The following is a 112,855-nucleotide window of genomic DNA, read 5'->3' on the forward strand; positions in this document are numbered from 1 at the left end:
CCCGCGCGCTGCTGCATGCGCCGGACTATCTGTTCCTGGACGAGGCCACGGCCTCGCTGGACGAGCCATCCGAGGCCCGCCTGTATCGGTTGCTGGCGGAGAAGCTACCACAGGCCACCCTCGTCTCGATCGGCCACCGCTCGACGCTGGAAGCCTTCCATACCCGCAAGGTGACGATGGTGAAGCACGGCGCGATCCACGTCCTCGGTGACGGTGCCGTGTCGGTCGAGAAGGAGCCGAGCGCGGCACGCTGAGACGGTCCGACCAACCCTGAGGCTATGGCCCTTCGTTGCGGCCATTCTTCGACACGCCCGCCTTTGGCGGGCCCTCAGGATGAGGTCTGTCCTCGCGGTGAAATCCGTGCCCCCTCATGGTGAGGAGCCCGCCGGAGGCGGGCGTCTCGAACCATGCAGGTGCCCCGGCCTGCGCCCAAAAGCAAAAGGGCGGCAGGTTTGCCCTGCCGCCCTCATCAAGTCGCTTCGGGAAGAAGCTTACTTCAGGTTGCTCATCGCCGTCAGGTCGAACGACAGCTTGGCAATGCCGGCCGCGCCGCACCAGTTGGAGCCAGCGCCGCCCGGATTGATCGCGGTGACGTTGGTGGTGCCGGTGGCGTTGAAGGCGCTGGTGAAGGCGTTGCAATCACCCTTGTTCAGGTCGGTGTCGGAGTAACGCAGGTCCAGCGTGAACACCTTGTAGGTGAAGCCGATGCCGATGTTCCAGGTGTTGTAGTCCTTGTAGGGGATGCCGTTGGCGAAAACGGTGCCGACGCCGGTGCCGTAGAAGGCGTCCGAAGTACCGAACCACTGCCGGCCGAACTCACCCGACACATACATGCCCATGCCGGAGGGACCGAAGGCCGTGCTGGGCGCCGTGTATTTGGCGGTCAACGAAGCGTAGTTGCCCCAGGCACCCGAGTTCAGGAAGTTCGGCGAGTAGTACTCGGTCGCGCCGACCGTGAAGCTGTCGTTGATGGTGTAGTTCACCTTGCCGTAGACTTCGACGAAGCTGACGTCCTTCTTCATGACGTTGCCGTCGGCGAGGAAGATCGTGGTCGTGCTGACGCCGCAGACGTTGCCGCCAGGAATGCCACCGGTGAGCACGTTGTCGGCGCAGCTGCCGCCCGGATACAGGTAGCCCCAGACGCCGATGTCGAACGCGAAGGCGCCGAAGGTCGGGCGGATACCGCCGTAGATGTCGACTTCAGCAGCGGCACGATTGGCGAAGGAGATGCTCTCGGCGGACACGCCGACGTAGAGCTGGAGGTCCTTGTTGATGTTGTAGCGCGGCTCGAAATAGGCCGCGACCGACGGCTTGTGGTTCGACTGCGTGACGCCGCGGAAGATGTAGTCGCTCATGATGGCGCCGCCGAAGGCGATATCCCAGGGGTCAAACGCGACCACCGGCGGGGCCTTCAGTGCCTTCACTCGCATGTCTGCCGCGAAAGCCGAGCCCGTCACCATTGCCAGCGCCGTTGCCAACAAAGCCACTTTTTTCATTTCGATCCCCATCACCAGTTCTAAGACCCCAGCCGGATCCCGGAAGCCCCCGGAACGCACGACCTGATTGCAAATTTCGTAACTGCGGCAATCTGGATGGAGTGGCGTAAACCGAGAAGCAAAAAACGCGGGCATCTGCCGACTTTTTGGGCGTTCTGACGATTCCACGAAAGGTTGTCAGCCTGTGTGTCTTCTCGACCACATTATTTGCATTGCAAAGTGCACTGGCAGGCCCGGGTTAGTACGGGCCCGGCGGTACCGTGCTGGCCGCGCCACGAATCAGGCTGCTCCAGGACAAACACGCCGTCACGCCGATGCAAAAAGGCCGCAGCATCACCGCTGCGGCCTTCCTGTCGTCGATCATGGTCGTCGGATTGGATCCAGCCCTTGGCCTAATCTTGGGCCTAACCTTGGGCCTAACCTTGGGCCTAACCTTGGGCCTAACCTTGTCCTTCGGCCGGCGTCGTTTCCGCAGAAGACGAAGGCATCGCCCAGCTTGTCTCGGCGGCGGGCTCGGGAGCCGGAGCTGCCGGCGTTGACGGCTTCGGCGCGGGAGCTGCCTTCGCCTTCTTCGGCGCCGCTTTTTTCGCAGCCTTCTTGGCGGCCTTCTTAGGGGCAGCCTTCTTAGGGGCAGCCTTCTTAGCGGCTTTCTTGGCAGCCTTCTTCGGCGCGGCCTTCTTGGCAGATTTCTTTGTGGCTTTCTTGGCAGACTTCTTCGCGGACTTCTTGGCTGCCTTCTTTGAGGTCTTCTTCGCCGCTACCGCCTTCTTGGCCTTCTTGGCCTTCTTGCTTTTTTTCTTCTTCGCTTTCGCCATCGTGGTCCTCCTGTTGCCGCGGAACAATGGTCGATCCGGGCGTCTTCAGCCGTCACCTCCGGACGAAAGCTCAGCCCTCGAAAGCTCAGTCTTCGAAAGCTCAGTCTTGCGCGTTCAATGCCGGCCGCGACCCGCCCGTAGCCCAATCGAGAAGCTCAATCGTGTGTACGACCGGAACTGACGTGCCACTGGCAATCTGCACCATGCAGCCGATATTGCCTGCGGCAATCATGTCCGGCTTGACGCTCGCGATGTTGGCGACCTTGCGATCACGCAACCGGCCCGCAAGCTCGGGCTGGAGAATGTTGTAGGTCCCCGCCGAACCGCAACACAAATGGCTCTCCGGCACATCTTTCACCACGAATCCATTATTGGAAAGCAATTCTTTCGGAAGGCCCGTGATTTTCTGTCCGTGCTGCAACGAACACGCAGAGTGATAGGCGACGACGATGTTGTCCTGTCGCGCGGTGGCCACGAGTCCAAGGCCGGCGACGTATTCAGTGATGTCCTTGGCGAGCGCGGAGACCTTCGCCGCATCGGCGGCAAACGCAGCGTCCTCGCGCAGAAGATAGCCGTAGTCCTTGATCACGGTGCCGCAGCCTGACGCCGTCACCAGGATGGCGTCGAGCCCCTCGCCGGCCGCTTCCGCGCGCCACGCCGCGACATTGGCGCGAGCCCGCCCCAATGCGTCCTGGTCGTTGCCGAGGTGATGGGTCAGCGCGCCGCAGCACTGCTCGTCCCTGACGAGGACGACCTCGATGCCGTGGCGCGTGAGGAGACTGATGGCGGCCTGGTTGATGCGCGGGGCCAGCACCTGCTGGGCGCAGCCCTGGAGTAGCGCGACCCGGCCGCGCTTCTTGCCGAGTGCCGCGAACACACTGCCGGCGGCGGGCCCCGGTGGCGGCAGCCGGTCGGGCGCCAGCGCCAGCATCGCCTTGAGGCGCAGGATCAGGCCGGGTGTCGCCGACGGCCGGGGCGTCGGCAGGAACGCGGCCAGCGGGCGGGCCAGCCGCGCCAGCCACATGCTGGCGCGGAAACGCTGCGGGTCCGGCAGGACGAAGGCCAGCACCCGGCGCAGCAGCCGCTCGGCCAGCGGCCGCTCGTAACGCTGCTCGATCCTGACCCGGGCCTGATCGACCAGATGCATATAATTCACCCCCGAGGGGCAGGTCGTCATGCAGGCCAGGCACGACAAGCAGCGGTCGACATGTTTGACCACTTCGGCCGTCGGCGTCTGGTCCTTCTCCAGCATCTCCTTGATCAGATAGATGCGGCCGCGCGGGCTATCGAGCTCGTCGCCAAGCAGCACATAGGTCGGACAGGTTGCGGTGCAGAAGCCGCAATGGACGCAGGCGCGCAGGATCTTGTCGGCTTCCGCGATGTCGGGATCGGCGAGCTGCTCGAGTGAGAATTCGGTCTTCATTCAGCAAGCGCCCCGCGTCAGCCGGCCCCGGTTGAGGATGGTCTTCGGATCGAAACTGGCGCGGACCCGCTCGCTCAACGCGGCAAGGCCAGGAGCTTGCGGGTGGAATACATCGATCGTGCGCCTGATGTCCTCGGCCGCCCGGATCAGCGTGGCGTGCCCGCCGGCCGCATTCGCACGTTCGCGCACGGCCGTGGCATGCGCGTCCGGCTTCGGTGGCAACGCCGCCCAGATCAGTCCACCACCCCAATCGTAGATCACGTCGCCGCCGGTCTCGCGCGCCAGCAGCGTCCCGAGCGCCGCGCCCGACGCCGGCGGACAGACGATCCGCCAAACCGGCCAAGCCCCCAACGCGCCGCCGGCCGCGAACGGCAGGACGTCGCGGATCGTGGTCCACAGCGCCGCTGACATCGTGTCCTCGACGAGCGTTGCGGTTCCGAACGGCGCCAGCAATTCGCGCAGCGAGCCGGCACGGTGGGCGGCCGAGGCGGTAATGCCCTCGAGCCGCAGCACTGTCAGCGCCTCGCTTTGGCCTGCGATATCGCCGAGCCCTTCGATCTTGGTCCGGAACGCCGATGTCGGCAGATGCGCGGCCCCCGAGACATCGAAGGGCGAGCCGAGCGCCGCCGTCATCGCCTTGTTGGCCGCGGCATCGTCGAGGCCGCGCAGCAACAGCGTCCGCTCGGCCTCCGGCTTCGGCATCACCTTCAGCGTGACCTCGGTCATGACCGACAGCGTGCCCCAGGAACCGGCGAGAAGCTTGCAGAGGTCGTAGCCGGTGACGTTCTTCACCACCTTGCCGCCGGTCTTGAAGCTATCGCCGAAACCGGAGACGGCATGCGCCCCGAGCAGATGGTCGCGCGCCCCGCCCGCCTTGATCCGGCGCGGACCGGCCAGGCCAGACGCAATCATGCCGCCGATGGTGCCGAGCGCGGGCGTGCCGAGCAGCGGCGCGGTGTTCATCGGCTCGAAGGCGAATTGCTGGTTCTTGGCATCGATCAGCGACAGCACGTCGGCCAGCGGCGCCCCGGCCTGGAGCGTGACAATGAGTTCGTTGGGCTCGTAGGCGGTGATGGCATTCAGCGCGGAGACGTCCAGCACGGCGTTGGTCGCCATCGCATGGCCGATGCCGCGCTTGGAGCCATGGCCGATGATCTCGAGCGGCTGCTCATTGGCAATCGCCGCGCGCACCACCTCTTCGACGTCTTTGGCGTCTCTGACCTTGAGCGTATCCACGCCTGTAGCGGGTAACGAAGTTTGCAGCGAAAATCAAATTTGGCGCGTTGCAGCGAGGCGACTCTAGAACCGCGGAATGTCCGGGAATGCCAGCTTCCCGGCGTGGACATGCATGCGGCCGAGCTCGGCGCAGCGGTGCAGGGTCGGAAACACCTTTCCGGGATTGAGCAGGCCTTGTGCATCGAAGGCGCATTTCAGGCGCTGCTGCTGGTTGAGGTCGATCTCACTGAACATCTCAGGCATCAGATCGCGCTTCTCGATACCGACGCCGTGCTCGCCGGTGAGCACGCCGCCGAACTCGACGCAGGCGCGCAGGATGTCGGCGCCGAAGGCTTCGGCGCGCTCGATCTCGCCGGGCTTGTTGGCGTCATAGAGGATCAGCGGATGCAGGTTGCCGTCGCCGGCATGGAACACGTTGGCGCAACCGAGCTGGTATTTTTCCGATAGCTCGCGGATGCGCGCCAGCGCTTTCGGCAGCGCACCGCGTGGGATGGTGCCGTCCATGCAGAGATAGTCCGGCGAGATGCGGCCGACGGCGGGGAACGCGGCTTTCCGGCCGGCCCAGAACAGATTGCGCTCGGCCTCGGAGGTCGAGATCTGGCAGGTGGTCGAGCCGCAAGCGTTCGCAATCGTCTCGACCCGCGTGATCAGCTCGTCGACCTCGATCTTGGGACCGTCGAGCTCGATGATGAGGAGGGCCTCGACATCGAGCGGATAGCCGGCGTGGACGAAGGCTTCCGCGGCGTGGATCGCGGGCTTGTCCATCATCTCCATGCCGCCGGGAATGATGCCGGCGCCGATGATGCGCGCCACGCATTCGCCGGCCGCCTCGACTTGCGCGAATCCGACCATCAGCGCGCGCGCCGTCTCCGGCTTTTGCAGGATGCGCACCGTGATCTCGGTGATGACGCCGAGCAGGCCTTCCGAGCCGGTGATGACGCCCATCAGGTCGTAGCCTGTGTTCTCCGCCGATTTGCCGCCGATGCGCAGGATCTCGCCGCTCATCAGCACGATCTCGCAACCGAGCACGTTGTTGGTGGTCATGCCGTATTTCAGGCAGTGCACGCCGCCGGAATTCTCCGCGACATTGCCGCCGATCGAGCAGGCGATCTGCGAGGACGGATCCGGCGCGTAGTAGAACCCGGCATGAGCGACGGCCTGGCTGATCGCGAGGTTGGTGACGCCGGGCTCGGTGACGACGGCGCGGTTGTCGAAATCGATCTCGCGGATGCGCTTGAACTTGCCGAGGCCCAGGAGCACGCCGTCTTCCAGTGGCAGCGCGCCGCCGGACAGCGAGGTGCCGGAGCCACGCGGGACCACCTTGATGCCCTGCCCTGCACAATATTTCAGGACCAGCGAAACCTGCTCGGTCGTGTCGGGCAGCACCACGACCATCGGCGGCTGCCGATAGGCCGTTAATCCGTCGGATTCATAGGCTCGCATCTCGGCGGCGCTATCGATCACGCCTTCGCCCGGTACGATTGCGCGCAATGCAGCCACGATTTCGGCGCGGCGCGCGAGCACGGCCTGGTCACTCGCGGGCATCATGATGGCCATAGCATTTCCTTCATGGCATATCGTTCCGGCCGAGGCCGCACGATCGATTTGTCGCGGTAAATCAACCACGTCCGCGGTGGTTTGGGTAGGCCATCCGAAAGTCAGATCGACGATCTTGCGCGAGTTCGCTCTGGGACAAGTAGGAAATCGTGAAACCTGCCATGGTTTGGCGGCTTGTCCAATCCGAGCAGGCCTGCCAAAACCGGCAGGTCCGACCATTGCCGATCAGGCATGCAACTGACCAGCCCCAGGGAAGAAACGAAGAGCACCCGATGACAAAACTGATTTTTGGCGCATTGACCATCCTCACCGCGATTGCCACCGCACCCAGCGCGATGGCGCAGGACGTCGCGGCCGGCAAATCTTCGTTCAACAAATGCCTGGCCTGTCACGCGATCGGCGAAGGCGCCAAGAACAAGGTCGGCCCCGAGCTCAACGGCCTCGACGGCCGCAAGTCCGGCACCGCGCCGGACTACAATTACTCCGACGCCAACAAGAATTCCGGCATCACCTGGAACGAGGCCGTGTTCAAGGAATACATCAAGGACCCCAAGGCCAAGATCCCCGGCACCAAGATGGCTTTCGCCGGCATCAAGAACGAAAACGAGATCAACAATCTCTGGGCCTATGTGTCGCAGTTCGACAAGGACGGGAAGATCAAGCAGTAAGCGCGCGACAGGCGGTCGCTGGAGCTTCGGTTCTGAACCGAAGCTCCAGCTTCTTGTTTTGACGCGTTTTCTTCACGCAAACCGGCATCCACTTCGCTCGAAAACGCTCTAATCGGCGGCCGCCTGCGCCGGGACGATTTTCCCGATCAGCGTCTCGATCTCGGTCTTCACGAGATCGGGCACCGCGTTCTGCACCATGTGGCCGAGATCGGGCAGCACGATCAGCTTGGCGTTCTGCACGGTGGCGGCGAACGGCCGCGCGTGAATGTCGGTCTTCACCGTCTTGTCGGGTTCGCCGGCGATGATCGTGACCGGCGCCGATATCTCGCCGTAGCGCGCGACCTGCGCGGCGACCGCTTCCTTCAGCGTCACCAGATCATAGGCATTGGCGATGAACTCGCGCGGGCGCAGCAGCAGCGGCGTCGCGGAGTCCTGCACGAAACCATCCGGCATCATTTGCGGCAGGAAGACATTGCGCGCGCCGGGCTCGCTCAGGAAATAGCCCAGCGGCAGGGTTATGGTGTAGGCGAGCAGCGGGCCGATCACGGGCGTTGCGATGATCTCGTTGTAGCGGCCGACGCCGCCGCGCCAGGGATGTGTGACGGGCGCGAGCATCACAAGGCCCGCGACGCGGCCGGGATGATCGAGCGCCAGCCGCGCGCCGAGCGCGCCGCTCCAGGAATGCACCACGAACACCGCGCGATCGATCCCGAGCTTGCCGAGCGCCTCATCGATCATCCGCGCCTGGACCTCCGGGGTCGAATCCTGCCGCCGCGCCCGCGTGCTCCAGCCGTGGCCGGGACGGTCGATCAGGATGACGCGATGGTTCCTGGCGAGGAGATCGCCGAGCGGCCGCCGCATCGCTTCGAGGTTGGAGCTCGCGCCGTGCAGCATCACGACCGGCAAGCCCGAATCGCGCGGTCCGAGATCGACGAGGTGAAGCACGGCCCCATCGACCTCGATCATCCGGCCTTGCGGTGGAAAGGCGCGTTGCACGGCGAGGACGCCGGCCTGCGTGACCAGCGCCAGCACAAGCAGCGCGGTCACGACTGACATCACGATCATGGATGGAATCCGGGCGATCCAGGGCACAGGGCAGTTACGTGGCTTGCGGGCGGCAGTTTCGCCCGGGGAGCCCCCGCGCTCCACTTGAAATGCCGGGGCTGTGGATATGTGCATAATTCAAGCGGGAAAAACGCAATCAAATCAATGCTGCTCCCCGGAGCACGCGGCTTCGAAAAGCTTCATGCCGTCGTCATCGCGGCTTCCTTATAATCGCCACGGTCGGTTCCGCCATTTAGGCGCGGGTGGGCGCCGATCGTGCTCGCAACCCTCGGGGATGCGGGAAAGACCGGCAGGATTTATCCTGATTTGAACCGGAGAATTTCGATGAGCCTGAGGTCCAAAGATACTGCGATCGACGAGATCGTGGCAAGCTGCCACGGCGACCTGCGCGGTGCCGTGCGCGCGCTGCTGCTGATCAACGAGCACCTCGAGACGGAGCTTGCAAAGGCTTACGCCGCAGCGGTCGATCGCGGCCTCGCCGAGCGCGAAGGCAGCGTTTTGCACTAGGTTGCTGTCGACCTAGTTCGTGCCGTCCTCGTCCTTTTCCTCGTCAGGCGTGGGTGCGGGACAGGCGCGGATGGTCGAACGGGCAAGCTTGGCGTCGGCCTTCGACTTGTAAGGACCGTCCCCGAACCAGACATCGCCGATGATCACGGGATTGCTGGTCACGATGTTGCATTTTCCGGTGGCGCGGTTGCCGACCACCCAGAACAGTCCGTCGGCGAGGCTCGCCGTGCCCGGCGCCAGCAGCAATATACCTGCAAAGATCAAACGCTTCATGGCTGTGCTCCCGCGATGAAGGTAGGCCTGCGGCGGGGCAACCCATATCCCTCGTAACGCGGCGCGTGTCATCGTGGTTAATCGGCTAGCGCCGCATTCGCTCGAGCAATGATCGACTTGTCCGCTAAATATCGCGGCCTTCGACCTTCTCGGTCAGCGCCTTGACCTGGTCGGGGATCTTCTCGAGGTGCGGATTGACGGCGAGCGCCTTGCGGTAGGCCTCGAGCGCGCGCTTTTCGTCGCCGACCTCCTGCATGATCATGCCGAGGCCTGCGAGCGCGCCGAAATGGCGGGGCTCGCGGATCAACACCTCGCGGATGTCGGCGAGCGAGCGGCCATAATCGTTCTGCATGTAGTAGAGCGTCGCGCGACGATTCCAGGCCTCGATGTAGTCGGGCCTGAGCTTGACGACCGAATCCAGCAGCTTGATCGCAACCTCGATCTTCTTTGCGTCGACCGCGGTCTTGGCCCGCGCCATCAGCAGCGCCGCGGTGTCGCTCGGGGTCTGGATCCAGATCGCCCAGATCCGCGCCTCGACGTGCTTGGCGCTGGCCTCGTCGGGCGCGGCTTTCAGCGCGCCGAACAGGAAATCGAGATTCTTGGTGCGATCGACCTTGGGCAGCTTGGCCGGCGCTTCCGGAAGTTTCTTCTGCTTGCCGGGCGGAGTCGGTGGATCAATCTGCTGTGCCAGCGCCGGAGCGAGTCCGGCGGCTCCCAGTACGAGAGCCAGACACAGGGTGCGCGCGATGAAGAATCTCACTGCCATGGTCGAAGTCTAAACGCGCAAAGCCGCCCTTGCAAAGCAGGGGCGGCGTCAAACTCGTGTGAGACCGTGGTCTTGCGGGGCGCGCGCGGGCGTCCGGCAGGGCGAAATCAGCCCTGGCGAGCCTTGAAGCGGCGCTGCACCTTGTTGATCACATAGACCCGGCCCTTGCGGCGGACCAGGCGGTTGGCGCGATGGCGACCGCGCAGCGATTTCAGCGAGTTACGGACCTTCATGGCAGAATCCTGAACGTTCGAAAGGCCGTGTTCGGCACTACCGTTTCGGCACGCGCGAATGAGGCAAAATGAGATTGTCCCGCTGGCGGACCGACCGCCCGGGACGGGGCGGTTCTTAAGGCATGGGAGGACCGGATGTCAATGTTAACTGCCCCGATCCCACCCACCAAATTCTGGAAAACAACCCCATGCAAAGTAGAAGCGGCCGGATCGGCCCAATCTGGCGCGGACGACGCCTGTCCTACAACGCCTTGTCCCACAATGCCTTGTCCCACAATGTCTTGCCAAGTTCGTTATATCATATAATCAATTCGGCAACCCGTCGGGAGGAAACCCATGCCGAAGCTGAAGCTGCCGAACATCGACGACGTCGTCGCCATCGACATTCACACCCACGCCGAAGAGCCCTGCGGCACCCATCCCGACGACGGCTATGACGATTTTCAGGCGCAGATGGCGGACTATTTCAAGTCGCCGCACAAGCATCCGCCGACCGTGCCGGAGACCGCCGCCTACTATCGATCCAAGAACATCGCCGCGGTGATCTTCCCGGTCGACGCCGAGCGCGAGACCGGCTTCCGCCGCTACAAGAATGAGGAGATGCTGGAGATCGCCTCCGACCATCTCGACGTTCTCATCCCCTTCGTCTCGATCGACCCGCACAAGGGCAAGCTCGGTGTGCGCGAGGCGCGCAAGCTGATCGAGGAATACGGGGTGCGCGGCTTCAAATTCCATCCGACCATGCAGGGCTTCTACGCCAACGACCGCATGGCCTATCCGCTCTATGAAGAGATCAACAATGGCGGCGCGATCGCGCTGTTCCACACCGGCCAGACCGGCGTCGGCTCGGGCATGCCCGGCGGCATGGGGATGCGGCTGAAATATTCCAACCCGATGTACATGGACGACGTCGCGGCCGATTTCCCCGACCTCAAGATCATCCTCGCGCATCCCTCCTTCCCCTGGCAGGAAGAAGCGCTGTCGGTCGCGACCCACAAGCCGAACGTCTACATCGACCTGTCCGGCTGGTCGCCGAAATATTTCCCGCCGATCCTGGTGCGCTACATCAACTCGATCCTGCAGGACAAGATGCTGTTCGGCTCGGACTGGCCGGTGATCACGCCGGACCGCTGGCTGTCGGATTTCGCCAAGATCGAGATCCGCGACGAGATCCGGCCGAAGGTGCTGAAGGCCAACGCAAGGAAGCTGCTGGGGATCTAGAAAGCGCGTCGAGGGCTTCGATCCGGTAACCGAAGCCCTCACGCTCAAGTCTCAGACCTGTGCCAGGCCTCCATCCACGAAAACCTCGCCGCCGGTCATGAAGCTGCTGTCTGAGGACGCCAGGAACGCCGCAACCGCCCCCGTCTCGCTCGGGTCGCCGACGCGTCCGATCGGCGTCATGCTTCCGAGCGCATCGAAGGCTTCCTCGCCGACGATCTCCAGCGCCAGCTCCGTCTTGGTCGGCCCCGGTGACAGCACATTGACGCGGATGCCGGTGCCGCGCAGGTCCAGCGCCCAGCTGCGCGCCAGATTCCGGATCGCAGCCTTGGTCGCGCTGTAGATGCTGAACTGCGGCGTCCCCATCACCCCCGTGCTCGATCCGGTCAGGATGATCGACGACCCCTTCGTCATCAGCGGCAGGGCTTTCTGCACCGTGAACACCAGCCCCTTCACATTGACGTCGAAGATCTGATCGTAATGCTCGGGCGTGATCTCGCCGAGCGGCGCAAACAATCCGGTCCCAGCATTGGCGAACAGGATGTCGAGCCCGCCGCGTTCGGCCTTCACCGCCGCGTATAACCTGTCGAGGTCGGACATATCAGTCACCGAGCCCCTGACGGCGCGCGCCGAGGAACCCAGCTGCGCCACGGCGGCGTCGAGCGGCTCCTGCCGCCGCCCGAAGAGATAGACGAACGCGCCTTCGTCGATGAACCGTTTGGCCGCTCCAAATCCGATGCCGGTTCCGCCGCCCGTAACCACCGCCGTCTTGCCTTGTAGTCTGCTCATGATGTGCTCCTTCACTAGGGTTGCACTGAGCTGGCGGCCTACCCACCTATCGACAAGTATGCACCTTTTGGTAAGTGCCCAAAAATGTCAGACACGATCTCTCCACCTGCGCAGGCTTCGCCACCTGTCCAAAGCTGCACCCCGACTTTGCCCGGCTTCACTTGCGGCCTCGACGCGACCCTGCGGGTCATCGCCGGCAAGTGGAAGCCGCTGATTCTGTACTTCCTCGCCCAGGGCGGGCCGACCCGCTACGGCGAGCTGCGGCGAGCCGTGCGCGACGTCAGCGACAAGGTGCTGATCCAGCAGCTCAAGGAGTTGGAGGCCGATGGTCTCGTGAAGCGGACCGACTACAAGGAGGTGCCGCCGCGGGTGGACTATAGCCTCACCCTTTTGGGTCACAGCCTCGCCCAAGCTCTCGTACCGCTCTGCGCGTGGGGCACCGAGCACATGGCGGAGGTCAGCCAGGTCTTCGCCGAGCGGGAGGCCTGGAATTCCAAGAGCCGGTGAATGTGATGGTCGAGATGCGTGCGATCAATTCACGCTTGCCAGATAGCCCGCCAAAATTGTCCGGCTTTGGCTGAGCGTCTCGATACGTTCGTCGATCAGGCCGACCTGCTGCTTGAGTATATTTCGCAGCTCGTTGCACGGCGTGAAAGCCGGATCGTTGTTCCGCACGCAGGGGAGCAACCGCTTGATGGTTTCGAGCGTCATCCCGGCGCCGCCGAGCATCTTGATGCGCCGCACCGTTTCCTCTTCGGCCTGGCCGTAATCGCGATAGCCGGAGTTCGTCCGCAGCGGCGCGAGCAGTCCTTCGCCTTCGTAGTAGCGCAGCATTCGGACGCTGACCCCCGTCCGCCGGGAGAGTTCGCCGATCTTCATCTGAAGCCTCTTGACCCTGACAGCACTGTCAGACCCTACAGACTTTGCTCGTCCAAGTGAATGCACTTGTGAAGGGAGCAACGATGAGAGCCTACCATTTGAATAGCCATGCTGCTGCTGGCCGCCTTGCGCGCGTCGAAATCAGCAAACCCGAACCCGCCAATGGCGAGGTCCGCATTCGGGTCGAAGCGGCAAGTCTGAATTACCGCGACCTCCTGATCCTCGACCGTGCAGGCCAAGGCGAGCTCAAGGGCCGCGTGCCACTCTCCGACGGTGCGGGTGTCGTTGACGCCATCGGCACCGACGTCGCGCAATGGCGACTCGGAGACCACGTCGCTGGGTCTTTCTTCCGCGATTGGATCTCGGGGCCGTTCAAGTCCAGCTATATTCCGTCATCCCTCGGTGGCAACACGATGGACGGAATGCTGGCTGAGTATGTCGTGCTGCCGGCGACCGCGCTGATCTCAGTGCCGGCGCATCTGTCCGCGGTGGAGGCAGCGACCCTGCCCTGTGCCGGCGTCACGGCTTTCCATGGCCTCATCGCACGCGGCGGGATGCGCAAAGGCGACACGCTGTTGGTCCAGGGAACAGGCGGCGTTGCGCTGTTCGGGCTTCAATTCGCGGTGGCGCTGGGGGCGCGTGCGATCGTGATATCCTCCTCGGATGAAAAACTCGCACGCGCCAAGGCGCTGGGCGGCTCGATCCTCATCAACTATCGCGAGACGCCTGACTGGGATGTCGCCCTGATGAAGGCGACGAATGGCGCCGGGGCCAGTCATATCCTCGAACTCGGCGGTCCCGGCACCTATGATCGATCGCTGCGATCGGTCGCTTCGGGTGGCAAGATCGTCCAGATCGGTGTCTTGACGGGGTTCGGTCCCAAGCCCGACCTCGCGCGTCTTCAGTGGGAGAATGCCGACATCATCGGTGTCACCGTCGGATCGGTCGAACACTTTGTCGCGATGAATCGCTTCCTGACCGAACACGCGATTCACCCGATCGTCGATCGGATCTATGGTTTCGATGAGGCACCCGAAGCGTATGCGCACCTGCGCACCGGCTCACATTTCGGCAAGGTCGTGATCAGGCTTTAGAAATCAGGGCCCAAGTCGCGATTCCGTCTTGGACCGATTTCGGGGCGCCTTGTATAGTCCGTGGACCGCAACGATCCCGGAGGACAGGTCAATTGAGCCTCAAAGCCGTTGTCTTCGATGCCTACGGAACGCTCTACGACATCCAGTCGGTCGCCGAGACCACCGAGGATGCGTTTCCGGGCTACGGTGAGATCATCACGCAGATCTGGCGGATCAAGCAGCTCGAATACACCTGGTTGCGCTCGCTGATGCGGCGCTACCAGGACTTCGCAGCCATCACGCGCGACTCGCTTGCCTATACGCTGCGCGTGCTCGGGCTCGCCTATGACAGCGAGGCGTTCGAGCGGGTAATCGAGAAATACCTGCATCTCGATCTCTATCCGGATGCGGCGACCACGCTCGCGGCGCTGAAGCCCCGCAAGCTTGCAATCCTCTCCAATGGCAGTCCGGACATGCTGGGTGCGCTCGTGCGCAATTCCGGCCTCGACGCCCTGCTTGATGCCACGATCAGCGTCGATGCGAGGAAGATCTTCAAGCCGAGCCCGGAAGCTTACATGCTGATCGGCGAAGTGCTCGGCACCGCGCCTGACGAGGTGCTGTTCGTCTCGTCCAATCCCTGGGACGTCGCGGGCGCAAAATCGTTCAGGCTGAACGTCGCCTGGATCGAACGGGTGACATCCGAGGCGATGGCGCTGGCTTGCGTCGAGAACGAACTCGTGGCACCGCTGACGATGTTCAAGGCGATCCGCACCCAGATGGACGAGCTCGACTTCGCGCCGGACCACCGTGTCCGTTCGCTCTCCGAGCTGCCCGGGATCATCTCTAGGGATGACCCGGGGATCGCCGCCCGCCCGTGAGACCTGAATGAGCCTTCAATCCGTTCGCGATTTCTTCGCTGAAAAAGCCCCCGACATATCAGTCATCGAATCCCCGATCAGCTCCGCGACCGTGACGCTGGCCGCCGAAGCCTACGGCGTCGAGCCCGGGATGATCGCCAAGACGCTCTCGCTACGCATCGGCGAGCGCGTGATCCTGATCGTCGCGGCGGGCACCTCGCGCATGGACAACAAGAAGGTGAAGGCGGCGTTCGGCGGCAAGCCGAAGATGCTGGGGCTGGAAGAGGTCGCCGAGATCACCGGCCACGAGGTCGGCGGCGTTTGTCCGTTCGGGCTGAAGTCGCCGCTGCCGATTTACTGCGATGTGTCGCTGAAGGCGTTCGACATGGTGGTGCCGGCCGCGGGCTCGACCCATAGCGCGGTGCGCATTGCGCCCGACCGGATGGCCGAGCTGACTGCGGCGGAATGGGTCGATGTCTGCGAAGTCAGGTCCGAAGCGCCCTAATCATCCTCGTCGTAAGGCCGGGGCTGGGTCGCCGGAGGCGGTGGCGCATTGTTATATCGTGGCGCCGGCGCGGCGCGATTGCTCGGAACCTGCTGCTGCGGCGGCATCTGGTTGTTGGACTGGAACACCGCGCGACAACCGCTGGAGAGCTGGGGCGTGTTCTGCCGCAAGCAGGCCGTAATGCGGCTCACATCAGGGATCTGGTCGCTGCACAGCCGCCACACATCCGGCGTGCAGGCCATCTGCTGCTCCATGGTTCCGCGATACTCTTCAGCGGATGCAGTGCCCTGCGCGACGATGCCGCCGATCGCAAGCGCCACACCCAGCGCAATCCGCTCTGTTCGCATGTCCGATTCCTTCGCGAGTCTCTCGAATTCTCTTCAATCAATGAGACGCGGAGAGGTTCTGGACTAACAAAAAATTGTGAAAACGGGCCAGGAACCTATTCTACCTTGCCGATCTTCTTCACTGCCGTAATCAGCCGCGCGCTGTCGACCGCCACGAACTCGGCAAACGCCGGCGCGTCCTGATAGGCAACGAGGCTGCCCGACGTTTCGAAGGCCTTGAGCACGTCCGGGCTCGTCATCACCTGCGCCATCGCCTCGCGCAGGCGGGTCGCGATCGGCGCCGGCAGCGCGCTCTGCGCAAACAGCCCGGCCCAGATGTACATCTCGACGTCCTTGTAGCCGAGCTCCTGGAAGGTCGGCACATCGGGGAAGCTTGCGATGCGCTTGGCGCCGCAATTGCCGAGCACGCGCAGCTTGCCATCCTCCACTTGCGGCTTCAGCGTCCCCGGTGCGGCAGCGATCGCCTGCACGGTGCCGCTGAGCAGCGCGGTAAGCGCCGGACCGGCGCCGCGAAACGGCACATGCAGCAGCTTGATGTCGGCGCTGCTTGCGAACATCTCCATCGCCACATGCAGCGTGCCGTAAGGCCCCGACGAGCCATAGGTGATCTGGCCGGGACGCTTCCTGGCATCCTCGACGAAATCCTGCGCCGTCTTCCACGGCGCCGAGGCCGGCACGGCGAGCAGCGTGGGATCGGCCAGCACCCGCGCGATCGGCATGAACTGCGAGAGCTCGTAGGCGACCGGACGGTCGAACAGCCGGTCGGCTTCGGGCAGCACCGCGAGCGAGGACAGCGTCATCAGCAGCGTGTAGCCGTCGGGCTCGGCGCGCGCCGCCGCGGCATTGCCGACGGATCCACCGCCACCGCCGGCGCGGTTGTCGACGATGACCGCCTTGCCCAGGATTCGCTCCAGCGCCTGTGCGACGGGGCGCGCCGCGAGATCCGCCTGGCCGCCGGCCGGAAACGGCACGATCATGGTGACGTTGCGCGCGGGATAGGCTTGCGCGAAAGCCACGCTCGACAACGAAGGCAACAACGGCAATGCGGCAGCGGCGCGCAGGACATCGCGTCGATCCATGGCAGATTTCCCCCTGTTTTCTTATTTCGGTGCCAGCCTAGCGTGACCGCCCGCAAGAACAAGCCGTGCGGCGGGATTAACGAAGCATTATCCATGTTCCGCCCGGTCAGGAACGCCCCCCGGACTCTACCGTTGCCTCGCAGGGAGTGGAGCGATGAATAGACTTCAGACCATTGACGTGGCGCTGGACGAGATGCTGGTGAATCTCGCCGCCATCGTCTTGCGGCTATCAAAACCCGACGTCACGCGGACGCCGGAAGCGCGACGCGCCTTGGCGCAATCCGTGCATCAATACGCAGTCTGCGCGAAGCGCTCGCGCGATCCGCGTGTCCATGATTTGAAGTCGCAGCTGGAAGAAACGTTGAAGCCGACCTTGCGCGTGGTCGCGCGTAATGATGCGACGGTGTCTTAGTCCAACTCCGTCATTGCGAGCGAAGCGAAGCAATCCAGAATGCCTCCGCGGAGACATTCTGGATTTGCTTCGTCGCTTCGCTCCTCGCAATGACGGAGGTCGCTGAAGGCACTCGCTCTACGATAACTTTGCTACGACGACTTTGCCTTTCCGCGCACCTGCCGCTTGCACGTACCCGGCAGCTTCGCTGCGAGAAAATCGCCGAGCGCCTCGACGCGTGCGGGGCGCGGGCCGCCAGGTGGCGTCACCAAATGCACGGAGCCTTCAACCTGCTTCCAGTCCTTCAGGACCACTTCGACCTCGCCAGAGGAAATGGCCTCGCCGACGATGAATTCCGGAAGGTCGGCGATGCCGAGGCCGGCGATCAGCGCCGGCATTACCGCTTCGCCGTTGTTGACGCGGAGCTGACCGCCCGGACGCACGCTGGCCTGCTCGCCGGCCGAATTGGTGTAGTGCCAGACGTTGGGCGTCGAGAGATAGGCGTAGCTGAAGCATTTGTGCTCGGCCAGATGCATCGGATGCGTCGGCCGTCCGTATTGCCTAAGATAGGACGGCGCGGCCACCGTAAAGCGCGGCATCGTGAAGAGCCGCCGCGCAATCAGCGAGGAATCCGGCAGCCGCGCGATCCGCACCGCCATGTCAAAGCCCTCGCCGATCAAATCGATGGTCGCATCGCTCAAGTGCAGATCGACCGAGACCTCCGGATAAGCCTCGAAGAACTCCGGCAGCAATGGCGCCACCGCCTTGATCCCGAATGTCATGGGGACGGCGAGCCGCACCAGGCCCCGCGGCGCGACCGACTGCGCCAGTGCTTCGTTCTCCGCCGCCTCGCCGTCGGACAGCAGGCGCGTCGCACGCTCGGCGAGCTTATGCCCGGCATCGGTCAGTGCGAGCCGGCGTGAGGTGCGGTTGAACAGCCGGGCGCCGAGCCGCTCTTCGAGGCGCGTGACCGCCTTGGACACCGTTGCCTTGGACATCGCGAGTTCGCCCGCGGCCCCCGCAAACGACCGTAATTCCACGACTTTTGCGAAAATCGCGAGTGCCTCGAAATCGGGGAGTTTGGCCATAGAAGGGGATCCAACCGGGCTGTTTAAGGAAACAATGCGTTTCAACAGTTTCTATTTCTATACCACAGGCGGAGGCTTATCCAAGGGTCATCAGAAATTCAGGAATGGAGAAGTCCAATGACCAAGAAGCTCTCAGGCAAGGTTGCCCTCGTCACCGGCGGCTCGCGCGGTATCGGCGCGGCCTCTGCCCGCGCACTCGCCGATCTAGGTGCGGACGTCGCCATCAGCTATGTCGCCTCGCCCGAAAAGGCGGAAGCGGTCGTCACCGAGTTGAAGGCCCGGGGCGTCAAGGCGCGCGCCTTCCGGGCGGACCAGGCCTCGGCCAAGGACGTGACGCAGCTCGTCAAAGACGTCGCGAAGGAGTTCGGCCATCTCGACATCCTCGTCAATAATGCGGGCGTCGCGAGCGGCGGCGCGATCGACGATGCCAATGCCGACACGGAAGCGCTCGCCCGCCAGGATGCCATCAACGTGCATGGCGTGATCGCGGCGATCCGCGCCGCTTCGCAATTGATGGGGGAAGGCGGCCGCATCGTCACCGTCGGCTCGATGCTTGCCGACCGCGCCTCGTTCCCGGGTCTTGCAGACTACGTCGCCACCAAGGCCGCCGTTGTCGGTTACACCAAGGGCGCAGCCCGCGACCTCGGCCCGCGCGGCATCACCGTGAACGTGGTGCAGCCCGGCTCGATCGACACCGACATGAATCCGAAGGACGGTGGTGAGTTCGCCGAGACCCAGCGCAAGCAGCACGCGCTGCAACGCTTCGGCCGCCCCGAGGAAGTCGCGGCCGGAATCGTCTTCCTCGCAAGTCCGGAAGCCTCCTTCGTCACCGGCACGGTGCTCAACGTCGACGGCGGTTTCGGCGCCTGATCAAGGCGCCGCCCGCTCAACAAGGAATTACGCAGATGATCGAACTCAGACCCTTCGCAAAGCTCGGCGGCGCCGATCACGGCTGGCTCAATGCCAAGCATCATTTCTCCTTCGCAAACCATTATGACCCCGACAACATGGGTCACGGCGCCCTGCGGGTGTGGAACGATGACGAGATCGCGCCCAACACCGGCTTTCCCGCCCATCCCCACGCCAACATGGAAATCATCACCTATGTGCGCGAGGGCGCGATCACTCATCAAGACAGCCTCGGCAACGAAGGCCGCACCGAAGCGGGCGACGTGCAGGTGATGAGCGCCGGCAGCGGCATCCGCCACTCCGAATACAATCTCGAGCCGACCAGGACACGCATCTTCCAGATCTGGATCGAGCCGACCGCGCGCGGTGGCCAGCCGACCTGGGGCTCGAAGCCGTTTCCGAAAGGAGACCGCTCGGGCAAGCTCGTCACCATCGCGAGCGGCTTCGAGAATGACACGGACGCTCTGCCGATCCGCGCCGATGCGCGGGTGCTCGCCACCACGCTGAAGGCGGGCGAGAGCGCGGAGTACGCGCCGGACAAGTCACGGCACCTTTATCTCGTGCCCGCGGCGGGGTCAGTCGAGATCAACGGCGTGCGCGTCAACGCCCGCGACGGTGCGGCGATCCGCGACGAGGACAGGCTGAAGATCACGGCACTGGAAGATTCCGAGATCGTGCTCGTCGACGCGGTTTAGCAACGCCTTCGTCATGCAGGCTTTGTCCCGGCATGACGCTCCCGACACCGACGCATCAAATCTGCATCCAACGGAGACCATCATGACCAAAGTTCTCGTCCTTTATTATTCCGCCTATGGCCACATCGAAGCGATGGCCAATGCCGTTGCGGAAGGCGCGCGCGAAGCCGGTGCCACCGTCGACATCAAGCGCGTGCCCGAGCTGGTGCCGGCCGAGGTCGCCAAGGCGTCCTATTACAAGCTCGACCAGACCGCCCCCGTCGCGACGATCGAGGACCTCGCAAACTACGACGCAATCATCGTCGGCACCGGCACCCGCTTCGGCCGCATGGCCTCGCAGATGGCGAACTTCCTCGACCAGGCCGGCGGTCTCTGGGCCAAGGGCGCGCTGCACGGCAAGGTCGGCGGCGCCTTCACGGCGACCGCGACCCAGCATGGCGGCCAGGAGACGACGCTGTTCTCGATCATCACCAACCTCTTGCATTTCGGCATGGTCGTGGTCGGCCTGAACTACGGCTTCGCCGGCCAGATGAAGCTCGACGAGGTCACCGGCGGCGCACCTTACGGCGCCACCACGATCACCGGCGGCGACGGCAGCCGCCAGCCCAGCGCCAACGAGCTCGGCGGTGCGCGCTATCAGGGCCGCCAGATCGCGGAGACAGCCAGGAAGCTGCACGGCTGAGCTACATGGCTAAGCTGCACGTCTGATGGAGGGAGCGCCCGTCAGCGCGTCCCCTTGCCAATCGCCTTCGCCGCAAGGGCAGCGAGCCTGGGATGACGGCGCAGGGCCTGGGCGGCGTGGTCACGCCACGCGAAGGGCACGCCGCGCCAGGAAAGCGCGGCGCTGACATCAGTCAGCGGCACCGGCTCGGCGCCGAAGCGGCGCTTGTAATCCTGGTTGCCGATGCTGAGGTCGAAACGCCGCACGCCATCTGCATGCAGCGCCGCCATGGTGCGCTCGGTCACGAGCAGCCCCGGCGAGCAGTTCGACCAGGAATCGCCGGCATGGCTGATGCGCAGCAGGAAATAGGCCGCACCGAACCTGACGCCGAACGTGGTGGCGACGACGGCCTCGTCGCAGACCAGGGCCGAGATGACGGCATAACCGTCCGCGACGCCCTGACGCGCGACCTCGCGATAGAACTGCGCATGGGTTTCGTCATTGAGGACGAAGCGCGATCCAAGCTTTCGCATGCGCGCCTGCTGCTGGGCATCCATCACGTCCAGCAGCTCGCGCGCACGCGCGACATCGGTAGCGATCTCGAATCGCGCGCCGGCGTGACGGTTGAAGACGCGCCAGCAGCGCGGCATCTGCATGCGCTTGATCGAGGCCTGGTAATCTTCATAGTCGTCGCCGGTCAGCACGACGTTGCCGTTGAGCGAGCAGGACCCGACCCGGCCGAGCGACACCAGCGGGTTCGGGTTGCCGCCGATCTGGGCCGGCATCTTCTTCAGGCGCAGCAAATCGAAGCGGTCCGGCAATGCGCGCAATGCGTCGATCAGCGCCTTGCCGATCACCTCCGTCGCCGCCGCGTCCAACGCGGCATCGAGCGCCAGGATTGGCGCGTTGTTGTCGGAGACGCCGAGATCGGCGAATTCGACGATGCGGATGCCGCGCCTGAGGTGGCTGATCATCGGCACCATTGCGATGTCCCTGCCGGTCGTGGCATCGGAGATCAATGCAATCAGCGGCGAGAGACCGTGGAACGCCTCGTACCAGGCGCCGAGCCAGTAGCCATGCTGGAATGCAGTGCGATGGCCTGCGTTCAGGCGCGATGCGGCCCGCGGCCAATCACGCACAAAATCGACCGCGATTCCCGACGTGCTGGACACAAGACCATCTGGTTGCTCGACGCTGAGGATCGTCATCCGCGGGACATGCGATTACTGGGTGTTTCCAGATAGATTATGTTTTGTCGCGGCCACAAGTGACCTCACGGCTTATCGTTAAGCCGATGCAACTGCGGCGGCACCGGCTGCGACAAGTCGTCCGGTTCCGTTTCCGCGACGCATTGGAACCTGGCCAGGAAGTGCAGGCCGGCCACGGCAACTGCGAACATGAACCAGATCGGATTCTGCCGTTCGAGCAGGAAGGTTTCGGTGGCCCCGTAGTACAGGCCGAACAGCCACACGGTCAGGAACAGCTTTGCCAACGCACCGCTGCGGTTGTGAGTTCGGGTCGTCTGGAAATTGCCTAGCGGCGCGAGCACGAAGACGAGGATCACCAGCAACAGCCCCGGCAAGCCGATGGTGACCGCGAGGTCGAGATAGCTGTTGTGGCTGTGCGCCGCGCTCGTCGCCCATTCGGCGCCCTGGGCGGTCTGCCGCGCGGTCACGTCGTCCCAGAACGCCGCGTAGCCGTGACCGATGATCGGCTTCTCGGCGACGGCTGCGAGCGCGAACTCCCAGATGGCGGAACGGCCGGTGAAGGTGGGATCGAGCGGAAGCAGCCGCGTCATCGCCCCGAGCGCCGGGCTCAGGACGCTGCCGACCGTCAACAGGTTCATCATGATCAGCGGCACGAAGCAAATGATCCGCTTCAGCCACAGGCTCGGTGTGACGCAGACCAGCGAGGCGAGCGCGTAGATCGCAAGACACAGCACCGACGACGTCTTGCCGCCGGTGAAGATCAGGAAGAGTCCGGCCAGCGCCGCGATGGCCGGCCCCATCACGAACGAACCAATGGCAGACAAGTAAATGCCGACATAGATCAGGATGGTCATCACGGGTGAAGCGATGTTCTTGTGGCCGAAGCTGCCGCGCCAGTCGCCGGCCAACTGCGGCTCGGTGACGTCCAGTGCGGTGTGCATCGAGTATTGCGGCGCGAGGAAGACGCCGAGATAGCAGAGCGTAAGCAGTGCGAGCGCGGCGCCGCCAAGACACAGATCGAAGCTACGCTGCGTCGGCGGCAACAGCGGCAACAACACCGCGAGCGACATCACGCTGGCCGCGAGCACGAAGCGCTGCATCGAGACTCCGCGATTCTCGGAGAAGACGATGTTGATCACCAGCCAGCCGACCAGGCAGAGATGCAGTGGCGTCACCAAGGTCTTCAGCGCGGGCGCATCCGTTGCGGCGACGAACAATACCGCGACCACGGCCAATAAACCCCAAGAGACATAGGTGAGCGCCATTCGCCCGCCGACCACGGTGGTGACATCCTCATTGCGCAGGTCAGGAAACGGATCGAGCGTCACCAGCACGAGGAGCAGGGCTGCGACTGCGACAAGGCAGCGCGCCGCCCGCGCGGCGTTGACCCCCGCAAGCCCAACGCGCAGGACGTCGCCGAACGATCGGGCCTCGACGTCGGTCATGTCAGTGGCGCTGCGATCCATGGCTCGAGGTTGGTGGTGAAGCCGGGGGAAGCTCGAAGTCCTAGCCGATCCCTGTTAAGCATCCGTCAACCAGTCCGCCGGAGCTCTGCGGCGCCTGCTGCCGCACGATGCTCCGCGCGATCTCGTAATATTGCAGGGCACGCTGTTCCAGCGTGAGGTTGTCGAGCACGAAGCCGCGCGGATCGAACGTATCGGCGGCGCACCCGGCCCAGAAATCATCCCAGCCCGCCTCAAACCCGGCGATGTCGACGAACTTGGCGCCGCAACGATCGTCCCAGTACGGCACCGACGACACCGGCGCGAACTGAACGCGATGCGGATAATAATCGGGGTCCCGCCAGGGGCCGCCGGGATCCCAGGCCAGCACCGGCACGCCGCAAGACAATGCCTGCTGGTAGGCAATGCCCTGGCTCTCATTCTGGCAGAGGAAGATCATCGCACGCGATTGCGCGAGCGCGGCCCGATAGTCTTCTTCCTTGTAGCTGCCGTAACGCAGCTCGGTGAACGAGCGGCCTTCCCTCGTGAGCCGGGCGCGGACGGGTTCGATCAGCTCCGCCGCGTAGCGCTCGCGATCCCAATGCACCTTGTCGTAGATCAGGACATCGACGCTCTTTTGCGGCGTCGGCGACGGCGCCCAGAGATCCGTGTCGATGCCGATCGGCCAGGCCTCCGTGTCGGGCCAATGCGGTCGATACATGTCGGCGTACCACGGGCCGGGCACCACGACCTTCTTGACCGGCAGGCGCTTGAACAGGTCGGGATCGTCGAGTGGATGATTGTGGGCGGCGACGCCGAGCAGGATCGGATTTTTCCAGGCGAACTTGTCGAGCAGGAAGGTGCGGCCGATGATGCAGGCGAGTTCGCCCGGATGCCGCGCGATGTAGCCATAGTCGTTGACGCGATAGCGGATACCGAGCCGGTCGAGCCCCGCACAGAGATTGAGGAACACGCGGAGCTGCCCGCTCATGCGCGGCTCGCCGAGCAGCATGCGACGCGCCATGCGCCGCAAATGCCGATCGCCGGGAAACCAGCGATCGTCCTTGTCCTCGTAGAACAGGTTGAGGACCATGTCGTCGGGATCGTAGTCGAATGTCTTTGCGGGCACTGGGGTCCATCCGCGGCGGCCTGATGCGCATTCTCGCATGGGACCGGCTGCCGCACTCTTCCAAATTTGCCACAGGCTTAATGCCGGCGGCTTAACGCTAATTGACGAAACCAGCGCGGCGTTAGCCTTCACGGCGACGTTTTTTTCCCAATGCGAGTATCATTCGCGACGGCCAAGGTTGCGATCGATCGCATTGCCAACGCGCCAAAGCGCCCTGGTTAACAGACGGTTAAAGGCGAGTCGTATCTTGATCACCGCGGAAGAAATTCTCGAGTTGCCCGCCACATCGCGCGTCGTTCCGGCGGCGCGCCTCCCGCTGCAAGTCGGCTCAACCACATCGGTTTCCGTCGTCATTCCGGCCAAGAACGTTGCGGCCTATGTCGGCGAAACCCTCGCCAGCGCACTGGCTCAGGCTGAGGTCAGCGAAGTGATCGTCGTGGACGACGGCTCGACCGACGACACTACCGCCATCGTCCGCGCCATTCGTGACCCGCGACTGCGCCTGATCACCAACGGCGCCGCTGGCGTATCGGCAGCGCGCAATCTCGGCGCGCACCATGCGAGCAGCCAATGGCTGCTCTTCCTCGATGCCGACGATCGCCTGCGGCCCGGCGCCGTCGCGGCGTTGCTGGCGGCTGCGCGGGGTGCGCCACGAGCGGTTCTCGTCTACGGCGACTACAACACGATCGACAGCGAGGGACGGCAGATCGGCCGACGGGATCTGCTGAAAGGACGCCGCAAACCGTCCGGCGACGTGCTGGCGCGGCTCGCGGCCGGCAACTTCATCGTCAATGGCGGCATTGCGCTGGCACGTGCAGAGGCTTTCCGCGCCATCGGCGGCTTCGACGTCTCGCTCAGATATTGCGAGGACTGGCACTGCTGGTGCCGTCTTGCCGCGATCGGCGAATTCGAATTTGCGCCGAACCTGCTGCTCGACTACCGCCTGCACACGGCCAACACCATGAACGCGGCGGTGCGGACGCCACAGGATTTCTTTCCGGCGATCGCGCGGGTGTTCGACGACGGGCTGATCATGGCGCGATTGCCAGCGGGCATGGCAACCGGGCTGCGCCAGGCCGCCGAGGTTCATCTCGTCACGTATTCGGCGATGCAGGCGGTCCGCTTCGGCAGATATCGCCAGGCCTTCGCCTATCTCGGGATGGTCGGGCGCCGCTCGCTCAAGTCGCTGCCACGCTCCGCTGTCAGGGTCGCCCTCGCCTGCTTTGGTATTTAGCCCGCCGGCTCGGCGTCAGGACACGATCTTGGAGGCCTCGTAGGGCTTCGGCTCGATGCCGAACGCGGCGAGCAGCGAGCCGAGCGCGACCATCACGGGATGCATCGCGACGACGGCCTTCGACGATTTCAGCAAAGCGGCCGCGCGCACCAGCGACAGCGGCAACCTCCCGAGCATCTGCGCAAACACCCACACGTGCGCCGCCGCGCCCTGCGCGGCCTTGGCCTGCACGCGATAATTGATCGCGCCGATGCGCAGGCCTCGCTTCACGATCCAGCCGAAACTGGTGCGGCTTTGCGGCACCGTCTCGGTGATGACTGCCTCCGCCGTCCAGTGGAACGTCATGCCGGCATCGCGGCACCGCACGAAGAAATCGCAGTCACCGCCCCCGAGGAAGTTGAAGCGGGGGTCGAAGGCGGGACGGGCGAACCTCTCGAACGCCGCACGCGTGATCAGGCAATTGCCACAGCCGTAGATCAGGGGCACAGCGCCGCTGTAATCATAGGCGGGACAGAAAACGGGGTGGCGCGAAAGCCAGGGCATGCTGCGGTCCTCGAAGACCGGCAGCACCGGCCCGCCGACCACATCGGCGCCGGTCGCCTCCGCGGTGCGGACCATCAGCTCGAGCCAATCGGGCGAGGCGATCTCGTCGTCGTCGATCATCAGGAACCGGGTGGCGGCGGGAAACAGCGCCAGCGCCGTCTCGAACGCGGCATTGATCGCCTGGACGTTGCCTTGCCGTTTCTCGACCAGGCAGACACCCTGAAGCCTGCCATCGGCGAGATATTCCGCTGCCACCGGCGCGCTTTCGCGCCGGACCGCATCGTTCTCGACCATGACGACGGCGAAGGAGCGCGGGGTGCGCTGGCTCGCGAGCGAGTCCAGCGTCAACCGCAGATGCTGCGGGCGGCGGAAGCAGGGGATGCAGACGACGATACCAACCGACAGGTCGATAATCCGGGAGCTGGCCGCGATCTCCCGGTTGGGATCGCGCACGGCATCCGAGATACGCGTGGCGGACAGGTCTATCGGGATCAATGTCATGACGTTCTAGATGTCCGAGATAGATTGAAAAAGCCCTGCTTCGATCCCGGGGATCAGCGCCGTCCCACGACGGCACATCGCCGCGGGACAGGCACGTCCCGAAATGAACGGCCGGTTTGAGCCTCGCGACGGCGCCACGCCGCCGATTTTCCGCCATCCATGCACTTAACTGCTTCCGGGTGTTTCTGCTGCGAAATCTTGCGCGCGTAATACTGCAATTCGCGGTCCGCCGTGCCGATGGCGGCTGGCGCGGACGATACCGTAGTTAACGCACATGCTCATTAACCTGACCGTAAGCACTGCGACGGGTGAAGCGTCGCGGCATCGGATTTCCTCTACGGGTACACGAGATTTTTCCTGTAAATTTAAGTCGAACAAGCGCGGTCGGAAAAAAATGAACAAGCCAGCCACGATCGATTTCGCGACAGCCACGGCGGTCCAAATTCCCGCGGCCATTGCACACACTCAGGCGCTGCACGATCTCGTCCCCGGTGAAGCCCGCGATAGCCTGCTCGCCGTTCACGACGTGCTGCGCCGAGAACTGCCGCAGGGCCAGCTCGCGACCTACGAAGCCGGAGGCGGCTCGTGCAGCGTACTGCCACCGGAATTGCTGAGCCGCAGCAAGGTCACCGTCGTCGACATCGACGAGGACCAGGTTCGCAACAACAGCTACGCGGACGAAGCGATCCTCGGCGACGTCCAGACCTACCGCTTCGAGCGCGGGACCTTCGATCTGGTGATCTGCTATAACGTGATCGAACATCTTCCCAATGTCGACGCCGCACTCCTGAATTTCCGCGATGCGCTCAAGCGCGGCGGGATGATCCTGATCGGCGCGCCCAATCCGCGCTCGTTGTCCGGGGTCGTCACCAAATACTCGCCGCACTGGTTCCACGTCTGGTTCTACCGGCACATTCGCGGCATCAAGGATGCCGGCTTGCCGGGCGAGCCGCCGTTCCCGACCTTCTTCCATCCCCTGGTGTCGCTGCCGAGGCTCCAAGCGTTCGCCGCCGCCAATGGCCTCGAGATGATCTACCGCCGTGAGGTCGAGAGCCCGCGCTATCCCGAGATGCGCCGGCGCAAGCCGCTGTTCGCAGCCTTGGTCGACGCCGGTGCCGCCGTGCTCAACGCCGTGCTCCCGCGCGGGACCGACGTCCGCCGCGGCGATTATCACGTCATCCTGCGGAAAAGCTGACGGCCATGGCGCGGGCGCGGCCAGCGAAGCCTCGCGGCCACGCCGCACGCGGTAACGAACCGTTAATCTCTGACGGACCGCGCCATCGCACGCGTCACGACGACGCGTCGAAGAGTGGCATGCGCTTAAACGCTTTGTTTGCCATTTCGGTGAATAGTCCCTCAATGAGTATGGTTAATTTTCCCTGTTGCGTTGAGTGGGCACCTATATTTGCGGTGCGTGGCGTAGAGCGAAGAGTACCCCCTCAGCACGCGGCACTTGGAATGAAAGCTGGGGATCATGCTTGACTACAACCAGCCGATAGACCGGGCCAGACCGGAGGCTCCGCAGCAGCGGCCTCGGGCCGGCTTCAACGTGCTGGAGCTGGTCAATCTGCTCTGGCGGCGGAAGATCGCGATTGCCGTTGCCGCGCTGCTCGGTGCGACGCTTGCCGTCACCGTGGGCAAGAGCCTGGCGCCCCGCTACACCGCCACCGCCCAGCTCTATGTCGACCCGCGCGAGCTTCAGCTCGTCGATCGCGAGCTAACGCCTCGCGCGCAGGACGTCTCCGGCATGTCGATGGTGGTCGAGAGCCAGGCGCGCCTGATCACCTCCAACAGCGTGCTGCTCCAGGTGATCCAGCAGGCTGATCTGGACAAGGACCCCGAATTCGGCGGGGCCGATGGCAAAGGCGTGATGTCGTCGCTGCTCGGCCTGATCGGCCTTCAGCCCCACGCGCCCTCCGCCACGGAGAAAAAGGAAGTGCAGCTCGCCGCCCTCGAGGCGCTGAACCGGCACATCACGATCCGCAAGACCGAGAAGAGCTTCATCGTCGACATCGAGGTCTGGTCGACCGATCCGGCGAAAGCGGCGATGCTCGCCAACACGCTGACCAGCGCCTACCTCGCGGAATCCCGCAACTCGCAGGCGTCGGCCGCGCGGCGCGCCACCAACGATCTCTCCGGCCGCCTGAAGGAGCTGCGCGAGCGGCTGCGCAACGCCGAGACCGTGCTTGCGACCTACAAGGCCCAGAACAATTTCGTCGGCACCCAGGATGCGCTGATCAGCGACCAGCAGCTTTCCGCCAGCAACCAGCGGCTTTCCGCCGCCCGCGCCGCGACGATGGACGCGCAGGCGCGCCTCGACCAGATCGAGGCGAGCCGACGCACCACGGCAGATGCAGGCGCAAACTCCGAGGCGCTGCAATCGCCGACCATTGCGAACCTGCGCGCGCAGTATGCCGATGCGCGCAAGAAATATGCGGAGCAAGCCGGCGAGCTCGGCCCGCGTCATCCGGCGCTGCGCCAGACCGAGAAGCAGGTCGAAGATCTCAAGCGCACCATCAACGAAGAGATCGACCGCTTCGCCCAGTCCGCCAAGAACGATCTGACGCGCGCCCGCGACTTTGAAGCCTCGCTCAGTCGGGCGCTGGAGGCGCAGAAGCGGCAGAGCGTCCAGCTCAGCCAGGCCGCCGTGCGCCTGCGCGAGCTCGAGCGCGAGGCCGATGCAAGCCGTGACGTCTATCAATCCTTCCTCAAGCGCTCGCGCGAGACCGAGGAGCAGGAGACGCTGAACACCTCGGCGGCCCGGATCATCGGCGAAGCGACGGTGCCGCAACGGCGCTCGTTCCCGCCGGCGATGAGCCTGTTCGCCATGATCGGTTTCATCTTCGGCGCAATCGCTGCATCGAGCTGGTTCGTCGCGGCCGAACTGCTGTTCGCCGGTGCGTTCGTGCCGGCACCGGCGCCGGCCCGTCCCAATCGTACTCCGTTGCCGCGAGCTCCAGAGCCTTCGCGGGCGCCGGGGACTGCCCGGCCCCAGCCGGTCTCGCGAGCCCCGGAAGTCGCGGAGGCACTGCCGGAACTCGCCGCCCCGCCGCTGCAACCTTCGATGGTCGAGAAGCCCCTGATCGAAAAGCCGCTGATCGCGCGCCTGCAGGAGGCCGACGTCATCCACACGCTCGGTGCCATTCTCGCCACCGGCGGCGGCATCGACCTCACTCGGCTGGGCTGGCCGACGCTGCGCCCCGGCTTTCCACTGACGACGCTGCTCAACGCCTGGCGCGACATGCGCGCTACGGCGGCCCGGCGCGCCGGCGGAAAGACAATGCCGATCATCGCGCTCGTCGGTGCCAGCGAGACCACCGGGCGCAGCGTGACGGCGCTGAATTTCGCGCTCGCGGCCGCGCGCGACGGCGCCCGGGTGCTGATGATCGACGCCGACCATCAGGCGCACTCGCTCTCGAACAAGGTCAACCGTCCCCGCAAGAGCGAGCCGAGCAAGGTCGGATGGCTTTCGATCGGCAGCAAGGCCGCACGCGAGATCAAGACACTCAACGGCATCTCGGTATTGCCGGCCGTCGAAGGCGACGCTGGCAAGGCCACTGACGCCATCCGCAAGGCCATCGAGCAGGCGCGCTCCGCCGGCGGCTATGACCTCGTGATCCTCGACGGCCCCACGGCGCCACTCACGGCCGGCAGCCGTAAGCTGCTCGATGATGCCGACGCGCTGGTGGCGGTGTTGCCGACCAGCCTCGACATCAACGACGGCCTGGAAGAGATATTGAGCACGCTCGGCCGCGCCGAGCGCAAGCTCGTCGGCGTCGTGCTCGACGAACTCACCCCCATGGCCCAAGCTCGCCAACGAGGCAGACAATATGCTTGAGCGCCGCATCAATCTCGATGGCCGGGCCGCAACCGCTGACGTGCCGCGGATCACCATCGGCGGCCTTCGCATGGCCGCGCTCGACCTGGAAGCGACCGCAGATTTCATGATCGAGGCGACCGATCCGCGCCATCGCATCGGCCGTCCGCTGCACCTGACCTCGGCCAATGGCGAGGTGCTGGCGCGGTGCTCGACCGAACCGGAGACCGAGCGCCTGTTCCGCGGCGCCGACCTCATCAACGCCGATGGTCAGCCGCTGGTGGCGGCGTCCAGGCTGCAATCCTGGTTTCCGCTGCCCGAGCGCGTCGCCACGACGGATCTGTTTCACGTCGTCGCGCGCAAGGCCGAAGCGGTCGGCCGCACCTTTTACATGTTCGGCGCGAGCGAGGACGAGAACGCCGCGGCGGTCGAGAACGTCCGGAAGATGTATCCAAACCTCAAGATCGTCGGCCATAGCCACGGGTATCTCCGTGGCGATGCGCTGCGCGCGAAGGTCGACGAGATCAACGCGCTAGCGCCGGATTATCTCTGGGTTGCGCTGGGCGTGCCAAACGAGCAGGCCTTCGTCGAGGAATTCACGCCGCATCTCACCAATGTCGGCGTCATCAAGACATCCGGCGGCCTGTTCAACTTCTTGTCGGGAAGCCGCGCCCGCGCGCCGCGATGGATGCAGAAGATCGGCCTGGAATGGGCCTGGCGCACCTTGCTCGAGCCCCGCCGGCTGTTCTGGCGCTATCTGACCACCAACCCTCGCGCGATCTATCTGCTGTTCAGCCGCAACGGGCCCTTCAATCGCTGAGTTGACAACGACATGACCGCAGCCGGTTATCAGCCCCGCCTGCGCTATTTCAACGCCAGCGGCGCCGGTATTGCGCCTTGCGGGTCGGGCTCATAAGCGGCTAAAGAGACTGTCACAGTCGGCGTCGGCAACTTTCCCGGGCGCCGCATGTTTTTGTATGGCCGTCGACACAAGCGGCACAATCGGCTCAGCCAATAGTGCGAGCCAGCTTTTCAAAGCGAAGGCCACGATCGAGTCCGCGCATCGGCCTGCTTTCAGGCGCGACCCAAGGGAGCACGGAACGAATGCATCAGGCCGCAAGCCTGCAATTCGAGCGCATGATGGACGAATTCGTCCTCTGGCATGCCGTGCCGGAGGCCGAACGATCGCCGGCGCCGGCCTGGTGGTGGGGTCCGGCGATGGCGGTGCTCGATACGCACGAGCCGATGCGACAGGTGTGGTGTCGTGAGCTCGGCCTTGGCGACGGCTCGAGCGTTGCCGAAGGCGCGCATGTCCTTATCACGCTCTTCGCCGAACAAACCTCACTTCCGTGGCCGGATGATTTTCCACGCAAGGCGGAGATCAGGGACGAGGACGTCCGCGAGCTGCACCCACAGCCGTCAGACGACAGCGCTTTTCAACCGTAGCGCCGCGGCCGCGGTGGCGGCATGGTCCCGCTCCGGCTGGAGCGGCGGCGCGCCGGGCAGCTCCATCGGCCGCAGCAGCTCGGCCATCTGCCGCGCCGGAACGGGCTTGGAGATCAGGAAGCCCTGCATCTCGTCGCAGCCATGGGCGCGCAGGAACGCCTCCTGCTCGGCGTTCTCGACGCCTTCCGCCACCACGGTCATGCCGAGCGCCTTGCCCATGCTGATGATCGCCTGCGCGATCGCCTGATCCTCCGCATCCTGCGGCAAGTCGCGCACGAAGGAGCGGTCGATCTTGATGGTGTCGATCGGGAAATGCTTCATCAGCGACATCGACGAATAGCCGGTGCCGAAATCGTCGATCGCCAGGCGAATGCCGCGGCTCTGGATGGCGTCGAGCACCTTGAGCGCGCGCCCGACGTTGCGCATCATCATGCTCTCGGTGACTTCCAACTGGAGCAGCACGGGCGACATGCCGCTGGCGGCCAGCGCCTCGTCGACGTCCTGCAACAAATGCTCGTCGACAAACTGCCGCGGTGACAGGTTGACCGCCATCGACACCGGCAACAGGCCGAGGCGCTGCCAGGCCATGGCCTGCGCGCAGGCCTCCTTCACCACCCACCGGCCGATCGGCACGATCAGTCCGGTCTCTTCCGCAAGCGGAATGAACTGCGCCGGCGAGATGCTGCCGAGATCGGGGTGCGTCCAGCGCAGCAGGGCTTCCACGCCCGTGATCTGGCCGGTCTCCATGTCCACCTTGGGCTGGTAGTTCAAAGTGAACTGATTCCGCTCCAGCGCCCGGCGCAGCGCGCTCTCCAGCGACAGCCGCTCGATCGACTGCGTGTTCACTTCCTTGGAGAAGAAGCGATAGCCGTTCTTGCCGTCCTCCTTGGCGAGATACATCGCCATGTCGGCGTTCTTTGTCAGCGTCAGCGCGTCGGCACCGTTGGCCGGATACATCGCAATGCCGATGGAGGCGGTGGTGTGGCACTCGTGGCCGGCCAGCTCCATCGGCTTCGCGAGCACGCTGAGCAGTTCCGTCGCGATACGCTGGACGTCGTCGATCTCGCCGCACTGGTCCAGGATCACCACGAACTCGTCGCCTCCGAGGCGCGCCACCACGTCGCTCGCTCGCAGCGCGCTGCGCAATCGGTCGGCGACCTCGAGCAGGAGCAAATCGCCCGCCTCGTGGCCGAGCGAATCGTTGATGACCTTGAACCGGTCGAGATCGATGAACAGCACCGCGAAACGATGGTCATGGCGCTCCGCCGCATCGATTGCCGCGCGCAACATGGCGCTGAATGTCTCGCGGTTAGGCAAATTGGTCAGGCTGTCATAGGAGGCGAGATACTCGATCCGTTCGTCGGCCTTGTTCTTCTCGTCGGCGCGATCGAAATTCTCCATCGCGAAGGAGACGTTTTCGGCGAGACGCTGCAGCAGTTCGACGAACTCGTCGGTAAAGGCGGCAGGCTCCGTCGACATGTAGATCATGACGCCAACCGCCTGGTCGTGGGCGACCAGCGGGAATGCCGCGCCCGAGCGCGCGCCGTCGTCGCGGACGATGGCGTGGAAGGCGCGGACGCGATCGTCGTTGAGATAGTCGTTGCTGATGCATGGCTGGCGCGTGCGGAAAGCCGTGCCGCTCATCCCGCGGCCTTCCGGGCGATCGGGATCGATGGAGAGGCGGACGGTGCGGGTGGTGTCGGACGAAGGCCCGGCGCTGGCGACGATTTCCAGCTGGTCGCTGTCGGCGCTCGCGAGCGCGATGGTGGTCGAGGTGAATTTTGCGCCATTGGAGGCGGCAAGGCAGACGAGGTCGAACAGTTCGGCGCGCGACTTCGCTCGCATGATCGCCTCGTTGGTGGCGCTCAGCGCCGCAAACATGCGCGTCAGGCGTTCCTTCTGCGCCTCGGTGCGGGCCTTCTCCTCGGCACGATCGAAATTATCGAGGGCGAAAGAGACGTTTTCAGCCAGGTGACCAAGCAGCTCGACCAGATCGGGTGTAAACGTATTCTCTTCCGGTGCGAGGAAAAGCAGGATCCCAATCGGCTCCTGGCCGCCCCGCAGCAGTGGGAAGCTGGCAGCAGCCCGGGTTCCATCCTCGATCGCCTTGGTATGCCAGTGCACCGATCGCGGATCATTCAGATAATCGTTGATGACGCTGGCCCGGCGGGTCCGCAGCGACATCCCTATGATCCCTTGGCCCTCAGGATGGTCGGCTGAAACACAGCAGGTGCGTCCCACCATTCGTTCCTGAAGGCGTCCCTTGACGGCGACCACCCGGACAAGTTCACGTCTGTCGTCCATAATCCCGATTGTCGCGGAGGCGAACACCCCGCCCAGCACGGCGGCCTGGCACGCGACCTCGAACAGCTCCTCGCGCGTCTTGGCGCGCATGATGGCTTCGTTGGTCGCGCTCAGCGCCTCAAACATGCCACTCAGGCGATCACGCTGCTTGTCGGCCCGCGCTTTTTCGTCGGCCCGGTCGAAATTCTCGAGCGCGAAGGCGACGTTGGCCTGGAGCTTGCGCAGCAGCTCGACGAATTCGTCCGTGAAAGTGCCGCGCTCGCGCGAGTTGAACAGGAATACGCCTTCGACCCTATCGCCGTTGAACAGTGGCAGCGCGGTCGAAGACGCAATGCCGTTGTGACGCGCGCTGGTGTGCCAGGGCTCGAGGCGGGCGTCGGCCAGGATGTCGTTGCTGATGCAAGGCTGCCGCGTCCGGAACGCAGTGCCGGTCAGCCCACGTCCCTCCGGCACCTTGTCGCTGACCGGCAATCTGAAGGTTCGTACCTCAGCGGCGTTCGGTCCAAAGGATGCGACAACGCGAAGCAGTCCCGCGTCGGCGTCGAGCAACGCGATCGAGGTCGAGGCGAACTTCGCGCCCTGCACCGTGGCTTCGCAAACCAGATCAAACAGTTCGCTGCGGGACCTTGCCCGCAGAATGGCCTCGTTCGTCGCGCTTAGCGCCGCGTACATGCGCGCCAGCCGTTCCTCCTCCAGGGCGATCTGGGCCTTCTCCTTGTCGCGGTCAAAGTTCTCGAGCGCAAAGCATACGGTTTCGGTCATGCGCAGCAACAGTGCGACGATGCCTTCGTCTTTCGCCCAGGCTTTGCTCACGAAGAAAAACAGCACGCCGATGCTGGTGCCGCGCTTGATCAAGGGAGCAGCCACGCAGGCGACGGCGCCGGCATTGACGTTGGCCTGCTCCCAGGTCGTCCCCTTGGTACGATTGACGAGGTCCTCCTCGACGATCGCTTTCTGGGTCCGGAACACCTCACCGGAGATGCCCTTGCCGTAGGGACTCTCCGGATCAATCGAGTAGCGCGACTGTCTGATCAGATCCAGATTACGTCCGGTCGCTGCCACCGGCGTCAGCCATTCGGACTCCGGCTCGTGCAGCAGAACGAAAGTGCCAAGCGACTTGCCGCTATACACAGCGGCGTCGCAGACTCGCTGGTACAGATCCTGCTCGGTGCTGGCGTGAAGAATTGCTTCATTCGTCGCAGTGAGGGCGCCGAACATGCGGTTGAGCCGCCGCACTGCCCGCTCGCCATCCAGCCGCGCCGTCTCGCGCGCGAAATTCTCCAGCGCATGTGAGATATTGGTCGACATCCGCTCGAACAGCGAGACCATCGCCTCGTCGAGCGTACCTGCCCCCGAGCGCGTCACATACAACACCCCGATACTGCGACCGCCGCAGATCAGGGGAAGCGCCGCGGCTGCGCCGACACCCGCCCCGGCCGCGCCCTCGCGCCACGCGAGCGAGCGAGGATCGTTCAGGTAATCGTTGCTGATGCAGATCCCCTGGCTGCGAAAGGCTTCGCCGCCGACGCCCGATCCCTCCGGCGTACCGGCCTCCGTGGTGATCTCGATCGCACGCAGCCGCGCCACGTCATCGCCGCAGCCGGCCGCAAACCGCAGCCGCTGGCCATCCGGCTCCGCCAGGAAGACGGCGACGGCCATGAAGTCCCCACTCGAAAACCCGGCGTCGCAGACCTTCTGGTACAGCTCGTCCGGCGACTTCGCGTAAAGGATGGCTTCGTTGATGTCGCTCAACGCTGCGAGTGTGCGCGCGAGGGTCGTCTGCACGATCTCAACTCCCCGGCATTTCTGCCATTTTCTCCCGGGTAGCTTTATGAAGGCGATGGCCTAAGTGGGGGTTATTGGTTGCCGCAAACCGTCGATCAAAGTGAACGAGCTGCAAACAGCTGTCGCGAAACTGTCAAAAGTCGCTGTACTGGATGGCGGTTTCGGCCAAAGACGCGCTCCCTTTACGAATTTGCAGCCCTGTATTGGTTTACGGGAGATTGATATCGCATCTGTGCTTTGAGACGATGCCCTCAAGAACCAGAGCCCGCCAAGGGCGAGACCTGAGGAAACGCCATGCCGATCGTCCGGGCCGACCGCCTCACGCGCATCAGCGCCGCGCTGCTTCGTGCCGCCGGGGCTTCCGAGGAAGAGGCCGACGCGGTCGCAGGCGGCTGCGTCAACGCCAATCTCGCCGGCCACGATTCCCACGGCGTGATCGCCATTCCCACCTATGTCGACCGGATCAAGGCCGGCCACATCGTGCCCGGCGCCAAATGGACCATCGTGCAGGAATCGCCGACGACGACCGTAATCGACGGTCAGTGGGGGTTTGGCTTCCACGTCAACGCCAAGGCGATGGCGTTGACGATCGAGAAAGCGAAGACGGCGAATGTCGCCGCCTGCACCGTGTTCCGGCAAAGCCATGTCGGCCGCCTCGCCACCTATCCGCTGATGGCGATGCGCGAAGGGATGATCGGGATTGCAACGGCGGATTCCGGCCGTTCGCCGAAGCATGTGGCGCCGTTCGGCGGCAGGGAGGCACGGCTCGGCACCAATCCGATCTCGATCGCAGTGCCGTCCGATCTCGATGCGCCTTTCTACCTGGACATGGCGACCTCTGCGGTCGCGGCCGGCAAGATCCAGCTCGCGGTCGCCCGCGGCGAGGAGATTCCGCCGGGGTGGATCATCGATGCCGAAGGACGACACACCACCGATCCGACCCAATACCGCAAGGGCGGCGCGCTGCTGCCGCTCGGCGGCACCGAGGGCTACAAGGGCAGCGGCCTCGCCGCCATGGTCGAGGTCCTGTGCGGCCTGCTCACCGGCCTCGGTTTCGGCGTCGAGCCCACGGGCCGGCACAATGACGGCTGCTTCATGGCCGTGTTCAACGTCGCCGCGTTTCGCCCGCTGCACGACTTCAAGCGCGAGGTCGCCGAGTTCGCGCACTATCTCAAATCGACCCCGCCCTCCGAGGTCAGCAAGGGCGTGTTCTATCCCGGCGAGATCGAGGGCGTGCGCGAGCAGCAGCGCCTGCGCGACGGCATCGAGATCGAGGATGCCACCTGGGAAAAGCTGCGCGCGCTGGCGCGCGAGTACAGGCTCGATACGGTCCTCGACCTGGCCTGACGGATTTCGGCCTGACGCAATTCGGAGAACAGCGGCATGACGCGGCAGATGGTACTGGTCGGCTTCCTTCAGGCGCAGAACTGCACGAATTTGCCGAGCTCGTGGCGTCATCCGGACTCGCGCGACGATTCGATGTCGGCGGACTATTATCAGGAGATCGCTAAAATCCTCGAAGCCGGCAAGTTCCACATGGCCTTCTTCGACGACCGGCTGGCGATGCCGGACCGCTACGGCAACGATCACGCCCACACCGTCGAATACGGCATCCGCTGCGTGAAGATGGATCCCCTGATCGTGCTGACGACGATGGGCATGGTTACGGAGAAGCTCGGGTTGGGGGCGACCGGCTCGACAACTTATTTCGAGCCCTTCGACATCGCCCGCCGCTTCGCAACGCTCGACCTGATGTCGGGCGGACGGGCCGGGTGGAACGTCGTCACCTCGCTCAATGACGGCGAGGCACACAACATGGGGCGGGACTCTCATCCCGAACATGATTCCCGCTACGACCGCGCCGACGAATTCATGGAGATCGTGCTCGGCCACTGGGATACCTGGGAAGACGGCGCGCTCATCATGGACAAAAAGAGCGGCCGCTTCGCCGATCCAGCCAAGGTGAAGCGGCTCGATCACAAGGGCCCATTCTACAAGTCGCGCGGTCCCTTCACGGTGCCGCGCTCTGATCAGGGCCATCCCGTGATCATCCAGGCCGGCGCGTCCGGCCGCGGCCAGCGCTTTGCCGGACGGTGGGGCGAGGTGATCTTCACCGCTGCACGCAATCTCGCCGCCGCCAAGGAAGGCTATGCGTCGGTGCGTAACGAGGCCGCGAAAGCCGGCCGCGATCCGGAGGCGATGTTTCTCTGCAACCTGACGACACCGGTTTGCGCCGCGACCAAAGCCGAGGCCGAAGACAGGATGGCGCTGATCAACAAGCTGCCGCTGCAGATCGACGCGCTGTCGCTGCTGGCCGAAGCGCTCAACTACGATTTCGCCTCCAAGGATCTCGACGAGCCGCTGACGACGGAAGAATTGAAGAGCATGCAGGGCATTCTGGGCATCCGCGACGGCGTGCTCAAGAACTCCGGCAAGAGCAATCCGAGCGCGCGCGACTTCGTCACCTTCTCCGGCCGCGGTCAGGTCCAGGATGCGATGGTTGGCGGCCCCAGGGAGATCGCGGACAAGCTCGAAGAAATGTTCGTCGAACGCGGCTGCGACGGCTTTGTCATCGCCGCGACCTATGTGCCCGGCTCCTATGCCGATTTCGTGCAACATATCGTACCGGAATTGCAGCGGCGCGGATTGTTCCAGAAGGAATATCGCGGCAAGACGCTGCGGGAAAATCTCGGGCTCAAGCGGCCGGCTGCCGGCGACTGGAAAGTGCAGCCGCGCGATGCCGCGGAATAACAACGGAGACACGGCATGCGCTGGCTGACATTCACCGCCGCGGACAAAACGTCCTGGGGAATCGTCGAGGGTGACCAGGTGATCGCGATCGACGGCGATCCCTTCGGCGAATGGCAACGCACCTCGCGGACGCACCCGCTGTCGCAGGTTAAAATCGAGCTGCCGCTGATTCCGCGCACCTTCTACTGCGTCGGCTTGAACTATCTGAAGCATCTGAAAGAGGCCGCCGACAAGCGCGGCGAGGTGCCAGCGGTGCCGGACAGACCCGAGATCGGCTATCGCGCGCAAAACGCGCTGATTGCGCATGCCGAGGAGGTCATGATCCCGTCCTTCGCGACGGACAAGATCCACTACGAAGGCGAACTCGTCGTCGTCATCGGCAGAAAGGTCAAGCATCTCACCAATCAGAATGCCATGGATTGCGTGTTCGGCTACACCATCGGCAACGACGTCAGCGAGCGCAGCTGGCAGAAGGCCGACCGCAGCCTGTGGCGCTCGAAGAACGCCGACACGTTCAAACCGATGGGCCCGTGGATCGAGACCGAAGCCGACCTCGACAAGATGGAAACGATCGTCCGGGTCAACGGCAAGGAGACCAACCGCTTCCACACCAGCGACATGATCTTTGGCGTGGTGCCATTCCTGGTCGAGCTGTCCAAATACTTTACGTTATGGCCCGGCGACGTGATCTGGATGGGCACGGACGGAGCCTCGCCTGATATCAAGCACGGCGACGTCGTGGAGATCGACATCACCGGCATCGGCACGCTGCGGAACAGGTTTGTACGGGAGGAGCGGTAGCCCACGTTGCACCAACAGTGTCGTCCCGGCGAAGGCCGGGACCCATGCGCCGCAGCAGATGTTTTTGATTAGGACTCGTCGTTACGGCAAGGCAATTGGCATTCGTGGTTATGGGTCCCGGCCTTCGCCGGGACGACGAAGCGCTGCCCTCAAAACGGCAGGGCCACACCCGTCTTGATCTCTTTCAGCACCACGTTGCTTCTCACATAGCGAATGCCGGGAATGCGGAACATGAAGTCGTCGAGGAATCTGTTGTAGGCCGCCATGTCCTGCACGACGACGCGCAGATGATAATCGGCATCGCCCGTGGTCGCAAAGCACTCCAACACCTCACGCCGCGTGGTTACCCGCGCGACGAACTCGTCGACGAATTTTGCGTCGTGCCGTTCCAACGAGACGTGGAGGATCGCGGACATCGCAAAGCCGGCCTGCTCGCGCGCCACCAGCGCCGCATAGCCCTGGATGGCACCGCTCTCCTCCAACGCGCGCACCCGGCGCCAGCAGGCCGAGGTCGACATGCCGACCGCGTCGGCGAGTTGCTGGTTGGTCGCGCGGCCGTCCTTCTGGAGATAGGCGAGAATCTGCGCGTCTTGGTCTTCGATCATGGAAAGCACCAAAATGGATTAATCTACCGCTTTATAAACTATATCGGGTAATTCTACCACAATAGATGTTCTATTCGGGAAAATAGGTAGGACCTACCAGTCGCCCAGGCCTACCCTTCTCCCATGGCAAGGAGATGCCGCGGGAGGTCCGGATGGACGCCATTTCGTCACTCGACGCCTACGAGCTTTCCGACCGCTACGATCGCGAAGTGGGCCACGTCTTCCTCACAGGCACGCAGGCCATCGTCCGCATTGCGCTCGACCAGGTGCGGCGCGACCGTGCCGCGGGGCTGAACACGGCGGGCTTCATTTCGGGCTATCGCGGTTCGCCGCTCGGCGGCATCGACCTCGAACTGTGGCGCATCCAGGAACGACTGAAGCGGGACCACATCGAATTCCTCCCGGCAGTGAACGAAGACCTTGCCGCAACCGCCGTGCTCGGCTCGCAACAGGTCGAGACGCAAGCCGACCGCGAGGTCGATGGCGTGTTCGGACTCTGGTACGGCAAAGGCCCCGGCGTTGATCGCTCCGGCGATGCGCTGAAACACGGCAACGCCTACGGCTCCTCGCCGCATGGCGGCGTCCTGGTGGTCGCCGGCGACGACCATGGCTGCGTCTCGTCCTCGATGCCGCACCAGTCCGACGTGGCCTTCATGAGCTGGTTCATGCCGACGCTCCACCCCGCAAGCGTCAGCGAATATCTCGAATTCGGTGAATATGGCTACGCCCTGAGCCGCTTCACCGGCATGTGGGTCGGTTTCAAGGCGATCTCGGAGATCGTGGAATCCGGCGCTTCCGTCGCGCTGCGCCCGCCGCGCGCCTTCCACACGCCAGACTTCACGCCGCCGCCCGGCGGCTTGCACTATCGCTGGCCCGATCTACCCGGCCCACAGATCGAGGAGCGGCTGGAGGCGAAGAAGCATGCGGTCTACGCCTTCGCCAAGGCCAATCCGATCGATCGTCACATCTACGACATCCCGGGCGCCACCTACGGCATCGTCACCACGGGCAAGGCGCATCTCGATCTGATGGAAGCGCTGCGGCTGATGGGTCTCGACGAAGCAGCCTGCCGCAGCATCGGCATCGACATCTACAAGGTCGGAATGGTCTGGCCGCTGGCGCTGCATGACGCGATGGCGTTCGTAAAGGGCAAGCGCGAGATCCTCGTGGTCGAGGAGAAGCGCGGCATCATCGAAAGCCAGTTCAAGGAATATTTTTACGATTATCCGGGCGAAAAACCCGAGCGCATGGTCGGAAAGCACGACGAAACCGGCGCGCGGCTGATCTCCTGGATCGGCGAATTGTCGCCGCGAGCGCTCGCTGGGGTGCTCGCACGCCGGCTCGATCCGATGTTCCCGGGCCTCGATCTCGCCGCGCGTGCAGCCGGCTTGATGCCTGAGGCCGCGCGCACGATCACCGTTTCTGGTGCGACGCGCACGCCCTATTTCTGCTCGGGATGCCCGCACAATACATCGACAAAGGTGCCCGAGGGATCGAAGGCGCTAGCCGGCATCGGCTGCCATTTCATGGCGAGCTGGATGGACCGCGAGACATCGTCCCTGATCCAGATGGGCGGCGAAGGCGTGAACTGGGCCGCCTCGTCACGCTTCACCGGCAACAAGCACGTTTTCCAGAATCTCGGCGAAGGCACCTATTATCATTCGGGCTCGATGGCGATCCGGCAGGCGATCGCGGCCAAAGCCAACATCACCTACAAGATCCTGTTCAACGATGCCGTCGCGATGACCGGCGGCCAACCCGTCGACGGCCCGATCAGCGTCCACGCCATCGCGCTCAGCGTCCGCGCCGAGGGCGTTGCGCGCATCGCGCTGGTGTCGGACGATCCAGCGCAATTTTCGCCCGGCGACTTGCCGGTCGGCGTGTCCATCCATCCGCGCGAAGAGATGGACAGCGTGCAGCGCGAGCTGCGCGAAATCTCAGGCGTCTCGGTGCTGATCTATCAGCAGACCTGCGCGACGGAGAAACGGCGTCGCCGCAAGCGTGGCCAGATGGCCGATCCCAAACGCTTCGCCTATATCAACGATCTCGTCTGCGAGGGCTGCGGCGACTGCTCGGTCGAATCCAACTGCCTCAGCGTGGAGCCCAAGGAGACGCCGTTCGGCCGGAAGCGCCGGATCAACCTCTCATCCTGCAACAAGGACTTCTCCTGCCTCAACGGGTTCTGCCCGAGCTTCGTCACCGTCGAGGGCGCGACGCGCCGGAAGAAGGGCGCGAGCCGGATCAACCCGGTCGGCCACGCGGCCACGCTTCCGCTGCCCGCGCCCGCACCGCTCGACCGTCCCTATGATCTGCTCGTCACCGGCGTCGGTGGCACCGGCGTGATCACGGTCGGCGCGCTGATCGGCATGGCGGCGCATCTCGAACGAAACGGCGTTCGGTGCTGGATTTTACCGGCTTTGCGCAGAAATTCGGGCCGGTGCTGAGCTACATCCGATTGGCTGCATCCCCCGACGCGTTGCATCAGGTCCGCATCGACCAGGGCGCGGCCGATGCGCTGATCGGCTGCGACCTCGTCGTCAGCTCCTCGCCAAAGGCATCCGGCACCTATCGGAAAGGCACGCGCGCCGCGGTCAACACCGCGGAGATGCCGACCGGCGACGTCGTCCGCTTCCGCGACGCAGATCTCGCCTCACCTGCCCGCCTGCGCGCGATCGGCCAGGTGATCGGCGACGGCAATCTCGACACCATCAACGCCAACGCGCTGGCCGAGCGCCTGCTCGGCGATGCCGTCTATGCCAACATCGTCATGCTGGGCTTTGCCTGGCAGCACGGGCTGCTGCCGGTCTCGCTGTCGGCGCTGTTGCGCGCGATCGAGCTCAACGGCGTCGTGGTAGAACGCAACAAGCAGGCTTTCGCCTGGGGCCGGATTGCAGCGGCCGATCCCAACTTCTTGCCGAAGATGGACGACGCGCCCAAGGCAGAGACGCTCGACCAGCTGATCGACCGCCGCGCCGACTTCCTCACGGCCTATCAGAACGATGCGTATGCAACGCGCTATCGAGCACTCGTTGCAAACGTTCGCAAGGCCGAAGCCAAACTGAATAGCGGAGCATTGACCGAAGCGGTCGCGCGCGCGCTGTTCAAGCTCATGGCCTACAAGGACGAATACGAGGTGGCACGGCTGCACATGCAGAGCGGCTTCCTCGACGTGTTGAAAGGCGAATTCGAAGGCGAATTCAGCATCCAATATCACTTCGCCCCGCCGTTCCTGCCGTCGAAGCGCGACGCCCGCGGACGTCCGCGCAAGCGCGCCTTCGGGCAGTGGATCCAGATGCCGCTTGCCATGCTGGCGCGATTGAAAGGATTGCGCGGGACGCCGTTCGATCCGTTCGGCTACACGGCGGAACGGCGCGCGGAGCGGGAACTGATCACCTGGTACGACGGCGTCATCAGACGGCTGCTCGGCGGGCTCGACGCGGCGCATCTGCCAAGTCTGGTCGCCATTGCAAAAGCGCCGATGGATATCCGGGGCTACGGGCCGGTTAAGGACGCCGCGATCGAGAAGGTAAAGGCCGAGGTCGAGCGGCTGTTCGCCGAGCTCGACGCGCCATCACCTGCAAAGATGCGCGCCTACGGTTGACGGGGCGCCGACGAAGCTTCAGCCTCTGGAGCCGAGGCGCGCCCTGATGGCGCTCCTGCAACGGGGTGACGCCTCATGGATTTCGACCAGTTGACCCTGACCCAGGCTGTGGCCGACCTCCGCGCCGGAAAAATCACGAGCACCGCACTCACGACGGAAGCTCTCGCCCGTGCCACGGCCAATGCCGATCTGAATGCCTTCGTCACCCTGGACGAGGCCGGCGCCCTGAAAGCTGCGGCCGCATTCGACGCGAACGACAACAAGGACAAGCCGCTCGGCGGCGTTCCCATCGTGATCAAGGACAATATCGAGGTCGCGGGACTCCCCTGCAGCGCGGGAACGCCAGCGCTGAAAAATTACGTTCCGAGGGCCGACGCGCCGGTGGTCGCAAAGCTGCGCGCGGCGGGCGCGGTCATCATCGGCAAAACCAGCATGCACGAGCTCGCCTTCGGCATCTCCGGCTACAACACCGCATTCAAGACCGGCGCGGAGTTCGGCGTGCGCAACGCCTATGACCGCACCCTGATCGCCGGCGGCTCCTCCTCCGGAACGGGCGCCGCGATCGGCGCACGGATCGTCGCGGGCGGGCTCGGCACCGACACTGGCGGATCGGTCAGGGTTCCCGCCGCGCTGAATGGATGTGCCTCGCTCCGCCCGACGGTCGGACGCTATCCGCAGGCTGGCATCGCGCCAATCTCGCACACCCGCGACACCGCGGGTCCGATGGCAGCGACCGCGGCGGATGTCGCGCTGCTCGACCGCGTCATTGCAGGTGGCGATGCCGTTCAGGCGGCCGATCTGAGGCTGGTGCGGATCGGCATCGTAAAGACGATGCTGAGCAATCTCGACGCCGACACCGACGCCGCATTCCAGGCAGCCCTCACGAAAATGAAGACGCAGGGCATCACGATCGTTGAGATCGAGATGCCGCATCTGGCCGAACTCAACGTCCAGGTCGGCTTTCCCGTCGCGCTGTACGAGGCCTATGACGACATGGTGGCCTATCTGGCGCATAGCGGCACCGGCATCACCATTGACGCACTGGCGCGGGAGATCGCGAGCCCCGACGTCAAGGGCACCTATGACGGCCTCGTGATCCCGCGCAAGCTGCCAGGTCCAGACAATACGCTGGTCGATGCCGAGCCGATCTATGACGCGGCCATCAGGTCCGCGCGACCCGCCCTGCAGGCGCTCTACGGCAAGACCTTTGCGGACAACCGGCTCGATACCATCGCCTTCCCGACCACGCCGCGTATCGCCATTGCCTCCAATCCCGATTCCAGCAGCCTGGAGAATTTCGCCCTGTTCATCCAGAACACCGATCCCGGCAGCAATGCCGGCATTCCCGGCATCCAGATTCCGATCGCGCTCGGCGCCCGGAGCAAACTGCCGATCGGGCTTGAATTGGACGGCCCCGCGGGCAGCGATCGCGGCCTGCTTGCGATCGGCATGGCACTCGACGCCGTGTTCGAGCGATTGCCGCCGCCGCGCCAATCATGAATACGGATTGATCAGCTTCTGCTGCTCGGCGCTGTGATGCACGAGCATGTCGATGAAAGTCCTGACCTTCGCCGACAGATGATGCCGGTGCGGATAGACGGCGTTCATCGACATCTCGACCGGCCGGTACTCGGGCAGCAGGCGAACGAGCCGACCGGCTTCGAGATCGTCCCGAACGAGAAAACCCGCCATCAGGCAGACGGCACCGCCTTGCAGCGCCACCTTCCGCAAGGCCTCACCGCTGTTGGTGATGAAGCTGCCGGAAATCCGTACCGATGCCGGCGCGCCCTTGCGATCGAAAAAGCGCCAATCGTCGCCGAAGGGATAGTTCAAATGGCGCCCGCAATTGTGCGCCGTGAGCTCATCGAGCTTCTGCACGCGACCGTGCTTGTCGAGATAATCGTGCGAGCAGCACAGCACGTGACGCCAGGTGGCAAGGCTGCGGACGATCAGGCTCGAATCCGGCGGCGCGGTCATGCGCAGGGCAACGTCGTAGCCTTCTTCGATGAGATCGATGTCGGCTTCGCCCATGCGCAGATCGATCTTGAGCTCTGGATAGGCCGACAGCAGCTTCGCCACCACGGGCGCGACGAACGGCACCATGTGCGTGGCGACGTGGATCCGCAGCGTCCCGCGCGGTACCGACTGCAATTCGCTCGCGATATCGTCGGCCTGTTCGATATCGGCGAGGATCTGGATGCAGCGGTCGTAGTAGGCCTTGCCGATCTCGGTGAGATTGACCTTACGGGTGGTGCGCTGAAGCAGCCTCACCCCGAGCCGGTCTTCCAGCGCCTGAACGTGATTGCTCACCATGGTGGTCGACATGTTGAGCTTGCGGGCTGCTGCAGAGAAGCCGCCAGTCTCGACCACCCGGCTAAAGACTTCGAGGCTCGTCAATCGGTCCATGACGACTGATTATCCGCTCTTGGTCGATAATCGCAAGGAATTCTGTCCAATTATCCGTCAGATCAGCTCGCGCGGGATGGCGGAGGGGTTAGCCGCAATCCCGCGACAGAGGCGGCAATCGCTCTGGGGCAGTCGCACCTTCGGCTCGGTAAGACCGTACGCGAAGGCGGGATCCCGGACTATCCACTCTCAGCGGATAATCCTTCCGGTATTTCGCCGATTATCGGTGAAGCGAAGAAGACCGATAGTCTCAGCCACCCGACAGGAGACTGCCATGTCCGAGATGCCCCGCACCGAAAACTTCCAGCAAGCGACTGAGGTACTGCAAGCTTCACCGCCGGTGCCGGTGCGTGGTCCGACCCGGAATATGGTCCGGCGGGCGGCGTTGGCGCTCGCGTTCCTCGCGGGCACAGCAGCGATTGTCCATTACGGACACGACTACTGGGTCAACGGCCGTTATCTCGAGACAACCGACGACGCCTATGTGAAGGCCGACTCCACGATCGTCGCGCCAAAAGTCTCGGGCTACATCGCCAAGGTGCTGGTCAGCGACAACGAAAAGGTCAAAGCGGGCCAGCTGCTGGCGAAGATCGACGACCGTGACTTCAAGGCGGCGCTCGACCAGGCCCGCGCCGATGTCGCTGCGGCGGAAGCGTCGGTGCGCAACCTCGACGCCCAGCTCGAACTCCAGCAGCCGATCATCGAGCAGAGCACGGCCGATGTCGCTGCTGCGGATGCGAATCTGAAATTTGCGCAGGAGGAGCGCGCCCGCTACGACGATTTGATGAAGTCGGGCTCAGGCACGATTCAGCGCGCACAACAGACTGACGCCGCGTTGCGCGCCAGCAACGCGCAACTGCAACATGCCAGGTCGGGCCTCGTGGCCGCGCAACGCAAGATCGACGTGCTCACCACCCAGCGCGCGCAGGCGACAGCCCAGCTCGAGCACGCGCGCGCGGTCGCGGAGCAGGCGACCCTGAATCTCTCCTACACCGAGATTACCGCGCCGGTCGACGGCACGGTCGGCGCCCGCTCACTGCGCGTGGGACAGTTCGTGCAGGCCGGCACGCAATTGATGGCGGTGGTGCCGCTCGATTCAGTCTATGTCGTGGCGAATTTCAAGGAGACGCAGCTCACTCATGTCCGCGCCGGCCAACCGGTCGAGCTGCACGTCGACAGTTTTCGCAATCAGACCCTGCGCGGCCATGTCGACAGCCTTTCGCCGGCGAGCGGCCTTGAATTCGCACTGCTGCCGCCCGACAACGCCACCGGCAATTTCACCAAGATCGTGCAACGGGTGCCGGTAAAGATCGTGCTCGACGACCACAGCTTGACCGGGCAGCTGCGCCCCGGCATGTCCGCGGCGCCGACTATCGACACCAAACAGGCCGTCATGGCCGAGCGCGAGACGGCCAAGCGCCTCGCCGACAATGCGACGCGACCCAACGGAGGCTAAAGGCCGGCTCCGGCAGCAATATCAAGTCCTGCCGGATGATCCTTCCCACGCTTCCCGATGATCGAAGCCATCCGCCTGATGCATCCTGTCTCCGTACCCGAGACGAGCCTTTCATGAGCACGCTCCAACCCGCCCTGAACGCCGCTTCAGCCGCCAGCATTCCTGCTCCGGCCGCGGCCGCCACGCCGGTGGTTTCCACCAAGACCTGGATTGCCGTGATCGGCGCGACACTCGGCGCCTTCATGGCGGTGCTGAACATCCAGATCGTCAATGCCTCGCTCGCCGACATCCAGGGCGCGATCGGCGCCGGCATCGACGATGGCGGCTGGATCTCGACCTCTTATCTGATCGCGGAGATCGTGGTCATCCCGCTCTCGGGCTGGCTGGCGCAGGTGTTCTCGATCCGCATTTATCTGCTCACCAACGCGGTCCTGTTCCTGATCCTGTCGGCCGCCTGTGCGCTGGCGCAGGACCTGCCGCAGATGATCGTGCTGCGGGCAGTGCAAGGTTTTACCGGCGGCGTGCTGATTCCGATGGCGTTCACGCTCATCATCACATTGCTGCCGCGCGGAAAGCAGCCGGTCGGCCTTGCGCTGTTCGCGCTGTCGGCGACGTTCGCGCCCGCGATCGGCCCGACCATCGGCGGCTACCTCACCGAAAATTTTGGCTGGCAGTACATCTTCTACGTCAATGTCGTCCCGGGCGGGATCATGGTCGGCATGCTCTGGTACGCCCTCGATGCAAAGCCCATGAAGCTTGGGCTGCTGCGCGACGGAGACTGGGCCGGCATCATCGCCATGGCGATCGGACTGTCGGCGCTGCAGACCGTGCTTGAGGAAGGCAATAAGGACGACTGGTTCGGCTCGCCCTTCATCGTCAAGCTGTCCGTCATCGCGGCCGTGGCGCTGACCGCCTTCCTGATCATCGAGCTGACCGTGAAGAAGCCGCTCCTCAACCTGCGCCTGCTGGTCCGCCGCAATTTCGGCTTCGGCATGCTCGCGAATTTCCTGCTGGGAATCGCGCTCTACGGCTCGGTGTTCATCCTGCCGCAATATCTGGCCCGCATTCAAGGCTACAATGCCGAGCAGATCGGCATGGTGCTGGCATGGACGGGCCTGCCGCAGCTCCTGCTGATCCCGCTGGTGCCGCGGCTGATGCAGAAGCTCGATGCGCGGCTCATCATCGGCGTCGGCTTCGTCCTGTTCGCGGCTTCCAACTTCATGAACATCTACATGACCGGCAACTATGCCGCCGATCAATTGCTCTGGCCCAATGTGGTTCGTGCGATCGGCCAGGCGCTGGTGATGGCGCCACTGTCTGCGGTGGCGACCTCAGGCATCGAACCGGAGAACGCGGGCTCGGCCTCCGGCCTGTTCAACATGATGCGCAATCTCGGCGGCGCTGTCGGTATCGCGTTGTTGCAGACCCTGCTGACCAAGCGCGAGCAGTATCACTCCAACGTGCTGATGCAGTCGGTCTCGCTGTTCGAGCAGGCGACGCGGACACGGCTGGAACAGCTCACCCAATACTTCGTCAATCACGGCATTCTCGACCAGGCGGACGCGTTGCATCGCGCCTATGTTGCGATCGGCCATATCGTGCAGAAGCAGGCCTATATCCTCGCCTTCAGCGACACCTTCTATCTGCTCGGCGTGGCACTGATCGTCGCGCTGATCGCCACCCTTTTCCTGAAGAAGGCCGGCCCCGCCTCGGCCGGCGGCGTCCATTGACATCAATCCAGCGAGCAAGGAGAACGACCATGAAACCCCGCATGAATTTCTACCAGGCCGCACCCGACACGATGAAGGCGCTGGTGGCACTGGAAGAGCAGATCCAGTCGACGGGCCTCGAGAAATCGCTCATCGAGCTCGTCAAGATCCGCGCGTCGCAGATCAACGGCTGTGCCTTCTGCATCAACATGCATACCGAGGACGCCCGCAAGCGCGGCGAGACCGAGCAGCGCATCTATCTGCTCAATGCCTGGCGCGAATCCCCGCTCTACACCGACCGCGAGCGCGCCGCGCTGGCCTGGACCGAATCGGTGACGCTGATCTCCGAGACGCACGCGCCTGATGACGTCTACGAGCAGGTCCGCGCGCAATTCTCCGATGCGGAGACGGTGAACCTGACCATGCTGATCGGCGCCATCAATGCCTGGAACAGAATCGCGATCGCGTTCCGTGCGGTTCACCCGGTGAAGGTGAAGGCGTCGGTGGCGTGAGATGTTCTCAGCTGTCATGCCCCGCGCAGGCGGGCATCCAGTATTCCAGAGACAGCGAGATTAATCACCGCCCGCGCGGCGTACTGGATCGCCCGCCTTCGCGGGCGATGACACCGAGTGCGCCGCTTAAACCGCCGTCGCCTTGGCGAACTCCACGTAGATCTCGCGCAGCCGCGCGGCAAGCGGGCCGGGCTTGCCGTCGCCGACCTTCTTGCCGTCGATCGCAACCACCGGCTGGACGAACAGCGACGCCGAGGTGGCGAAGGCTTCCTTGGCGGCGAGCGCCTCGGCGACCGTGAAGGAACGCTCCTCGACGCGGAGCTGACGCTCTTCCGCCAGCGCCACCACCGCCTTGCGGGTGCAGCCCGGCAGGATCGCGTTGGAGTTCTTTCGGGTCACGATGACGTCGTCCTGGGTCAGGATGAACGCCGAGGACGAACCGCCTTCGGTGACGTAGCCGTCTTCCAGCATCCAGGCCTCGCCCGCACCGGCTTCGGCCGCGGCCTGCTTTGCCAACACTTGCGCGAGCAGTGCCACGCTCTTGATGTCGCGCCGCTCCCAGCGGATGTCGGGCACGGTGATCACGTTGATGCCGGTCTTGGCCGAGGCGGCGTTGATGATGTCCTTCTCCGACGTGAACATTACCAGGCTCGACTTGACGTCGCCCTTGGGGAAGGCGAAGTCGCGGCCCTTGTCCGCGCCGCGGGTGACCTGGAGATAGACGAGGCCGTTCTCGACCTTGTTGCGCGCGATCAGCTCCTTCTGGAGCTCGGTGATGCGCTCGACCGTCTCGGGCAGCTTCAGCTGGATCTCGCCGACCGAGCGCTCCAGCCGCGTCAGGTGCGAGGCATTGTCGATCAGCTTGCCGTCGAGCACGGCCGAGACCTCGTAGATGCCGTCGGCAAACAGGAAGCCGCGATCGAGCACCGAAATTTTGGCGTCCGAGAGCGGGACGAATGAGCCGTTGACATAGGCGATCGGATCCAAGGCAGGTCTCCTGGCGGGAAGAGAGATTTGGTGCGGTTATACGGGATTTGGCGACGCCCTGAAACCCGCCTTCGGCGCATCCCGGAATAACGCGAGAATTAATGCGACAGGATCTTCGACAAGAACTTCTGCGCGCGGTCGCTGCGGGGCTTGCCGAAGAAATCGTCCTTCGGGGCGTCCTCGACGATCTCGCCGCGGTCCATGAAGATCACGCGGTTGGCAACCTTGCGGGCAAAGCCCATCTCGTGGGTGACGACCATCATGGTCATGCCCTCATGGGCGAGGTCCACCATGACGTCGAGCACCTCGCTCACCATTTCGGGGTCGAGCGCCGAGGTCGGCTCGTCGAACAGCATGACAATGGGATCCATTGCGAGCGCGCGAGCGATCGCCACCCGCTGCTGCTGGCCACCGGACAGGTTCGCGGGATACTTTTGCGCCTGTTCCTTCAGGCCGACGCGCTCCAGCAGCTGCATGCCTTTTGCCATCGCCTTGTCGCGCGACCGGTCGAGCACCTTCTGCTGTGCGAGACAGAGATTGTCGATGATCTTCAGATGCGGAAACAGCTCGAAATGCTGAAACACCATGCCGACACGCGAGCGCAGCTTGGGCAGATTGGTCTTGGGATCGTTGACCTTGGTGCCATCGACGCTGATGTCGCCTTTCTGGAACGGCTCCAGCGCGTTGACGCATTTGATCAGCGTCGACTTGCCTGATCCCGACGGACCGCAGACCACGACCACCTCGCCCTTGGTGACGCTGGTGGTGCAGTCGGTCAGCACCTGGAAGCTCGGGCTGTACCATTTGTCGACGTGGCTGATCTCGATCATGACAAACTCTATCGAATGATGGCGATGCGCGCCTGCAGGCGGCGAACGCCGAAGGACGCAACACAGGAAATGGTGAAGTAGACGATCGCTGCGAACAGATACATTTCGACCAGACGGCCGTCGCGCTGCGCGACCTTGCTCGCGGCACCGAGGAAATCGGTGATCGACAGCACGTAAACCAGTGAGGTGTCCTGGAACAGCACGATGGTCTGCGTGATCAGCACCGGCAGCATGTTACGGAAGGCCTGCGGCAGCACGACGTAGCGCATGGTCTGGGCGTAGGTCAGGCCAAGCGCGTTGGCTGCGGCCGGCTGACCGCGCGAGATCGACTGGATGCCGGCACGCATGATCTCGGAGAAGTACGCGGCCTCGAACAAGATGAAGGTGATGAGCGAGGACGCGAACGCGCCGACACTGATCGGGCGCGACGCGCCGGTCACCCACTGCCCGATATAGGGCACCAGGAAGTAGAACCAGAAGATCACCAGCACCAGCGGCAGCGAGCGCATGAAGTCGACATAGACCCCGGCGATGCGGCCCAGGATCTTGAAGCCAGACAGCCGCATCAGCGCGATTGCCGTGCCGAAGATCAGGCCGCCGAGCGCCGCAAGTCCCGTGAGCATCAGCGTGAACGTCATACCCTCGTAGAACAGATAAGGCAGCGTGCGGCGGATGACGTCGAAATCGAAATTGCTGAACATGGTGCTATTTCCCCGTGATGTAGCCGGGGATCGCGACGTAGCGCTCGAGGAAGCGCATTGCGGTCACGACGACGGCGTTGACGAGGAGATAGAGAAGGGTCGCGGCGGTGAAGGCCTCGAACACCTGGAACGAGAATTCCTGCATCGAGCGCGCCTGTCCGGTCAACTCAAGCAAGCCGATGGTGATGGCCACAGCCGTGTTCTTGATGGTGTTGAGGAACTCGGACGTCAGCGGCGGCAGGATGATGCGAAACGCCATCGGCAGCAAGATGTAGCGATAAGCCTGCAAGGTCGTCAGGCCGAGCGCGGTCGCCGCCATCTTCTGGCCGCGTGGGAGCGATCCGATGCCGGCCTGCAACTGCACGGCGACGCGGGCCGACATGAAGAACCCGATGCCGATCGCCGCCGTCCAGAACGGCGCATTCGGCAGCTGCTTCAGCCAGAGGCCGGCAGATTTCGGCAGCAGTTCCGGCAGCACGAAGAACCACAGGAAGAGCTGCACCAACAGCGGCATGTTGCGGAAGAATTCGACATAGGCAAAGCCGAACCAATACGCTCCCTTCGACGGCAGCGTGCGCATCACGCCGACGATCGAGCCCATGATCAGCGCGATGATCCAAGCGAGCGCACCCGTCTTAAGGGTCAGCACCAGGCCCGACAACAGCATGTCGAGATAGGTGCCGGTCCCCATCGGGTTCGGCTCGAAGAAAATTCCCCAGTTCCAGTGGTAGTTCACGTGTCCCCCGCGCGAACGCGCCAGTCATGGATGTCCTGGCGCCTATGCAAATGTCCGGCCACCTTGGAGTCAAGATGGCCGGACACGATCCGGATCGAAAGATCGCGGTTATAGCTTACTTATAATCGTCCGGGTTCGGCGAGTCGGTCGGCTTGGCGAACTCGTTCTTCAGCTCGGCCGAGATCGGGGTGTTGAGGTTCAGACCCTTCGGCGGGATCTTCTGGGTGAACCACTTCTCGTAGATCTTCTGGCCTTCCCCGGAAGTATAGAGCGCTGCGGTCGCCGCATCGACCACCTTCTTGAACGCCGCGTCGTCCTTGCGCAGCATGATGCCGTAGGGCTCAGGCTTGGAGAACGCGTCCTTGGAGATGACGTAGTCGTCGGGCGACTTCGAGCCGGCAACGAGGCTCGCGAGCAGGATGTCGTCCATCACGAAGGCGACGGCGCGGTCGGTCTCGACCATCAGGAAGGATTCGGCGTGGTCCTTGGCCGGGATGATGTTAGCGCCGAGGCTTTTCGCAACATTGGCTTCGGTGAGCTGCTTGATGTTGGTGGTGCCGGCGGTCGAGACCACCGTCTTGCCCTTGAGATCGTCGATCGACTTCAGGCCGCTCGACTTCTTGAAGACGTAGCGGCTGGCGGTCAGGTAATGGGTGTTGGTGAAGGCAACCTGCTTCTGCCGCTCGGCATTGTTGGTGGTCGAGCCGCATTCGAGGTCGATGGTGCCGTTGGCCATCAGCGGAATACGCGTCGCCGAGGTCACGGGATTGAGCTTGACCTCGAGCTTGTCGAGCTTGAGCTCCTTCTTCACGGCGTCGACGATCTTGTAGCAGATGTCCATCGCGAAGCCGATGGGCTTCTGGTTGTCATCGAGAAAGGAGAACGGGATCGAGGAGTCGCGGAAGCCGAGCGTAATGGCGCCGGTGTCCTTGATGTTCTTCAGCGTGCCGGTCAGCTCCTCGGCCCCGGCCTGGCTGACAGCGAAGGTCGCGGCGAGCGCGAGGCCGATGCTACGAAAATGTTTCACTTTTGGGTCCCCTTTCAGGATGATGCCGGCGGGATGCAAGCACAGATCGGATTGGAATAGAATGTGACTTTTGGCTGGATCGCGGCTCCGGTTAACGGCTCAGGCCGGCGGGCGCGTTAGCGGGCTTGTTAGCGGGCTTGGCAATTCCCCGAGATCCCAGAACAGGCCGGCCATCACCGTCAAGGCCTCTTCGGTCAATGGCAGCAGGATGTGCTCATTGGGCGCATGCTGGGAGCAGCCGGGATAGGAGTGCGGCACCCAGATCGTCGGCAGGCGCAGGATCTCGGAGAACACGTCGTTGGGCAACGAGCCGCCGAAATTGGGCAGCACCGCCGGGACCTTGCCGGTGGTCTGACGGACCGAATCTGCCGCCCATGTGATCCAGGGGCTGTCGAAATCCGTGCGCGAGGCGGCAAAGCTCTGCGCCGCCCGCACCTCGACCATCGGAAAGCCCTTCTGCGCCAGATGCGCGCGGATCGCCTCGATCAGCCCATCGATCCTGGTGCCGACCACGAAACGCAGTTGCAGCACGGCATTGGCGTGGCCGGGAATGGCGTTGGCCGGCTTCTCGATATTGCCCGACGACATCGCCAGCACTTCGAGCGTGTTCCAGGCGTAGAGCCGCTCGGCCGCCGAAAGACCCTCCTCGCCCCAGCCCTCGGCCAACGCCGGCTCGTCCTCGGTCGGCACCACCTGCACGTCCGCAAGATAACTGCGGATCTGGTTGGTGAGGCGCGGCGGCTTCAGCGCATCCAGCTGAAGGCGGCCGTGGCCATCGACCAGCGTCGAGATCGCGTTGACCAGAATGGTCGCGGGGTTGGCGAGCACACCGCCCCAATTGCCGGAGTGATGGCCGCCGTCGCGAAGGGTCACATCGAGATGAATGCGGATGCCGCCGCGGCAGCCGAGGAACAGGGTGGGACGGTCGGCGGACAGGCGCGGCCCGTCGGAGGCCATGAACAGATCGGCCTTGAGCGCATCGCGATTGAGATCGCAGACCTTGCCGAGATCCGGCGAACCGATCTCCTCGCCCATCTCGACGATGAACTTGGCGTTGAAGCCGAGCTTGCCGCCGCGGGCCTCGCGCACCGCGCGGAGTGCGGCCATGTTGATGCTGTGCTGGCCCTTGTTGTCGGCCGTGCCGCGACCGTAAAGACGCGTGCCCGAAACCGTGGTGCGCCAGGGATCGCGGCCGTCGCGCCACTCGCCTTCCATGCCGTCGACGACGTCGCCATGGCCGTAGATCAGCACGGTTGGCGCCGTCTCGCTCTCGTGGTGTTCTGCGAACAGGAACGGCGCCTTGCCGCTGGGAGATTCGATCATCCGGCTTTGGAAATCGAGCGCGGCGAAAGCGGGCACCATCTCCTGTTCCAGATAGGCGCGCAGCTCGACGCTCCGGTTCGGATTCTGGCTCTCGGTCCGGTAGGCGACGCGACGGTCGAGTTCAGCGAGGAACGCGCCGGATTTGAAATCGTCACGGGCGCGGGCGATGGCATCGGCTCTGGTCATTATTTTCTTTTTTAGGTTGCGAGGCGAAGGAGCATACCCGATACGGGCAGGCCTCCGAAAGTGGCGGGGACTTCGATAGTCTTGGGATTTCGTTCTTGCTCTCTTGAGATTGGCTTGCCAAGCGCGGCAGCGCCGCTGATTTTGGCCTTGCCAACGTCGCGCTATATGCAAGAACTTCGCCAAGTTCGGGCGCAGCTCTATCATTCGAAGAGCGCCCGGTACAGGGCGCCGGGGGACCATCATGGCCAAGCAGATCAGGCTCAATGCATTTGCGATGAATTGCGTCGCGCACCAATCACCGGGCTTGTGGACCCATCCGCGTGACCGCACTGCCGAATATAACCGCCTGCCCTACTGGATCGATCTTGCCAAAACGCTGGAGCGCGGCCGTTTCGACGGGCTGTTCCTGGCCGACGTGCTCGGCGTCTATGACGTCTACGGCAACAGTCCTGACGCAGCCTTGCGCAATGCAGCCCAGTCGCCCTCGAACGATCCGCTGCTGCTGCTGTCGGCAATGGCGGCGGTCACGCAGAACCTCGGCTTCGGCGTCACCAGCAATCTCTCCTTCGAGCCGCCCTATCCGTTCGCGCGGCGGATGTCGACGCTCGATCATCTTACGGAGGGGCGTATCGGCTGGAATGTCGTCACCGGCTATCTCGACAGCGCCGCGCGCGGCGCCGGCAAGGACAAGCAGATCGGGCACGACGACCGCTACGAGATCGCCGACGAATATATGGAGGTCGTCTACAAGCTCTGGGAAGGAAGCTGGGAGGACGACGCCGTGCTGCGCGACCGTACGCGCGGCATCTTCACCGATCCCACAAAAGTTCATCGCGTCAACCACGAGGGCGCCAACTACCGCATCAACAACACGATCCATCTGAGCGAGCCGTCGCCGCAGCGGACGCCCGTGCTGTACCAGGCCGGCACCTCGCCGCGCGGACGGAGGTTCGCGGCACAGCACGCCGAATGCGTGTTCATGTCGGGACCGTCGGCCAAGGTGATCGCGCCGCGGGTGTCGGCGATCCGTCAGGAGGCCGCCGCGTTCGGGCGCAATCCGGCGGAAATCCTGATGTTCTCGATGATGACGATCATCCTCGGGCGGACGGAGGCCGAGGCGAACGAAAAATATGCCGACTATCGGCGCCACATCAGCCCCGAGGGCGCGCTCGCGCTGATGTCGGGATGGACCGGAATCGACTTCTCCGGCTACGAGCTCGATCAGCAGGTGCGCCATGTTCAGAACGATGCCGGCCGCAGCGCACTGGATAACGTCACCCGGGCCGATCCCGATCGCGTCTGGACCGTGCGCGACGTCATCGAGCATGTCGGCGTCGGCGGCGCCGGTCCCGTCGTGGTCGGCACGCCGGAGATGGTCGCGGACAAGATCGAGGCGTGGTTCGAGGCGACCGATGTCGACGGCCTCAACGTCGCCTTCGCGATCTCACCCGGCGATTTCGAGGACATCGCCGACATGCTGGTGCCGGAGCTGACGCGGCGTGGGCGGTACAAGGCCGAGTACGCGCGGGGCACGCTGCGGGAGAAGCTGTTCGGTGACGGGCGTGCAAGGCTGGGTGCGCCGCATCCGGCGGCGGGGTACCGGGTGGGGAGGAAGGGATAGAGCCACCGCTCTCCCCGTCATTGCGAGCGAAGCGAAGCAATCCAGAATTGCTCCACGGAGACAGTCTGGATTGCTTCGTCGCAAGTGCTCCTCGCAATGACGGTGGAGGCACCTGCCCTACACCTTCCCGTCCACCATCACCTCGATCAGCTTCGTGCCAGGCCGGCCGAACGCCGACACCAGCGTCGCCTTCAACTCTCGGGGGTCGCTGACCTTAATCGCCTCGCATCCCAACGCCTTCGCCACGCCGGCGAAATCCACCGGCGGATCGACAAAATCCATGCCGACGTAATTGTCGTCGCCATGGAAGGCGAGCAGACGCTGCTTGATGATGCGGTAGCCGCCATTGTTGGCAATGACCACATTGAGCGGCAGCTTGTGATGCGCCGCCGTCCACAGCGACTGGATCGAATACATCGCGCTGCCGTCGCCAGAGAAGCAGACGACGGGGCGATCGGGATTGGCGATGCTGGCGCCGACGGAGGCCGGCAGGCCCCAGCCGATGCCGCCGGAGGCAAGGCCGTGATAGCCGAAGCGGTCGCGGTGCGCACGCAGCGCCGTGATCTGGCGGCTCGAAGTGAGGCCTTCGTCAACGAGGATGGCATTGGCTGGCATGGCCTCGACCATCTGCAGCACCAGCCAGTCCGGATCGATGGGGCTGCGGTTCGCGGCCTTCCCGATCTGCTCGACCAGCGCGGTGCGCCTTGCGGTCCAGTTCTTCGGCGCGAGCTCGGCGAGACGTTGCCTCGCACGTTGCGCCAGGGCAGCGCCGCCCATCTCCTTCAACACCGGGATCAGCGCGCGCAGCGTTTCCTTCAAATCCGCCTTCAGCGCGATCTCGGCACCGTAGTTCTTGGCGATCTCCCAATCGCCGAGGCCGATCTGCACGATGCCAAGGCCCTCCGGCAGCGCATCGACCTCGCTGTAGACCGACATCCGCAGGGGATCGCCGCCGAGCGCGATCAAGAGGTCGTACGGCGCAAGCGTGTCGCGCGCGACTTTCTGGACACGTGCCAACGTGCCGACGAAGCTCGGGCTCTCCGAGAGGAAGTGCGAGCCGTAGGGCGTCGAGGATTGGTACGCAGCCGCGCCCAAAAGCTCGGCGAGTTCGGCGGCCTCCTTGAGCGCGTCGCTCTTCACCACCTCGTCCATGGTGACGATCACGGGACGCTCGGTCTTCAGCAGTCGCGCGGCGAACGCCTTCAGGGCGTCGTCGGACGGCCGTGTGCGGGCGTCGATGCGCGTGGAGCGGCCGAGATCGATCCCGGCCTCGCTGTTGAGGATGTCGCCGGGCAACGAAATAAACACCGGCCCGGTCGGCGGCGTGGTCGCGACTTTTGCGGCGCGGCGCACGATGCGCGGCAGATCCTCGAGCCGCGTCACCTCGACCGCCCATTTCACCAGCGGCTCCGCCATGCGCACCAGCGGGCCGTAGAGCACCGGCTCCATCAGGCCGTGGCCCTGCTCCTGCTGGCCCGCGGTCAGGATCATCGGCGTGCCCGTGAACTGGGCGTTGTAGAGCGAGCCCATCGCGTTGCCGAGGCCGGGCGCGACATGGACGTTGCAGGCGACGAGCTTTCCGGAGGCGCGGCTATAGCCATCCGCGATCGCCACCACCAGGCTCTCCTGCATCGCCATCACATAGGTGAGGTCGGGATGGTCCTTCAGCGCGTGCATGATCGGCAGTTCGGTCGTGCCGGGATTGCCGAACAGATGCGTGATGCCCTCGTCCTTGAGCAGCGCGAGAAAGGCGGAGCGGCCGGTGATCTTGTTCTTCATGTTTCCTCCAGAGGCGGACGTTGCCGCAAGGCAGGAAGCATGATGGCCGAAATCGCGGGAGGCGCGCAAGGAAGCGCAGTCATGGCTGCGTTGCGTGGGCGCAGCACGCTACATCTCCTCGCGCCCCAGCTCGAACGGATCCTCGCCGCCCGCCCGCTTCTTCTTTTTCGAGCGCTGCCAGACCACACCGGGAAAGCCCTTCAACGGTACCAGCGGCTCGCCGGTATAGGTCCATTCCTGCAGCTCCTCGATCGCAATGTGATACAGCGGCTGGCGGCCGGTGCGCTCTTTGAACAGCGCACGGGGGATGTTGACCATGTGCGGCCCGCGCGGGCGCTCATATGCGATCGGCGTGCCGCAATGCGCGCAGAAGCTGCGCGCGGTCTTCGTTGCCTTGTCCTCGTAGCGCGTTAGCGCCGTCTTGCCTGCGGTGATGCGAAACCGTTTCTTCCAGCTTCCGACATAGGTTGCATAGGCGGCGCCGTGGGCGCGACGGCTGGCGGCGGAGTGATCGTGCCAGGCCCAGCGTGCGGGAACGTCGATCTCGAAGGTGACCTTGCCGCAGAGGCATTGGCCGGTGGCAACTCCTGCGGCGGCTGCGGCTTTGGCCATGGGTGCTTCCCTCATCGCTCGCAATGACGGAATTCGTGGTGTCCGTCGGGGCAACACAATAACTCCGTAGCCCGGATGAGCGAAGCGACATCCGGGAAGACCAGAGCTTAGGTGAAGACCCCGGATATCGCTTCGCTCAACCGGGCTACAGCAGTGTCAGACCGGCGTCAGCTCGTCATACACCGGATAGTCGGTATAGCCCTTCTCCTCGCCGCCGTAGAACGTCGCACGGTTATACGGCGTGAGAGGGTAGTCGTGCTGCAGGCGGCGCGGCAGATCGGGGTTGGAGATGAAGATGCGGCCGAAGGCGATGAGGTCGGCGTGTCCCTCTGCGATCGCGGCGTTCGCCGTCTCGCCCGTAAACCCGCCTGCCGTCATCAGCACGCCGCTGTAGAGCGGGCGGAATAGCAGCATTGCCGACGGCACGTTCTGCCAGTTGACTTCGGCGCGCCCGGAGCCGCTGGAGCGCGGTTCGATGAAATGCAGATAGGCAAGACCGCGCTTGTCGAGCGCCTTGACCACGTGTGTGTAGAGCGGCATCGGATCGGGCTCGCCGGAATCGTTGGCGATACCGTGGGGCGACAGCCGCACGCCGACGCGGCCCGCGCCCCAGACGTCGATCGCGGCCTGGGTCACTTCGAGCAGAAGCCGCGCGCGGTTCTCGATCGAACCGCCATATTGATCGGTGCGCTGGTTGCTGCGTGATTGCAGGAATTGCTCGAGCAGATAGCCGTTCGCGCCGTGGATCTCGACGCCGTCGAAGCCTGCGGCCAGCGCGTTCTTCGCGCCCTGCCTGAAGGCCTCGACAATGCCTTTGACCTCGTCCGTCTCCAGCGCGCGCGGCGTTTCATAGTCGGAGATCTTGCCGTCGGCTGTCATTGCCTTCATGCCTTCGGCCCTGATCGGGATCGCCGAGGCCGAGACCGGCAGCTCCCCGCCGTGGAAGGAGGAATGCGAGACGCGGCCGACATGCCAGAGCTGGAGAAAGATGATGCCGCCCTTGGCGTGCACGGCGTCGACAACCTTGCGCCAGCCCGCGATCTGCGTCTCCGAATAGATGCCTGGCGTCGCCGGATTACCGCGGCCGTGCGAGAGCACAGGCGAGGCCTCGGCAATGAGCAGGCCGCCTTGGGTGGCGCGCTGACCGTAATATTCGGCATTGAGCGGCCGCGGCGAAAAGCTCTCGCGCTCGGCCCGCATGCGCGTCAACGGCGCCATCGCGACGCGGTGCGCGAGCTTGTACGGACCGACCTGCAACGGTTGAAACAATGCCTCGAATTTCATTCCGGCCCCAAAATGATTGATGAGAGGACGGGGATCATAAGAGAAAGGTCCGCAGCTCGGAAGCTGCGCGGGGGAATGGCTGGCCAGCCAAAAGAGGCGGCGAATAAAAGAAGCCCCGGGGCCAGGCCCGGGGCTTTCGTCTATTCAGATTGCAGGTCAGTATTTCGCAACGACCGCGCCTGGGCCGAATTTGTAGTTCAAGCCGACACGCGCGATATGGCCCGTGAAATTCGTGGTTGAGTCAAGGCCACGCGCCGGGCCGGGCGTGAACGGGAACAGCGGATTGAAGATGGTGTATTTCTCGCTGCCGAGATCGTAGTAGAGATATTCGAGCTTGACGCTCCAGTTCGACGCAAAGCGGTACTCGCCGCCGCCGCCGACCGTCCAGCCCACGCGCCAGCTTTCCACCGCGCCGGCGCTACAGATCACATTAAGGCAGGGCGTGCCACTCCCACCCGTGGGATCCACGATCGCCGTCGACGCCTTGACATGGCCATAGGCAAGACCGCCGGTCGCGTACAGCATCAAGTCGGGCACGACGGTGGCACCGATCCGGCCGCGCACGGTCCCCAGCCAGTCGACCTTCTGATCTTGCGTGGTCATGATCGTCGGGAAGACCGGCAAGGTTCGGGTCACCGTTGAGCTACCCTTGATGTCGGCCGCCGCGATATCGGCTTCGACGCCCCACACCAACGAGCCCGTCTGCACATTGTAGCCGGCCTGCAAGCCGCCCAGCACACCACGCGCGTTTGTTGCCAGCGAAGCCGGGACAAGGCCGCCCGCCAGTGCGACGTCGAGCACGCCCGCAGTGAAGACCGGATCATGGGGCGCGAGATTGTTCGCACCATCGCCCCACCCATACCCGGCATTCACGCCGGCGTAGAAGCCCGACCAGTTGTAGGCAACGGGCAGTGGCGACGCCTTGTACGCTGGCGCACGTGCGGTCATATCGGCCGCAAGAGCGGGCTGCGCCGAGGCGACGCCCAAAGCCACAAACACGATCGGAGCAAAGCGAAGCATTATCGATATTCCAATTCCGAAGATTGACGGTGACCAGAACTAACCGGCCGACATTCGAAATGGGATAGCAAGCCTTGCAAAATCGCGGACAACGCGAGCTTTCAAAATCGCATGTAGCGTCCGGGCAACAACCTTTGGTCGCCGCAAGCGGACAAGCGTCGCCGCAGGCAAGACCGATCGCTGAAGTCCGGATGCGATGGCGCGTCAGGCCGTCTTGATCCAGACGGCCTTCACGTTGAGATATTCCTCGACGTGCTGCTTGCCGGATTCGCGGCCGTAGCCGCTCATCTTGTAGCCGCCGAAGGGCACGGCCGGGTCCATCGCCTGGTAGCAGTTCACCCACACCGAACCGGCACGGAGCCTCTTCGCTACCGCATGCGCCTTGCTGACGTCCCGGGTCCACAGGCCCGAGCCGAGACCGAACGTGGTGGCGTTGGCGCGCTTGACCAGCTCGTCCATGTCCTTGAACGCGATCGCGGAGATGACGGGACCAAAGATCTCCTCTTGCGCGATGCGCATATTGTCCTGGACGCCAGCGAACACCGTCGGCGACACGAAGAAGCCTTTTGCAAGCGCGCCTTCGGTGACGCGGCCACCGCCGGCGAGCGCCTTGGCGCCTTCCTTCTGTCCGATGTCGAGATAGCTGGTGACGCGCTCGAGCTGCTGCTCGGACACCAGCGGTCCGATCTGGGTGTTGGGATCGAGGCCGTTGCCGACCTGCAGCTTCTTGCCGAACTCGGCTACACGTCCGACGAATTCCTCGTAGATCGACTGCTCGACGAACAGCCGGGTGCCGGCGCTGCAGATTTGCCCCGAATTGGCAAACACCGCCATCGCGGCGCCCGGCACGGCCGCATCGAGATCGGCGTCCGCGAACACGATGTCCGGCGACTTGCCGCCGAGCTCAAGCGAGACGCGCTTGAGGTTGCCGGCCGAGGCGCGAATGATCGACTGGCCCGTGACATGCGAGCCGGTGAAAGCAACCTTGTCGACGTCGTGGTGCGAGGCAAGCGCGGCGCCCGCGGTCTCGCCGTAGCCGGGCACGACGTTGATGACGCCGGGCGGCACGCCCGCTTCCATCGCGAGCTCGGCGATGCGCAGCGAGGTCAGCGGCGCCTCCTCGGCGGGCTTGAGCACGACGGTGCAGCCGGTCGCGATCGCCGGACCGATCTTCCAGATCGTCGCAGTCAGCGGACCATTCCAGGGAATGATGGCGCCGACGACGCCGATCGGCTCCTTCAGCGTGTAGGAAAAGATCTCGCCGGGCAGCGAGTTCTCGATGGTCTCGCCATGAATCGCGGTGGTCTGGCCGGCATAATAGCGCAGCATGCCGACGGCGCGCAGGCGATAGGCACGGGTACGGCTGAGCGGCGCGCCCATGTCGAGCGTGTCAAGCTGCGACAATTCGTCGAAATTCTTCTCGACGAGGTCGGCAAGCTTCAGGAGCAGGTTCTGCCGCTCGAACGGCTTGACCTTGCTCCAGGGACCTTCAAAGGCGCGGCGGGCGGCAGCAACCGCGCGATCGATATCTTCCTTGTCGCCCTCCGCCACTGTTGCAAGCAGTTCGCCGGTCGCGGGGTTGTGGGTCTCGAAGCGCTTGCCGGAGGCAGCATCGACCCACTTCCCGTCGATCAGCATCTGCTTGTAGGACCCGTTGGCGAACGGATGGCGCGTGATCGGAATAGCCTGCGACACAGCCATGGCTGAACTCCCTGTCAAATGGTTGATTGGTTCGATCTGGGCGGGATCGTTAAGTCGATAGAATACTGCGATGCCGGACAGGCGTAAAGGAGAGGCGTAAAGTCGGCGCGGAACGAAGACCTCCCATGCCGACTTGTGCAGGGTCGCGCGCGTGCCATGTTATGGCACGACCGAGCCCCTCCCCGGAGACCGATCCATGCCGCACCCCGCCATCGTCAAAGACAATGTTGCCGTGATCACCGGCGGTGCGTCCGGCATCGGATTCGCCGCCGCCGCAGCCTTCGCGCGCGACGGCATGAAGGTGTGTATCGCCGATGTGGATCAGGCGGGACTGGCGGATGCCGCGACAAGACTCTCATCCCTGACGTCCGCCACACACGTGATGACCTTCGCGATTGACGTCAGCAAGGCCGAGAGCGTGACGGAACTGGAGCGCGCCGTGCGCGAGCGCTTCGGCGGCACCGACATCCTCATGAACAACGCGGGCATCCAGCCCGGCAGCACGCTGTTCGGCGAACCCGACAACTGGCAGCGCATCATCGGCGTCAACATGTGGGGCATCATCAACGGCTCGCGCATCTTCGCGCCCAACATGGTCGCGCGCGGCAGGGCGGGGCTCATCATCAACACCGGCTCGAAGCAGGGCATCACCACCCCGCCCGGCGATCCCGCCTACAACGTCTCCAAGGCCGGCGTGAAAGCTTTTACGGAAGCGCTCCAACATGAGCTGCGCAACACTGCGGGTTGCCGCATCACCGCGCATCTGCTGATTCCCGGCTTCGTCTTTACGGGCCTTACCGCGAAGGGCCGGACGGAGAAGCCGGCCGGCGCATGGACGGCCGAGCAGACCGTGAATTTCATGCTGATGCGGCTGGAGGCCGGCGATTTCTACATCCTGTGCCCGGACAACGATGTCCCGCGCGCGCTCGACGAAAAGCGCATGCTGTGGGCCGCCGGCGATATCGTGGAGAATCGCCCGCCGCTGTCACGCTGGCATCCGGACCATGCGGATGCATTCGCGAAGTTCGTGAAGGGGGATTAGGCTGTTTGATCCTCATGGTGAGGAGCGCGGAATGCGCGCGTCTCGAACCATGCAGGCCCGGTTGGGCCTCGATCCTTCGAGACGCCCGCTTCCAGCGGGCTCCTCAGGATGAGGGTTTACACGGGGGACGCTCTACAGCGTCTCTTGCTGATGCCCGCAATTCTTGCAGGCGAACTTGATGCGGGTCTGGCCCTTTGGCGCCTGCACGCGGTTCGGGGCGCCGCATTTACCGCAGACGGCCTCGATGCGGGTATCGCCCTGCTTGACGACGACGGTTTTCTTTTCCATCGATTCGCGGATCAGGCGCTCGGCCTCCTCACGCAGGGATTGTTTGGACAAAGCTCGTCTCCGCCATAAATGCGGGCGAGGCTTATCCCACCTGCGGCGAAATCACAATCCGAAACGGCTGCTCAGACCTCGACAATCACGTAGCTGTCCTCGACATGCACCGGAAACGTCTCGGCGACATACGGACCTTTCTGGAGTTCCTCGCCCCGCTCCACCGCGACCGGATATGACCTAATCTTGACGCGCTTCGGGTCGAACCAGGATTGGCCGTTGCGCATGTCGAACTCCCAGCCATGCCAGGGACAGCGCAGCATCTCGCCGACGCGCGAGCGCTGATAGATGCCGGGCTCGGGCGAGGTCAGTCGCGCGACACAGGCCGCTTTCTCCAGCGGCGCGCCTTCGTGCGGACAGCGGTTCAGCAAAGCGAAGAACTCGCCATTGACGTGGAACACGACAATGTCGCGGCCGGCGACATCGACGACCTTGTTGCCACCGGGTGGGATCTCCGAGGTGGACGCGACGATGTGACGGGCCATACCGTGCAGACCTCCTCAGAACTTATAGACCGCGCGGGCATTGGTGCTAAAGATCTTCTTTCGCTCGGCTTCCGTCAGCGGCGTCTTGAAGGCGAAGCGCGGATCGTCGAAATCCCAGTGGGGATAGTCCGACGAGAACAGGAGACGATCGATGCCGACCCATTCGATCAGCGAGCGCAGGTGCCGGGCTTCGTCAGGTTCGTCGATCGGCTGCGTCGTGAACCAGAAATGCTCGCGGACATATTCTGACGGCTTGCGCTTTAGATGCGGCACCTCGCTGCGGAAGCGCTCGAAATGCTGGTCCATCCGCCACACCGCGGACGGGATCCAACCGAAGCCGCCCTCGATGAAGACGAACTTCAATTTTGGAAAGCGCTCCGGCACGCCCTCGATCACGAGGCTGGCAAGCTGCGCCGCAATCGTGTGCGCGTTGGACTGGTGCTCCTCGACATAATAGGACGGCCAGCCGCCACCGGTCGGCGCATGCCCGCCATAGCCGCCGACATGGATGCCGAGCGGCAAGCCCAGCGCCTGCGCACGTTCGTAGATGGGCCAATAGCGGCGGCGGCCGAGCGGCTCGTTGGCGCGCGGCGAGACGTTGATCTGGACGTACTCGCCGATTTTCGCGCAGCGTTCGATCTCGGCAATGGCGAGATCAACGCCGTCCTGGCCGACCAGGATCGAAGCTTTCAGACGCGGGTCGCGATGCGACCAGAACGCCAGTTGCCAGTCGTTGATGGCGCGCTGGATCGCGGCGCCGAATTCGAGGTTCTGCTGCGAGAAGATGAAGAGATCGAGCACCTGCAAAATCCCGAACTCGACGTCGAGCGGATCGAGATGCTGCTTCTGCATGAAGGCGAGATCCGAGCCGGGCGGTCCGCCGGTCGGCGGCCAGGCATCGCGGCGCGCGATCAGCGGCGAGGAGCGCGGATAGGGCGTGGTGAACAGATAGGGCGTGCGCAAATGGCTGCCATATTCCTTCAGATGCTGCTGCCAGCGTTTGGGCAAGAACTCGTTGAGGTCGTCGGGCGAATGCAGGCTCGGATGGACGTCGCAATCGACGATGCGCAGCCGCGAAGCGGCGGGCTTCTCGTCTTCCCGCAGCGGGCGGTCGATGACCTCATCCATGCGAACCTCCAAAGTCAGTTGGCGAGCGACAGCCGCGGAAACGTCTCCAGCGGGTTGTCGACGCACATCTTCGAGATAATGCTATTCGGCAGGTTCGGCGGGATCGGATCGTCGCCGTCGAACTGCCAGTGCGGATAGTCGGACGCGAACAGGAACATCTTTTCCGAGCCGATCTGGTCGATGATCTCCTCGACGCTTCTGGCGTCGCCCGGCGCATCAAACGGCTGCATGGTGACGCGGAAATTCTCGCGAATGATCTCAGCCGGCTCGCGCTCGACCCAGGGCACCTCGACGCGCACTCCGCGCCAGGTCTTGTTGGCGCGCCACATGAAGGCCGGCAGCCAGCTTACGCCGGATTCCATCAGCACGACCTTGAGGTTCGGAAACTTGCCGAACACGCCCTCATAGATCAGGCTCAAGATCTGCGCCTGAAACGCCTGCGCCTCGACGAAGTAATATTCGTAGCGGTGCGACGGCCATCCGGCCGAACTCGGCGCCTGCCGATATTGCGTGCCGGCGTGGATCGCGAGCGGCAGCTTGTACTTTTCCGCGAGCCGATAGACCGGCCAGAAATGCCGCCGTCCCAAGAGCGTCTCGCCCTGTGCCAGCACGAGGATCGAGACGAAGCGGTGATCGCCGGCGCGACGTTCGATCTCGTCGACCGCCAAATCCGGGTCCTGCATCGGCACCACGATCGAGGCACGCAAGCGCGGATCGCGCGACAGCCACTCAGTCGCGATCCAGTCGTTGATCGCCTTGCAGAAGTCGGCCGCCATGTAGGGATCGAACACGGCCTGAGCGCCGTAGAGCACGTTGAGAATCGCGTGGCTGGCACCCAACTGCTCGAATGCGCCCTTCTGTACCATCGCAAGATCGGAACCCGGCTTTGCGCCGTTCGCCGGACGCCAGTCGGTACGGCCCGCCAGCGGCATGCTCGGTGGATAGGAGGTGAGATCGAGTCCATCGATGGCGCGGCTCACCACCTGCTCTTTCCAGTGATCGCTGAGATAGGGCAGCAGCGTCGTGCGCGTGCCACCAACCGCCGGGTGGATGTCGCAGTCGATGCGCGTCGCTGCCATGAGGTTCCTCGCCGAGATCTTGTAAGCACATCTTATTGGCGGCGTTCTTGTGCGCCGCCTGTGAAGACTGCCCCTGCCCGTGCGGTTGCGCAAGAGCGCACGCCCGCGCGATCGTCATGGCTATGTTGCATTTCGCGGGCGCGATATGAGGTGTGGCGAAATGCGTTCCGACGCCGAAGCCGCGGAGCGCATTGCTCCGCTGCTTCCTTGCGGATTGTCTATGCCAGTCAAGCAGCCTTGGAGACTTCCATCAGCAGACGTTCCGCCTTGGCATCCTCGATGCGGTTCACCATCCGGCTACTTTCATGGTTGTCGCGGACCGTCTTGGTCAGGGTGATGCAAGTCTGGATCAGCATGACGATGCCCATGGTGAGATAACCCTTCATCCAGAGGTCGATCGGGAGGAAGAAGATGCCGATGGCAATGAGGAACGCGGAGGCTGCGAAGGACGCGTAAGTGAAAGTCACCCAGGCGCCGCTGTGGGGCTGGCCGTTCTGGTTCATGATGGTCTCCTGTTGGTTCGAATGATGGAGTTGGGATCAGGCAGTCGGCATGCGCTTGGACTTCAACCGCGCCAGCACGTCGTCCGCGGTCGTCTTGAGCCGGGGGCCAAAACCCTGCTCGGCGAGTTTTTCGGCGGTGGCGAGCGGACCGGTGGCCGCATCGAGCTCGACCAGCGCGTCGTCGGCGGCCTGGGCTTCCATCTGCCGCTCACGAAGTCGCCTCAAAGTGCTCTCCGCCTCCGGCAGCGTGGATTCGTAGGGGCGTGCCGCCTCGATGCCGCTGCGGCGAAGCGAGCGCACCGCCTCCGAGGCACGGGCGACGCGGCGGCCGCGGTCGAGCTCGGTGATGCGGGCCTGCGCGCTTGCGACGTGCCGCTTCAGCCGCGCGATTTCGGTTGCGAACAGCGCACGTGCCGTCAGTGCCGCATCGCGATCGGCCTCAAGGCCTGCGATGGCTTCGGCGGCATCGTTGGCGAGATCATCCCGGCCGCCATCGAGCGCCGCAACCGCGCGGGTCTCGAGATCGGCGATGCGGGCGATGGTCGCCTGGAGCTTGCGATCTTCCTGCTGGTCCTGTGCGATCGCCAGCGCCAGCGTCCGTTTGCCGCGCTCGACGGCGGCGGCCGCGTCGCGCATCTGTTGATCGAGGATCAGAAGGGCCGTCCGGTCTTCCAGCTCCTCGCCAGCGGCGGCTACGCTGCCGCGGAAAAGTGTCACTACGGTCTTGAACATCTGAAGCTCCCTGTTATGAGCGTTGCTCACGGATGGTTTGTAGCAAGAAACTTGAACATCGTTCAACAAATATTTTGAGCAATGCTCATAAATTTGGCTGTAGATGACTAAAGCATTGGAACGCCGAGAGAAACTTCGGTTCGATCTGATCCTGGCGGCGGAACGAATGATCGCCGAGAGGGGATTGGCGGGCCTGAAAACCCGCGATCTCGCCCGCGAGATCGGCTGCGCCAACGGCGCGGTCTACAATCTCGTCGCCGATGTGGATGAGCTGATCCTGCGCGTGGGCTCGCGCACCTTGCTTCGGCTCGACCAGACCCTGAGCGTGGCGGAAGGTGCGGGCGAGCCGTCGCCACAGGAGATTCTGGTCCGCATCGCCCTCGCCTGTTGCGATTTCGCCGCGGAGAATCTCGAACTGTGGCGCGCGCTGTTCGAGCACCGCATGGACCCCGACAAGCCCCTCCCCGACTGGTCCATCGACGACCAGATGCGGCTGTTCCGCCACGTCTACCAGCCGCTGGCCGCGCTGTTTCCACAACGCAGTCGGGAGGAGCTCGGCATCACCGCGCGCAGCCTGTTCTCGGCGGTGCATGGCATGGTAGCGCTGGGACTGGAGCAGAAGCTGGTCGCGGTACCGCTGCCGGCGCTCCGGAAGGAAATCGCGGGCCTGGTGCGCGCGATGATTGACGGACTGATCGCGCGGGCGGTGTAGAGGCCGGGACAGCACAGCTCAACTGTCGGCCACGCCTGACTAAAATTTCACCTGTCGCGGCGCATGCAGCGCGCCTAGCTTCGCGAGGTTCACGCCTCTCTCCGGAGCCTCCCATGCCCCTCCTCATCCGCGGCGGCACCGTCGTCAATCATGATCATTCGCGCCGCGCGGACGTGCTGATCGACGGCGAGACCGTCGTCGCGGTCGGGCGGTCGCTCGATGCGGCGACGGGGTGCGAGATCATCGATGCGGGCGGCGCCTACGTCATCCCGGGCGGCATCGATCCGCACACCCATCTCGAAATGCCGTTCATGGGCACGGTCACCGCGGACGATTTCGAATCGGAACCAAGGCGGCGCTGGCCGGTGGCACCACCATGGTGGTGGATTTCTGCCTGCCCGATCCAGGCCAGTCGATGCTCGCGGCCTATCAGGAGTGGCGACACAAATCTGAGAAGGCGGCCTCCGACTACGGCTTCCACATGGCCGTAACATCCTGGTCGAAGCAGATACATGACGAGATGGAGACCGTGGTCAAAACCTACGGCATCAACACCTTCAAGCACTTCATGGCCTACAAGGGCGCGCTGATGGTGAACGACGACGAGCTCTACAACTCGTTCGCTCGCTGCGCCCATCTCGGCGCCATGCCCGTCGTGCATGCGGAGAACGGTGACGTGGTCGCCCTGATGCAGGAGGCGCTGATCGCGCGCGGTGTCACCGGGCCCGAGGGACACGCTTATTCACGGCCGCCGGAGGTCGAGGGCGAAGCCACTAACCGCGCCATCATGATCGCCGACATGACTGGGACGCCGGTCTACATCGTGCACACGAGCTGCCGCGAAGCGCATGAGGCGATCGCGCGCGCACGTGCGGCGGGCAAGCGCGTCTACGGCGAGCCGCTGATCCAGCACTTGCTGCTCGACGCGGGTGAATATCAAAACAAGGATTGGAATCATTCCGCGCAGCGCGTGATGTCGCCGCCGTTCCGCGACAGGTCGCATCAGGATAGTCTTTGGGCCGGCCTGCAAGCCGGCTCGCTGCAGGTGGTCGCGACCGACCACTGCGCCTTCACCACCGAGCAGAAGCGGTTCGGGCTCGGCGACTTCAGGAAGATCCCGAACGGCACCGGCGGCCTCGAAGATCGCCTCGCGCTGCTGTGGACCGCGGGCGTCACTACGGGGCGGCTGACGAAGGAAGAATTCGTCGCAGTGACCTCTGCGAACATCGCCCGCATCCTCAACATCTATCCGCGCAAAGGCGCGGTCGCCATCGGCTCGGACGCGGATATCGTGGTTTGGGATCCCAAGGCGAGCAGGACCATCAGCGCGAAGCGGCAGATGAGCCGGATCGATTACAACGTGTTCGAGGGCTTTTCATGCACCGGCGGACCGGCGGCGACACTGTCGCGCGGCCGAATCGTCTGGAAAGATGGCAATCTGCGCGCCGAGGCCGGCGACGGCCATTATGTCGAGCGCCCGGCGTTCTCGCCCGTGCATGTCGCCAATTCCACCTGGAAAGAGCTGACCGCCCCGCGCGCCGTGAGCCGCGGCGCGGTGACGCCGTAGAATTGAAGGTCCGCGGAGCATGCGACGCCGTGAAGCGCGGCCGATGGCATGCGCCTTGCCTCTTTATGGTGCAAATCTCTCTAGAGTGAGACACCCATGAGCGCATCATCTTTCAACCTAAACCGCCGCGGCGTGCTCGGCGGTCTTGGCCTTGCCGGAATGACCGCCCTCGCTCCGCGCTTTGCCTCGGCGCAGGGGCGCAGCGAGACGTTGCTAATGGTGCAGGAGTTGGGTCCGAACTCGCTCGACATGCAGGGCGTCGGCTCCAACCAGACCGTGAACGGGCTGTCCTGGAATTGCTACGATCGCCTGCTGAGCTACGCCTCCAAGACGCTCCCCGACGGCACCCTGTCTTATGACCGCGAGAAGCTCGCGCCTGAACTCGCCGAGAGCTGGGAGGTTGCAGCCGACGGCATGTCCTGCACTTTCAAGCTACGGAAGGACGCCAAATTCCACGACGGTACGCCGGTCACGGCGAAAGACGTCAAATGGTCGTTCGACCGCGCGGTGAAGGTCGGCGGCTTTCCGACCTTCCAGATGTCGGCGGGGTCGCTGGATAAGCCCGAGCAGTTCGTCGTGGTCGACGACCACACCTTCCGCATCGACTATGTGCGCAAGGACAAGATGCTCCTGTTCAACGTCGCGGTGGTCGTGCCCTTCATCATCAACTCGGAGCTCGCGAAAAAGAACGCGACGGCGGAAGACCCGTGGGCACTGGCCTGGCTCAGGAACAACGAGGCGGGCGGCGGCGCTTACAGGATCGAAAGCTGGAAGCCGGGCAGTGAGACCGTGCTGGCGCGCTTCGACGATTGGAAGAGCGGACCTCTCCCGAAGCTCAAGCGTGTGATCGCGCGCGACGTCCCCTCCGCCGGCACCCGCCGCGCCATGCTGGAACGAGGCGATGCGGATATCTCCAGCGGCTTCGCGCCGCGTGACTTCGAGCAGATCATTCGGGAGGGCAAGGTCAAGGTCTCCGGCGTGCCGATCCCGAACGCGCTCTGGTCGGTCGCGCTCAACACCGCAAAGCCGCCGTTCGACAATGTGAAGCTGCGCCAAGCGGTCGCCTGGGCGATGCCTTATGAGCAGATCCAGAGCAGCGCGTTCTTCGGACGTGCCGTTCCCATGTATGGCGGAGTAGCAGACGTCTCAAAGCCGGTTTGGCCGCAGGCGTTTCCCTACGTCACCGATCTCGACAAGGCCAAGGCGTTGATGAAGGAGGCGGGATTCGAAACCGGCTTGGAGACGACGTTGTCGCTCGACACCGGCACCGCCACGGTCGGCGAGCCGACCGCGATCCTGATCCAGGAAAGCCTCGCCAAGATCGGAATCAAGGCGGCGATCGATAAAATTCCCGGCGCGAACTGGCGCACCACGCTGAACAAGAAGCAGCTGCCGCTCGCGCTGAATCGTTTCAGCGGCTGGCTCGATTATCCCGAATATTACTTCTACTGGAATTTCCACGGCAACAACTCGATCTTCAACATCTCCTCCTACCAGAACAAGGAAATGGACGCGCTGATCGACAAGGCGCGGTTCACCACGGATGCTGCCGAGTACGACAAGGCCGTGAAGGATTTCATCGCGCTCTGCATGTGCGATGTTCCCGTCGTCCCGCTCAACCAGCCGATCCACGATGTCGCCATGCAGAAGGGCATCACCGGTTACGAGTTCTGGTTTCATCGCGAGCCGGACTACCGCCAGTTCGCGAAGGGTTAGTTTTGGCGGGCGACGCTGACGGTGCGTGAGGCGGCTCGCGCCTGCTCGGACGGGAAACCCCGCGCGAGCCGCGCTTCGCTCGCGCGCAGCATCGCCGTATTGAGCTTGCCCCGCCGCGATCCATCCAGGGCGCAAGCGAAAATCCGGTAGAATTGCGCGCCGTCATAGGCGACCAGCAGCAGATCGACGCCCGCGTTGATCGCCTCGACAACGGCCTGGCAGACGTCGTGCTGGTAGATCGCGCCCATCACGAGATCGTCGGTCATGACGACGCCCTGATAGCCCCATTTGTCGCGAATAATCTCCTCGACGACACGCTTCGAATGCGAGGCGGCGCGATCGGGATCGACGGCCGTGAGCGTGACGTGGCCGACCATGAGCGCGCTGCGCGAATGCGACAGCACCTCGCGGAACGGAAGCCAGTCGGTTGCTTCCAACTCCTTCACCGGCGTATCAAGATTGGCGCTGAAATGATGCGTGTCGGTGCGCACGCGCCCGATGCCGGGAAAATGCTTGAGCGTGGCGCCGACGCCGGATTGTTCCAGCCCGCGCACATAGGCGCTCGCGATCGCGCCGACAACGGTCGGATCGGTCGCAATCGCGCGCTGACCGATCAACGTGTGAAAATCGAGGCGATTGCGCCGGACCGGCGGTTTGAGATCGAGCACCGGCGCCAGATTGAGGTTGACGCCGAGCCCGGCGAGTTCACGTCCGTGGATGCGGCCGAACTCTGCCGCTTTGGCCTGCTGGTCATCGGGAGCAAGCCCGGCGAGCGTCGCCAGCGCCGGCAGCTTCGTCAGCGGCGGCGCAAGATGCCCGACGATGCCGCCCTCCTGGTCCGCCGCAACGACCAGCGGCGGCAGGCCGGCGGCGCGCCGCTTGTCCTGTAGCGCCGCGATCTCGGCACGCAGCGCCTCGACTGTCCGGCCCCGGATGTTGTGCCGGGTGACGTAGACACCGCCGATCAAGCCTTGCTCGGCGAGGCGCGCGACCTCCGGGAGGGAGGAATAGCCGACCATGAAGTGAGGTCCGAGCTGACCCGCCTCGGCCGCACTGGCGGCAAGAACATCGTGCTTGCGCAGTTCGAATTTCAGGTGCGCCGCCGACATCAGGAGCGGCGGAACGCACCAGAGCATGACGAGCAGCTTGCCGGCGGTTGTGCACCAACGTCCCCTGCGCAGCAGCACGATGACGATCACGATGCTTGTGACGACAAGCGCGATGTTTCCGGCGCCGCGCAGCACGAGCAGATAGGGATCGTTCTTGTTAGCGGCCGCAAATGCGACGAGAGGGGCGGCCAGCCAGAGCAGGATGAGACCGGTGCGGTTGAAGAGCTGCATGATGCGTCACGCCCAAGGTGATGTATGCATCGCACCTATCAAAGCGATTTGCGCCGCGTAAGGACTAAAACCGCGCCTGCACATAATCTGCAAAAGACTCCTGAAGCCGTGCAGACGACGATCCCGCCTTCTGCACAAACGACGTTCAGACTTCGTGATGCCACCCATCACGAAAGGTCTTCTTGAAATGACGAGCCTGGCTTCGACAGTTGCAGCGGAAATCCAGCCGATCAGGCATTCCTCGATCCCGGCCAAGGTCGGCCTCGCGCTGGTTCTCGCTGCGCTCGCCGACTGGCTGTTCTATGGTCCGAGGATCGGGCTGTCGCTGACGCTGTTTGTGATCGCGATGGCTTGCGTGTCGATGCTGTTCAATCATGCGGCCCTGGATCTGCGGCGCGCCATGATCGGCGCGGCCATTCTCGTCGCCGGCCTCGCACCGGCGGTCGAGGAGCTCAACATGCTGTCCTTCCTGATCCTCACCATGGCGCTGGCCATTGCGCTTCTGATCGCGACCAATCCGGAAACGACCGGGCTCACTGAACGTGCGCGCGCGCTGCGCAATTTCTTCCTGCTCGGGCCCTTCAGATTCTTCCTCGACGCGCTGCAGATCTTCAACATGTCGGGGTTCACCCGGGGCATCGCACTCTGGCTGATGCCTGCTGTGATGAGCACCGTCTTCGTCGCGCTGTTCGCGGCGGCCAATCCGGTGATCGAGCAGTGGGTGTCTCTGCTCAATCCAAAGCTCATCTTCGAGTATATCAGCATCCCGCGCGTGCTGTTCTGGACCATGATGCTGGCCCTGGTCTGGCCGTTCATCCATGTGCGCTGGCGGCGCAGGACGATTGCCACCACGACGGTCGTCGACGGCTCCGTGCCGCCGCCGCTGCCGTCCCAAGTCTCGGCTCAGTTCCTGGGCCCCTCCACCATCCTGCGCTCGCTGATCCTGTTCAATCTGCTGTTCGCGGCACAGTCCATTCTCGACGGCATCTACCTCTGGGGCCATGTCGCGCTGCCGGCCAATTTGACATATGCGGGCTATGCCCATCGCGGCGCCTACCCGCTGATCGCCACCGCCCTCCTCGCCGCCGCCTTCGTGCTAGTGGCGATGCGTCCGGGTGGACCGGTCGAGAAATCAAAGGTGATCCGGGCGCTGGTCTATCTCTGGGTCGGGCAGAATGTGCTTCTGGTCGCGTCCTCCATCCTCCGCCTCGACCTCTACGTCGACATCTACATGCTGACCTATTGGCGCATCGCCGCCTTCATCTGGATGGGGCTGGTGGCGCTCGGGCTGATCCTGATCGTGGCCCGGATCGTGCTCGACAGGTCCAACCAATGGCTCGTCGGCGCCAATCTGATCGCGTTAACGATCGCGCTGTATGGCTGCTCGCTGATGAACTTCGATGCGTTCATCGCCGACTATAATCTGAGCCACAGCAACGAAATGTCGGGTAAGGGCCTGAGCATCGACGCCAACTATCTCCTCACACTCGGACCACAGGCGCTGCCTGCCCTCGACAAGGTCATCGCTCATCGCCCGGGCGACGACTGCCTTGTGTCGCGGCGCGATCGGCTTGTAGAAGTCCAGCGTCAGGATATGGCCTGGCGGAGCTGGGGCTTTCGGAACTGGCGGCTCCAGCGCAGGCTGTACGCGCTGGAGAAAGTTCGGCCGGCAGGCTGACGGGGAGCGGAGAGGTTCTTGGCGCATCGCATTCTCATCGTGGACGACGAGGGCCACATCCGCGAGGTCATCCGCGTTGCGCTAAAGAAAGCCGGCATGGACGTAATCGAGGCGCGCGACGGCAAGGAGGCGCTGAGCCGCTTTGCCGCCGACAGACCTGACCTGATCGTGCTCGACATCGGCATGCCCGAATTCGACGGCCTCGACGTCTGCCGCGAGGTGCGCAAAGGCTCCGACGTGCCGATCCTGTTCCTGTCGGCGCGCGACGAGGAGATCGACCGCATCCTCGGCCTCGAGATCGGCGGCGACGACTACGTGACGAAGCCGTTCAGCCCGCGCGAGCTGGTGGCGCGGGTCAACGTCATCCTGCGCCGTCTCGGCCCGCGCAATGGCGAGGCCAAGGCGGGGCCGTCGGCACTCGCGCAAGGCGGCCTGTTGATCGATCCCGAGCAGCATGTCGCGTCGTTCGCCGGCACGCCGCTGAAGCTGACCGCGATCGAGTTCGGCATCTTGCGCGCGTTCCTGACCCGGCCGACCTCGGTGTTCAATCGCGAGCAGCTGATGCGGGCCGCCTACCAGCTCAACATCCAGGTCTCCGACCGCACCATCGACAGCCACATCCGCAACATCCGCGCCAAGCTCGCGGCGCTGGCCTGCGACAATGCCATCGAGACCATCCACGGCGTGGGCTTCAAGCTCGGCCGCTGCGAGAAAGAGGCATGAGCGCGGCGCCGGACAAATGGCGGCCGTCGCTCACCCTGGTGATCTTCACGGTGCTGGCGACCGTCGGCGTGCTGCCGCTGGTCGGCCTGTTCTTCTTCCGTCTCTACGACAACCAGCTGATCCGCCAGACCCAGGCCGAGCTGATCGCGCAGAGCCGCGTGCTCGCGACGATCTACGCGCAGGAAGTCACAGCAAGGCTCGATAGGGGCCTCACGCTCGGTGCCGAAGTGCCGACGAACGTGCTGCCTGATCCAAGCGACCAGGTCACCCCGATCCGTCCCGCGCTTGACCTCACCGCCAACGACCTGCTGCGGCGGCGGCCAGAGGCGCAAACCGCTCCACAGCCGCCGCAGCCCGTCTATGTCGAGATCGGCGCAAAGCTGACGCCGATCATCCGCGAGACCCAAAAGATGACGCTGGCAGGCTTTCGCATCCTCGATCCCCAAGGCGTGGTGATCGCCGGGCGGCAGGAGGTCGGGCAGTCGCTCGCCCACATCGAGGAGGTCGCGGACGCGCTGCATGGGCAATACCGCGCCACCTTGCGCAACCGCGTGCCCGACAAGCCGCCGCCGTCGATCTACTCCTTCAGCCGCGGCCTCGGCGTCCACGTGTTTTCGGCAATGCCTGTCATCGTCAACAACCGCGTCGCGGGGGTGATCTACACGACGCGGACGCCGAGTAACATCTTCGACCATCTCTATCAGGAGCGGGCCAAGTTCGTGCTGGCGGGGCTCGCCGTGGTTCTCGGCACGATCGCGATCGGCCTCGTATTCTCGCGCACCATCACGCTGCCGATGCGCGAACTGATCGATCGTGCCACCAGAATAGGCCGCGGCGACCGTGAGGCGTTCAGGCCGCTCCGACATTACGGTACGCGCGAGTTCGCGCAGCTCTCACACAGTTTCCTCGGCATGGCCGAACAGCTGGCGCGGCGCTCGGACTATATCGCGACGTTCTCGGCCCATCTCACCCACGAATTGAAATCGCCGCTGACCTCGATCAAGGGCGCCGCCGAGCTGTTGCAGGATTCGGTTCAGGGCAAAGCGGGCAGCCTGACGCCGGCCGAGCAGGAGACGTTCATCGCCAACATCCTGTCCGACACAAAGCGGCTGGAAGCGATGGCGCAGCGGCTGCGCGAACTCGCGCGTGCCGAAAGCCTGCCGCAAAACGAGCGCACGGAATTGGCGCCCGTGATTGCCGACCTCAGGAGCCGCTTTCCGACGAGCTCGATCGAGGCCAGCGGCAGCCTCGACCTGATGATCGGCATGTCGGCCGAGAAGGCGCTGATCGTGCTGTCGCATCTCGCGGACAATGCGATGCGGCACAAGGCTGGGGCTATCACCCTGGAGGCGATCGACGAGCGCACGACCCTGCGTCTGACGGTAAGCAATGACGGCGAGCCGATCTCCGCGCCGAACCGCGACAGGATCTTCGACGCGTTCTTCACCACCCGCCGCGACCAGGGCGGCACCGGGATGGGTCTCGCGATCGCGCGCGCGGTGATGGCGAGCCATGACGGCTCGATCAGGCTCAAACCGACCGATCAGGGCGCGGCGTTCGAGCTCCAGTTTCCAATGGGCTAGATCGCGAACACCCAGGCGGCGACGATGGTGCCGATGGTGACCAGACCGGCGATGGTCCAGCCGGCGGCGTATTCCAGTTCAGGATGACCGGTCGCCCGCATGATCTCTGCCGGATCGGCGGTATGCTTCTCTGCCATGACAGCCTCGCACGTTACTTTCCGCGTCATATGTAAGTCGCATCAGCCACCATTAGGTTCCATCACGGAAATGCGAGGAATGACGCAGCTTGGTTTGTTCGCCGATCCGCAAGCAGGGCCTGCCGGCCTTCGCTATGCCGATGACTTCGTCGAGGCCGCCGTCGAGCAGGCGCTCATCGGCCGCATCGCAGCATTGCCGCTCCAGCGCTTCCAGTTCGGCGCCTTCGAGGGCAACCGCCGGGTGGCGTCCTTCGGCTATCGCTATGACTACACAGAGCAGCGGCTGGCCGAGGCCGAGCCGATCCCGGACTGGGTGCTTCCTGTCGCGCGGCAGGTCGAGGCATGGGCGGGTCTCGCCGGCGGCAGCGTGCGGCAGGTGCTCTGCACCGAATACGATGCCGGCGTCGGCATCGGCTGGCATCGCGACAAGCCGCATTTCGACAAAATCCTCGGCCTGTCGCTGGGCTCGTCCTGCAAATTCCGCTTCCGCCGTCGTAACGGCGACAAATGGGAGCGTCACACGCTCGAAGCCTTGCCGCGCTCGCTTTACATGATGGACGGCGAGGCGCGGTCGCAATGGGAGCACAGCATCCCGCCGGTCGAGGCGCGCCGCTATTCCATCACCTTCCGGACGATGAAGCAGACCTGACCGGCCGGCCCAACAAAAAAAACGCGAAAACAACCCCATGCACAGTAGAACGGCCGTGTCGGCGCGAGGCTCGGCCCCGCGGCGTAACCGTTTGACACCTCGGGGCAAAACAGCCGCACCGCGCAAAGGCGCAAGGCCCGGCGAACTTGCCTTCCAATTCGCGTTTACATGCTAAACTGGTTCCACGCGCCGCCCGGAAGGGAAGCCGCGATGGCAGGCCCAGGGAGGCAAGATGAAAGCCGGTCGATTGATCCTCGCCTGCGCCCTCGTTGTCGGAACTGCCTCCGGCGTCGCCGATGCATCCGACGCGACGCCCGCAAAAGTCTCGGGCTCGACGGCGCTGGCGCTCGCGGGGGTGATCGCGCCGCTGTCATCGGTCCTGTCCGGCGCCGAGAAGAAGGCGATGGCGATGCTGTTCGCCGCCAACAGCGACATTCCCTACAAGAAGCCGATCGTGGTGACCGCCGATCGAATCGTCTGTCGCGCCGGTAATGTGGACATCACCATCCGGAACTGCGAGGTCACCTTCGGCAAGAAGACCAGGACGGTGAACGGCTCCACGGCCGGCGAGATCTTCGCCACCGAAGCCCTGGCCGGCATTCCGCCCGACGGCGCCGCAGGATCGAATTTCGAGAGCCTGACCAAGCTGAGTTGCACGATCGACCCCAACGCCATCCGCCGGAAGGACGGCAGCGGCGCGGATTGCACGTTCCAGCCGGGGAATTGAACCACGCGTGGAGGACGCGCCGAGAGAACCATGGGTGCCGTGAAATCGCCTCATGACCAACTAACTAATAAGGCGAATTGAAAAGACGGGCCAAACGCGCGAGCCCATATCGGGCACGCAGGGCCAACACCGACATGAAGAATTTTCTCGCATTTTTTCTGATTCTGGGCGTGACGGCAGCCTCCGCACACGGTCCGCTTCCGATGCCGCCGGCCGCGCCGTCCGATCTCGTCCGGGTCGGCCTCACCGACAGCGACACCACCGCAGGCGGCACCGCGCGGCTGTGCGAGCAGGTCACCTTCTCGCGCGGCCTGCGCTACGGCGAGAGCGAAGCCAATGTGCTCGATGTCGCCACCGCCACGACCAAGGCGGATACGCCGCGGCCGGTGCTGCTGTTCGTGACCGGCGACACCTTCACTGGCGACCGCGCCGCGCCGGAGCTGTCGCGCCAGATCCAGGACCAGGCCATGTGCTTTGCCGCCCGCAACGACATGATCGGCGTGCGCGTCAACTACCGGCTGGCGCCCTCGGCGACGTGGCCGGCGGGTGCGACCGACGTGGCGGCGGCGCTGTCCTGGGTCCACGGCAATATCGACCTGTTCAACGGCGATGCCCGCGAGATCGTCGCGGTCGGCTACGGCGCCGGCGCCTTCCATGTCGCCACCCTGCTGGCCCATCCCGAACTCCAGACCGACCGCGCCGATGTCGCGGCGGTCGTGCTGGTGTCCGGGGTCTACCGCGCCGGCAAGGACGCGAGCGACAGCGAGAAGGCCTATCTCGGCAGCGACGCCAGCCAGTACAACAAGCGCTCGGTCTTCCCTGGCATCCTCAATGTCGACGTCCCGATCGTGCTGGCCTGGGCTGCGGATGATTCCGCCGGCATCACGGCGCAGGGCGAAACCTTGAAGAAGACGCTCTGCGGCGCCGGCCATTGTCCGCGTAGCGCGCTGCTGCGCAGCCGCGACGGCATCGCGAGCGCCTTCGGCCTCGACGGCTCCGGCGACAGCCTCGCCGAGCCGACGCTGCTGCTGGTGCATCAGCTCGAGGCGCGCGGGCTGCCGTAGCGGCCCCTCCGTCAGTACGGCTGCCATTTGGCCCGGCGCGACGAGCAACTTCGAAACGAGCCACCAAGACACACGAATGACAAACGCTTGACGTAGATCAACTCCTCTTGCTGCGGAGTGAGCCGACCTCGTTGGGGGCGAACGACAAGGTGTTGAGCATGGGCGTCATCGGCAGGATGCTGTTCGTTTCGATGATCGCGTTCGCGTCGCTCGGCGCGATGTCCGAGCAACGCGCCGATCAACCCACCGCCGACAACGAAATCCGCATCGGCAATGTCATGCCGTATTCGGGACCGCTCTCGGAGTTCGGCGCCATCGGCCAGGCGGAAGCGGCCTATTTCGACATGATCAATGCGCGCGGCGGCATCAACGGTCGCAAGATCCGCTTCATCACCCGCGACGACAATTCCGATCCGATGACGGCGCTGGAGCTGACGCGCAATCTGGTCGAGACGGACGACGTGCATTTGATGTTCGGATCGTTCGGCACGCCCGGTAATCTCGCCACGCGCTGGTATCTGAACGCAAAGAAGATCCCACAACTGTTCGTCGCCTCCGGCGACGAGGAGCTGAGCCAGGCCAAGGCGTTTCCCTGGACCATGGGCTGGCAGCCGTCGTTCCGGTCGGAGGGGCGCATCTACGCCAACTATCTTCAGGCCTATTATCCCAGGAAGAAGATCGTGGTGCTCTGGCAGAACGACCAGTTCGGGCGTGCGCTTCTCAAGGGCATGGAGGAAGGACTTGGCGATCTGAACCGTCTCGTCCTCGTCGACATCGCCTTCGACATTGCCGATGAGCATCTCGACGGACACGTCTCGATCCTCAAGCGCGCCGGCGCCGATATTTTCGTCTTTCTCGGTGTACCGTCGACGGCGTCCAAGGTGATCAAGCTGGCGGCGGCAATGAGATGGCGCCCGGTCTTCATCGTCAACGACGCCTCGGCCTCGATCGCCAATGCGATGGCGCCCGCAGGCCTGGAGAATTCCTCCGGCGTGATCTCGGCGGCTTTCCTCAAGGATCCGAGCGATCCCGCGTGGAAAGACGATCCCGCCATGAAGGACTGGTTCGCCTTCATGGACAAATACCATCACGACGAAAGCACCAACAACAGCGCCGCGCTCTATGGCTACGCCGCGGCCGAGGCGCTGACGCAGGTGCTGAAGCAATGCGGCGACGATTTATCGCGCGAGAACATCATGCGTCAGGCGGCTTCGCTGAGGAATTATCAGCCCTCGGTCGCCCTGCCCAACATCAGGATGAACACCTCGCCGACCAGCTACCTGCCGATCAGGCAGATGCGGTTGGTCCAGTTCGACGGCCGTTCCTGGCAACCCTTCGGCGACGTGATCGAGACGGCGTTTACGGAAGGCGCGGCGCGGTGAGTTGCTTCACGCTGGCAGCGGTAGCGCACGGAGAAAACGTGACTGGGAGCTCGCCCGCGGCCATCCTTCGAGACGCCCGCCTAGGCAGGCCCTCAGGATGAGGTCGCGTTTTCGCAGCGAGAAATCCGACCCTCATGGTGAGGAGCCCGCCAGAGCGGGCGTCTCGAACCATGCAGGCCGAGCACGTTCGACAACCTCAACTGCGACTGCGACAGCCCTGCCTCACACCGGCTTCAGCGAGGCCAGCGCGTTCTCCAGCAGCGAGCGCACCCGCGCTGCGTCGCCGGATTTCACCACCGCGGGGTCGAGATAGAGCTCCAGCCCGGGGGCACGCTCGGTAATGATGCCGCTTGTCTCCACTGAAGCGTCGTTCAGCGCATCCACGGAGTACGGAATCACTTCGCGGCTGATGCCTTTCATCGTGATCGCGGGCAGCGCGTGGGCGCGGACGATGTCGCTGACCAGCGCAAAGGTTTCATAGCTCAGCACGATGCCGCCGGGCTCGGCGATCGATTGCAGGCGCGCGGCGAGGTTCGCCTCCGCACCGATGATGGTGTAGTCCATGCGATCGCTGCTGCCGAAATTGCCGACATTGCAATAGCCGGAATTGATGCCCATGCGCGCCTTGAACGGCAGCTCGATGCCGGAGGCGCGCCATTTCGCATTGAGCTCGGTGAGGCGGTGCTGCATGCGCCAGGCCATCTGGAGGCAGGCCTGGGCGTCGGCGCGGTCGCCCTTGGTCTCGGGATCGCCGAAGAAGATCAGCATGGCATCGCCGATGAACTTGTCGATGGTGCCGCCAAATTCGTGGGCGACCCCCGACATCTCGGTGAAATACTCGTTGAGAAGCTGGGTCAGCAACTCCGGCTGGAGCCGCTCCGCCGTCGCGGTGAAGTTCTGGATGTCCGAGAAGAAGATGGTGAGCTTCTTGCGTTCGGTGTGGATGGTGACGTCCTTCTGGCCAGAGAAGATGCTTCGGTAGACCTGCGGCGGAATGTAACGCGAGATCTTCATCGAGAGCGAAGCCAGGAAGTCGTTGGCGGATTCGAGCTCCCTGTTCATGCCCTTGATGCGGCTCGCCTGGCGGCGCTGCAGCGAGAGAAACGACAAGCCGCTGCCGGCCGCGATCAGGAAATAGGCCAAGAGGAATTTGAACGAGAAGATGTTGGCGGCGATCGGCTGGGCGATGATCACCTCCTGGATGCCCCTGACGTCACCCACCTTCCAGTCCTTCTTCGGACTTTCGGGGTGGCTGTTGTGGCAGCTGACGCAGGCCGGGCCCATCGTCACCGGAGCGATCAAGCGGACCTTGTCGTTGAACAGCGACGTCTCGGTCTCGACGATCTTCTGCTCGGGATCGTTGCGAAGCGATTCGAGCGCATCCTTCTCGAACTTGTCGAGCTGGTGCGGGGCGCGATTCTGGAACGGGAAGTCCGAGACGAAACGGTAGGTGATGTTTTCCTGCTGCGCGCCGATTACCCGCCCGAGCTCCAGCGACAGCGTGGCCGGGATCGGGACCCCGCCGGGGACGGATTCGTAGTTGTGAACCACCCTGGTCGTGCCGTTCGGATTGGCGATGATGCGCCCGACCACGTTGGTCGCGTAATAGCTGCGCACGCTCGTGATCACCGAATTCAGGTCGATCGCCTGCCGGCGCAGCGCGGTCTTGCTGAGTTCGGTCAGGTCCAGCCACACTGCGAGCGGCAAAGCGAGCAGGAGGAAGGCGACCGCGGCACCGGTCAGGATGCCACTCTTGCGCTGTTCTTCGGAGATCTCTTGCTTCACTCTTTGGCTCCGTGATGAGCGTTCTTGTCTCGAACTCGGGGGATGCGGAACAGAGCCAATAAACGCGCTCCCGCGCAACCCCATTTTATGGTGGTCACGCCAAGCGGCTTTTCGTTTCATGGCGAATGTTTAAGATCGGCATTAATCTGCATTCACTCCACCGGGAGATCCCTCAAATGACCGAGACCATCCGTATCAAGCGCTTCAATGCGCGCCCCGTGATCGTGCCGATGAACCTCCCGCTCAAAACCTCGACCGGAGCGGTCGCAAAGGCGCCTCTGGTGCTGATCGACTGCGAGACCGACCTGGGCGTGCGGGGGCACGCCTATCTGTTCTCGATCACACCATCGGCCTTGAAGCCGTTGACGGCGATGGTCGCGGAAATGTCGGAGCTGCTTGCGGGCGACGAGCTGCTACCGTTCGAGATCGAGCGCAAGCTGACCCAGCGCTTCACCCTGCTGGGGCTCGCCGGCCTGCAGCGGCTGGCACAATCCGGCATCGACATGGCGGCATGGGACGCACTGGCGCGCGCACGCGGCCTTCCGCTAGCGCGGCTGCTCGGCGGCGCGCCGAGACCGGTCAGGGCCTACAATTCGAAGGGGCTCGGCATCATGCCGGCGGGTGCCGCGGTGGAGGAAGCCCACAAGCTGCTGGCCGAGGGCTTTCAGGCCGCAAAGATCCGCGTCGGCCGTCCCGATGCACGGGAAGACCTGAAGGTGGTGCGCGCGGTGCGCAAGGCCGTCGGCGACGACGTGACGCTGATGTGCGACTACAATCAGGCGCTGACGGTCAGCGAGGCCATCCGCCGCGGCGAGATGCTCGACGATGAGGGGCTCACCTGGATCGAGGAGCCGATCCGTCACGACGATTATGAGGGTAACGCCCGCATCGCGGATGCGCTGCGCACGCCGGTCCAGATCGGCGAGAATTTCGACAGCGCCTTCGCGATGCAGACCGCGCTCTCAGCGGAAGCCTGCGACTACGTGATGCCCGACGTGCAGCGCATCGGCGGTGTCACCGGCTGGCTGCGCGCCGCCGCGCTGGCGCATGCCGCCGGCATCGAGATGTCGACGCATCTGTTCTCGGAAGTCAGCGCGCATCTGCTCTGCGTAACGCCCACCGCGCACTGGCTGGAATATGTCGATTGGGCCGACGCGGTGCTGGCGACGCGGCTGATCATCAAGGACGGCTTTGCCCTGCCGAACGAGGAGCCCGGCAACGGGATCGCGTGGGACGAGGCTGCGGTGAAGAAGTATCTGGTCGAATAGGCCCCTTTCGTCGCGGCGCATCACATCGCGGACTTCGGAACCTGACGATCACCGAGCAAACATGCCATCTACGACCGAACAGCGGCAATCATACTCAGCTCGACCGGTGCGCCCCGCGGCAACTCGGCGACGCCAACAGATGTACGCGTATGACGACCGCGATCACCTAGGCGTTCGATCAGCCGGTCGGAGGCGCCGTTCATGACTTGCGATTGCTGCGTAAATCCAGGCGCCGAGGCGATGTATCCAACGAGCTGCAAGACCTGGACGATCTTGTCCTCTCCGCCTGTTGCGTGGTTGATGGCCGAAATGCAGAGATCAGCGCAGAGTGCAGCAGCTTTCTGTGCTGCGGCGACATCGACACCTGCGCCGACTTTGCCTGAGTACAGCAGGTCTTCGCCGCGACGCGGCAGCTGACCACTGACATACGCAATTTCACCATGGATGATCACCGGCAGGTAGTTGCCGCCGGGCTTGTTCACGCTGCTCATTTCGGTAACCTGCCTTTTTTCCACATCCGCGGTGAGCGATACAGTTTCGCCGAATGCCAGGTTCGCCGCCGCGAAGGATCGGACAATGGCAGGCGGCGAGTCACGGATCAAGGCTGCGCCAGGCGGCACGTTCGGGCCAGCACCAAGCCGCTATCCGACCGGATTGAAGGACCTGCTGCGCGGGCCGAAGGAGGCGTCCCCCTGAGAGGCGCCCGCGTTACCACGTCTCCGCGCCCGGAATCTTCCTTCGTACCGCCATGCGCTGGATCCATATGCAGCGACGCACGGATCTGTTGGAGCGGCCGACCGCCGAGATCCCCTCGCCGGCCTGAAGCAACGGCGCCACGTTTTCGCGCAGCACACGACAGCGCTGGAGCTCGGCCTGCCAGTCGATGGCGGCTGCGTCGGCCCGCGACGCAATCAGCGACAATACAGCTAGGGCAAGACAGCCCGTTCGCATGGGTCGGAGTTCCTTCACCGTGATCCGCCCGGATCGCGCCGGTAGCGGAAGTCGCAATGCGGAGCGCCTTGCATGATGGTCTGCGTTCGCGTCAGCGCGACGTCGGGGCCGAAACCTTCGGCGGTCGCAAAGTCGGCGGTGCAGACCAGGAGAAAGCCGAGCTTGGGCTCGCCCAGCGCCTTGTAGAACTCGGCATAGGCGCATCGCTTCACATCAAGCGCGAAGACGTCCTCGGTCTGCTCGACAATATTGTAAGCGAGCGCGTCGTCACGGGCATAGGTCTGGAAGGCGGAGGACACCGCCTTGCCGAGATTGTTCTCGTTCTTGGCTTTCCAGAATTCCTCGCCGAAACCGCGATAGAGATCGCCGAGCGCCTTGCGCACCAGCGCATTGGCATGCGTCTCGCCGAGCTCGGCCTGGAGCGCCTTGACCAAGGGCACCAACACCTGCGCCTGGATTCTGACCTGTTCGAGCACGGAAATGCTCATGGCAAACTCACGTCGCGGACCAAGAGGATCATAGATCCTATGGGTGACGGGTAGCGATAACCCACTCCCCCAGAGGATCACGGACTGCAGCAATCATAGCCGCGAATAGCACGATTTGCTAACTTTCCGCGGGATAAACCAAGCGGCCGTCAGCCATCATGTGCGCCGCCGGATTCATCTCGGCCAGTTTGACCTCCCCGGGTCCCGTAATGTGAAACACGCTCTCGCCGCCGGCGAGCAGGTAATCGGTGATGATCCGCCGGTGGCAGCGCCACCATACCGTCTCGGCACACATGATGGCGCATCGCTGCGCCTGCCCGAGTTCGCGCAGATGCGCGAGCCCCTCGCGAAAGCTCTCGCTCACCGCATAGTCGGCATAGTTGTGAAAGCTGTCGTTCTGCCAGAAAGCATTGGTCTCGCGCGGTATCTCCCGCTTGCGGCTGCGCAGGCCGCCGAGCGAGGCGATATGCTCATAGTCGACCGAAACGGCCCCGAGTGCTTGCGACAGGGCCTCGCGATTGTATTGGGGATTGGTGCGCGAGCGGGGCACGGTGCGGACGTCGACGAGATGCGTGACGGACACGCTCTGCAACAGGACAACGAATTCACCGATTGGACGTGTGCCGTGGCCGATCGTGAAGAATGGGTGAGCCATCGCCCGTCAGCTCCGGAGCAAGTGCAACGCCCGGCCCTTATGCAAGGCGACGTGATCGGTCTTGTCGCTTTTGATCTCGTATTGCGGATCGTCGGGGCTGGCATGGTGGACGTAGCCCTTGTACTCGACGTCCTTGGTGTGCACGCGGAGGATGTGGCCGCGCACCCGGCCGGCCTCGGAATTCCAGCTGACATGGTCGCCACGCTTGAATACTTTCGGCATGGCGAACCAATGCGGGAGCGCGTCTGGACGTTCCAGGCTGCGGAGCAGAACGCCCCAGTCCGTCTACGCTCTTCGAGCTACGCCGGACACGCTTCGCCCGAGAGGTCTTGGCTGTGCCACGCGAAGCCGAAGGCGAAGCGTGGTGGGCGCGACAGGGATCGAACCTGTGACCCCTACCATGTCAAGGTAGTGCTCTCCCGCTGAGCTACGCGCCCTAGATGTCGTCTAGATCGGGTCGGGTCCCTATAACGGCTCAGGGGAGCCGGTGCAAGGACGGAAGGGGGCCGATTTAGGCCGCCAGCATCTTGTTCACTTCGCTGACCAATTCGCGCAAATGCACGGGCTTGGACAGCACCTTGGCGTTCTTGGGGGCGTCCGAATCCGAGTTCAGGGCGACCGCGGCGAAGCCGGTGATGAACATGATCTTGATGTCGGGGTCGAGTTCCGAGGCCCGGCGGGCGAGCTCGATGCCGTCCATCTCCGGCATCACGATGTCGGTGAGCAGCATCTCGAACGGCTCTTCCCGCAGCCGCTGATAGGCGGCCATGCCGTTATCGTGGGACGAGACCTGAAAACCGGCGTTTTCCAGCGCCTTGACCAGGAAACGGCGCATGTCGTTGTCGTCTTCGGCGAGCAGGATCTTTGGCATGGCGGAAATGTCGAATCCCCAGAGGATATCAGCGGAGGTCACTAAGCCCGACGGAGGGTAAATTTGGGGTGAAAATCTTTACCGTCCGCAGCTCGCGCTGCCAGACTCTTGTGAACCGGAATACGGCACGAAGCAATCGAGCCGTACCTGCCGGTCCCCACCTCGCTGCCCGCAGGGTTAAGACATGTTCCAGCGCAGATCTCATCTTTTCGCTTGGCAGGATGGTTGCGATTCCGGACAATGACGACACATAAGAGCCGCTCGATCGGCCGAATCAATGCGTTGAGGCCGGTGCTGGGCTTGTTGGATCGTGCGGCGCCAAAGGGGGCGAAGCCTGATACCAAGGGGCGAAGCCTGATTGCCAAGGGATGAAGCCTGACACCAAGGGACGAAGCCTGAGAAGATGACCCGGTTTGACGGCGACAAGTCGCCCGCCTTCGAGATCGTTGAGCCCGCGCAATGGCGCGCGCCGATTATCTTCAACTCGCCCCATTCCGGCTCGACCTATCCGGACGAATTCCTCAGCGCCTCCAGGATCGACCTGCCGACGCTGCGGCGTTCCGAAGATTCCTTCATGGACGAGCTGATCGGCCATCTCAGCGAGCGCGGCTTTCCGACCGTGCGGGTCAACTTTCCGCGCTCCTATGTCGACGTCAATCGTGAGCCCTATGAGCTCGATCCCCGGATGTTCACCGGGCGCCTGCCGAGCTTTGCCAACACCCGCTCGATGCGGGTCGCCGGCGGGCTCGGCACCATTCCGCGCGTGGTCGGCGACGGCCAGGAGATCTATCGCGAGCGCATCCTGGTCGACGACGCGCTGGGGCGGATCGAGACGCTGTACAAGCCCTATCATCGCGCGCTGCGCCGGCTGATCAACAAGGTGCACCAGATGTTCGGCACCGTCGTGCTGGTCGACTGCCATTCGATGCCCTCGGTCGGCGTCTCCCGCGACGAGCCGCGGCGGCCCGACATCGTGATCGGCGACCGCTACGGCACGAGCTGCACGCCGCTATTGCCCGACCGGGTCGAGGAGACCATGGCCGGGCTCGGCTATTCGATCGGCCGCAACAAGCCCTATGCCGGCGGCTTCATCACCGAGCATTACGGTAACCCGGCCAGCGGCCTCCACGCCGTGCAGCTCGAGCTCAACCGCGCGATCTACATGGACGAGCGGCGGCGCGAGCGCAGTCCGCGCTTTGCGCAAGTGGCGTCGGACTTCGGCGTGCTCGCCGACGTGCTGGCGACCACGGTCCCGTTCGGCGATCTCGGCCCGTTCCAGGCCGCGGCGGAATAAGCGCGACGTTTTTCTTCGAACAATGGTGTTGGGTGCGATCAGCGCGAGCGCGTTTCGCGGCGCGCATTGAAATGAAAGCCAAGGCTTAAAGAAATGAGAGGCTGAAAGAAAAAAGGGCCGCTTCTAATGAAGAAGCGGCCCAAGTCTAGGGAGGAAACGCCCAAGGAGGGCAGCAGTAACGCGAAAAGCGCTACCGCACCGCAACAATATGCGGCCGCGACGCACAAAGTGCAAGGGCTTTCGAGCGGTTTCCCATGCAATGAGGACATAGCTCGGTTGCTTCCAGAGAAACCCGGATTCAGTTCCTTTGATAAGTAAATTCAATGGGTTGATAATCATTTGCATACCAACGAGGCAGATCCGGAACTAAGGTTTCAACTCAATGATCGATATTTGCCCAGCGGTGTCTTTGACGAGGCGAACGCTTCCCGCATCCAAAATACCAGGGTGCAAAAGCAAGACAGCGCTGCACGATCCTTCCGATTTGAGCTAGGCAGGAGTGAGCTTCACCCGACTTTCGCTTTTTGAGGATACGCCGTGACGGTGATCGATTTCTCCGCCTTCATCGGACGGCTCGCCACCGCCTCCGGCGAAACCATCCTGCCGTTCTTCCGCACCTCGCTGTCGATCGAGGACAAGAGCAAGACCAAGGATTTCGACCCCGTAACCGAGGCCGACCGCGCCGCGGAGGCGGTGATGCGGCGTCTGATCAAGGCCAACTTTCCCCAGCACGGCATCGTCGGCGAGGAATTCGGCAACGAGCGCGAGGATTCGGATTACGTCTGGGTGCTCGACCCCATCGACGGCACCAAATCCTTCATCGGCGGCTTTCCGATCTGGGGCACGCTGATCGCGCTCCTGCACAAGGGCACGCCGGTCTACGGCATGATGCACCAGCCCTTCATCGGCGAACGCTTTTCCGGCGACAGCGGCTCGGCTCATTATAATGGCCCCTCCGGCGAGCGCCGGCTCCAGGTCCGGCGCTGTGCTTCGCTGTCGGAGGCGACGACCTACACCACCAGCCCGCTGCTGATGAACGAGCGCGACCGCGCCATCTTCGGCCGCATCGAGAAGGGCGCGCGGCTGTCGCGCTATGGCGGCGACTGCTACTCCTATTGCATGCTGGCGGCGGGTCACGTCGATCTCGTGGTCGAGACCGAGCTGAAGCCTTACGACATTGCAGCCCTGATTCCGATCGTGACCGGCGCCGGCGGCGTCGTCACCACCTGGGAAGGCAAGCCGGCGCAGGGCGGCGGCCGCATCGTCGCGGCCGGCGACGCCAGGGTTCACGAAGAAGCACTGAAACTGCTCAACGGATAGGCGATTTATTGTTTGCGCATGATCCTCTCGGAAAACCGCTGCACACTTTTCCGGATCATGCTTCAGGGAGCCTGCATGACCAACCGGCGTACGCTCCTTCTCGCGGCCTTGCTTCTGTTTCCGACCCTGGCCTGCGCCCAGAATTTCCCGGCCAAGCCAATCAAGCTGATCGTGCCGTTCCCGGCCGGCGGCCCCAACGACATCATCGCGCGGGTGATCGGCCAGCGCATGTCGGAGCTGTCAGGGCAGCCGGTGCTGATCGACAATCGCGGCGGCCAGGGCGGCGTGCTTGGTACTGACGCGGTCGCCAAGAGCGCACCTGACGGCTATACCATCGCGATCTCCTCGGCCGGCGCGCTCGCCATCAGCCCGAGCATGGAGCGGGTCGCCTACGATACGCTCAATGACCTCACGCCGGTGACGCTGGTCGCAACCGTGCCGGAAATGTTGGTGGTGGCGACCAATGTGCCCGCAAAGGACATCGGCGAATTGATCGCGCTCGCCAAGGCGCAGCCGGGAAAACTCAACTTCGCCTCCTCCGGCCCCGGCAGCCTGCCGCATCTCGCCGGTGAATTGTTCAAGCTGACGGCCAAAATCGACATCGTGCACGTGCCCTATCGCGGCGCGGCGCCGGCCGTGAACGATCTGCTGGGCCAGCAGGTGCAGATGACGTTCCTGGACCTCCCCGTGCTGCTGCCGCAGGTCAAGGCGGGCGCCCTGCGACCGATCGCAGTTGGCTCCGCCGAGCGTTCGCCGACCGCGCCTGATGTGCCGACCACCGCGGAAGCCGGCTTTGCCGATCTGCGCATCGAGAACTGGTACGGCATGGTCGCGCCGAAGGGCACGCCGAAGGAGATCGTCGCCGCGCTGCATGGTCTGGCCACGAAGGCGATGGCGGATCCCGCGGTGAAGGAAAAGCTTGCCGCCCAGGGCGCCACCCTGGTCGGCGATGAGCCGGAGCATTTTCGCACATTCATCGCAGACGAGACCAAGAAATGGGCGAAGGTGATCAAGGACGCTGGCGTGGAGACGGCGAAGTAACTGTGTCTTGCCCCTCCTGAAGGGGCGGGGAAATCTTGGAGCTCACACCGCCGCAGCCCGCAAATGCTCCACCAGCATCTTGGCCGGGCGCGGTAGCGTCTTGAAGCTTCGCGCGCAGATCACGAGTTTGCGGTTGGCCCAGCTATCGCGCAGGCGGACCATGGCGAGCGGCATCAGTTTTGCGCAGCGGCGGGCCGCGGCTTCGGGCACCAGCGCGACGCCCACATCGGCGGCGACCATCTGGCAGATCGCGTCGAAGTCGCGCAGGCGCGCGCGGTAATGCGGCCGCATGCCGAGCCGGGCGGCGTGCTTCGAAATATGCACCTGAAGCGCGGTGGCGCTGGTCAGCCCGACGAACTCGCAAGCACCCGCCTCCTGGAAATCGATCGCGCGGCGGCCCGCGAACGGGCCGCGCCTGGACGTCACCAGCGTCAGGCGATCCTCGCTGAAGGCGAATCGCTCGATATGATCGGGCAGCGCGTGCTCGGCGGCAAAGCCGAGATCGGCCGCGCCCGCAGTGATCGCGGCCGCGATGTCAGTGCTCTCGCGCTCCTCGATGTCGATGGCGACGTCGCGGTGCTCGCGCAGGAAGCCGGCAAGCGCCTTCGGCAGATGCTCCGAGAGGCCGGAGGTATTGGCGAGGAAATGCACGCTCGCGCGCACGCCGCTGGCAAAGCCGGCGAGATCGCCGCGCATGGCGTCGATCTGGTGGATGACGAGACGGGCGTGATCGAGCAGGCTCTCGCCGGCCGCGGTCAATTCGACGCCGCGGCGCCCGCGCTTCAGCAGCGCGACGCCGAGTGCATCCTCCAGCCCCTTGATGCGCGCGCTGGCGGAGGCCAGGGCCAGATGCGACCGCTCCGCGCCGCGGGTGATGCTGCGCTGGTCGGCGACCGCGATGAACAGATGGAGGTCGACGAGGTCGAAGCGCATCCCGGGGTCCCTTCAGCCTTCGTTCCAGACGAAGGTTTTCTCCGTAAGCTACAGATTGTGCCGAAGCGCGGCATCGGTCAATGTGCAGATATGATCGACCCGCTCCTCGTTCTCATCGCCGCCGTTTTCCTGATTGCCGGATTCGTCAAGGGCGTGGTCGGACTCGGCCTGCCGACGGTGTCCATGGGCCTGCTCGCGGTGAGCATGGCGCCAAGCCGCGCGATCGCCATCGTGATCGTGCCCGCCATCCTCACCAACATTTGGCAGACTTTCGTCGGCCCCCATTTGCGCGATATCCTGATGCGGCTGTGGCCACTGATGATCGGCACCGTGATCGGGTGCTGGCTCAATGCCGGCGCGCTCACCGGTCCGCATGCGCGCTACGGCACGATCGTGCTCGGCATCCTGCTCGTCATCTACGCGATCATCGGGCTGAACAAATTCCAGTTTCACGTGGCGCCAAAGAACGAGAAATGGGTCGGCGGCGTGGTCGGCTTGGTCACCGGCGTGATCTCGGCCTCGACCGGCGTGCAGGTGATCCCCTCGATGCCGTTCATGCAGGCGATCGGCATGGAGAAGGACGAGCTGGTGCAGGCGCTCGGCGTGTTTTTCACGACAGCGACACTGGCGCTCGCCTTCAACCTCACCGCGGGGGGATTGCTGACGCCGGCCAACGCGGTGCCGGGCGCCGTCGGCATGGCCTGCGCGTTTGCCGGCATGTATATCGGCCAAACGGTGCGGGCGCGAATGCCGGCGGAAGCGTTTCGCCGCTGGTTCCTGATCGCGATGATCCTGCTCGGCCTCTATATCGCCGGCAGCGCAGTGCTGAAGGAATTCGCGTAAAGGACGTTACCGCGTCTCCAGCATGGCGACGCGGATGCCGAGATAGATGAAGAGGCCGCCGAGGGCACGGTTGACCCAGGCGACCGCGCCTTCGGAGCTCCGCAAGCGGTGGGCGGCCTTTGCCGCGAAAGCCGCCAGCACCAGGCACCACAGCGTTCCCGTGCAGATGAAGATCAGGCCGAGCGTCAGGAAGGCGAGCGGCTTGTGCGCCGAGTCGGCTGCAACGAATTGCGGCAGGAAGGCCAGGAAGAACAGCGCGACCTTGGGATTGAGCGCGTTGGTGAAGACGCCCTGGAGGAAAACCCGCCGCAGCGAGCTCTGCACCGGCTCGTCGATGGCCGAGGTCGGCACCGGGCGCGACCACAGCATCTGAAGCCCGGTCACGACGAGATAGGCCGCTCCGACCAGCTTCAGGATCGAGAACGCGGTCGACGAGGCCATCAGCAGGGCCGAAAGGCCGATTGCCGCGCCCGCGACGTGGAAAAAGCAGCCGCAACTGATGCCCATCGCGGCCGCGGCGCCACCTCGCCAGCCCAGCTGCATGCTGCGGCCGATCACATAGACCGTATCAGGCCCCGGCGTGATGTTGAGCAGCACGCCTGACAGGACGAAGAGCCAGATTTCGTGAATGCCCAGCATGTGTGACGTGCCTCCGTCGCCCAACCATGGCCCAAGAGGCCGGCTTAGTGGGTTCGCTCGTCCCCGTCCACTGCCGGGATTGCCGAGGATTTACCTCGAATTTGCAATGCGGTTCGTACTTTCGCTCAGCCTCATCTGCTCTATAAGGAACGGGTTCTTTGAACGCGGGATTCGAGGCGACTGCGACGCCGTGGCCGGTCCTCGATCTCTTCCAAGTCTCTTGCAAGTCTCTTGGAGCTCCGGAATATGGAAAGACGTCTGGCTGCCATTGTCTGCGCCGATGTCGCTGGCTATTCGCGCATGATGGGCACCGATGAGGCCGGCACCCATGCCGCCTTCAAGGCCCATCGCAGCGCGATCCACCCCATCATCCTCAATCACGGCGGCCGCGTCGTCAAAAACACCGGCGACGGCTTCCTGCTGGAATTCCCCTCGATCGTCGGCGCCACCGAGGCCGCGATCGCGATGCAGACGCTGATGGCGGAGCGCAATCACCATCTGCCCGCCGATCGCGCCATGCAATTCCGCCTCGGGATCCATATGGGTGACGTCATCGCCGACGAGGACGAGGTCTTCGGTGACGATGTCAACATTGCCGTCCGCCTCGAAGCCGTGGCGAGCCCCGGCGGCTTCGCGATCTCGGCCAAGGCCTACAAGGAGGCCGGCAAGCATCTCACCGTGCCGCTGGTCGATGCCGGCAACCACCGCTTCAAGAACATCAAGGATCCGATCGGGGTCTGGACTTGGACACCTGAGGGTGCACCGGCGCTTGCGCCCGCGCTGAGGGAGGCATCCGCCCTCTCGCAGCAGTACCGCACGGCGATCGTCGGCGTGCTGCCCTTTGCCAATCTCAGCGACGCACAGGACGAGTACTTCTCCGACGGCCTGACCGAGGATCTGATCCACGCGCTGTCGCTGCAATCCTTCTACCGCGTGCTGAGCCGCAACTCGACTTTCGTGTTCAAGGGCAACAACGTCAGCACCCGTCTGATCGCGCGGGAGATCGACGCTAGCTATCTGATCCAGGGTTCGGTGCGGCGTGCCGGAGCCAAGATCCGCGTCACCGCCGAGCTGATCGCGCCGGAGACCGGCGAGCAGCTCTGGACTGGCCGCTACGACCGCGACATCGGCGATCTCTTCGCGATGCAGGACGAGATCACCACCAACCTGTCCGCCGCCATCGCCACCGAGATCGTCCGGGCCGAGGCCTCGGCGCCGGCGCGGCTCTCGACCGACGTCACCGCCTGGGACCGCTTCCTCAAAGGGCTGTCGCATTATTATCGGCAAACCAAGGAAGACCTGGCCATCGCCGTCGACCTGTTCCGGGAGGCCATCAGGCTCGAGCCCAAGCTGTCGATTGCGCACGCCTATCTCGCCACGATCCAGATCCAGAGCATCCAGTTCGGCTGGGTCAAGGGCACGCGCGAGATGTGGGCCGAGGCGATGAAGCTTGCCGAAACCAGCGTCCGGCTCGATCCGCGCTCGTCATTTGCGTTCTCGATCCTGTCCTGGACCCACGCGCTGGAGGGCCATTACGAGGCCGCGATGGACGCCGCCAAGCGCGCCGTCGCGCTCAACCCCTACGACAACGGCGCGCGCGGCGTGCTCGGCATCTGCCATTTCGCCATCGGCGAGCACAGCGAGGCGATCGAGCTGTTCTCGCTGGCCGCACAGCGCGACAACAGCGATCCGCGCTACCAATGGGCCGCGCTGAACGCCTTCAGCCATTATCTGCTGGGCCAATATGACGCGACCCTGTCATGGGCTCGAGAACAGCTCTACATCAACCCGAACCATTTGCAGGCGCTGGCAATCCGCGCCGCGGCGCTGGCGCAATTGGGGCGTGGCGACGAGGCGGTCGAGGCGACCCGCGTGCTCATGGCTAACTACCCGACTCTCAATGTCGACCGCCATTTGCGCAATTTCCACTGGAAGCGGCCCGAGGACCTCGCCCATTACCGCGCCGGACTCTTGAATGCGGGCGTACCGCTCGGCAAACTGACCCTGGTTTCGAGCGACGTCAAACGCGTCGCCGAATCCTGAGGGCCAGCCGCGGCCACGCGGCAATGTCCCCTCCGCCTTTATTGACACGACAGTGAATTCAGCCACACTCCGCTACACGCTGAAGTAGTATAATGTGTTGTCGGTTTGTCAGGACTTTCCGCGCTCTATCGCCGCGTCTGTATTTCACGATTCGCCGTTTTCAGGATTTTGGGCCATGCATGACTCCGCTCCGAAGCCCCCCTTCGACCCCTCGATCCAGGTCTCGCCGAACAATCCCTGTCCATTCCTCCGCGGCCTCGTCGGCGAGGGGTTTGTTGACGGCGGAACCGTCCCGCTCGGCACGCTGTCGCAAACGATCGCGAATGCGAGCGGCGAGACCGGGCTGAAGAAGGTCTCGGCCCGCATCCAGGTCCGCGGCGTCGCGCTTATCGCCAACGGTCTGGGTCACATCCTGAAGAGCATATTTTCGGGCGCGCAGCTCGACGCGTTGCGTGGTGGTCCCCTCGACAAGCGCGGTGCCGGCTCGCGCGTCCTCGGCGTCGACGGCAAGGTCGATGAGGACGAGCTTGCGCGGTTTGCGAGCTTCGGCCGGACCTACCTGGATCCGAACGGCGGCGGCTCCGAGCCGGGTCTCAACGCCTCGGAAATCGGCGTCTTCATGCGCGACAACCTCAAGCGTGCCGGCAGCGCTGCGCGCTGGTACTATCCCCTGCTGATGAAGTTCGAGTGGCCGATCCTCCTGAAGATCGTGGGCAAGGGCGCGGGTGAGGACCGCTATCTCAGCGTAGCCGACGTGCGCACTCTGTTCAACGAGCGGCAATTCCCTGCTCGCATCAACCAGCGGCTCGTAGCGCAGCCGGTGCTGTCGACATGCCAGCGCGTGGTGCGGGGCGCCCTCAAGGTTGCGGCCCTGCTCGTCGCCATCGGTCTCGCCTTGCTCGTTGTGGTCGCCGAATTCCCCGACCAGGTGCGCGCCATGCTGCCGCAAAAGGGAATTCTCGTGAATCTCCTGCCGCCGCCCTTGCCCACGGTCCCCGAGACGAAGGCGGCCTTTTGGCTCGAACAGAACTGGTCGCTGAAGGACAGGCACTGGTTTCACCATGCCAGTCAGGGCACCGCGACCTTCCCGGTGCCTTACGAATGGTTCATGGCGCTGGAGCAGCCGCGCCTGCATTTGTTCTCGCAGCCGGGCATGATGACGGACAGCGCCTATCTCGAGCGCTTCGGGTTCATCCCGAGCCCGCAGTCGATCCAGACCGATGCGACGTCACTACGCCACTTCGGCTACGCCAATGTCTACGAGACGACGCAGGCGCCGGACTGGTCGACCAGGTGGACGCCGGCGGAGAACGTCGACGGCCTGCCGGTCGGCTTCGCACGGATGACCGGTGTCATCGATCCCGCGACGGGCCGTCGCGAAGAGGACAAGATCGGACTGACCTGCGCGGGCTGCCATACCGGCCAGATCCACTACCAGGGCGTGGACGTGCGTTTCGACGGCGGTCCGGCCATGACCGATCTGAAGAAGCTCGAACTCTCCACCGGCCTGTCGATCGCCTACACGCTTTACGTGCCGTTCCGCTTCCAGCGCTTCGCCGATCGCGTGCTCGGCCCCGATGCCAGCAAGGCTGACCGCGCCGCGCTCAAGCAGAAGCTCAGCGCGATCGGCAACTTCCTGATCGACTGGGCGCAAACCCAGCAAAAGACGATTGAAGGCAAGAAGACCTGGAACGGCAGACAGCAGCAGGACACCGAGGAAGGGTTCGGTCGCCTCGACGCTCTCAATCGCATCGGCAATCAGGTTTTTTCGCAGGATCTCGCGCTGAGCGGGATCAAGGGATTCGAGAAGAACCTGCACGCCCAGGACGCCCCGGTCAGCTATCCCCCGATCTGGACCGTGCCCTGGTTCAAGTTCGCCCAGTACGACGCCTCGATCGAGCAGCCGCTGATCCGCAACGCCGGCGAAGCCCTCGGCGTGACGGCGCTGCTCAATCTGTCCGACGCCTACCCTGAGGACAGGCTGTGGCGGTCCTCCGTTCATATCAACACGCTCGGCTGGATCGAGGACATGCTCAGGGGGCCCGATCCGTTCAAGACGGCGGATCCCTCCACCGGTCCGAAGTTCGGCGGCCTGCTGGCGCCGAAATGGCCCTCGCAGATCCTCGGCGACAATTGGAGGCTCGATCAGAAGAAGGTCGACAACGGCCGCAAGATCTACGCCGAGATGTGTTCCGGATGTCATCTGCCGGCGATCGACACCCCGGCTTTCTGGTCTTCGGGACATTGGGAGCCCAGCGGCGACAGCAAGGTGCTGAACGCGGTGACGATCCCCCTCGACGAGATCAAGACGGATCCCGAACAGTCGCTCGTGCTCAGCAACAGGATCGTCGATCTGCCCGGCTTCCTGAAGGTGAATACGGCCGACCTCCAGAAATGGTGGCAATGCGACGTCTCGACCGCAAGCTCGCCGACCGAGATGGTGTATGCGCTCGGGCTGATGACGGTGGTGGATCTCGTCGCCCGCAAATGGATGGACGACGAGAAGACTCCGGACGCCGAGCGGGCGAAATTGTGGAATCTCGCGCGCAAGAACTGCCTCAATCCGGTGGGGGGAGCACGCTATCGGGCACGGCCGCTGAACGGCATCTGGGCCACGGCGCCCTATCTGCACAACGGCTCGGTGCCGTCTCTCTATTGGTTGCTGAAGCCTGCAAGCGAGCGCCCGCAAAAATTCTGCATGGGCCGCCGCGACTATGATCCGGTGACCGTCGGCTTTGCGGTCACCGCCGACGAGAAGTGCAAGACGGGTGAAACCGAGTTCTCGGCCGGGTCGGACAAGGATCCGATCCAGGGGAACAGCGTGCTCGGCCATTCCTTCGAGCGCAAGCCGGGCGAGCAAAAACGTCCCGGCGTGATCGGCCGCGTGTTCAAGGACGACAACGAGCGCTACGATCTGATCGAGTATCTGAAGACGCTGTAGCGAGTGATTCTTCCTCGTCATGGCCGGGCTTGTCCCGGCCATCCATGATCTGCCTCACGGCGCTAAGAACGTGGATGCCCGGGACAAGCCCGGGCATGACGTCGTGTGGTCGCAGGGAAGCATCGCTCCCCCTCACTTGAACAGCGGCGTACCCGGCACGAAGGCGTCGAAGGCGGCCCAGAATTGGGAACGGTAGCGGTCCTGCTCCTGGAGTATCTCGTGCTTGGCACCGGCGATCACGAGATGGGAGCCGGCGCGCAAATGATAGGCGAACTCCTCGATCGCCGCGATCGAGACCACGGTGTCGCTGGAGGCCGCCAGCATCAGGATCGGTTGACGGATATCGGACGGGTAGTTTTTGCCCTTGAAGGTGTTCATCGCGCGGAAGGCGGTATCGGCCCAGGCGACCGTCGGTGACGCGAGCCCGAGGGTCGGATCCTCCTCCAGGATCGCGGCATTGCGCGCATAGCGCACGGGATCGCTGGTCAGCGGATTGTTGATGAAGGGATTGAGCCCGGTGATCTGGTCGGTGCCGCCGGGGACATAACGGCCGCCCATCCCCAACACGCGCATCGTCTTCAGCAGCGCCCGCGCCGGAAACGAGGTGGCGCGGCCGGGCAGGTCGATCATCGGCGCCGACAGCACCATGCGGTCGAACCAGCGCTTGCCCGCATGCGCCACCCGCAGCATCACCGTGCCGCCCATGGAGTGGGCGAGCGCGAAGAAGGGCGGCGGGCAATCCGGCAGCACCACCTGCTGCACGAAGGTCTCGACGTCGATCTCGAAATCGGCGAAGTCGCGAACATAGCCCTTGCGCGGATCGCGCAGGCGGCGCGAGGAGTGGCCCTGCCCGCGCCAGTCGATCATCGCCACCGCAAAACCGCGGTCGCGCAGGTCGCGCACGGTCTCAAAATATTTCTCGATCTGCTCGCTGCGTCCGGTGAAGACGCAGACGGTGCCCTTGCGGTTCGCCGGCGGCGCCCAGCGCGCAAAGCGCAGCTCGACGCCATCAGGGGTTTTGATGGTGCCGCTGACGACGTCTTCGGGAACGGGATTGGATGGTATCGAGACCAGCGTCATGATGGGGAGGGCTTGGGCACGAAGTGCTGCAAATCAGGGGGCGGGAGCGCCGAAAAGGCTAAGTATCCGCCCTCTTGAACGCCGTTCTCGTCAACCCATATCACCTTGGTGCAGGCCGCTACCAGTGTTTCGGAACCGGAACATCAGGCTGCACACAGACGAAAGCCCGGCCCGATTGGCGGGCGGGTTACTCAACAGTCGCTCAATGGAGGACTTGACCATGCGTACGTACGACCTGACCCCCTTCTACCGTTCCACCGTCGGCTTCGACCGCCTCTTCAACCTGCTCGACCAGGCCGGTTCGGACGGCAGCCCCGGTTATCCCCCCTACAATATCGAGCGCACCGGCGAGAACGACTACCGCATCACCGTTGCGGTCTCGGGCTTTGCCAAGGATGAGCTCTCCATCGTCGCGAAGGAAAACACGCTGACGATCAAGGGCGAAAAAGTCGCCAACGAGAACTCGAAGGCCGAAGTGCTGTACCGCGGCATCGCCGCGCGTGCTTTCGAGCGCGCATTCCAGCTTGCCGATTTCGTGCAGGTGAAGAACGCCTCGCTCGAGAACGGGCTGCTTCACGTCGACCTCGTCCGCGAGATTCCCGAGGCGAAGAAGCCGCGCCAGATCGCGATCAACACCGGTGCGCAGGGCGCACAGGTGATCGAGAACTCGGTAGCCGCGTAAATCACGGACGCCACTTCCAGGTTGCGAAAACGCCCCGGTGCCCCGGGGCGTTTTTTTGCGTGTTCAGTCGTTGGCTCGCGAAAGCTGCAAGTAGCCGCAAATCCTGCGGCCGGCAGCTGGTTTTCGGTTGAAATCGAAATACAGGTTTGGGTCTGTTGTTCTACGTTACCCACACACCGCATGAGCTCGCCTGCGTGTCTCGTACGCGCCCGACCAAGGCGGTTGTCACAGGTGAGTGACCAAGCGTAACGCCGCCGCTCCGCACACCGTCCTTTGAATATCGAACACAAAATGAGACGGAGAACGATCATGACACTTTGGCGCAGCCTTTTCGTCGCCGCGAGCCTGCTGGCGGCCCCCATCAGCCTTGCTCACGCACAGACCCCGCAAACGGTGAAGGCCAAGAACATCGTGCTGGTGCACGGCGCCTGGGCCGACGGCTCGAGCTGGTCGGAGGTGATCCCGATCCTCCAAGCCGCAGGCTTCAACGTAACTGCCGTGCAGAATCCACTGTCGTCGCTGTCGGACTCCGTCGAGGCGACCAAGCGCGCGCTGGCCGAGCAGGATGGTCCAACCGTGCTGGTCGCGCATTCCTGGGGCGGCACCGTCATCAGCCAGGTCGGCAACGACCCGAAGGTCACTGGCCTCGTCTATGTCGCCGCCCGCGCACCCGATGCCAACGAGGATTTCGTCGCCCTGTCCAAGCAATTCCCCGCGGGACCGGTGCGCACCGGCGTCGTCGAGCGCGACGGTTACACCAGGCTCTCGGAAGACGCCTTCCTGAAGTATTTCGCCAATGGCGTGAAGCCGGAGCAGGCGAAGGCGCTCTACGCGGTGCAATGGCCGACGGCCGCCTCGATCTTCGCCGGTCGCACCACAGAGGCGGCATGGCATTCCAAGCCGAGCTGGTACGCGGTGTCGAAGAGCGACGACACCATCAATCCCGATTTCGAACGCTTCCTCGCCAAGCGCATGAACGCCACCACGATCGAGCTCGACGCAGGCCACCTCTCGCTGGTGTCTCATCCGAAGGAGGTGGCGAATTTGATCCTGGAAGCGGCGGGGTATGGGCGGAGCTGAGCGGCGCTTGTCATGGTGCAAAGGCGCCTGAGTGCTCAGGCGCCTTTTGTTTTGCTCCGCTCTCTCCCCAACGTCGTCCTGGCGAAAGCCAGGACCCATTACCCCAAGGGGATGTTTGGCGAAGACTCGTCGTCCGGTACTCACACCACGAACAATCGACAGACCTCGCGGTATGGGTCCTGGCTTTCGCCAGGACGACACCGTTGGTGTGATGCGTAGCGTCCTAATCCAGCCCCTGCGCTGCCGGCATGTCCTGTGTCGGCAGGATGGTTGGAGCAGGTTTGGCCAGACCGACGGTTGGAGCAATGACCTGCGGCGCGGCCTCGGCGGGCTTTGCCGGCACGGCCGCCACGGTCTGCGTGGCAGGTTGAGCCTGCGCTGCCGGCTGCGTCGCCGGCTCGGCCGGCTTCGCCGCTGTGACCGGCGTCTCGCCGCGCGGCGGAGCCGCCTTGGGCAGCGGCACGGAGCGGCTGGCGACATGCGGAATCGGAGCCGGTGGGCGGGGCGGACCACTGCGGACCATGGTCGGCGGCGGCAGCGCGCTTTGCGGGCGGTAAGGCGCAACCGCAGGCTGCTCGTAGCCGGGCGCCATGCCGTAGGCGTCGGCAGCCGGCATGAAGCGCAAAATCCTTCCGTCGCGGGCATCGATCACCAGCCGGCCGTCCTCCCCGCGGCGGTCAATCACCGCGATGGTGTAGACGCTGCCGCGCAGGCGCGGGATGCCCAGTGGAGAGAAGCCGTTCTCGCGCAGCACCGCGTAGACCTCGGTCGACGGCAGCAGCACCGGGGCCGGCCCGCGTTCTTCGTAGCCATAGCTATAGCCGTAGCGCGGCGGAGGCGGCGCGGCCTCCGGCGGCGCATAGGGGCCGTCGAAATCCGAGACTGCGATCATCGCCCCTCGCGCTGGAACCTGCGCTTGAGCCGCGGTCGGGGCCAGCGCCAGCGTGGCGGCGGCCATACATCCTGTGAAAAACTTCATGGTCGAGACGCTCCTGTCAGGCCCCCGGATGGATCGCGCTCTTTCGCTTCTTGCGGCGTGGCGCGTCTTCCAGAGGGTTGATCCGAAGCTTCATTGGGGATTCCGGCGTCGGCGGGGCCGGATCAGGGCGTGTTTGCTTCTAAACCGGGGCCGCGCAACTTTTGGAAAGCGATCGATTGATCTATGGGGAATCGGGACTTGCGCGCGCTTGTGTGATAGACAAAAATTTGGCAAGGTGACGGTTAGGACAGGAAGACTGTCTCAATTTTGCTTGCGGTTCCGGCATAGGGATTGCAACGAAAGTCGGTGCTTTCGAGCGCCAGGAAGGCAACAGGCAAAGCCGTTCTCGGGGACGAAGAACGCCTTGGCCTGAATTTAAGAAAATGCGGCTCGCGAGCGGACGAGCGGTGACCCAGAAGCGGGTGCCGCGGGACGCCCAAGGTGCGCCGAAGATGGCGGTGAGGCAGCTTGCCGCATGGAGAGGACGAGAACATGAACGGGTCGCAAGTCGAGCGCGGAAACATCGTGGCAGAACAACTGTCGGCGACGGTCGCCTCGAAAACGACCGATCCGATTCAGGAACACAATTCACGGCCGCCGGCCGTAGGCCTCTACGATCCGAGCCTGGAAAAAGATTCCTGCGGCGTCGGCTTCATCGCCAACATCAAGGGCCAGAAGTCGCACGAGATCGTTGCGGACGCGCTCAGCATCCTCTGCAACCTCGAGCACCGCGGCGCCGTCGGCGCCGACCCGCGCGCCGGTGACGGCGCCGGCATTCTGGTGCAGATCCCGCATGCGTTCTTCAGCCGCAAGGCGAAGGAGCTCGGCTTCGCGCTGCCCAATCCGGGCGAATACGCCATCGGCGCGCTTTTCATGCCGCGCGACACCGCGTGGCGCAACGTCATCAAGAGCATCATCGCCCACCAGATCAAGGAAGAGGGCCTGACGCTGCTCGGCTGGCGCGACGTGCCGACCGACAATTCCTCGCTCGGCGTCACCGTGAAGCCGACCGAGCCCGCCTGCATGCAGGTGTTCATCGGCCGCAACGGCACCGCCAAGACCGAGGACGATTTCGAGCGCCGGCTCTACATCCTGCGCAAGTCGATCTCGCAGGCCATCTATCAGCGCCGCGACCGCGGCCTCGCCGGCTATTATCCCTGCTCGATGTCCTGCCGCACCGTGATCTACAAGGGCATGTTCCTCGCCGACCAGCTCGGCAAGTACTATCCCGATTTGCACGAGAAGGATTTCGAGAGCGCGCTGGCGCTCGTGCACCAGCGTTTCTCGACCAACACCTTCCCGGCGTGGTCGCTGGCGCATCCCTACCGCATGATCGCGCATAACGGCGAGATCAACACGCTGCGCGGCAACGTCAACTGGATGGCGGCGCGCCAGGCCTCAGTGAGCTCCGAGCTGTACGGCAAGGATATCAACCGGCTCTGGCCGATCTCCTACGAAGGCCAGTCGGACACCGCCTGCTTCGACAACGCGCTCGAATTCCTGGTGCAGGGCGGCTACTCGCTGCCGCACGCCGTCATGATGATGATTCCGGAGGCGTGGGCCGGCAATCCCTTGATGGATGAGAAGCGCCGCGCCTTCTACGAATATCACGCAGCCCTGATGGAGCCGTGGGACGGCCCCGCCGCGATCGCCTTCACCGACGGCCGCCAGATCGGTGCCACGCTCGACCGCAACGGCCTTCGGCCGGCGCGCTATCTCGTCACCAAGGACGACCGCATCGTGATGGCGTCCGAGATGGGCGTGCTGACGATTCCCGAGGACCAGATCATCACCAAGTGGCGCTTGCAGCCCGGCAAGATGCTGCTGGTCGATCTCGAGCAGGGCCGCCTGATCCCCGACGACGAGATCAAAGCCGAGCTCGCCAGAAGCCATCCCTACACGGAGTGGCTGGAGCGGACCCAGATCGTGCTGGAAGATCTGCCGAAGGTGCCGACCACCGGCGTGCGCTCCAACCTGTCGCTGCTCGATCGCCAGCAGGCGTTCGGCTACAGCCAGGAAGACATCACCATCCTGATGACGCCGATGGCCTCCACCGGCGAGGAAGCCGCAGGTTCGATGGGCAACGACACGCCGATCTCGGCGCTGTCGGCCAAGGCCAAGCCGCTGTTCACCTACTTCAAGCAGAACTTTGCGCAGGTGACCAATCCGCCGATCGACCCGATCCGCGAGGAGCTGGTGATGAGCCTCGTCTCCATCATCGGACCGCGGCCGAACCTGTTCGACCTGCAAGGCCTTGCCACGACCAAGCGCCTCGAAGCGCGTCAGCCGATCCTGACCGACGCGGACCTCGAAAAGATCCGCTCGATCTCCGAGGTCGCCGAGTCGCACTTCAAGTCGCGCACGCTGGACACCACCTTCCACGCCGGCCTCGGCGCGGCCGGCATGGACCAGGTGCTGGACGAGCTCTGCGCACGCGCGGAGAGCGCGGTGCGCGAGGGCGTCAACATCATCATCCTGTCCGACCGCATGGTCGGCACCGATCGGGTTCCGATCCCGTCGCTGCTGGCCTGCGCCGCCGTGCATCATCATTTGATCCGCACGGGATTGCGCACTTCGGTCGGCCTCGTCGTCGAATCCGGCGAGCCGCGCGAAGTGCATCATTTCGCCTGTCTCGCCGGCTACGGCGCGGAAGCGATCAATCCGTATCTGGCGTTCGAGACCATCATCGCGATGAAGGACCGCCTGCCCGGCTCGCTCGACGACTACGAGATCGTCAAGCGCTACATCAAGTCGATCGGCAAGGGCCTGCTCAAGGTGATGTCCAAGATGGGCATCTCGACCTACCAGTCCTATTGCGGCGCGCAGATCTTTGACGCCATCGGCCTGAAGGCGGAATTCGTCGGCAAATTCTTCGCCGGCACCCACACCCGCGTCGAGGGCGTCGGTCTTGGCGAGATTGCCGAAGAGGCGGTGCGCCGTCATGCCGACGCGTTCGGCGATGCCCTCGTTTACAAGACTTCGCTCGATGTCGGCGGCGAATACGCCTATCGCAGCCGCGGCGAGGACCATGCATGGACCGCCGAATCGGTGGGGCTGCTGCAGCACGCCGCGCGCGGCAATTCGCTGGAACGCTACCGCGCTTTCGCGAAGATCCTCAACGAGCAGTCGGAGCGTCTCTTGACGCTGCGCGGCCTGTTCCGGATCAAGAATGCGGACGAAGAGAAGCGCAAGCCGATACCGCTCGACCAGGTCGAGCCGGCCAAGGACATCGTCAAGCGTTTCGCCACGGGAGCCATGTCGTTCGGCTCGATCTCGCGCGAGGCGCACACCACGCTCGCGATCGCCATGAACCGGATCGGCGGCAAGTCGAACACCGGCGAAGGCGGCGAGGAAGCCGACCGCTTCAAGCCGATGCCGAACGGCGACAGCATGCGCTCGGCGATCAAGCAGGTCGCCTCGGGCCGCTTCGGCGTCACCACGGAGTATCTCGTCAACTCCGACATGATGCAGATCAAGATGGCGCAGGGCGCCAAGCCCGGCGAAGGCGGCCAATTGCCCGGCCACAAGGTCGACGCGACCATCGCCAAGGTCCGGCATTCGACGCCGGGCGTCGGCCTGATCTCGCCGCCGCCGCACCACGATATCTACTCGATCGAGGATCTGGCGCAGCTCATCTACGACCTCAAGAACGTCAACCCGGATGGCGCAGTCTCGGTCAAGCTCGTCTCCGAGATCGGCGTCGGCACCGTGGCCGCGGGCGTCGCCAAAGCGCGCGCCGACCATGTCACCATCGCGGGCTTCGAGGGCGGCACCGGCGCTTCGCCGCTGACCTCGATCAAGCACGCCGGCTCGCCGTGGGAGATCGGTCTCGCCGAAACCCACCAGACGCTGGTGCGCGAGCGGCTGCGCAGCCGCATCGTGGTGCAGGTCGACGGCGGCTTCCGCACCGGCCGTGACGTCGTGATCGGCGCGCTGCTCGGCGCCGACGAGTTCGGCTTCGCCACCGCGCCCTTGATCGCGGCCGGCTGCATCATGATGCGCAAGTGCCATCTCAACACCTGCCCGGTCGGCGTCGCGACCCAGGACCCCGTCCTGCGCAAGCGCTTCACCGGCCAGCCCGAGCATGTGATCAACTACTTCTTCTTCGTCGCCGAAGAGGTCCGCGAGATCATGGCCTCGCTCGGCTTCCGCAGCTTCAACGAGATGATCGGCCAGGTGCAGCTGCTTGACCAGACCAAGCTGGTCGCGCACTGGAAGGCCAAGGGCCTCGACTTCTCGAAACTGTTCGTCAAGCAGAAGGAAGAGAAGGGCCAGAAGATCTATCACTCCGAGCGCCAGAACCATCATCTGGAAGCGGTGCTCGATCGCACGCTGATCGAGCAGGCGACGCCTGCGCTCGACCGCGGTGCGCCGGTGAAGATCGAGGCCAAGATCAACAGCACCAACCGCTCCGCGGGCGCGATGCTGTCGGGTGCGGTCGCCAAGATCTACGGCCATGCCGGCCTGCCGCATGAGACCATCCATGTCAGCCTCAAGGGCACCGCGGGCCAGGCCTTCGGCGCGTGGCTGGCGCAAGGCGTCACCTTCGAGCTCGAAGGCGAGGCCAACGACTATGTCGGCAAGGGCCTCTCGGGCGGCAAGATCATCGTCAAGCCGCCGGCCAACAGCGGCATCGTGCCGGAAGAGAGCATCATCGTCGGCAACACCGTGATGTACGGCGCCATTCAAGGCGAGTGCTACTTCCGCGGCATCGCCGGTGAGCGTTTTGCCGTGCGCAATTCCGGCGCCGTGGCGGTGGTCGAGGGCGCGGGCGACCATTGCTGCGAATACATGACCGGCGGCATCGTGGTCGTGCTCGGCAAGACCGGGCGCAACTTCGCGGCCGGCATGTCCGGCGGCATCGCCTATGTGCTGGACGAGACCGGCGACTTCGACAGGCTGTGCAACATGGCGATGGTCGAGCTCGAGCCGGTGCTGTCGGAAGAGCTGATCAACGCCGGCACCTATCATCACTCCGGTGACCTCGAGGCGCACGGCCGGGTGGACGTGTTCAAGGACCTGCTCGCCTCCGACGTCGAGCGGCTCCACGTCCTGATCACGCGCCATGCCAAGGCAACCGGCTCCAGGCGTGCCGCCGACATCCTGGCCAACTGGAAGGACTGGCTGCCGAAATTCCGCAAGGTGATGCCGGTCGAATACCGGCGCGCGCTGCGCGAAATGGCCGCCAACGCGGACGCCGAGCCGAAAATCGCGATCGGGGCCTGAGCATCACACCCCGTCATTGCGAGCGTAGCGAAGCAATCCAGACTTCTCCTCTGATGCGGAATGGATTGCTTCGAAGCTCACGCTCCTCGCAATGACGACGAGAAAGAAACACAACGAATTTAAGCGGCAGGGACTTCGGGTTTAATGGGCAAGATCACGGGTTTTCTCGAAATCGAACGGCATGACCGCAAGTACACCCCGGTCGCCGAGCGCGTGAAGCATTTCCACGAGTTCGTCGTTCCCCTCTCCGAGAAGGAAACGCGCGACCAGGCCGCGCGCTGCATGAACTGCGGCATCCCCTATTGCCACGGCACCGGCTCGGTCTCGCCCGGCACGCCCGGCTGCCCGGTCAACAACCAGATCCCGGACTGGAACGACCTCGTCTATCAGGGCAACTGGGAAGAAGCCTCGCGCAATCTGCACTCGACCAATAATTTCCCGGAGTTCACGGGGCGTATCTGCCCGGCGCCGTGTGAAGCCTCCTGCACGCTCAACATCGACGACAACCCCGTCACCATCAAGACCATCGAATGCGCGATCGTCGACCGCGCCTGGGATAATGGCTGGCTGAAGCCGGAAGTGGCGGCCGTGAAGACCGGCAAGAAGGTCGCGGTGATCGGCTCGGGTCCGGCCGGCATGGCCTGCGCGCAGCAGCTCGCGCGCGCCGGCCACGACGTGCATCTGTTCGAGAAGTTCGCCAAGGCCGGCGGCCTGCTCCGCTATGGCATTCCCGACTTCAAGATGGAAAAGAACGTCATCGACCGCCGGGTCACGCAGATGGAAGGCGAAGGCGTCACCTTCCATTACAACAGCCATGTCGGCGTCGACGGCAATGTCGACCCGCGCGAGATGCTCAACGAGTACGACGCCGTGGCGCTGACCGGCGGCGCCGAAGCCCCGCGCGACCTGCCGATCCCCGGCCGCGACCTCGCAGGCATCCACTACGCCATGGACTTCCTGCCGCAGCAGAACCGCCGCGTGTCCGAGGAGCCGCTCGGCGGCGTCCAGGAGATTTTGGCCGGTGGCAAGCATGTGGTCGTCATCGGCGGCGGCGACACCGGATCCGACTGCATCGGCACCTCGCTGCGCCAGGGCGCGCTCTCCGTGACCCAGCTCGAGATCATGCCCGCCCCGCCGGAGCACGAGAACAAGGGCCTCACCTGGCCGAACTGGCCGCTCAAGATGCGGACGTCCTCCAGCCAGGCCGAAGGCGCGGTCCGCGAATTCGCCGTGCTGACGCAAAAGTTCACCGGCGACAACGGCCAAGTGAAGAAGCTGCACTGCGTCCGCGTTGACGACAAGTTCAAGCCGATCGCCGGCACCGAGTTCGAGCTCGACGCCGACCTCGTCCTGCTCGCGATGGGTTTCGTCCACCCGGTGCACGAGGGCCTGCTCAAGATGCTCTCGGTCGAGCTCGACCCCCGCGGCAACGTCAAGGCCAACACGCTCGACTACCAGACCTCGCGCCCGAACGTGTTCACGGCCGGCGACATGCGCCGCGGCCAATCGCTGGTGGTCTGGGCGATCCGCGAGGGCCGGCTGTGCGCCCGGTCGATCGATACGTTCCTGATGGGGAAGACGGATCTGCCGCGCTGAGCCGCCGCGGCTTAAGGCAGACAGACAATCCGCTGTCGTCCTGGCGAAAGCCAGGACCCATACCGCGTGATCCCTCGATCGTGACCGATCGCAATACCAAACGACGAGTCTTCGCCAAACCACGCCCGTGGTAATGGGTCCTGGCTTTCGCCAGGACGACACCTGAGGTTTGGCCTTATTGGGAGCCTACGGTCGGGTGCCCTCTAATTCTGCAGCCTCACCCCGACCATCACCACCGTCCCCTGCGAGCTTGAGCCCGGCTGGTTCGAATCCAGGATGTCGTGGCGGAGCGTGCCCTTGATCCAGATGTTGCGATTGAGCTTGTAGATCAGATTGCTTTCGAACGAGTAGGTCTTGTCGTTGCGATTCTGGCCCTGGTAGTCGTAGGTGCCGTAGGTGAACTTGCCCACTGCCGTAAGCCAGCGGCGGAAGTCGTGATCGACTTCGGCGGCGTAGGTGTGCACCAGCACGCCGGAGGAGCCGGGGATGGTGGTCTCGGCGATCTGCGTGTCGGTGGCGAATTTCACCGTGGTCAGGCCGCTTGCATTCCAGATCAGCGAGCCCGAGGTCAGGAAGCCCGCGAGCTGGCTCAGGCGCGGATCGACATAGTTGCGCGCGGAATAGCCGACCGAGACCTCGCCGGTGAGGATCCGCGAGAACTCGAAGGACGTGCCGACCTTGGCGTAGCCGCCGTTCGAATCGCGGAAGAAGCCATTGCGGTCGGCGGCCTGGTCGTGGACGCGTGTGTCGCCCTGGATCTCGACGAACGGCTTCAGGCCCGGCTTGAGATCGTAGGAGAAGCGCCCCACGCCGCCATATTGGTTGAAGTCGCGGTCATCGTTGCTGAAGGTGGAGCCGTCGGTGAGTTTCGAGTTGGTGTAGGCGGTGCGATCCGCGTTGGCGCCGGCCGCGACCTGGAAGCGGTTGAAGGTCTGGTCGAAGCCGACGGTCGTGCCATAGGTCGCGTAAACAGGATATTTCTGCAGACCGGCCTGCACGTTCGGGCTGCCGGGATTATCGGTGGCGAGCCGCAGGCGCAGTTGCGTGGTCAGCTTGAGATCGCGATTGACGTCGATGCGGCCGTCGACATGGCCGTTGAAGTCGGGGCGGTCCACCTCGACCGGCGAGGGCGAGGCAAAGCCGTCGATCGTCGCCGGCATGTTGTTGGTGTAGCCCGAGAACGAGCCGCGCAGATCCGCGACCAGCGCGTGGCGCTCCCAGTCGGACGCCACGAGGAGATCGGGCGCGACCACATAAACCGGCGAGCCGACCGGCTTGCTCAGACGCGCCGGATTGGTGTCGTAGCCGGTGGAGAGCTCGAGCCCGCCCTTGATCAAGAAGCTGCCGGCATAGTCGCCGACCGCGCCGAATGCATCGTCATCGATCTTGAGGCGGCGGCGCAGCGGCTGGCCGGGCACGTTGCCGGCCATCGCCGGGGCGACCGGAGTCTTGTGCGCCGTCTCGGAGGGCGGCGGCGCGATGCGTGGCGGGCCGAGCGTTCGCTCCGGCGTCGCCGGCGGCACCGGCGAGCCGGGGCCGACCGGACGCTTCGGCTTCGCCTGTCCGGGATAAAACTTTGGCTGCTGTCGCTTGCGGTTGAGCGAGTCGTAGCCGGAAGCGCTGGCGCCATTGGCGGCGGGCAAGCCGTAGATCGGGACCTGACCGGTCGGGCTTTGGTTGGTCGGGTTTTGGCCCACGCGCGCCGGCGTCTGCTGGCGTTTGCGCAAATCGGCGTTGGGATCGGGCAGTGTCGGCAGCGCATCCGACGGTGCCTGCGGCACGCCCGCGGTACGGCGCGTCGGCAGCGTGTCGGGCGAGGCGAAGCCACCGCGGTTGGGACTGAACAGGTCTGGGGTGAGGCTCTGGGCGGCCACGGGGGCGCTTCCAAGGACCGTCAGCGCAAAGCACGGCAAAGCCGCGCGCAGGAAATGCGCGCGTTTGCTCCGGCTCGTGCCTGGAGACGACCCCACGATGGAAGAACTCCAACGAAATCAAATACTTTCGCGATTGTCCCCACCGATCGGCGGGAACCATCGTTAATGGAGTTAAAACAATTATGGTTAACGACCGGTTGAGGGTTGGGGCGCCCTCGTCGCCTCGAAGGTCGTGGCGTGCTAAGCAGGCGCCAACGGGCGAACGCCCCTCCTCCCTGGACCAGAACATGCCGAGTTCGAAACCGCTGATGACCCAATCATCCGGCCCCATTCCCGACAGCGTCGAATCCGCACTCCGCACCCTGGAAACGGAGAGCGGCGGTATCAACGCGCTCGCCGCCGCCCTGCGCGGCCCGCTTGGCGCGAGCTTCGCCAAGGCGGTCGATCTGATCCGCAACGCAAAGGGCCGCGTCATCGTCACCGGGCTCGGCAAGTCGGGCCATATGGGTCGCAAGATCGCGGCAACGCTGGCCTCGACCGGCACGCCCGCCTTCTTCGTCCATGCCGCCGAAGCCGGTCATGGCGACCTCGGCATGATCACGCCCGACGATGTCATCATGGCGCTGTCCTGGTCCGGCGAGCAGCCGGAGATGAAGACGCTGGTGAACTATTCGGCACGGTTCGCCATTCCCATGATCGCGGTGACGTCGAACGCGGCGTCCTCGCTGGGACAAGCCGCCGACATCGTGATCGAGCTGCCGAAGGCGCGCGAGGCCTGCCCGCACAATCTGGCGCCGACCACCTCGACCCTGATGCAGGCCGCGATCGGCGATGCCATTGCGATCGCGCTGCTCGAAGGCCGCGGTTTCACCGCGCTGGAGTTCGCGCATTTCCACCCCGGCGGCAAGTTAGGGGCGATGCTGAAATTCGTCCGCGACTACATGCGCACCGGTGCGGAGATCCCGGTCAAGCCGCTCGGCACCAAGATGTCGGACGCGGTGATGGAGATGTCGGCCAAGGGTCTCGGCTGCGTCTGCATCGTCAACGATGCGGCAGAGGCCGTCGGCATCATCACTGACGGCGATCTACGCCG

The 112,855-nt window shown here is 64.1% G+C and carries 99 protein-coding genes, 1 tRNA gene and 2 pseudogenes (2 of these 102 running past the window's edge); 49 read left to right on the plus strand and 53 right to left on the minus strand.

What is annotated here, in order from left to right; genetic code table 11:
* Window positions 1-254, plus strand: the end of a protein-coding gene (locus IVB45_RS32505; protein WP_247357927.1) for an ABC transporter ATP-binding protein/permease. Its footprint begins 1,510 nt before the window's first position; 254 of the gene's 1,764 nt are visible here — the last part of the coding sequence; the start codon falls outside the window, past its left edge; it ends in the stop codon at window positions 252-254.
* A 237-nt stretch (window positions 255-491) separates the two neighbouring features.
* Here IVB45_RS32505 and IVB45_RS32510 read toward each other — a convergent pair whose 3' ends face one another.
* From IVB45_RS32510 to IVB45_RS32530, 5 genes are all read right to left on the minus strand, one after another.
* Complete coding sequence (locus IVB45_RS32510) at window positions 492-1,496, minus strand: TorF family putative porin (protein ID WP_247284644.1); 1,005 nt, start codon at window positions 1,494-1,496, stop codon at window positions 492-494.
* A 440-nt stretch (window positions 1,497-1,936) separates the two neighbouring features.
* Window positions 1,937-2,311 (minus strand): histone, encoded by a 375-nt coding sequence (locus IVB45_RS32515; protein WP_247357926.1) that lies wholly within the window; start codon window positions 2,309-2,311, stop codon window positions 1,937-1,939.
* A gap of 100 nt (window positions 2,312-2,411) precedes the next feature.
* Window positions 2,412-3,734, minus strand: a complete 1,323-nt coding sequence (glcF, locus tag IVB45_RS32520) for a glycolate oxidase subunit GlcF (RefSeq protein ID WP_247357925.1) — start codon at window positions 3,732-3,734, stop codon at window positions 2,412-2,414.
* Window positions 3,735-4,970 carry an FAD-binding protein gene (locus tag IVB45_RS32525; protein WP_247357924.1) on the minus strand — a complete coding sequence of 412 codons (1,236 nt, stop codon included), beginning with the start codon at window positions 4,968-4,970 and terminating at the stop codon, window positions 3,735-3,737.
* Between the two features lie 63 nt (window positions 4,971-5,033).
* Window positions 5,034-6,527 (minus strand): FAD-linked oxidase C-terminal domain-containing protein, encoded by a 1,494-nt coding sequence (locus IVB45_RS32530; protein ID WP_027565448.1) that lies wholly within the window; start codon window positions 6,525-6,527, stop codon window positions 5,034-5,036.
* Between the two features lie 272 nt (window positions 6,528-6,799).
* On the opposite strand from IVB45_RS32530, the gene cycA reads away from it, so the two are divergent.
* Window positions 6,800-7,195: a cytochrome c-550 CycA gene (gene cycA / locus IVB45_RS32535; RefSeq protein WP_247357923.1), complete on the plus strand. Its 396-nt coding sequence runs from the start codon at window positions 6,800-6,802 to the stop codon at window positions 7,193-7,195.
* Between the two features lie 108 nt (window positions 7,196-7,303).
* Here the strand turns inward: cycA and IVB45_RS32540 are convergent, their stop codons facing one another.
* On the minus strand, window positions 7,304-8,260 hold the full coding sequence (locus IVB45_RS32540) for an alpha/beta hydrolase (protein WP_247357922.1): 957 nt from the start codon (window positions 8,258-8,260) through the stop codon (window positions 7,304-7,306).
* 324 nt (window positions 8,261-8,584) lie between these two features.
* On the opposite strand from IVB45_RS32540, the gene IVB45_RS32545 reads away from it, so the two are divergent.
* Complete coding sequence (locus IVB45_RS32545; RefSeq protein WP_007596968.1) at window positions 8,585-8,767, plus strand: hypothetical protein; 183 nt, start codon at window positions 8,585-8,587, stop codon at window positions 8,765-8,767.
* Between the two features lie 12 nt (window positions 8,768-8,779).
* Here the strand turns inward: IVB45_RS32545 and IVB45_RS32550 are convergent, their stop codons facing one another.
* The 3 genes from IVB45_RS32550 to ykgO all read right to left on the minus strand — a co-directional run bounded on the left by IVB45_RS32550 (window position 8,780) and on the right by ykgO (window position 10,039).
* Window positions 8,780-9,040 (minus strand): hypothetical protein, encoded by a 261-nt coding sequence (locus IVB45_RS32550; protein WP_247357921.1) that lies wholly within the window; start codon window positions 9,038-9,040, stop codon window positions 8,780-8,782.
* Between the two features lie 124 nt (window positions 9,041-9,164).
* On the minus strand, window positions 9,165-9,806 hold the full coding sequence (locus IVB45_RS32555) for a tetratricopeptide repeat protein (RefSeq protein WP_027565451.1): 642 nt from the start codon (window positions 9,804-9,806) through the stop codon (window positions 9,165-9,167).
* 107 nt (window positions 9,807-9,913) lie between these two features.
* Window positions 9,914-10,039 (minus strand): type B 50S ribosomal protein L36, encoded by a 126-nt coding sequence (gene ykgO / locus IVB45_RS32560; RefSeq protein WP_006611362.1) that lies wholly within the window; start codon window positions 10,037-10,039, stop codon window positions 9,914-9,916.
* A 336-nt stretch (window positions 10,040-10,375) separates the two neighbouring features.
* On the opposite strand from ykgO, the gene IVB45_RS32565 reads away from it, so the two are divergent.
* Window positions 10,376-11,260, plus strand: coding sequence for an amidohydrolase family protein (locus IVB45_RS32565; RefSeq protein WP_027565452.1), 885 nt, complete (start codon window positions 10,376-10,378; stop codon window positions 11,258-11,260).
* Between the two features lie 51 nt (window positions 11,261-11,311).
* Here the strand turns inward: IVB45_RS32565 and IVB45_RS32570 are convergent, their stop codons facing one another.
* A complete protein-coding gene (locus tag IVB45_RS32570; protein WP_027565453.1) occupies window positions 11,312-12,046 on the minus strand; it encodes an SDR family oxidoreductase in 735 nt (244 codons plus the stop codon).
* 84 nt (window positions 12,047-12,130) lie between these two features.
* Between IVB45_RS32570 and IVB45_RS32575 the strand changes: the two genes are divergently transcribed.
* Entirely contained in the window at window positions 12,131-12,553 is a 423-nt protein-coding gene (locus tag IVB45_RS32575; protein ID WP_247357920.1) for a helix-turn-helix domain-containing protein, read from the plus strand.
* 24 nt (window positions 12,554-12,577) lie between these two features.
* Here the strand turns inward: IVB45_RS32575 and IVB45_RS32580 are convergent, their stop codons facing one another.
* Window positions 12,578-12,925, minus strand: a complete 348-nt coding sequence (locus IVB45_RS32580; protein ID WP_247357919.1) for a MerR family transcriptional regulator — start codon at window positions 12,923-12,925, stop codon at window positions 12,578-12,580.
* Between the two features lie 83 nt (window positions 12,926-13,008).
* Here IVB45_RS32580 and IVB45_RS32585 point away from each other — a divergent pair, with 83 nt between their 5' ends.
* The 3 genes from IVB45_RS32585 to IVB45_RS32595 all read left to right on the plus strand — a co-directional run bounded on the left by IVB45_RS32585 (window position 13,009) and on the right by IVB45_RS32595 (window position 15,360).
* A complete protein-coding gene (locus tag IVB45_RS32585) occupies window positions 13,009-14,019 on the plus strand; it encodes an NAD(P)-dependent alcohol dehydrogenase (RefSeq protein ID WP_247357918.1) in 1,011 nt (336 codons plus the stop codon).
* A 92-nt stretch (window positions 14,020-14,111) separates the two neighbouring features.
* Entirely contained in the window at window positions 14,112-14,876 is a 765-nt protein-coding gene (locus IVB45_RS32590; RefSeq protein WP_247357917.1) for a haloacid dehalogenase type II, read from the plus strand.
* A gap of 7 nt (window positions 14,877-14,883) precedes the next feature.
* Complete coding sequence (locus tag IVB45_RS32595) at window positions 14,884-15,360, plus strand: YbaK/EbsC family protein (protein WP_247357916.1); 477 nt, start codon at window positions 14,884-14,886, stop codon at window positions 15,358-15,360.
* On the opposite strand, the gene IVB45_RS32600 is transcribed toward IVB45_RS32595, so the two are convergent.
* Window positions 15,357-15,707, minus strand: a complete 351-nt coding sequence (locus IVB45_RS32600) for a hypothetical protein (protein ID WP_247357915.1) — start codon at window positions 15,705-15,707, stop codon at window positions 15,357-15,359. The genes IVB45_RS32595 and IVB45_RS32600 overlap by 4 nt on opposite strands.
* A gap of 95 nt (window positions 15,708-15,802) precedes the next feature.
* Complete coding sequence (locus tag IVB45_RS32605) at window positions 15,803-16,786, minus strand: tripartite tricarboxylate transporter substrate binding protein (RefSeq protein WP_247357914.1); 984 nt, start codon at window positions 16,784-16,786, stop codon at window positions 15,803-15,805.
* A 154-nt stretch (window positions 16,787-16,940) separates the two neighbouring features.
* Between IVB45_RS32605 and IVB45_RS32610 the strand changes: the two genes are divergently transcribed.
* Window positions 16,941-17,198, plus strand: a complete 258-nt coding sequence (locus IVB45_RS32610) for a hypothetical protein (RefSeq protein WP_247357913.1) — start codon at window positions 16,941-16,943, stop codon at window positions 17,196-17,198.
* Window positions 17,199-17,329: 131 nt separating this feature from the next.
* On the opposite strand, the gene IVB45_RS32615 is transcribed toward IVB45_RS32610, so the two are convergent.
* Window positions 17,330-18,265: a LysR family transcriptional regulator gene (locus IVB45_RS32615; protein WP_247357912.1), complete on the minus strand. Its 936-nt coding sequence runs from the start codon at window positions 18,263-18,265 to the stop codon at window positions 17,330-17,332.
* Between the two features lie 117 nt (window positions 18,266-18,382).
* On the opposite strand from IVB45_RS32615, the gene IVB45_RS32620 reads away from it, so the two are divergent.
* The 3 genes from IVB45_RS32620 (at window position 18,383) to wrbA (ending at window position 20,551) form a co-directional block, all read left to right on the plus strand.
* Window positions 18,383-19,135: an SDR family oxidoreductase gene (locus IVB45_RS32620; protein WP_247357911.1), complete on the plus strand. Its 753-nt coding sequence runs from the start codon at window positions 18,383-18,385 to the stop codon at window positions 19,133-19,135.
* A gap of 35 nt (window positions 19,136-19,170) precedes the next feature.
* Window positions 19,171-19,869, plus strand: a complete 699-nt coding sequence (locus IVB45_RS32625; RefSeq protein ID WP_247357910.1) for a pirin family protein — start codon at window positions 19,171-19,173, stop codon at window positions 19,867-19,869.
* An 82-nt stretch (window positions 19,870-19,951) separates the two neighbouring features.
* Entirely contained in the window at window positions 19,952-20,551 is a 600-nt protein-coding gene (gene wrbA / locus IVB45_RS32630) for an NAD(P)H:quinone oxidoreductase (protein ID WP_247357909.1), read from the plus strand.
* Window positions 20,552-20,592: 41 nt separating this feature from the next.
* Here the strand turns inward: wrbA and IVB45_RS32635 are convergent, their stop codons facing one another.
* The 3 genes from IVB45_RS32635 to IVB45_RS32645 all read right to left on the minus strand — a co-directional run bounded on the left by IVB45_RS32635 (window position 20,593) and on the right by IVB45_RS32645 (window position 24,309).
* Window positions 20,593-21,738 (minus strand): GNAT family N-acetyltransferase, encoded by a 1,146-nt coding sequence (locus tag IVB45_RS32635; RefSeq protein ID WP_247357908.1) that lies wholly within the window; start codon window positions 21,736-21,738, stop codon window positions 20,593-20,595.
* Window positions 21,739-21,803: 65 nt separating this feature from the next.
* Window positions 21,804-23,204, minus strand: coding sequence for an O-antigen ligase (locus IVB45_RS32640; protein ID WP_247357907.1), 1,401 nt, complete (start codon window positions 23,202-23,204; stop codon window positions 21,804-21,806).
* A 40-nt stretch (window positions 23,205-23,244) separates the two neighbouring features.
* Window positions 23,245-24,309 carry a glycosyltransferase family 1 protein gene (locus IVB45_RS32645; protein ID WP_247357906.1) on the minus strand — a complete coding sequence of 355 codons (1,065 nt, stop codon included), beginning with the start codon at window positions 24,307-24,309 and terminating at the stop codon, window positions 23,245-23,247.
* 247 nt (window positions 24,310-24,556) lie between these two features.
* On the opposite strand from IVB45_RS32645, the gene IVB45_RS32650 reads away from it, so the two are divergent.
* A complete protein-coding gene (locus IVB45_RS32650; protein ID WP_247357905.1) occupies window positions 24,557-25,543 on the plus strand; it encodes a glycosyltransferase in 987 nt (328 codons plus the stop codon).
* 15 nt (window positions 25,544-25,558) lie between these two features.
* Here IVB45_RS32650 and IVB45_RS32655 read toward each other — a convergent pair whose 3' ends face one another.
* Window positions 25,559-26,587, minus strand: coding sequence for a glycosyltransferase (locus IVB45_RS32655; RefSeq protein ID WP_247357904.1), 1,029 nt, complete (start codon window positions 26,585-26,587; stop codon window positions 25,559-25,561).
* Between the two features lie 394 nt (window positions 26,588-26,981).
* Between IVB45_RS32655 and IVB45_RS32660 the strand changes: the two genes are divergently transcribed.
* From IVB45_RS32660 to IVB45_RS32675, 4 genes are all read left to right on the plus strand, one after another.
* Complete coding sequence (locus tag IVB45_RS32660) at window positions 26,982-27,782, plus strand: methyltransferase (protein ID WP_247357903.1); 801 nt, start codon at window positions 26,982-26,984, stop codon at window positions 27,780-27,782.
* 279 nt (window positions 27,783-28,061) lie between these two features.
* Window positions 28,062-30,425 carry an exopolysaccharide transport family protein gene (locus tag IVB45_RS32665; RefSeq protein WP_247357902.1) on the plus strand — a complete coding sequence of 788 codons (2,364 nt, stop codon included), beginning with the start codon at window positions 28,062-28,064 and terminating at the stop codon, window positions 30,423-30,425.
* A complete protein-coding gene (locus IVB45_RS32670; protein ID WP_027565472.1) occupies window positions 30,418-31,224 on the plus strand; it encodes a WecB/TagA/CpsF family glycosyltransferase in 807 nt (268 codons plus the stop codon). The genes IVB45_RS32665 and IVB45_RS32670 overlap by 8 nt, the downstream gene beginning before the upstream one ends.
* Window positions 31,225-31,508: 284 nt before the next feature.
* Window positions 31,509-31,850, plus strand: a complete 342-nt coding sequence (locus tag IVB45_RS32675; protein WP_247357901.1) for a hypothetical protein — start codon at window positions 31,509-31,511, stop codon at window positions 31,848-31,850.
* Here the strand turns inward: IVB45_RS32675 and IVB45_RS32680 are convergent.
* Window positions 31,824-35,939, minus strand: a complete 4,116-nt coding sequence (locus IVB45_RS32680) for a GAF domain-containing protein (RefSeq protein WP_247357900.1) — start codon at window positions 35,937-35,939, stop codon at window positions 31,824-31,826. The two genes, IVB45_RS32675 and IVB45_RS32680, sit on opposite strands and share 27 nt — an antisense overlap.
* Before the next feature lie 294 nt (window positions 35,940-36,233).
* Between IVB45_RS32680 and IVB45_RS32685 the strand changes: the two genes are divergently transcribed.
* From IVB45_RS32685 to IVB45_RS32695, 3 genes are read left to right on the plus strand one after another with little or no spacing between them, the layout of a single operon-like run.
* Window positions 36,234-37,286: an Ldh family oxidoreductase gene (locus tag IVB45_RS32685; protein ID WP_247357899.1), complete on the plus strand. Its 1,053-nt coding sequence runs from the start codon at window positions 36,234-36,236 to the stop codon at window positions 37,284-37,286.
* Between the two features lie 36 nt (window positions 37,287-37,322).
* Window positions 37,323-38,690: an LLM class flavin-dependent oxidoreductase gene (locus IVB45_RS32690; protein WP_247357898.1), complete on the plus strand. Its 1,368-nt coding sequence runs from the start codon at window positions 37,323-37,325 to the stop codon at window positions 38,688-38,690.
* Between the two features lie 15 nt (window positions 38,691-38,705).
* Window positions 38,706-39,491: a fumarylacetoacetate hydrolase family protein gene (locus tag IVB45_RS32695; RefSeq protein ID WP_247357897.1), complete on the plus strand. Its 786-nt coding sequence runs from the start codon at window positions 38,706-38,708 to the stop codon at window positions 39,489-39,491.
* Window positions 39,492-39,640: 149 nt separating this feature from the next.
* On the opposite strand, the gene IVB45_RS32700 is transcribed toward IVB45_RS32695, so the two are convergent.
* Complete coding sequence (locus IVB45_RS32700) at window positions 39,641-40,096, minus strand: Lrp/AsnC family transcriptional regulator (protein WP_247357896.1); 456 nt, start codon at window positions 40,094-40,096, stop codon at window positions 39,641-39,643.
* Window positions 40,097-40,248: 152 nt separating this feature from the next.
* On the opposite strand from IVB45_RS32700, the pseudogene IVB45_RS32705 reads away from it, so the two are divergent.
* Window positions 40,249-43,697 (plus strand): annotated as a pseudogene (locus tag IVB45_RS32705) (indolepyruvate ferredoxin oxidoreductase family protein).
* 75 nt (window positions 43,698-43,772) lie between these two features.
* Window positions 43,773-45,197: an indoleacetamide hydrolase gene (gene iaaH, locus IVB45_RS32710; RefSeq protein WP_247357895.1), complete on the plus strand. Its 1,425-nt coding sequence runs from the start codon at window positions 43,773-43,775 to the stop codon at window positions 45,195-45,197.
* Here iaaH and IVB45_RS32715 read toward each other — a convergent pair.
* A complete protein-coding gene (locus IVB45_RS32715; RefSeq protein WP_247357894.1) occupies window positions 45,192-46,103 on the minus strand; it encodes a LysR family transcriptional regulator in 912 nt (303 codons plus the stop codon). The two genes, iaaH and IVB45_RS32715, sit on opposite strands and share 6 nt — an antisense overlap.
* A 274-nt stretch (window positions 46,104-46,377) precedes the next feature.
* Here IVB45_RS32715 and IVB45_RS32720 point away from each other — a divergent pair, with 274 nt between their 5' ends.
* From IVB45_RS32720 to IVB45_RS32730, 3 genes are all read left to right on the plus strand, one after another.
* On the plus strand, window positions 46,378-47,559 hold the full coding sequence (locus tag IVB45_RS32720; RefSeq protein WP_247357893.1) for an HlyD family secretion protein: 1,182 nt from the start codon (window positions 46,378-46,380) through the stop codon (window positions 47,557-47,559).
* Window positions 47,560-47,672: 113 nt separating this feature from the next.
* On the plus strand, window positions 47,673-49,289 hold the full coding sequence (locus IVB45_RS32725; RefSeq protein WP_247357892.1) for an MDR family MFS transporter: 1,617 nt from the start codon (window positions 47,673-47,675) through the stop codon (window positions 49,287-49,289).
* A 29-nt stretch (window positions 49,290-49,318) separates the two neighbouring features.
* Window positions 49,319-49,780, plus strand: coding sequence for a carboxymuconolactone decarboxylase family protein (locus IVB45_RS32730; protein WP_247357891.1), 462 nt, complete (start codon window positions 49,319-49,321; stop codon window positions 49,778-49,780).
* Between the two features lie 126 nt (window positions 49,781-49,906).
* Here IVB45_RS32730 and IVB45_RS32735 read toward each other — a convergent pair whose 3' ends face one another.
* From IVB45_RS32735 to IVB45_RS32760, 6 genes are all read right to left on the minus strand, one after another.
* A complete protein-coding gene (locus IVB45_RS32735; RefSeq protein WP_027565485.1) occupies window positions 49,907-50,767 on the minus strand; it encodes a D-amino-acid transaminase in 861 nt (286 codons plus the stop codon).
* A gap of 98 nt (window positions 50,768-50,865) precedes the next feature.
* Complete coding sequence (locus IVB45_RS32740; protein WP_007597027.1) at window positions 50,866-51,597, minus strand: amino acid ABC transporter ATP-binding protein; 732 nt, start codon at window positions 51,595-51,597, stop codon at window positions 50,866-50,868.
* Window positions 51,598-51,605: 8 nt separating this feature from the next.
* Window positions 51,606-52,298: an ABC transporter permease subunit gene (locus IVB45_RS32745; protein WP_027565486.1), complete on the minus strand. Its 693-nt coding sequence runs from the start codon at window positions 52,296-52,298 to the stop codon at window positions 51,606-51,608.
* A 4-nt stretch (window positions 52,299-52,302) separates the two neighbouring features.
* Window positions 52,303-53,034, minus strand: a complete 732-nt coding sequence (locus tag IVB45_RS32750) for an amino acid ABC transporter permease (protein WP_027565487.1) — start codon at window positions 53,032-53,034, stop codon at window positions 52,303-52,305.
* Window positions 53,035-53,149: 115 nt separating this feature from the next.
* Window positions 53,150-54,061, minus strand: coding sequence for an amino acid ABC transporter substrate-binding protein (locus IVB45_RS32755; protein ID WP_247357890.1), 912 nt, complete (start codon window positions 54,059-54,061; stop codon window positions 53,150-53,152).
* A 99-nt stretch (window positions 54,062-54,160) separates the two neighbouring features.
* A complete protein-coding gene (locus IVB45_RS32760) occupies window positions 54,161-55,570 on the minus strand; it encodes a M20 family metallopeptidase (protein ID WP_247357889.1) in 1,410 nt (469 codons plus the stop codon).
* Between the two features lie 241 nt (window positions 55,571-55,811).
* Here IVB45_RS32760 and IVB45_RS32765 point away from each other — a divergent pair, with 241 nt between their 5' ends.
* Window positions 55,812-57,191, plus strand: a complete 1,380-nt coding sequence (locus IVB45_RS32765) for an LLM class flavin-dependent oxidoreductase (RefSeq protein ID WP_247357888.1) — start codon at window positions 55,812-55,814, stop codon at window positions 57,189-57,191.
* 117 nt (window positions 57,192-57,308) lie between these two features.
* Here IVB45_RS32765 and IVB45_RS32770 read toward each other — a convergent pair whose 3' ends face one another.
* From IVB45_RS32770 to IVB45_RS32790, 5 genes are all read right to left on the minus strand, one after another.
* On the minus strand, window positions 57,309-58,970 hold the full coding sequence (locus IVB45_RS32770; RefSeq protein WP_247357887.1) for a thiamine pyrophosphate-binding protein: 1,662 nt from the start codon (window positions 58,968-58,970) through the stop codon (window positions 57,309-57,311).
* Between the two features lie 108 nt (window positions 58,971-59,078).
* Window positions 59,079-59,582, minus strand: a complete 504-nt coding sequence (locus IVB45_RS32775) for a GFA family protein (RefSeq protein WP_247357886.1) — start codon at window positions 59,580-59,582, stop codon at window positions 59,079-59,081.
* A 156-nt stretch (window positions 59,583-59,738) separates the two neighbouring features.
* The gene (locus IVB45_RS32780) at window positions 59,739-60,866 is read right to left on the minus strand and encodes an alkene reductase (protein ID WP_247357885.1); all 1,128 of its coding nucleotides are present in this window, start codon (window positions 60,864-60,866) and stop codon (window positions 59,739-59,741) included.
* Window positions 60,867-61,022: 156 nt separating this feature from the next.
* The gene (locus IVB45_RS32785) at window positions 61,023-61,886 is read right to left on the minus strand and encodes an outer membrane beta-barrel protein (protein ID WP_247357884.1); all 864 of its coding nucleotides are present in this window, start codon (window positions 61,884-61,886) and stop codon (window positions 61,023-61,025) included.
* A 204-nt stretch (window positions 61,887-62,090) separates the two neighbouring features.
* Window positions 62,091-63,587 (minus strand): aldehyde dehydrogenase family protein, encoded by a 1,497-nt coding sequence (locus tag IVB45_RS32790; protein ID WP_247357883.1) that lies wholly within the window; start codon window positions 63,585-63,587, stop codon window positions 62,091-62,093.
* 196 nt (window positions 63,588-63,783) lie between these two features.
* Here IVB45_RS32790 and IVB45_RS32795 point away from each other — a divergent pair, with 196 nt between their 5' ends.
* Entirely contained in the window at window positions 63,784-64,629 is an 846-nt protein-coding gene (locus IVB45_RS32795; RefSeq protein ID WP_247357882.1) for an SDR family NAD(P)-dependent oxidoreductase, read from the plus strand.
* Window positions 64,630-64,761: 132 nt separating this feature from the next.
* Here IVB45_RS32795 and IVB45_RS32800 read toward each other — a convergent pair whose 3' ends face one another.
* The 6 genes from IVB45_RS32800 to IVB45_RS32825 form a co-directional block, all read right to left on the minus strand.
* Window positions 64,762-64,968: a hypothetical protein gene (locus tag IVB45_RS32800; RefSeq protein WP_007615092.1), complete on the minus strand. Its 207-nt coding sequence runs from the start codon at window positions 64,966-64,968 to the stop codon at window positions 64,762-64,764.
* 71 nt (window positions 64,969-65,039) lie between these two features.
* Complete coding sequence (locus tag IVB45_RS32805; protein ID WP_027565497.1) at window positions 65,040-65,453, minus strand: Rieske (2Fe-2S) protein; 414 nt, start codon at window positions 65,451-65,453, stop codon at window positions 65,040-65,042.
* Window positions 65,454-65,468: 15 nt separating this feature from the next.
* The gene (locus IVB45_RS32810) at window positions 65,469-66,581 is read right to left on the minus strand and encodes an amidohydrolase family protein (protein WP_247284685.1); all 1,113 of its coding nucleotides are present in this window, start codon (window positions 66,579-66,581) and stop codon (window positions 65,469-65,471) included.
* A gap of 14 nt (window positions 66,582-66,595) precedes the next feature.
* Entirely contained in the window at window positions 66,596-67,660 is a 1,065-nt protein-coding gene (locus IVB45_RS32815; RefSeq protein WP_247284686.1) for an amidohydrolase family protein, read from the minus strand.
* 227 nt (window positions 67,661-67,887) lie between these two features.
* Window positions 67,888-68,163, minus strand: coding sequence for a YiaA/YiaB family inner membrane protein (locus IVB45_RS32820; RefSeq protein ID WP_027565500.1), 276 nt, complete (start codon window positions 68,161-68,163; stop codon window positions 67,888-67,890).
* A 36-nt stretch (window positions 68,164-68,199) separates the two neighbouring features.
* Complete coding sequence (locus IVB45_RS32825; protein WP_247284687.1) at window positions 68,200-68,895, minus strand: PspA/IM30 family protein; 696 nt, start codon at window positions 68,893-68,895, stop codon at window positions 68,200-68,202.
* A gap of 103 nt (window positions 68,896-68,998) precedes the next feature.
* Here IVB45_RS32825 and IVB45_RS32830 point away from each other — a divergent pair, with 103 nt between their 5' ends.
* The 3 genes and pseudogenes from IVB45_RS32830 (at window position 68,999) to IVB45_RS32840 (ending at window position 72,890) form a co-directional block, all read left to right on the plus strand.
* Window positions 68,999-69,607 (plus strand): TetR/AcrR family transcriptional regulator, encoded by a 609-nt coding sequence (locus IVB45_RS32830; protein WP_247807534.1) that lies wholly within the window; start codon window positions 68,999-69,001, stop codon window positions 69,605-69,607.
* A gap of 113 nt (window positions 69,608-69,720) precedes the next feature.
* Window positions 69,721-71,174, plus strand: a pseudogene (gene hydA, locus IVB45_RS32835) (dihydropyrimidinase).
* Window positions 71,175-71,270: 96 nt separating this feature from the next.
* Entirely contained in the window at window positions 71,271-72,890 is a 1,620-nt protein-coding gene (locus IVB45_RS32840) for an ABC transporter substrate-binding protein (RefSeq protein ID WP_247357880.1), read from the plus strand.
* Here IVB45_RS32840 and IVB45_RS32845 read toward each other — a convergent pair.
* Window positions 72,887-74,230, minus strand: coding sequence for a glycoside hydrolase family 3 N-terminal domain-containing protein (locus IVB45_RS32845; RefSeq protein WP_247357879.1), 1,344 nt, complete (start codon window positions 74,228-74,230; stop codon window positions 72,887-72,889). The two genes, IVB45_RS32840 and IVB45_RS32845, sit on opposite strands and share 4 nt — an antisense overlap.
* Window positions 74,231-74,417: 187 nt before the next feature.
* On the opposite strand from IVB45_RS32845, the gene IVB45_RS32850 reads away from it, so the two are divergent.
* The 3 genes from IVB45_RS32850 to IVB45_RS32860 are packed head-to-tail and all read left to right on the plus strand — an operon-like array spanning window position 74,418 to window position 78,214.
* Complete coding sequence (locus tag IVB45_RS32850; protein WP_247357878.1) at window positions 74,418-75,908, plus strand: DUF4173 domain-containing protein; 1,491 nt, start codon at window positions 74,418-74,420, stop codon at window positions 75,906-75,908.
* A gap of 18 nt (window positions 75,909-75,926) precedes the next feature.
* Window positions 75,927-76,631 (plus strand): response regulator transcription factor, encoded by a 705-nt coding sequence (locus IVB45_RS32855; RefSeq protein ID WP_247357877.1) that lies wholly within the window; start codon window positions 75,927-75,929, stop codon window positions 76,629-76,631.
* On the plus strand, window positions 76,628-78,214 hold the full coding sequence (locus IVB45_RS32860; RefSeq protein ID WP_247357876.1) for an ATP-binding protein: 1,587 nt from the start codon (window positions 76,628-76,630) through the stop codon (window positions 78,212-78,214). Before IVB45_RS32855 ends, IVB45_RS32860 begins: the two co-directional genes overlap by 4 nt.
* Here IVB45_RS32860 and IVB45_RS32865 read toward each other — a convergent pair.
* Window positions 78,211-78,351 carry a hypothetical protein gene (locus IVB45_RS32865; RefSeq protein WP_007597071.1) on the minus strand — a complete coding sequence of 47 codons (141 nt, stop codon included), beginning with the start codon at window positions 78,349-78,351 and terminating at the stop codon, window positions 78,211-78,213. The two genes, IVB45_RS32860 and IVB45_RS32865, sit on opposite strands and share 4 nt — an antisense overlap.
* A 79-nt stretch (window positions 78,352-78,430) precedes the next feature.
* Here IVB45_RS32865 and IVB45_RS32870 point away from each other — a divergent pair, with 79 nt between their 5' ends.
* From IVB45_RS32870 to IVB45_RS32885, 4 genes are all read left to right on the plus strand, one after another.
* Window positions 78,431-79,000, plus strand: coding sequence for an alpha-ketoglutarate-dependent dioxygenase AlkB (locus IVB45_RS32870; RefSeq protein ID WP_247357875.1), 570 nt, complete (start codon window positions 78,431-78,433; stop codon window positions 78,998-79,000).
* A gap of 232 nt (window positions 79,001-79,232) precedes the next feature.
* Window positions 79,233-79,727, plus strand: coding sequence for a hypothetical protein (locus tag IVB45_RS32875; protein ID WP_247284696.1), 495 nt, complete (start codon window positions 79,233-79,235; stop codon window positions 79,725-79,727).
* A gap of 134 nt (window positions 79,728-79,861) precedes the next feature.
* Window positions 79,862-80,791, plus strand: coding sequence for a carboxylesterase family protein (locus IVB45_RS32880; RefSeq protein ID WP_247284697.1), 930 nt, complete (start codon window positions 79,862-79,864; stop codon window positions 80,789-80,791).
* Between the two features lie 158 nt (window positions 80,792-80,949).
* Window positions 80,950-82,173 carry an ABC transporter substrate-binding protein gene (locus IVB45_RS32885; RefSeq protein WP_247357874.1) on the plus strand — a complete coding sequence of 408 codons (1,224 nt, stop codon included), beginning with the start codon at window positions 80,950-80,952 and terminating at the stop codon, window positions 82,171-82,173.
* A 222-nt stretch (window positions 82,174-82,395) separates the two neighbouring features.
* Here the strand turns inward: IVB45_RS32885 and IVB45_RS32890 are convergent, their stop codons facing one another.
* Complete coding sequence (locus tag IVB45_RS32890; RefSeq protein WP_247357873.1) at window positions 82,396-83,958, minus strand: adenylate/guanylate cyclase domain-containing protein; 1,563 nt, start codon at window positions 83,956-83,958, stop codon at window positions 82,396-82,398.
* Between the two features lie 176 nt (window positions 83,959-84,134).
* Here IVB45_RS32890 and IVB45_RS32895 point away from each other — a divergent pair, with 176 nt between their 5' ends.
* Entirely contained in the window at window positions 84,135-85,226 is a 1,092-nt protein-coding gene (locus IVB45_RS32895) for an enolase C-terminal domain-like protein (RefSeq protein ID WP_247357872.1), read from the plus strand.
* 68 nt (window positions 85,227-85,294) lie between these two features.
* On the opposite strand, the gene IVB45_RS32900 is transcribed toward IVB45_RS32895, so the two are convergent.
* The 7 genes from IVB45_RS32900 to IVB45_RS32930 all read right to left on the minus strand — a co-directional run bounded on the left by IVB45_RS32900 (window position 85,295) and on the right by IVB45_RS32930 (window position 88,191).
* On the minus strand, window positions 85,295-85,828 hold the full coding sequence (locus IVB45_RS32900; RefSeq protein WP_247357871.1) for a RidA family protein: 534 nt from the start codon (window positions 85,826-85,828) through the stop codon (window positions 85,295-85,297).
* Between the two features lie 106 nt (window positions 85,829-85,934).
* The gene (locus IVB45_RS32905) at window positions 85,935-86,177 is read right to left on the minus strand and encodes a hypothetical protein (RefSeq protein WP_027565516.1); all 243 of its coding nucleotides are present in this window, start codon (window positions 86,175-86,177) and stop codon (window positions 85,935-85,937) included.
* Window positions 86,178-86,191: 14 nt separating this feature from the next.
* Window positions 86,192-86,665, minus strand: coding sequence for an L-2-amino-thiazoline-4-carboxylic acid hydrolase (locus tag IVB45_RS32910; protein ID WP_027565517.1), 474 nt, complete (start codon window positions 86,663-86,665; stop codon window positions 86,192-86,194).
* A 118-nt stretch (window positions 86,666-86,783) separates the two neighbouring features.
* On the minus strand, window positions 86,784-87,320 hold the full coding sequence (locus IVB45_RS32915) for a DUF488 domain-containing protein (protein ID WP_247357870.1): 537 nt from the start codon (window positions 87,318-87,320) through the stop codon (window positions 86,784-86,786).
* Between the two features lie 6 nt (window positions 87,321-87,326).
* Window positions 87,327-87,542 (minus strand): DUF2945 domain-containing protein, encoded by a 216-nt coding sequence (locus IVB45_RS32920; protein WP_027565519.1) that lies wholly within the window; start codon window positions 87,540-87,542, stop codon window positions 87,327-87,329.
* Between the two features lie 140 nt (window positions 87,543-87,682).
* Window positions 87,683-87,757: transfer RNA gene (locus IVB45_RS32925), tRNA-Val, on the minus strand.
* A gap of 74 nt (window positions 87,758-87,831) precedes the next feature.
* Complete coding sequence (locus IVB45_RS32930) at window positions 87,832-88,191, minus strand: response regulator (RefSeq protein ID WP_007597092.1); 360 nt, start codon at window positions 88,189-88,191, stop codon at window positions 87,832-87,834.
* Between the two features lie 403 nt (window positions 88,192-88,594).
* On the opposite strand from IVB45_RS32930, the gene IVB45_RS32935 reads away from it, so the two are divergent.
* The 3 genes from IVB45_RS32935 to IVB45_RS32945 all read left to right on the plus strand — a co-directional run bounded on the left by IVB45_RS32935 (window position 88,595) and on the right by IVB45_RS32945 (window position 91,846).
* Complete coding sequence (locus tag IVB45_RS32935; RefSeq protein ID WP_027565520.1) at window positions 88,595-89,485, plus strand: N-formylglutamate amidohydrolase; 891 nt, start codon at window positions 88,595-88,597, stop codon at window positions 89,483-89,485.
* Window positions 89,486-90,022: 537 nt separating this feature from the next.
* Window positions 90,023-90,805, plus strand: a complete 783-nt coding sequence (gene hisN, locus IVB45_RS32940) for a histidinol-phosphatase (protein WP_247284704.1) — start codon at window positions 90,023-90,025, stop codon at window positions 90,803-90,805.
* 75 nt (window positions 90,806-90,880) lie between these two features.
* Window positions 90,881-91,846 (plus strand): tripartite tricarboxylate transporter substrate binding protein, encoded by a 966-nt coding sequence (locus IVB45_RS32945; RefSeq protein ID WP_027565522.1) that lies wholly within the window; start codon window positions 90,881-90,883, stop codon window positions 91,844-91,846.
* A 42-nt stretch (window positions 91,847-91,888) separates the two neighbouring features.
* Here IVB45_RS32945 and IVB45_RS32950 read toward each other — a convergent pair whose 3' ends face one another.
* Window positions 91,889-92,779, minus strand: a complete 891-nt coding sequence (locus tag IVB45_RS32950) for a LysR substrate-binding domain-containing protein (protein WP_247357869.1) — start codon at window positions 92,777-92,779, stop codon at window positions 91,889-91,891.
* A gap of 90 nt (window positions 92,780-92,869) precedes the next feature.
* Between IVB45_RS32950 and IVB45_RS32955 the strand changes: the two genes are divergently transcribed.
* A complete protein-coding gene (locus IVB45_RS32955; RefSeq protein WP_247357868.1) occupies window positions 92,870-93,622 on the plus strand; it encodes a sulfite exporter TauE/SafE family protein in 753 nt (250 codons plus the stop codon).
* A gap of 6 nt (window positions 93,623-93,628) precedes the next feature.
* Here the strand turns inward: IVB45_RS32955 and IVB45_RS32960 are convergent, their stop codons facing one another.
* Window positions 93,629-94,261 (minus strand): LysE family translocator, encoded by a 633-nt coding sequence (locus IVB45_RS32960; RefSeq protein WP_247357867.1) that lies wholly within the window; start codon window positions 94,259-94,261, stop codon window positions 93,629-93,631.
* A 246-nt stretch (window positions 94,262-94,507) separates the two neighbouring features.
* Between IVB45_RS32960 and IVB45_RS32965 the strand changes: the two genes are divergently transcribed.
* Together IVB45_RS32965 and IVB45_RS32970 are read left to right on the plus strand one after the other, a co-directional pair.
* Window positions 94,508-96,304, plus strand: coding sequence for a tetratricopeptide repeat protein (locus IVB45_RS32965; RefSeq protein WP_247357866.1), 1,797 nt, complete (start codon window positions 94,508-94,510; stop codon window positions 96,302-96,304).
* A gap of 175 nt (window positions 96,305-96,479) precedes the next feature.
* Window positions 96,480-99,245: a di-heme-cytochrome C peroxidase gene (locus IVB45_RS32970; protein ID WP_247357865.1), complete on the plus strand. Its 2,766-nt coding sequence runs from the start codon at window positions 96,480-96,482 to the stop codon at window positions 99,243-99,245.
* Between the two features lie 132 nt (window positions 99,246-99,377).
* Here the strand turns inward: IVB45_RS32970 and IVB45_RS32975 are convergent, their stop codons facing one another.
* Complete coding sequence (locus IVB45_RS32975; RefSeq protein WP_247284709.1) at window positions 99,378-100,325, minus strand: alpha/beta hydrolase; 948 nt, start codon at window positions 100,323-100,325, stop codon at window positions 99,378-99,380.
* A gap of 220 nt (window positions 100,326-100,545) precedes the next feature.
* On the opposite strand from IVB45_RS32975, the gene IVB45_RS32980 reads away from it, so the two are divergent.
* Entirely contained in the window at window positions 100,546-101,007 is a 462-nt protein-coding gene (locus IVB45_RS32980; protein ID WP_007597127.1) for an Hsp20 family protein, read from the plus strand.
* A 309-nt stretch (window positions 101,008-101,316) separates the two neighbouring features.
* Window positions 101,317-102,087 (plus strand): alpha/beta hydrolase, encoded by a 771-nt coding sequence (locus IVB45_RS32985; RefSeq protein ID WP_247357864.1) that lies wholly within the window; start codon window positions 101,317-101,319, stop codon window positions 102,085-102,087.
* Window positions 102,088-102,310: 223 nt separating this feature from the next.
* Here the strand turns inward: IVB45_RS32985 and IVB45_RS32990 are convergent, their stop codons facing one another.
* Window positions 102,311-103,066: a hypothetical protein gene (locus IVB45_RS32990; protein WP_247357863.1), complete on the minus strand. Its 756-nt coding sequence runs from the start codon at window positions 103,064-103,066 to the stop codon at window positions 102,311-102,313.
* Window positions 103,067-103,558: 492 nt separating this feature from the next.
* Between IVB45_RS32990 and gltB the strand changes: the two genes are divergently transcribed.
* Both gltB and IVB45_RS33000 read left to right on the plus strand, forming a co-directional pair.
* Window positions 103,559-108,292 (plus strand): glutamate synthase large subunit, encoded by a 4,734-nt coding sequence (gltB, locus tag IVB45_RS32995; RefSeq protein WP_247357862.1) that lies wholly within the window; start codon window positions 103,559-103,561, stop codon window positions 108,290-108,292.
* Between the two features lie 144 nt (window positions 108,293-108,436).
* Window positions 108,437-109,888 (plus strand): glutamate synthase subunit beta, encoded by a 1,452-nt coding sequence (locus IVB45_RS33000; protein ID WP_247357861.1) that lies wholly within the window; start codon window positions 108,437-108,439, stop codon window positions 109,886-109,888.
* Window positions 109,889-110,091: 203 nt separating this feature from the next.
* Here the strand turns inward: IVB45_RS33000 and IVB45_RS33005 are convergent, their stop codons facing one another.
* Complete coding sequence (locus IVB45_RS33005; RefSeq protein WP_247357860.1) at window positions 110,092-111,858, minus strand: outer membrane beta-barrel protein; 1,767 nt, start codon at window positions 111,856-111,858, stop codon at window positions 110,092-110,094.
* A gap of 191 nt (window positions 111,859-112,049) precedes the next feature.
* On the opposite strand from IVB45_RS33005, the gene IVB45_RS33010 reads away from it, so the two are divergent.
* A protein-coding gene (locus IVB45_RS33010; protein ID WP_027514060.1) for a KpsF/GutQ family sugar-phosphate isomerase crosses the window boundary here: on the plus strand, window positions 112,050-112,855 show its 5' portion. Its footprint extends 202 nt past the window's final position; the window shows 806 of its 1,008 coding nt (coding positions 1-806); the start codon lies at window positions 112,050-112,052; its stop codon lies off the right edge, out of view.

Source organism: Bradyrhizobium sp. 4 (genome assembly GCF_023100905.1).
Taxonomy (GTDB): domain Bacteria; phylum Pseudomonadota; class Alphaproteobacteria; order Rhizobiales; family Xanthobacteraceae; genus Bradyrhizobium.

Excerpts from the sequence above, each read along its gene's own strand:
- IVB45_RS32820 (WP_027565500.1), bottom strand. The coding sequence starts at position 68,163 with ATGAACCAGAACGGCCAGCCCCACAGCGGCGCCTGGGTGACTTTCACT.
- IVB45_RS32585 (WP_247357918.1), top strand. The coding sequence starts at position 13,009 with ATGAGAGCCTACCATTTGAATAGCCATGCTGCTGCTGGCCGCCTTGCG.
- IVB45_RS32730 (WP_247357891.1), top strand. The coding sequence starts at position 49,319 with ATGAAACCCCGCATGAATTTCTACCAGGCCGCACCCGACACGATGAAG.
- iaaH (WP_247357895.1), top strand. The coding sequence starts at position 43,773 with ATGGATTTCGACCAGTTGACCCTGACCCAGGCTGTGGCCGACCTCCGC.
- IVB45_RS32740 (WP_007597027.1), bottom strand. The coding sequence starts at position 51,597 with ATGATCGAGATCAGCCACGTCGACAAATGGTACAGCCCGAGCTTCCAG.
- IVB45_RS32815 (WP_247284686.1), bottom strand. The coding sequence starts at position 67,660 with ATGGCAGCGACGCGCATCGACTGCGACATCCACCCGGCGGTTGGTGGC.
- IVB45_RS32825 (WP_247284687.1), bottom strand. The coding sequence starts at position 68,895 with ATGTTCAAGACCGTAGTGACACTTTTCCGCGGCAGCGTAGCCGCCGCT.
- IVB45_RS32870 (WP_247357875.1), top strand. The coding sequence starts at position 78,431 with ATGACGCAGCTTGGTTTGTTCGCCGATCCGCAAGCAGGGCCTGCCGGC.
- IVB45_RS32810 (WP_247284685.1), bottom strand. The coding sequence starts at position 66,581 with ATGGATGAGGTCATCGACCGCCCGCTGCGGGAAGACGAGAAGCCCGCC.
- IVB45_RS32660 (WP_247357903.1), top strand. The coding sequence starts at position 26,982 with ATGAACAAGCCAGCCACGATCGATTTCGCGACAGCCACGGCGGTCCAA.
- IVB45_RS32965 (WP_247357866.1), top strand. The coding sequence starts at position 94,508 with ATGGAAAGACGTCTGGCTGCCATTGTCTGCGCCGATGTCGCTGGCTAT.
- ykgO (WP_006611362.1), bottom strand. The coding sequence starts at position 10,039 with ATGAAGGTCCGTAACTCGCTGAAATCGCTGCGCGGTCGCCATCGCGCC.
- IVB45_RS32620 (WP_247357911.1), top strand. The coding sequence starts at position 18,383 with ATGACCAAGAAGCTCTCAGGCAAGGTTGCCCTCGTCACCGGCGGCTCG.
- IVB45_RS32605 (WP_247357914.1), bottom strand. The coding sequence starts at position 16,786 with ATGGATCGACGCGATGTCCTGCGCGCCGCTGCCGCATTGCCGTTGTTG.
- IVB45_RS32655 (WP_247357904.1), bottom strand. The coding sequence starts at position 26,587 with ATGACATTGATCCCGATAGACCTGTCCGCCACGCGTATCTCGGATGCC.
- IVB45_RS32970 (WP_247357865.1), top strand. The coding sequence starts at position 96,480 with ATGCATGACTCCGCTCCGAAGCCCCCCTTCGACCCCTCGATCCAGGTC.
- IVB45_RS32860 (WP_247357876.1), top strand. The coding sequence starts at position 76,628 with ATGAGCGCGGCGCCGGACAAATGGCGGCCGTCGCTCACCCTGGTGATC.
- IVB45_RS32570 (WP_027565453.1), bottom strand. The coding sequence starts at position 12,046 with ATGAGCAGACTACAAGGCAAGACGGCGGTGGTTACGGGCGGCGGAACC.
- IVB45_RS32670 (WP_027565472.1), top strand. The coding sequence starts at position 30,418 with ATGCTTGAGCGCCGCATCAATCTCGATGGCCGGGCCGCAACCGCTGAC.
- IVB45_RS32640 (WP_247357907.1), bottom strand. The coding sequence starts at position 23,204 with ATGGATCGCAGCGCCACTGACATGACCGACGTCGAGGCCCGATCGTTC.
- IVB45_RS32915 (WP_247357870.1), bottom strand. The coding sequence starts at position 87,320 with ATGGCTCACCCATTCTTCACGATCGGCCACGGCACACGTCCAATCGGT.
- IVB45_RS32875 (WP_247284696.1), top strand. The coding sequence starts at position 79,233 with ATGAAAGCCGGTCGATTGATCCTCGCCTGCGCCCTCGTTGTCGGAACT.
- IVB45_RS33000 (WP_247357861.1), top strand. The coding sequence starts at position 108,437 with ATGGGCAAGATCACGGGTTTTCTCGAAATCGAACGGCATGACCGCAAG.
- IVB45_RS32975 (WP_247284709.1), bottom strand. The coding sequence starts at position 100,325 with ATGACGCTGGTCTCGATACCATCCAATCCCGTTCCCGAAGACGTCGTC.
- IVB45_RS32615 (WP_247357912.1), bottom strand. The coding sequence starts at position 18,265 with ATGGCCAAACTCCCCGATTTCGAGGCACTCGCGATTTTCGCAAAAGTC.
- IVB45_RS32795 (WP_247357882.1), top strand. The coding sequence starts at position 63,784 with ATGCCGCACCCCGCCATCGTCAAAGACAATGTTGCCGTGATCACCGGC.
- IVB45_RS32665 (WP_247357902.1), top strand. The coding sequence starts at position 28,062 with ATGCTTGACTACAACCAGCCGATAGACCGGGCCAGACCGGAGGCTCCG.
- IVB45_RS32980 (WP_007597127.1), top strand. The coding sequence starts at position 100,546 with ATGCGTACGTACGACCTGACCCCCTTCTACCGTTCCACCGTCGGCTTC.
- IVB45_RS32530 (WP_027565448.1), bottom strand. The coding sequence starts at position 6,527 with ATGGCCATCATGATGCCCGCGAGTGACCAGGCCGTGCTCGCGCGCCGC.
- IVB45_RS32805 (WP_027565497.1), bottom strand. The coding sequence starts at position 65,453 with ATGGCCCGTCACATCGTCGCGTCCACCTCGGAGATCCCACCCGGTGGC.
- glcF (WP_247357925.1), bottom strand. The coding sequence starts at position 3,734 with ATGAAGACCGAATTCTCACTCGAGCAGCTCGCCGATCCCGACATCGCG.
- IVB45_RS32510 (WP_247284644.1), bottom strand. The coding sequence starts at position 1,496 with ATGAAAAAAGTGGCTTTGTTGGCAACGGCGCTGGCAATGGTGACGGGC.
- IVB45_RS32515 (WP_247357926.1), bottom strand. The coding sequence starts at position 2,311 with ATGGCGAAAGCGAAGAAGAAAAAAAGCAAGAAGGCCAAGAAGGCCAAG.
- IVB45_RS32675 (WP_247357901.1), top strand. The coding sequence starts at position 31,509 with ATGCATCAGGCCGCAAGCCTGCAATTCGAGCGCATGATGGACGAATTC.
- IVB45_RS32910 (WP_027565517.1), bottom strand. The coding sequence starts at position 86,665 with ATGAGCATTTCCGTGCTCGAACAGGTCAGAATCCAGGCGCAGGTGTTG.
- IVB45_RS32715 (WP_247357894.1), bottom strand. The coding sequence starts at position 46,103 with ATGGACCGATTGACGAGCCTCGAAGTCTTTAGCCGGGTGGTCGAGACT.
- IVB45_RS32760 (WP_247357889.1), bottom strand. The coding sequence starts at position 55,570 with ATGACCAGAGCCGATGCCATCGCCCGCGCCCGTGACGATTTCAAATCC.
- IVB45_RS32880 (WP_247284697.1), top strand. The coding sequence starts at position 79,862 with ATGAAGAATTTTCTCGCATTTTTTCTGATTCTGGGCGTGACGGCAGCC.
- cycA (WP_247357923.1), top strand. The coding sequence starts at position 6,800 with ATGACAAAACTGATTTTTGGCGCATTGACCATCCTCACCGCGATTGCC.
- IVB45_RS32950 (WP_247357869.1), bottom strand. The coding sequence starts at position 92,779 with ATGCGCTTCGACCTCGTCGACCTCCATCTGTTCATCGCGGTCGCCGAC.
- IVB45_RS32685 (WP_247357899.1), top strand. The coding sequence starts at position 36,234 with ATGCCGATCGTCCGGGCCGACCGCCTCACGCGCATCAGCGCCGCGCTG.
- IVB45_RS32985 (WP_247357864.1), top strand. The coding sequence starts at position 101,317 with ATGACACTTTGGCGCAGCCTTTTCGTCGCCGCGAGCCTGCTGGCGGCC.
- IVB45_RS32840 (WP_247357880.1), top strand. The coding sequence starts at position 71,271 with ATGAGCGCATCATCTTTCAACCTAAACCGCCGCGGCGTGCTCGGCGGT.
- IVB45_RS32895 (WP_247357872.1), top strand. The coding sequence starts at position 84,135 with ATGACCGAGACCATCCGTATCAAGCGCTTCAATGCGCGCCCCGTGATC.
- IVB45_RS32610 (WP_247357913.1), top strand. The coding sequence starts at position 16,941 with ATGAATAGACTTCAGACCATTGACGTGGCGCTGGACGAGATGCTGGTG.
- IVB45_RS32555 (WP_027565451.1), bottom strand. The coding sequence starts at position 9,806 with ATGGCAGTGAGATTCTTCATCGCGCGCACCCTGTGTCTGGCTCTCGTA.
- IVB45_RS32575 (WP_247357920.1), top strand. The coding sequence starts at position 12,131 with ATGTCAGACACGATCTCTCCACCTGCGCAGGCTTCGCCACCTGTCCAA.
- IVB45_RS32960 (WP_247357867.1), bottom strand. The coding sequence starts at position 94,261 with ATGCTGGGCATTCACGAAATCTGGCTCTTCGTCCTGTCAGGCGTGCTG.
- IVB45_RS32540 (WP_247357922.1), bottom strand. The coding sequence starts at position 8,260 with ATGATCGTGATGTCAGTCGTGACCGCGCTGCTTGTGCTGGCGCTGGTC.
- IVB45_RS32785 (WP_247357884.1), bottom strand. The coding sequence starts at position 61,886 with ATGCTTCGCTTTGCTCCGATCGTGTTTGTGGCTTTGGGCGTCGCCTCG.
- IVB45_RS32830 (WP_247807534.1), top strand. The coding sequence starts at position 68,999 with ATGACTAAAGCATTGGAACGCCGAGAGAAACTTCGGTTCGATCTGATC.
- IVB45_RS32865 (WP_007597071.1), bottom strand. The coding sequence starts at position 78,351 with ATGGCAGAGAAGCATACCGCCGATCCGGCAGAGATCATGCGGGCGACC.
- IVB45_RS32595 (WP_247357916.1), top strand. The coding sequence starts at position 14,884 with ATGAGCCTTCAATCCGTTCGCGATTTCTTCGCTGAAAAAGCCCCCGAC.
- IVB45_RS32920 (WP_027565519.1), bottom strand. The coding sequence starts at position 87,542 with ATGCCGAAAGTATTCAAGCGTGGCGACCATGTCAGCTGGAATTCCGAG.
- IVB45_RS32745 (WP_027565486.1), bottom strand. The coding sequence starts at position 52,298 with ATGTTCAGCAATTTCGATTTCGACGTCATCCGCCGCACGCTGCCTTAT.
- IVB45_RS32725 (WP_247357892.1), top strand. The coding sequence starts at position 47,673 with ATGAGCACGCTCCAACCCGCCCTGAACGCCGCTTCAGCCGCCAGCATT.
- IVB45_RS32930 (WP_007597092.1), bottom strand. The coding sequence starts at position 88,191 with ATGCCAAAGATCCTGCTCGCCGAAGACGACAACGACATGCGCCGTTTC.
- IVB45_RS32905 (WP_027565516.1), bottom strand. The coding sequence starts at position 86,177 with ATGCGAACGGGCTGTCTTGCCCTAGCTGTATTGTCGCTGATTGCGTCG.
- wrbA (WP_247357909.1), top strand. The coding sequence starts at position 19,952 with ATGACCAAAGTTCTCGTCCTTTATTATTCCGCCTATGGCCACATCGAA.
- IVB45_RS32770 (WP_247357887.1), bottom strand. The coding sequence starts at position 58,970 with ATGAAGAACAAGATCACCGGCCGCTCCGCCTTTCTCGCGCTGCTCAAG.
- IVB45_RS32550 (WP_247357921.1), bottom strand. The coding sequence starts at position 9,040 with ATGAAGCGTTTGATCTTTGCAGGTATATTGCTGCTGGCGCCGGGCACG.
- IVB45_RS32885 (WP_247357874.1), top strand. The coding sequence starts at position 80,950 with ATGGGCGTCATCGGCAGGATGCTGTTCGTTTCGATGATCGCGTTCGCG.
- IVB45_RS32775 (WP_247357886.1), bottom strand. The coding sequence starts at position 59,582 with ATGGCCAAAGCCGCAGCCGCCGCAGGAGTTGCCACCGGCCAATGCCTC.
- IVB45_RS32625 (WP_247357910.1), top strand. The coding sequence starts at position 19,171 with ATGATCGAACTCAGACCCTTCGCAAAGCTCGGCGGCGCCGATCACGGC.
- IVB45_RS32780 (WP_247357885.1), bottom strand. The coding sequence starts at position 60,866 with ATGAAATTCGAGGCATTGTTTCAACCGTTGCAGGTCGGTCCGTACAAG.
- IVB45_RS32565 (WP_027565452.1), top strand. The coding sequence starts at position 10,376 with ATGCCGAAGCTGAAGCTGCCGAACATCGACGACGTCGTCGCCATCGAC.
- IVB45_RS32545 (WP_007596968.1), top strand. The coding sequence starts at position 8,585 with ATGAGCCTGAGGTCCAAAGATACTGCGATCGACGAGATCGTGGCAAGC.
- IVB45_RS32695 (WP_247357897.1), top strand. The coding sequence starts at position 38,706 with ATGCGCTGGCTGACATTCACCGCCGCGGACAAAACGTCCTGGGGAATC.
- IVB45_RS32945 (WP_027565522.1), top strand. The coding sequence starts at position 90,881 with ATGACCAACCGGCGTACGCTCCTTCTCGCGGCCTTGCTTCTGTTTCCG.
- IVB45_RS32765 (WP_247357888.1), top strand. The coding sequence starts at position 55,812 with ATGGCCAAGCAGATCAGGCTCAATGCATTTGCGATGAATTGCGTCGCG.
- IVB45_RS32700 (WP_247357896.1), bottom strand. The coding sequence starts at position 40,096 with ATGATCGAAGACCAAGACGCGCAGATTCTCGCCTATCTCCAGAAGGAC.
- IVB45_RS32580 (WP_247357919.1), bottom strand. The coding sequence starts at position 12,925 with ATGAAGATCGGCGAACTCTCCCGGCGGACGGGGGTCAGCGTCCGAATG.
- IVB45_RS32635 (WP_247357908.1), bottom strand. The coding sequence starts at position 21,738 with ATGACGATCCTCAGCGTCGAGCAACCAGATGGTCTTGTGTCCAGCACG.
- IVB45_RS32600 (WP_247357915.1), bottom strand. The coding sequence starts at position 15,707 with ATGCGAACAGAGCGGATTGCGCTGGGTGTGGCGCTTGCGATCGGCGGC.
- IVB45_RS32850 (WP_247357878.1), top strand. The coding sequence starts at position 74,418 with ATGACGAGCCTGGCTTCGACAGTTGCAGCGGAAATCCAGCCGATCAGG.
- IVB45_RS32955 (WP_247357868.1), top strand. The coding sequence starts at position 92,870 with ATGATCGACCCGCTCCTCGTTCTCATCGCCGCCGTTTTCCTGATTGCC.
- IVB45_RS32690 (WP_247357898.1), top strand. The coding sequence starts at position 37,323 with ATGACGCGGCAGATGGTACTGGTCGGCTTCCTTCAGGCGCAGAACTGC.
- IVB45_RS32845 (WP_247357879.1), bottom strand. The coding sequence starts at position 74,230 with ATGCAGCTCTTCAACCGCACCGGTCTCATCCTGCTCTGGCTGGCCGCC.
- IVB45_RS32935 (WP_027565520.1), top strand. The coding sequence starts at position 88,595 with ATGACCCGGTTTGACGGCGACAAGTCGCCCGCCTTCGAGATCGTTGAG.
- IVB45_RS32990 (WP_247357863.1), bottom strand. The coding sequence starts at position 103,066 with ATGAAGTTTTTCACAGGATGTATGGCCGCCGCCACGCTGGCGCTGGCC.
- IVB45_RS32790 (WP_247357883.1), bottom strand. The coding sequence starts at position 63,587 with ATGGCTGTGTCGCAGGCTATTCCGATCACGCGCCATCCGTTCGCCAAC.
- IVB45_RS32720 (WP_247357893.1), top strand. The coding sequence starts at position 46,378 with ATGTCCGAGATGCCCCGCACCGAAAACTTCCAGCAAGCGACTGAGGTA.
- gltB (WP_247357862.1), top strand. The coding sequence starts at position 103,559 with ATGAACGGGTCGCAAGTCGAGCGCGGAAACATCGTGGCAGAACAACTG.